The sequence below is a fragment of the Anabaena sp. TISTR 8404 genome (assembly GCF_056847745.1).
This window is the reverse complement of record NZ_CP180578.1, coordinates 6,769,873-6,885,215: the sequence shown is the minus strand read 5'-3', so window position 1 is coordinate 6,885,215 and position 115,343 is coordinate 6,769,873. Positions and strand designations below refer to the sequence as shown.

General features: G+C 39.9%; 97 protein-coding genes, 1 tRNA gene and 3 pseudogenes (1 of these 101 running past the window's edge). 59 read left to right on the top strand and 42 right to left on the bottom strand.

Annotated elements, in window-relative coordinates:
• The 5 genes from ACMX3D_RS29615 to ACMX3D_RS29595 all read right to left on the bottom strand — a co-directional run.
• A protein-coding gene (locus ACMX3D_RS29615) for a glycoside hydrolase family 15 protein (protein ID WP_482749329.1) crosses the window boundary here: on the bottom strand, positions 1 to 1,686 show its 5' portion. The gene continues 708 nt to the left of window position 1, outside the view; only the first 1,686 of its 2,394 coding nucleotides appear in the window; it begins with the start codon at positions 1,684 to 1,686; the stop codon falls past the left edge of the window.
• A 3-nt stretch (positions 1,687 to 1,689) separates the two neighbouring features.
• Positions 1,690 to 2,898, bottom strand: coding sequence for an SDR family oxidoreductase (locus ACMX3D_RS29610; protein ID WP_482749328.1), 1,209 nt, complete (start codon positions 2,896 to 2,898; stop codon positions 1,690 to 1,692).
• Between the two features lie 85 nt (positions 2,899 to 2,983).
• On the bottom strand, positions 2,984 to 3,919 hold the full coding sequence (locus tag ACMX3D_RS29605) for a cation diffusion facilitator family transporter (RefSeq protein WP_482749327.1): 936 nt from the start codon (positions 3,917 to 3,919) through the stop codon (positions 2,984 to 2,986).
• Between the two features lie 109 nt (positions 3,920 to 4,028).
• The gene (locus ACMX3D_RS29600; RefSeq protein WP_482749326.1) at positions 4,029 to 6,149 is read right to left on the bottom strand and encodes an amylo-alpha-1,6-glucosidase; all 2,121 of its coding nucleotides are present in this window, start codon (positions 6,147 to 6,149) and stop codon (positions 4,029 to 4,031) included.
• A 77-nt stretch (positions 6,150 to 6,226) separates the two neighbouring features.
• The gene (locus tag ACMX3D_RS29595) at positions 6,227 to 7,039 is read right to left on the bottom strand and encodes an SDR family oxidoreductase (protein ID WP_482749325.1); all 813 of its coding nucleotides are present in this window, start codon (positions 7,037 to 7,039) and stop codon (positions 6,227 to 6,229) included.
• Between the two features lie 618 nt (positions 7,040 to 7,657).
• On the opposite strand from ACMX3D_RS29595, the gene ACMX3D_RS29590 reads away from it, so the two are divergent.
• From ACMX3D_RS29590 to ACMX3D_RS29555, 8 genes are all read left to right on the top strand, one after another.
• Entirely contained in the window at positions 7,658 to 8,152 is a 495-nt protein-coding gene (locus tag ACMX3D_RS29590; protein ID WP_482749324.1) for a DUF2231 domain-containing protein, read from the top strand.
• On the top strand, positions 8,149 to 8,754 hold the full coding sequence (locus ACMX3D_RS29585) for a DUF2231 domain-containing protein (protein WP_482749323.1): 606 nt from the start codon (positions 8,149 to 8,151) through the stop codon (positions 8,752 to 8,754). Before ACMX3D_RS29590 ends, ACMX3D_RS29585 begins: the two co-directional genes overlap by 4 nt.
• A 20-nt stretch (positions 8,755 to 8,774) precedes the next feature.
• The gene (locus ACMX3D_RS29580) at positions 8,775 to 9,719 is read left to right on the top strand and encodes a cytochrome c oxidase subunit II (protein ID WP_482749322.1); all 945 of its coding nucleotides are present in this window, start codon (positions 8,775 to 8,777) and stop codon (positions 9,717 to 9,719) included.
• Complete coding sequence (locus ACMX3D_RS29575) at positions 9,709 to 11,370, top strand: cytochrome c oxidase subunit I (RefSeq protein ID WP_482749321.1); 1,662 nt, start codon at positions 9,709 to 9,711, stop codon at positions 11,368 to 11,370. The genes ACMX3D_RS29580 and ACMX3D_RS29575 overlap by 11 nt, the downstream gene beginning before the upstream one ends.
• Before the next feature lie 33 nt (positions 11,371 to 11,403).
• Positions 11,404 to 12,072: a cytochrome c oxidase subunit 3 gene (locus ACMX3D_RS29570; protein ID WP_482752455.1), complete on the top strand. Its 669-nt coding sequence runs from the start codon at positions 11,404 to 11,406 to the stop codon at positions 12,070 to 12,072.
• A gap of 16 nt (positions 12,073 to 12,088) precedes the next feature.
• Positions 12,089 to 13,057: a VOC family protein gene (locus tag ACMX3D_RS29565; protein ID WP_482749320.1), complete on the top strand. Its 969-nt coding sequence runs from the start codon at positions 12,089 to 12,091 to the stop codon at positions 13,055 to 13,057.
• Positions 13,058 to 13,091: 34 nt separating this feature from the next.
• Positions 13,092 to 15,575 carry a plasma-membrane proton-efflux P-type ATPase gene (locus tag ACMX3D_RS29560; protein ID WP_482749319.1) on the top strand — a complete coding sequence of 828 codons (2,484 nt, stop codon included), beginning with the start codon at positions 13,092 to 13,094 and terminating at the stop codon, positions 15,573 to 15,575.
• A 77-nt stretch (positions 15,576 to 15,652) separates the two neighbouring features.
• Entirely contained in the window at positions 15,653 to 16,702 is a 1,050-nt protein-coding gene (locus tag ACMX3D_RS29555) for an AI-2E family transporter (protein ID WP_482749318.1), read from the top strand.
• Positions 16,703 to 16,781: 79 nt separating this feature from the next.
• Here ACMX3D_RS29555 and ACMX3D_RS29550 read toward each other — a convergent pair whose 3' ends face one another.
• Genes ACMX3D_RS29550 through ACMX3D_RS29540 form a run of 3 tightly spaced genes read right to left on the bottom strand, consistent with a single transcriptional unit; the run spans position 16,782 to position 20,577 of the window.
• Positions 16,782 to 19,064 carry an FUSC family protein gene (locus tag ACMX3D_RS29550; RefSeq protein ID WP_482749317.1) on the bottom strand — a complete coding sequence of 761 codons (2,283 nt, stop codon included), beginning with the start codon at positions 19,062 to 19,064 and terminating at the stop codon, positions 16,782 to 16,784.
• Between the two features lie 41 nt (positions 19,065 to 19,105).
• Positions 19,106 to 19,675: a DoxX family protein gene (locus ACMX3D_RS29545; RefSeq protein ID WP_482749316.1), complete on the bottom strand. Its 570-nt coding sequence runs from the start codon at positions 19,673 to 19,675 to the stop codon at positions 19,106 to 19,108.
• Positions 19,672 to 20,577 carry an SMP-30/gluconolactonase/LRE family protein gene (locus tag ACMX3D_RS29540; RefSeq protein WP_482749315.1) on the bottom strand — a complete coding sequence of 302 codons (906 nt, stop codon included), beginning with the start codon at positions 20,575 to 20,577 and terminating at the stop codon, positions 19,672 to 19,674. Before ACMX3D_RS29540 ends, ACMX3D_RS29545 begins: the two co-directional genes overlap by 4 nt.
• An 805-nt stretch (positions 20,578 to 21,382) precedes the next feature.
• Here ACMX3D_RS29540 and ACMX3D_RS29535 point away from each other — a divergent pair.
• The 6 genes and pseudogenes from ACMX3D_RS29535 to ACMX3D_RS29510 all read left to right on the top strand — a co-directional run bounded on the left by ACMX3D_RS29535 (position 21,383) and on the right by ACMX3D_RS29510 (position 29,075).
• On the top strand, positions 21,383 to 22,957 hold the full coding sequence (locus tag ACMX3D_RS29535) for a GMC family oxidoreductase (protein ID WP_482749314.1): 1,575 nt from the start codon (positions 21,383 to 21,385) through the stop codon (positions 22,955 to 22,957).
• A 34-nt stretch (positions 22,958 to 22,991) separates the two neighbouring features.
• Entirely contained in the window at positions 22,992 to 23,423 is a 432-nt protein-coding gene (locus ACMX3D_RS29530) for a colicin V family bacteriocin (protein ID WP_482749313.1), read from the top strand.
• A 362-nt stretch (positions 23,424 to 23,785) separates the two neighbouring features.
• Complete coding sequence (locus ACMX3D_RS29525; RefSeq protein ID WP_482749312.1) at positions 23,786 to 24,802, top strand: DUF389 domain-containing protein; 1,017 nt, start codon at positions 23,786 to 23,788, stop codon at positions 24,800 to 24,802.
• Positions 24,803 to 25,078: 276 nt separating this feature from the next.
• Complete coding sequence (locus ACMX3D_RS29520; protein WP_482747696.1) at positions 25,079 to 26,212, top strand: ISAs1 family transposase; 1,134 nt, start codon at positions 25,079 to 25,081, stop codon at positions 26,210 to 26,212.
• Positions 26,213 to 26,768: 556 nt separating this feature from the next.
• Positions 26,769 to 27,044, top strand: a pseudogene (locus tag ACMX3D_RS29515) (SDR family oxidoreductase); the annotation flags it as partial.
• Positions 27,045 to 27,227: 183 nt separating this feature from the next.
• Complete coding sequence (locus ACMX3D_RS29510) at positions 27,228 to 29,075, top strand: vWA domain-containing protein (RefSeq protein WP_482749311.1); 1,848 nt, start codon at positions 27,228 to 27,230, stop codon at positions 29,073 to 29,075.
• Positions 29,076 to 29,158: 83 nt separating this feature from the next.
• On the opposite strand, the gene ACMX3D_RS29505 is transcribed toward ACMX3D_RS29510, so the two are convergent.
• Positions 29,159 to 29,857 carry a DUF6745 domain-containing protein gene (locus ACMX3D_RS29505; protein ID WP_482749310.1) on the bottom strand — a complete coding sequence of 233 codons (699 nt, stop codon included), beginning with the start codon at positions 29,855 to 29,857 and terminating at the stop codon, positions 29,159 to 29,161.
• Positions 29,857 to 30,198 carry a hypothetical protein gene (locus ACMX3D_RS29500; RefSeq protein ID WP_482749309.1) on the bottom strand — a complete coding sequence of 114 codons (342 nt, stop codon included), beginning with the start codon at positions 30,196 to 30,198 and terminating at the stop codon, positions 29,857 to 29,859. Before ACMX3D_RS29500 ends, ACMX3D_RS29505 begins: the two co-directional genes overlap by 1 nt.
• A 471-nt stretch (positions 30,199 to 30,669) precedes the next feature.
• On the opposite strand from ACMX3D_RS29500, the gene ACMX3D_RS29495 reads away from it, so the two are divergent.
• The 7 genes from ACMX3D_RS29495 (at position 30,670) to ACMX3D_RS29465 (ending at position 37,994) form a co-directional block, all read left to right on the top strand.
• Positions 30,670 to 31,317 carry an NADPH-dependent F420 reductase gene (locus ACMX3D_RS29495; RefSeq protein WP_482749308.1) on the top strand — a complete coding sequence of 216 codons (648 nt, stop codon included), beginning with the start codon at positions 30,670 to 30,672 and terminating at the stop codon, positions 31,315 to 31,317.
• 155 nt (positions 31,318 to 31,472) lie between these two features.
• Positions 31,473 to 31,919 (top strand): DUF6640 family protein, encoded by a 447-nt coding sequence (locus tag ACMX3D_RS29490; protein ID WP_482749307.1) that lies wholly within the window; start codon positions 31,473 to 31,475, stop codon positions 31,917 to 31,919.
• A 9-nt stretch (positions 31,920 to 31,928) separates the two neighbouring features.
• Entirely contained in the window at positions 31,929 to 32,750 is an 822-nt protein-coding gene (locus ACMX3D_RS29485) for a nickel/cobalt transporter (protein WP_482749306.1), read from the top strand.
• Positions 32,751 to 32,805: 55 nt separating this feature from the next.
• Positions 32,806 to 34,512, top strand: coding sequence for an alpha/beta hydrolase (locus ACMX3D_RS29480; RefSeq protein ID WP_482749305.1), 1,707 nt, complete (start codon positions 32,806 to 32,808; stop codon positions 34,510 to 34,512).
• Positions 34,513 to 34,704: 192 nt separating this feature from the next.
• A complete protein-coding gene (locus ACMX3D_RS29475) occupies positions 34,705 to 36,273 on the top strand; it encodes an iron uptake porin (RefSeq protein ID WP_482749304.1) in 1,569 nt (522 codons plus the stop codon).
• Between the two features lie 8 nt (positions 36,274 to 36,281).
• Entirely contained in the window at positions 36,282 to 36,860 is a 579-nt protein-coding gene (locus ACMX3D_RS29470) for an antibiotic biosynthesis monooxygenase (RefSeq protein ID WP_482749303.1), read from the top strand.
• Positions 36,861 to 36,884: 24 nt separating this feature from the next.
• Positions 36,885 to 37,994, top strand: coding sequence for an alkene reductase (locus ACMX3D_RS29465; protein ID WP_482749302.1), 1,110 nt, complete (start codon positions 36,885 to 36,887; stop codon positions 37,992 to 37,994).
• A gap of 311 nt (positions 37,995 to 38,305) precedes the next feature.
• On the opposite strand, the gene ACMX3D_RS29460 is transcribed toward ACMX3D_RS29465, so the two are convergent.
• Positions 38,306 to 38,497, bottom strand: coding sequence for an RNA-binding S4 domain-containing protein (locus ACMX3D_RS29460; RefSeq protein ID WP_482749301.1), 192 nt, complete (start codon positions 38,495 to 38,497; stop codon positions 38,306 to 38,308).
• 179 nt (positions 38,498 to 38,676) lie between these two features.
• Here ACMX3D_RS29460 and ACMX3D_RS29455 point away from each other — a divergent pair, with 179 nt between their 5' ends.
• The 10 genes from ACMX3D_RS29455 to ACMX3D_RS29410 all read left to right on the top strand — a co-directional run bounded on the left by ACMX3D_RS29455 (position 38,677) and on the right by ACMX3D_RS29410 (position 51,491).
• The gene (locus ACMX3D_RS29455) at positions 38,677 to 39,150 is read left to right on the top strand and encodes a chemotaxis protein CheW (protein ID WP_482749300.1); all 474 of its coding nucleotides are present in this window, start codon (positions 38,677 to 38,679) and stop codon (positions 39,148 to 39,150) included.
• A gap of 21 nt (positions 39,151 to 39,171) precedes the next feature.
• Positions 39,172 to 40,566: a CheR family methyltransferase gene (locus tag ACMX3D_RS29450; RefSeq protein ID WP_482749299.1), complete on the top strand. Its 1,395-nt coding sequence runs from the start codon at positions 39,172 to 39,174 to the stop codon at positions 40,564 to 40,566.
• Positions 40,567 to 40,918: 352 nt separating this feature from the next.
• Positions 40,919 to 42,571 (top strand): methyl-accepting chemotaxis protein, encoded by a 1,653-nt coding sequence (locus ACMX3D_RS29445; RefSeq protein WP_482749298.1) that lies wholly within the window; start codon positions 40,919 to 40,921, stop codon positions 42,569 to 42,571.
• A 94-nt stretch (positions 42,572 to 42,665) separates the two neighbouring features.
• Complete coding sequence (locus ACMX3D_RS29440) at positions 42,666 to 44,333, top strand: methyl-accepting chemotaxis protein (RefSeq protein WP_482749297.1); 1,668 nt, start codon at positions 42,666 to 42,668, stop codon at positions 44,331 to 44,333.
• 116 nt (positions 44,334 to 44,449) lie between these two features.
• Positions 44,450 to 45,184 carry a chemotaxis protein CheW gene (locus ACMX3D_RS29435; protein WP_482749296.1) on the top strand — a complete coding sequence of 245 codons (735 nt, stop codon included), beginning with the start codon at positions 44,450 to 44,452 and terminating at the stop codon, positions 45,182 to 45,184.
• 2 nt (positions 45,185 to 45,186) lie between these two features.
• Entirely contained in the window at positions 45,187 to 47,514 is a 2,328-nt protein-coding gene (locus tag ACMX3D_RS29430; RefSeq protein WP_482749295.1) for a response regulator, read from the top strand.
• 73 nt (positions 47,515 to 47,587) lie between these two features.
• Positions 47,588 to 48,670 (top strand): chemotaxis-specific protein-glutamate methyltransferase CheB, encoded by a 1,083-nt coding sequence (gene cheB, locus ACMX3D_RS29425; RefSeq protein WP_482749294.1) that lies wholly within the window; start codon positions 47,588 to 47,590, stop codon positions 48,668 to 48,670.
• A 218-nt stretch (positions 48,671 to 48,888) separates the two neighbouring features.
• Entirely contained in the window at positions 48,889 to 50,262 is a 1,374-nt protein-coding gene (locus ACMX3D_RS29420) for an ATP-binding protein (protein WP_482749293.1), read from the top strand.
• Positions 50,263 to 50,557: 295 nt separating this feature from the next.
• The gene (locus ACMX3D_RS29415; protein ID WP_482749292.1) at positions 50,558 to 51,280 is read left to right on the top strand and encodes a CHRD domain-containing protein; all 723 of its coding nucleotides are present in this window, start codon (positions 50,558 to 50,560) and stop codon (positions 51,278 to 51,280) included.
• A 49-nt stretch (positions 51,281 to 51,329) separates the two neighbouring features.
• Positions 51,330 to 51,491, top strand: coding sequence for a hypothetical protein (locus tag ACMX3D_RS29410; RefSeq protein WP_482749291.1), 162 nt, complete (start codon positions 51,330 to 51,332; stop codon positions 51,489 to 51,491).
• A gap of 211 nt (positions 51,492 to 51,702) precedes the next feature.
• Here the strand turns inward: ACMX3D_RS29410 and ACMX3D_RS29405 are convergent, their stop codons facing one another.
• Positions 51,703 to 53,076, bottom strand: a complete 1,374-nt coding sequence (locus ACMX3D_RS29405) for a DUF2252 domain-containing protein (protein WP_482749290.1) — start codon at positions 53,074 to 53,076, stop codon at positions 51,703 to 51,705.
• Positions 53,077 to 53,217: 141 nt separating this feature from the next.
• Here ACMX3D_RS29405 and ACMX3D_RS29400 point away from each other — a divergent pair, with 141 nt between their 5' ends.
• Together ACMX3D_RS29400 and ACMX3D_RS29395 are read left to right on the top strand one after the other, a co-directional pair.
• Positions 53,218 to 53,970, top strand: a complete 753-nt coding sequence (locus tag ACMX3D_RS29400; RefSeq protein WP_482749289.1) for a thermonuclease family protein — start codon at positions 53,218 to 53,220, stop codon at positions 53,968 to 53,970.
• Between the two features lie 274 nt (positions 53,971 to 54,244).
• Positions 54,245 to 54,946: a serine/threonine protein kinase gene (locus ACMX3D_RS29395; RefSeq protein ID WP_482749288.1), complete on the top strand. Its 702-nt coding sequence runs from the start codon at positions 54,245 to 54,247 to the stop codon at positions 54,944 to 54,946.
• 6 nt (positions 54,947 to 54,952) lie between these two features.
• Here the strand turns inward: ACMX3D_RS29395 and ACMX3D_RS29390 are convergent, their stop codons facing one another.
• On the bottom strand, positions 54,953 to 55,204 hold the full coding sequence (locus ACMX3D_RS29390; RefSeq protein WP_482749287.1) for a hypothetical protein: 252 nt from the start codon (positions 55,202 to 55,204) through the stop codon (positions 54,953 to 54,955).
• 4 nt (positions 55,205 to 55,208) lie between these two features.
• A complete protein-coding gene (locus ACMX3D_RS29385) occupies positions 55,209 to 55,433 on the bottom strand; it encodes a DNA-binding protein (RefSeq protein ID WP_482749286.1) in 225 nt (74 codons plus the stop codon).
• A gap of 337 nt (positions 55,434 to 55,770) precedes the next feature.
• Here ACMX3D_RS29385 and ACMX3D_RS29380 point away from each other — a divergent pair, with 337 nt between their 5' ends.
• A complete protein-coding gene (locus ACMX3D_RS29380) occupies positions 55,771 to 58,032 on the top strand; it encodes a DUF1796 family putative cysteine peptidase (RefSeq protein ID WP_482749285.1) in 2,262 nt (753 codons plus the stop codon).
• 299 nt (positions 58,033 to 58,331) lie between these two features.
• On the opposite strand, the gene ACMX3D_RS29375 is transcribed toward ACMX3D_RS29380, so the two are convergent.
• The 3 genes from ACMX3D_RS29375 to ACMX3D_RS29365 all read right to left on the bottom strand — a co-directional run bounded on the left by ACMX3D_RS29375 (position 58,332) and on the right by ACMX3D_RS29365 (position 60,910).
• Entirely contained in the window at positions 58,332 to 59,816 is a 1,485-nt protein-coding gene (locus tag ACMX3D_RS29375) for an acyl-CoA synthetase (protein ID WP_482749284.1), read from the bottom strand.
• 213 nt (positions 59,817 to 60,029) lie between these two features.
• Positions 60,030 to 60,152 carry a hypothetical protein gene (locus tag ACMX3D_RS29370; protein ID WP_482749283.1) on the bottom strand — a complete coding sequence of 41 codons (123 nt, stop codon included), beginning with the start codon at positions 60,150 to 60,152 and terminating at the stop codon, positions 60,030 to 60,032.
• Positions 60,153 to 60,400: 248 nt separating this feature from the next.
• Complete coding sequence (locus tag ACMX3D_RS29365; protein WP_482749282.1) at positions 60,401 to 60,910, bottom strand: GNAT family N-acetyltransferase; 510 nt, start codon at positions 60,908 to 60,910, stop codon at positions 60,401 to 60,403.
• A gap of 361 nt (positions 60,911 to 61,271) precedes the next feature.
• Here ACMX3D_RS29365 and ACMX3D_RS29360 point away from each other — a divergent pair, with 361 nt between their 5' ends.
• The 5 genes from ACMX3D_RS29360 to ACMX3D_RS29340 all read left to right on the top strand — a co-directional run bounded on the left by ACMX3D_RS29360 (position 61,272) and on the right by ACMX3D_RS29340 (position 67,442).
• Positions 61,272 to 62,150, top strand: coding sequence for a hypothetical protein (locus ACMX3D_RS29360; RefSeq protein WP_482749281.1), 879 nt, complete (start codon positions 61,272 to 61,274; stop codon positions 62,148 to 62,150).
• A 947-nt stretch (positions 62,151 to 63,097) separates the two neighbouring features.
• Entirely contained in the window at positions 63,098 to 63,916 is an 819-nt protein-coding gene (locus tag ACMX3D_RS29355; RefSeq protein WP_482749280.1) for a hypothetical protein, read from the top strand.
• Positions 63,917 to 63,977: 61 nt separating this feature from the next.
• On the top strand, positions 63,978 to 64,124 hold the full coding sequence (locus tag ACMX3D_RS29350; protein ID WP_482749279.1) for an SDR family NAD(P)-dependent oxidoreductase: 147 nt from the start codon (positions 63,978 to 63,980) through the stop codon (positions 64,122 to 64,124).
• 169 nt (positions 64,125 to 64,293) lie between these two features.
• Positions 64,294 to 65,910 (top strand): tryptophan halogenase family protein, encoded by a 1,617-nt coding sequence (locus tag ACMX3D_RS29345; protein ID WP_482749278.1) that lies wholly within the window; start codon positions 64,294 to 64,296, stop codon positions 65,908 to 65,910.
• Positions 65,911 to 66,284: 374 nt separating this feature from the next.
• On the top strand, positions 66,285 to 67,442 hold the full coding sequence (locus ACMX3D_RS29340; RefSeq protein ID WP_482749277.1) for an XdhC family protein: 1,158 nt from the start codon (positions 66,285 to 66,287) through the stop codon (positions 67,440 to 67,442).
• Between the two features lie 49 nt (positions 67,443 to 67,491).
• On the opposite strand, the gene ACMX3D_RS29335 is transcribed toward ACMX3D_RS29340, so the two are convergent.
• The 7 genes from ACMX3D_RS29335 to ACMX3D_RS29305 all read right to left on the bottom strand — a co-directional run bounded on the left by ACMX3D_RS29335 (position 67,492) and on the right by ACMX3D_RS29305 (position 74,189).
• Entirely contained in the window at positions 67,492 to 68,640 is a 1,149-nt protein-coding gene (locus ACMX3D_RS29335; protein WP_482749276.1) for a cysteine desulfurase family protein, read from the bottom strand.
• Positions 68,641 to 68,761: 121 nt separating this feature from the next.
• Positions 68,762 to 69,139, bottom strand: a complete 378-nt coding sequence (locus ACMX3D_RS29330) for a hypothetical protein (protein ID WP_482749275.1) — start codon at positions 69,137 to 69,139, stop codon at positions 68,762 to 68,764.
• Between the two features lie 22 nt (positions 69,140 to 69,161).
• Positions 69,162 to 69,608: an HNH endonuclease gene (locus ACMX3D_RS29325; protein WP_482749274.1), complete on the bottom strand. Its 447-nt coding sequence runs from the start codon at positions 69,606 to 69,608 to the stop codon at positions 69,162 to 69,164.
• On the bottom strand, positions 69,578 to 69,847 hold the full coding sequence (locus tag ACMX3D_RS29320) for a hypothetical protein (RefSeq protein WP_482749273.1): 270 nt from the start codon (positions 69,845 to 69,847) through the stop codon (positions 69,578 to 69,580). The genes ACMX3D_RS29325 and ACMX3D_RS29320 overlap by 31 nt, the downstream gene beginning before the upstream one ends.
• Positions 69,848 to 69,914: 67 nt before the next feature.
• Entirely contained in the window at positions 69,915 to 71,741 is a 1,827-nt protein-coding gene (locus ACMX3D_RS29315) for an ATP-binding protein (RefSeq protein WP_482749272.1), read from the bottom strand.
• On the bottom strand, positions 71,734 to 72,831 hold the full coding sequence (locus ACMX3D_RS29310; protein ID WP_482749271.1) for a DEAD/DEAH box helicase: 1,098 nt from the start codon (positions 72,829 to 72,831) through the stop codon (positions 71,734 to 71,736). The genes ACMX3D_RS29315 and ACMX3D_RS29310 overlap by 8 nt, the downstream gene beginning before the upstream one ends.
• Positions 72,816 to 74,189 carry an HNH endonuclease domain-containing protein gene (locus ACMX3D_RS29305; RefSeq protein WP_482749270.1) on the bottom strand — a complete coding sequence of 458 codons (1,374 nt, stop codon included), beginning with the start codon at positions 74,187 to 74,189 and terminating at the stop codon, positions 72,816 to 72,818. The genes ACMX3D_RS29310 and ACMX3D_RS29305 overlap by 16 nt, the downstream gene beginning before the upstream one ends.
• A 116-nt stretch (positions 74,190 to 74,305) precedes the next feature.
• On the opposite strand from ACMX3D_RS29305, the gene ACMX3D_RS29300 reads away from it, so the two are divergent.
• Positions 74,306 to 74,536, top strand: a complete 231-nt coding sequence (locus ACMX3D_RS29300; protein WP_482749269.1) for a hypothetical protein — start codon at positions 74,306 to 74,308, stop codon at positions 74,534 to 74,536.
• Between the two features lie 94 nt (positions 74,537 to 74,630).
• On the opposite strand, the gene ACMX3D_RS29295 is transcribed toward ACMX3D_RS29300, so the two are convergent.
• Entirely contained in the window at positions 74,631 to 75,431 is an 801-nt protein-coding gene (locus ACMX3D_RS29295; protein WP_482749268.1) for a phosphoadenosine phosphosulfate reductase family protein, read from the bottom strand.
• 216 nt (positions 75,432 to 75,647) lie between these two features.
• On the bottom strand, positions 75,648 to 75,872 hold the full coding sequence (locus ACMX3D_RS29290; protein ID WP_482749267.1) for a hypothetical protein: 225 nt from the start codon (positions 75,870 to 75,872) through the stop codon (positions 75,648 to 75,650).
• Positions 75,873 to 76,125: 253 nt separating this feature from the next.
• Here ACMX3D_RS29290 and ACMX3D_RS29285 point away from each other — a divergent pair, with 253 nt between their 5' ends.
• From ACMX3D_RS29285 to ACMX3D_RS29270, 4 genes and pseudogenes are all read left to right on the top strand, one after another.
• Entirely contained in the window at positions 76,126 to 76,326 is a 201-nt protein-coding gene (locus ACMX3D_RS29285) for a hypothetical protein (RefSeq protein ID WP_482749266.1), read from the top strand.
• A gap of 214 nt (positions 76,327 to 76,540) precedes the next feature.
• The gene (locus ACMX3D_RS29280) at positions 76,541 to 76,957 is read left to right on the top strand and encodes a XisH family protein (protein ID WP_482749265.1); all 417 of its coding nucleotides are present in this window, start codon (positions 76,541 to 76,543) and stop codon (positions 76,955 to 76,957) included.
• On the top strand, positions 76,945 to 77,280 hold the full coding sequence (locus ACMX3D_RS29275; protein WP_482749264.1) for an element excision factor XisI family protein: 336 nt from the start codon (positions 76,945 to 76,947) through the stop codon (positions 77,278 to 77,280). Before ACMX3D_RS29280 ends, ACMX3D_RS29275 begins: the two co-directional genes overlap by 13 nt.
• Before the next feature lie 20 nt (positions 77,281 to 77,300).
• A pseudogene (locus ACMX3D_RS29270) lies at positions 77,301 to 78,161 on the top strand (DUF4351 domain-containing protein).
• Positions 78,162 to 78,258: 97 nt separating this feature from the next.
• Here ACMX3D_RS29270 and ACMX3D_RS29265 read toward each other — a convergent pair.
• The 5 genes from ACMX3D_RS29265 to ACMX3D_RS29245 all read right to left on the bottom strand — a co-directional run bounded on the left by ACMX3D_RS29265 (position 78,259) and on the right by ACMX3D_RS29245 (position 88,132).
• Positions 78,259 to 81,762 (bottom strand): hypothetical protein, encoded by a 3,504-nt coding sequence (locus ACMX3D_RS29265; protein WP_482749263.1) that lies wholly within the window; start codon positions 81,760 to 81,762, stop codon positions 78,259 to 78,261.
• 239 nt (positions 81,763 to 82,001) lie between these two features.
• Complete coding sequence (locus tag ACMX3D_RS29260; protein WP_482749262.1) at positions 82,002 to 82,928, bottom strand: DUF4007 family protein; 927 nt, start codon at positions 82,926 to 82,928, stop codon at positions 82,002 to 82,004.
• Between the two features lie 378 nt (positions 82,929 to 83,306).
• A tRNA-Gly gene (locus ACMX3D_RS29255) sits at positions 83,307 to 83,378 on the bottom strand.
• 51 nt (positions 83,379 to 83,429) lie between these two features.
• Positions 83,430 to 86,606, bottom strand: a complete 3,177-nt coding sequence (locus ACMX3D_RS29250) for an efflux RND transporter permease subunit (protein WP_482749261.1) — start codon at positions 86,604 to 86,606, stop codon at positions 83,430 to 83,432.
• 71 nt (positions 86,607 to 86,677) lie between these two features.
• Positions 86,678 to 88,132: an efflux RND transporter periplasmic adaptor subunit gene (locus ACMX3D_RS29245; protein WP_482752454.1), complete on the bottom strand. Its 1,455-nt coding sequence runs from the start codon at positions 88,130 to 88,132 to the stop codon at positions 86,678 to 86,680.
• A 519-nt stretch (positions 88,133 to 88,651) separates the two neighbouring features.
• Here ACMX3D_RS29245 and ACMX3D_RS29240 point away from each other — a divergent pair.
• The 3 genes from ACMX3D_RS29240 to ACMX3D_RS29230 all read left to right on the top strand — a co-directional run bounded on the left by ACMX3D_RS29240 (position 88,652) and on the right by ACMX3D_RS29230 (position 93,096).
• On the top strand, positions 88,652 to 89,527 hold the full coding sequence (locus ACMX3D_RS29240; RefSeq protein WP_482749260.1) for an Npun_R2479 family HD domain-containing metalloprotein: 876 nt from the start codon (positions 88,652 to 88,654) through the stop codon (positions 89,525 to 89,527).
• Between the two features lie 146 nt (positions 89,528 to 89,673).
• Positions 89,674 to 90,792: an ABC transporter permease gene (locus ACMX3D_RS29235; protein ID WP_482749259.1), complete on the top strand. Its 1,119-nt coding sequence runs from the start codon at positions 89,674 to 89,676 to the stop codon at positions 90,790 to 90,792.
• 195 nt (positions 90,793 to 90,987) lie between these two features.
• The gene (locus ACMX3D_RS29230; RefSeq protein ID WP_482749258.1) at positions 90,988 to 93,096 is read left to right on the top strand and encodes a hybrid sensor histidine kinase/response regulator; all 2,109 of its coding nucleotides are present in this window, start codon (positions 90,988 to 90,990) and stop codon (positions 93,094 to 93,096) included.
• Positions 93,097 to 93,187: 91 nt separating this feature from the next.
• On the opposite strand, the gene leuD is transcribed toward ACMX3D_RS29230, so the two are convergent.
• The 4 genes from leuD to ACMX3D_RS29210 all read right to left on the bottom strand — a co-directional run bounded on the left by leuD (position 93,188) and on the right by ACMX3D_RS29210 (position 97,336).
• Positions 93,188 to 93,796, bottom strand: a complete 609-nt coding sequence (leuD, locus tag ACMX3D_RS29225; RefSeq protein ID WP_482749257.1) for a 3-isopropylmalate dehydratase small subunit — start codon at positions 93,794 to 93,796, stop codon at positions 93,188 to 93,190.
• Between the two features lie 102 nt (positions 93,797 to 93,898).
• Positions 93,899 to 95,302, bottom strand: coding sequence for a 3-isopropylmalate dehydratase large subunit (gene leuC / locus ACMX3D_RS29220; RefSeq protein WP_482749256.1), 1,404 nt, complete (start codon positions 95,300 to 95,302; stop codon positions 93,899 to 93,901).
• A gap of 202 nt (positions 95,303 to 95,504) precedes the next feature.
• A complete protein-coding gene (locus ACMX3D_RS29215) occupies positions 95,505 to 95,960 on the bottom strand; it encodes an NUDIX hydrolase (RefSeq protein WP_482749255.1) in 456 nt (151 codons plus the stop codon).
• A 158-nt stretch (positions 95,961 to 96,118) separates the two neighbouring features.
• Positions 96,119 to 97,336 (bottom strand): TetR family transcriptional regulator, encoded by a 1,218-nt coding sequence (locus tag ACMX3D_RS29210; RefSeq protein ID WP_482749254.1) that lies wholly within the window; start codon positions 97,334 to 97,336, stop codon positions 96,119 to 96,121.
• A 175-nt stretch (positions 97,337 to 97,511) separates the two neighbouring features.
• Between ACMX3D_RS29210 and ACMX3D_RS29205 the strand changes: the two genes are divergently transcribed.
• Positions 97,512 to 98,369, top strand: a complete 858-nt coding sequence (locus tag ACMX3D_RS29205) for an acyl-CoA desaturase (protein WP_482749253.1) — start codon at positions 97,512 to 97,514, stop codon at positions 98,367 to 98,369.
• Between the two features lie 126 nt (positions 98,370 to 98,495).
• Here the strand turns inward: ACMX3D_RS29205 and ACMX3D_RS29200 are convergent, their stop codons facing one another.
• Entirely contained in the window at positions 98,496 to 98,999 is a 504-nt protein-coding gene (locus ACMX3D_RS29200; RefSeq protein WP_482749252.1) for a methylated-DNA--[protein]-cysteine S-methyltransferase, read from the bottom strand.
• Between the two features lie 132 nt (positions 99,000 to 99,131).
• Here ACMX3D_RS29200 and ACMX3D_RS29195 point away from each other — a divergent pair, with 132 nt between their 5' ends.
• Both ACMX3D_RS29195 and ACMX3D_RS29190 read left to right on the top strand, forming a co-directional pair.
• On the top strand, positions 99,132 to 99,374 hold the full coding sequence (locus ACMX3D_RS29195) for a hypothetical protein (RefSeq protein ID WP_482749251.1): 243 nt from the start codon (positions 99,132 to 99,134) through the stop codon (positions 99,372 to 99,374).
• Positions 99,349 to 99,678, top strand: a complete 330-nt coding sequence (locus ACMX3D_RS29190; RefSeq protein ID WP_482749250.1) for a low molecular weight protein tyrosine phosphatase family protein — start codon at positions 99,349 to 99,351, stop codon at positions 99,676 to 99,678. Before ACMX3D_RS29195 ends, ACMX3D_RS29190 begins: the two co-directional genes overlap by 26 nt.
• Before the next feature lie 119 nt (positions 99,679 to 99,797).
• Here the strand turns inward: ACMX3D_RS29190 and ACMX3D_RS29185 are convergent, their stop codons facing one another.
• Entirely contained in the window at positions 99,798 to 100,214 is a 417-nt protein-coding gene (locus ACMX3D_RS29185; protein WP_482749249.1) for a hypothetical protein, read from the bottom strand.
• Between the two features lie 346 nt (positions 100,215 to 100,560).
• Here ACMX3D_RS29185 and ACMX3D_RS29180 point away from each other — a divergent pair, with 346 nt between their 5' ends.
• Positions 100,561 to 100,695, top strand: a complete 135-nt coding sequence (locus ACMX3D_RS29180; protein ID WP_482749248.1) for a hypothetical protein — start codon at positions 100,561 to 100,563, stop codon at positions 100,693 to 100,695.
• A 78-nt stretch (positions 100,696 to 100,773) separates the two neighbouring features.
• Entirely contained in the window at positions 100,774 to 101,502 is a 729-nt protein-coding gene (locus tag ACMX3D_RS29175) for a PEP/pyruvate-binding domain-containing protein (protein WP_482749247.1), read from the top strand.
• Here ACMX3D_RS29175 and ACMX3D_RS29170 read toward each other — a convergent pair.
• Entirely contained in the window at positions 101,473 to 102,783 is a 1,311-nt protein-coding gene (locus ACMX3D_RS29170) for an IS701 family transposase (RefSeq protein WP_482748684.1), read from the bottom strand. The two genes, ACMX3D_RS29175 and ACMX3D_RS29170, sit on opposite strands and share 30 nt — an antisense overlap.
• Between ACMX3D_RS29170 and ppsA the strand changes: the two genes are divergently transcribed.
• Positions 102,752 to 104,785, top strand: coding sequence for a phosphoenolpyruvate synthase (gene ppsA / locus ACMX3D_RS29165; protein ID WP_482749246.1), 2,034 nt, complete (start codon positions 102,752 to 102,754; stop codon positions 104,783 to 104,785). The genes ACMX3D_RS29170 and ppsA overlap by 32 nt on opposite strands.
• A 52-nt stretch (positions 104,786 to 104,837) precedes the next feature.
• Here the strand turns inward: ppsA and ACMX3D_RS29160 are convergent.
• A pseudogene (locus ACMX3D_RS29160) lies at positions 104,838 to 105,041 on the bottom strand (IS1634 family transposase); the annotation flags it as partial.
• 19 nt (positions 105,042 to 105,060) lie between these two features.
• Here ACMX3D_RS29160 and ACMX3D_RS29155 point away from each other — a divergent pair.
• From ACMX3D_RS29155 to psb28, 3 genes are all read left to right on the top strand, one after another.
• Positions 105,061 to 105,801 (top strand): RNA methyltransferase, encoded by a 741-nt coding sequence (locus ACMX3D_RS29155; RefSeq protein ID WP_482749245.1) that lies wholly within the window; start codon positions 105,061 to 105,063, stop codon positions 105,799 to 105,801.
• A gap of 165 nt (positions 105,802 to 105,966) precedes the next feature.
• A complete protein-coding gene (locus ACMX3D_RS29150) occupies positions 105,967 to 107,514 on the top strand; it encodes a serine hydrolase (RefSeq protein WP_482749244.1) in 1,548 nt (515 codons plus the stop codon).
• A 21-nt stretch (positions 107,515 to 107,535) separates the two neighbouring features.
• The gene (gene psb28 / locus ACMX3D_RS29145; protein ID WP_229543093.1) at positions 107,536 to 107,901 is read left to right on the top strand and encodes a photosystem II reaction center protein Psb28; all 366 of its coding nucleotides are present in this window, start codon (positions 107,536 to 107,538) and stop codon (positions 107,899 to 107,901) included.
• Between the two features lie 341 nt (positions 107,902 to 108,242).
• On the opposite strand, the gene ACMX3D_RS29140 is transcribed toward psb28, so the two are convergent.
• The gene (locus tag ACMX3D_RS29140; RefSeq protein WP_482749243.1) at positions 108,243 to 109,010 is read right to left on the bottom strand and encodes an alpha/beta fold hydrolase; all 768 of its coding nucleotides are present in this window, start codon (positions 109,008 to 109,010) and stop codon (positions 108,243 to 108,245) included.
• 155 nt (positions 109,011 to 109,165) lie between these two features.
• Between ACMX3D_RS29140 and ACMX3D_RS29135 the strand changes: the two genes are divergently transcribed.
• Positions 109,166 to 109,450 (top strand): Mo-dependent nitrogenase C-terminal domain-containing protein, encoded by a 285-nt coding sequence (locus tag ACMX3D_RS29135; protein ID WP_482749242.1) that lies wholly within the window; start codon positions 109,166 to 109,168, stop codon positions 109,448 to 109,450.
• 29 nt (positions 109,451 to 109,479) lie between these two features.
• Here ACMX3D_RS29135 and ACMX3D_RS29130 read toward each other — a convergent pair whose 3' ends face one another.
• Entirely contained in the window at positions 109,480 to 110,979 is a 1,500-nt protein-coding gene (locus tag ACMX3D_RS29130; RefSeq protein ID WP_482749241.1) for a phytoene desaturase family protein, read from the bottom strand.
• A gap of 412 nt (positions 110,980 to 111,391) precedes the next feature.
• Between ACMX3D_RS29130 and ACMX3D_RS29125 the strand changes: the two genes are divergently transcribed.
• Positions 111,392 to 112,246 (top strand): sulfurtransferase, encoded by an 855-nt coding sequence (locus ACMX3D_RS29125; protein ID WP_482749240.1) that lies wholly within the window; start codon positions 111,392 to 111,394, stop codon positions 112,244 to 112,246.
• A 109-nt stretch (positions 112,247 to 112,355) separates the two neighbouring features.
• On the opposite strand, the gene ACMX3D_RS29120 is transcribed toward ACMX3D_RS29125, so the two are convergent.
• Entirely contained in the window at positions 112,356 to 114,815 is a 2,460-nt protein-coding gene (locus tag ACMX3D_RS29120) for a hypothetical protein (RefSeq protein ID WP_482749239.1), read from the bottom strand.
• Positions 114,816 to 115,132: 317 nt separating this feature from the next.
• Between ACMX3D_RS29120 and ACMX3D_RS29115 the strand changes: the two genes are divergently transcribed.
• Entirely contained in the window at positions 115,133 to 115,330 is a 198-nt protein-coding gene (locus tag ACMX3D_RS29115) for a hypothetical protein (protein ID WP_482749238.1), read from the top strand.
• Positions 115,331 to 115,343: the final 13 nt, after the last annotated feature.

Here is a 115,343-nt window from a genome sequence, read left to right as displayed (position 1 = left end):
AACAATAATTGGGTCATCTGGTTTACGAATTCCATAACGTACCAGTTGCAAAAACCCGCCATCGACAATTTCTTGTGCTAGAAATTCTATAGGTTCGCCAGGTGGCTGACTACTAATGACAATAGTTCCTTGGTTGGGGTTTTCGTTGGGTTGAGGATTATTAATATCTGATGGAGTAATCCGAATATAATGCCGTTTGATGCCAGGAACTAAAGTTCCTTCGGTAGTAACTGTCCAGTCTTCAATGTGAGATTCTAAAAAATCAGCGTACTCTTCAATAAATTTTGCTGTTGCTTCATCCCCATGTTCACGGGCAAATTGGGCAGCACAAATTAAGCCAGCAATATTACAAGCGAGGGTAGAAGGTGAATAACCACTACATTCTTCCCAGCGTTCTTGTTGGGTAACAGGGCCATGACGAATTAAATAACCTGCCGCCCGCAAAATCATGGGATAAACATCAAAGTGTAGTGGTGCATGTTCTTGGTGTAAAAGCCACGCTAAAAGAATGGGAAATGCGACTTCATCTAGTTGGATACCTGTCCAGTAGGGTTCGCCATTAACCCAGAAGTTTTGAGCAAATCCTCCGTCTTCTTGTTGACTAGTAGCCAGATAAATGAGCGATCGCACGGCTGTATCTGTTTCTCCAGCTGCCACTAAACCTGCTACACTGCTCACCATGTCCCGCGTCCAGACAAGATGATATCCTCCTTGGTCTTGGTCGTCTTTGGCTTCACCCCAAGGGATAGCCATAGATGCAATTAAGGCACCGGGATAAGTTTTGTCTTCGTGTGCTAACAACAAACTAACGCTGTTGTGATACAACTTTCCATCATCACAGGAATTATTTTCCAATGGTTTGATGTCGCTGCGCGATCGCTTCCACTGTTCGTTATATTGCTGTTTCTGCTGTTCAAAAGGCAGATTCAGCGACTGAAACAATGTGGAAATTGCATTGTGCAGGCTAGTACCGAATGCCAATCCTAAAGTAAACTCTTTACTGCCATTTAAATTTAGTTTTCCAGTCAGAGCCAGGTTGCCATCGAGAGCTTTGTCAAACTCCCAATCCATCCGAAAATTATCAGCTAAATCTGTCCAACCGTCACTCTGACCAACATAGCCACAGGAAAGATGAGTAAATGGGACTGTTGCACCTAGCGCCAGCCAAGTTCCTCTTTTTTCCGCTACAAGAACCCGATGTCCAGCTACTTCTACTGTGTAGCCATTATTATCTTTACCGCTAACTTCCAAATGCGGCGCACACAAAGCGTATAACTGGAGTTGGGAAATAAACTCGCGCTCTCCTGTGATTTTTGTGTGCTGTAAAATACAGGATAAATGCGGGTCAGCAATTACTTCCTTAATTACGGCGTAACTTCCTTGTGGATCGGAATTAGTGATGCGGTAGCCTAAACCATAAGTCCACAGATGTTCTACTTTTGATTGCAGATGACGTTTTTCTTCGTGAAAAAAGCTCTTACCATCAGAAATTAGATACTGCAAATCCCGAATTTGAGGTCTGTCTACTGTTGGATGGTAAACTTCAGTTACAACACCATTCCAAACGGTAAACCAAACACGACTTGAGGTAGAGTAAGCTGTTCCTACGCCATCCTTATTAGCATGAGTCCATCGCGGCTCAATGCCTGGTGAGCCAAAAGCTTGTGTTTGACTAAGAATTTTCATGATCTAGCTTTGAGTAGCTTTTTGGTGATTTTGCGTTTCTGCTGTCAGTGCTTTCCAAGCAAATCGAGCCAATCCTGTTAACAGATTCCAGTTATCTCGTTTGTTGCTGCGACTAACATTTTGATGCAACTGTCGAGCTACTTCAGTGTAAATATCTGACTCGGTGATTTGATTATCTTTATTCTTTTGAGCCAGATTTTGCTGCGGTTGAGTTTGATGCCCCAAATAAGCCCCTAGTGCTACCAAAGCAACACCCGCACCCAATCCTAAAATCAGCAAATCTTGATTTTCGGTTGCCCACAGTTGGGCGCTGTAGTCTTGTGCTTGGTTATCAAATCTACCATGAGCGCCGCGATCGCCTGGTAGGGGTTCCCACAAGTTGCTGAGACGATTTTGATTCTCTGCTTGGTCTGTTTGCTGGCTTTGATATCCAGTTTTACCGAGGTAACGGTCTAGTAATCCGGGGGCGACTTTAGTACCCAAAATAGCCTCAACAGTGGAACTACCAACATAAAGTTCTCGCCGTTTGTGTGTCGCAGCCCAAACAATCGCTTCAGCTGCCACTTCTGGTTGGAAAATTGGCGGTACTGGCTGAGATTTATGAGGCATATTGTTCTTAATCCAGTCAAACTGCGGTGTATTGACTGCTGGCATTTGTACCATTGTGATGTAAACGTTGCTGTGATCGTGATGTAGTTCGCAACGGATAGAATCTGTAAACCCACGAATGGCTGCTTTCGCACCGCAATAAGCTGATTGTAAGGGAATTGAGCGATAAGCAAGGGCAGAACCTACTTGTACAATTGTGCCGCGATCGCGTGCCTTCATTCTTCGCAAAGCTGCCATTGTGCCATGCACATATCCTAGGTATGTCACTTCAGTTACGCGGCGAAATTCCTCTGGGGTAATCTCTAAAAATGGCGACAAAATCGAAGCCATCGCATTGTTTACCCAGATATCAATCGGGCCAAACTCCTGTTCTACCATCGCCGCTGCCATTTCTACTTGGGCAGGATCAGAAACATCTGTTGGTAGCACTAAAGCTTTACCACCAGCCGCCTCAACTTCTTGCCGCGCTCCATTTAAACCGTCATAGCTGCGGGCAATTAATCCAATGTGCGCCCCTCGCTTGGCAAATGCTCGGACGGTGGCTCGTCCTATCCCAGCGGAGGCTCCGGTAATAACTACGACTTCAGGTTTTGATGTATTCATAATCTCCTTTTTGGGGAATCACGATTTTTTCATAGGATGGTTAATAGAATCACGCAGGAGTTACAGAGATTAATCTGAGAGTTTCTTAAGCAGTTCGAGAAGATTTACGAGTCGCTGCTAAGGATTTAGCTTCGATAAATATTTGTTTAATTTCAGGATGTTTTTGGCGGATTTTAGCTTCTAAATTATCGACGGTTGATGCTATTTCTTCGCCTGTGAGTTTTTGGGAAAATTGAATTTCTAAATTGAGTAATACTTCCTGTGGAGCAAGTTGCATTGTGAGTATACGTATGACTTCTTGGACTCCTGGTTCTGTTTTAGATAAAGAACGGATATTGGCTATAGTTTGAGGATTAGCACTTTCACCAACTAATAATCCTTTACTTTCAGTAGCTAGTAACACTGCTACTATAGCTAAGATAACACCAATAATAATTGAGGCTATACCATCAAAATAAATATTGTTTAAAAAATGTCCTAAAAAAACTCCCAATAATGCTACAAGTAAACCTAAAATTGCCGCAGAATCCTCAAATAATACTGTGAATACTGTCGGGTCTTTACTGCTTTTAATTGCTTGCCAAAAAGTTTGATTGCCCTTAGTAGGAAGAAACTCTCTTAAAGCCACAGTCCAAGAAAAACCCTCAAATATGATTGCTACGCCCAGCACAATATAATTCCACATTGGGTCTTCTAATGGACTAGGGTTAATTAGATGAGTGATTCCTTCATAAATAGACATTCCTCCACCAATGGCAAAAATGAAGATAGCTACAATTAAAGTCCAAAAGTAAAGTTCTTGCCCGTAGCCAAAGGGATGACTATCATCTGCTGGCTTTTGACTCATACGGATTCCCAGCAGCAGTAATAATTGATCGGCAGTATCGACCAGTGAATGAATACCCTCAGATATCATCGCTGAACTATTGGTAATGAAAGCAGCGGTAAATTTAGTAATAGCGATCGCTAAGTTAGCACCCATCGCCGCAAAAATTGTTTTTTTAGATGAATCTGAAGCCATGAGGGTAATAAGTTAAAAGTCAAAAGTCAAAAGTCAAAAGTCAAATTTTACTGTTCCCTGTTCCCCATTCTCTGTTCTCTGTTCCCTGTTCCCTGTTTCCCGTTCCCTTTCATTGATAAACTTGCAGTTCACCATCAATATGAGTAACTTCCCATCGGGTTTGTTCTTTCTCACGCCAGAAACGCAATGACACTTTCGCGTCTCCTACATAAATATTTGTCAGTTCTAAGTCTGGCAAGCACTCTGGTAGACTGGGCTGTACTTTTAATTTGCGTTGTGGTGCATCGGCTTCGAGTCCCAATATGCTGCGAATGAGAAAGAGAATGGAACCAGCAGCCCAAGCTTGGGGTATATTCGCATCTGGATAGGGGACGGGAAAGTTATCGTCTCGGCGTTCAATTCCCGCAAATAATTCGGGCATTCGCCCAGCTTGGAAATAACTAGCAGCAGCAAAAATCCCCTCAGCAATACGGTTAGCTTCTTTGTGGTAGCCGTAGCGCTTTAATCCAGCGGCAATAATCGAGTTATCGTGCGGCCAAACACTGCCTCTTTGATAACTAATTGGGTTATACCCTTGGTTATTGGCAGAAAGAGTTCGCACACCCCAACCACACCACATATCTGGTTGAAAAAGACGCTCTGCAACTTTTTGCGCTCTTTCCTGGGGTACAATGCCAGACCATAGTAAATGACCGGGGTTTGAGGCGATAGACTTGATTTGTTGCTTGTTGTTATCTAAGCCAAGACAGTAAAAGCCTTCATCTTCCATCCAAAAGCGATCGTTAAAGCGTTGGTACAGTTCGTCTGCTTTTTGACGTAGCTTGTTCGCTTGGGCTTGTTCTCCCCATACCTCATAAATTAAAGCTGCCTTTCGCCAAGCATCGTAGACGTAACCTTGCACCTCACACAAAGCAATGGGCGGCTCAACAAGTTTGCCATTTGGATAAACTATTGAATCACCAGAATCTTTCCAGCCTTGGTTGCGTAATCCGTGACTAGAACGAGTGATATACTCGACAAACCCATCATTATCAAAATCGCCGTACTTATCAACCCATGTTAGTGCTTTTTCTAATGGCGATCGACACTCATTCAGCATACTCAGATCGGCATTCCAGTTATAAGTCTCAGCCAAGGTAACAATCCAGAGAATAGTGGTATCTACCGTTCCGTAATAGGGATTGTACGGGAGTTGATTGAGCTTAGTTAATTCGTCACGCCGCAATTCATGCAGCATTTTGCCAGGTTGAGCATCGTGCCAGTCATTTAGCTCGGTTGCTTGTAACTGAGCCAACCGAACAAGCGTACCACGGGCAAATTCGTGATAAACTGCGATCGCTTGCAAGCTAGTAATTACAGAGTCACGGCCAAAAACAGCCATGAACCAGGGAATACCAGCCGCCGGCATCCAAAAATGATGTCCATTATCTTCTACTTGAATTCGTAACGCTGCCATATCTATCAGGGCTTGCTGATAGAATCCCCTTATTTCGGCATTAGAAGAGCGCAACTTTGTCGCCCTAGCGAGAAATTCATCGCTGACTTTTCCGGCTTCTGTAGTGTGATGCACGGCGCAGGTTTGCTGAGGTTTGAAAACATCCCCATTGGCTAAAACACTAAAATTAATACAGGTGTGCCATGTTTTACCAGGATTAATCACAACATTAAACGATAAACGACCGTTGGCATACCTTGCTTCCGACATTGAACAAACTGGCTCAGTCACGATTCCTCGGACAAAAGAACTGCTACGGTACTGAGTAGTAAGTACACCATCTTGCCATACTGTTTCCGTATTACCTCGCGTCACAATGTTCTTTGCTCTCACTTCAAAGATATCTGCAAAGTCAGAACGAATCGCCAGCATCAGTTGAAACTCAACTGGTTCTGAGTGATAGTTAGTAATGTCAATGTCTTCATGCATCCCACCAACAATGTCGCGCCGGATGGTGATCAACAAACTACCAGAAGGCAAATTCCCATTAATCGTCGGAAGTTGCGAATTAGTGAATTGATAAATCGCACTATGATGATTGAGATTGCTAGAAGTTAACAGTACCAGTCGGTAACGGTTGAGAGAAATTTCGTAGTAAGAAATCAGGCGTGTGTCATGTACAAAAAAACCTTGTGCTTGATTATCGTCAATGGAACCATCACTAGCTGTTACCAGAAATGAGGAACCATCGTTAATCGTGATTAAACCAGGGTTGACAGTAACTTGTGTAGGCATAAAATTGAAAGGCAAAGGGCAGACAACAGTTCCCATGAAACAAGAGGCTAGAGATTAGGATTTTTACTCAGCACTTTCTAGCCATTCTCTGTAAAACCTGGATACAAAGTCATACCACCATCTACAAACAAAGTTGTACCGTTAACATAATCAGAGTCGTCAGAAGCTAACCAAACTGCGGCTTTGGCAATGTCTTCAACACTACCCACTCGTTTTGCCGGAATTAATTGGAGTAACTTCGCTTCGGCTTGTGGGGTATCCCAAGCTGATTTATTGATGGGAGTTTTGATTGCACCAGGGGCAATGCTATTAACACGAATTTTATGAGGTGCTAGTTCTTGGGCAATACTTTGCATCATCAGATGAATACCACCTTTACTAGCAGCATAATTAACGTGACCCGCCCAAGGAATCACCTCATGCACTGAACTAATACAAATAATCTTACCTGCGGCAGATGAAATCTGCGGTCGCACTCCTCGACGTAAAAATTCTTTGGCGGCTTCTCTAGCACATAAAAATTGCCCTGTTAAGTTTACCCCAATTACTTTATTCCAATGGTCGAGGGTCATATCTACAAAAGGTGCATCTTTTTGCAGACCTGCATTATTCACTAAGATGTCAATAGTTCCAAAGTGCTGGAGTGTCTGTTTAAACATCGCTTTTACTTGGTCTTCTTGGCTGACATCAGCTTGAATAGCAAAAGCTTCACTATTATTCGCTCTAATATCATCGACTATTTTATGGGCTTCTTCAGCCTCAGAATGATAGTTAATAGCGACAGCTGCACCTGACAAAGCCAAATAACGAGCTATAGCTTCACCAATGCCAGAACTAGCACCTGTGACAAGTGCTTTTTGACCTTTAAGCAGGTAAGGGGAATAGCTCATAATGTTTCCTTAAGTTGTTAAAATCTAGGGTTTTATTGCCTCTAATGCTCAAAAAGTCTACTTTCTACTGTTTTTTTAGAGAGATATTTATACAATTCAATAAATATTGATTGAATAATTAAGTTAACAATGTTGAGTATGCTTCTTAATTAAATTACTGCTAAACCTGTGATAAAACTCACATAGTTGTGTATTTAATTTTTGAGAACTATTACTCTAATTCTGAAATTAATTTAGAAGTTTGTAGTGGCGATCGCCTCCAGCTATTGGAGTAATCATGGATTCTTTCTAAAGAGCTAGAAAAATTTCATTTGATTTTCATAATCCTATAAAAATCTTACAATATAAAGGTAGCATCACTTATTTTTTAAGTAATAAAATAGATATGAGTAAATTTATATTTATTTGAAAATTTAAAACCGTAAGTAACAAAAATCAATAAATATCTTTTTGATAAATCACTCTTGCGATAGTATTCTTTATTCTATTTGTTAGATATGAGTTACTAAGAATACTTTTGTGGAAGGAATTTACAACTGAAAACTCCAAGATGAATTTGATTTTGCTCAAGATTAACTTATATTTATTCCAGCATCTAGCGATCGCCAGGAGAAAGCGATGTTCGCTCTGACTCTTAATAGCCAAAATCTCCCATACCCTGACCCCATCCACCCAATTGTTGTCCATTTCGTAATTGCGATGGCGATTTTCTCATTCGTTTGCGATGTAATTGGTTATTTCACCCGCAATACACGTTTGTTTGAGGTTGCTTTTTGGAATATGTTTGTTGCAGCGATCGCAATTTTTGTCGCCATAATTTTTGGACAGTTTGAAGCAGGACTGGCACAAGTTTATCCAGCAGTTCAATCAACGCTGAATTTTCACACACTCATGGGTTGGTCACTGGGGGCAATTGTGGCAGTAATTACAGCTTGGCGGTTTGTGATTCGCAATCGCAACCCCCTAAAAGTACCACCTGCTTACCTGGGTGCTGCAACGTTTCTAATTTGCCTAGTGTTCTTGCAAGTTTATTTAGGCAGCAAGTTGTTTTGGGTATACGGTTTGCACGTTGAGCCTGTGGTTGAAGCTATACAGCAAGGAGTTTCACCATGAACTTGCAATGGATTGAATCTTTAGGATTGAGGTTAGGCGCTAACGGACTACCCTACGAAATTCCCATACATCCAAACCTGGTGCATTTGACGTTAGGTTTATTCATTCTTGCCATCTTATTTGACATAGCAGGAGCTATTTTTCCCATAGAACGACCAATCTTCAAATTTTTAGGTCTGGCTGCTATTCGTTCTGGTTTCTTTGATGTTGGTTGGTACAACCTTCTAGGAGCTTCTATTGTCACTTTTTTTACTGTTGCATTTGGTTTTTTTGAGCTACTACTGGCAAATCCACCCATTAATCAAAAAAGTGATTGGGGGTTAAACGCCTCTTGGACAATGCTGTTACATGGCGTGGGTGGGGTTTTGCTGTTGGGAGTGATCGTTGCCATGACTGTCTGGAGAGGTTTACAACGCTACCATTGGCGCAAAGATGATTCCAGACAAGTGCAGTGGTTTTACTTGTTAGTAGGTATTGCCATCATGGGTATTTTATATGTCCACGGCACTTTAGGAGGACAATTAGGATCAGAATTCGGGGTTCACGTTACTGCTGCTAAGTTACTCCAAGAAGGCGCAAACCCAAACTTACTACCCAAATAAACGAGAACTATTTTGAGTGTATGTCTAGATTTTTAGAATATTTACTAATAGCTGGTTATATTGTAGTTTTGCTGGTTGTCAGTCATTGGATTGGGCAGCAAGCTTATTCTTGGATGCCACCTGAAGCTACAGCAGAAGCCCAAAAGGTAGATAGTTTATTTAGCTTCTTAACCTCTATTGGCGCTTTTATCATTCTTGGCCTTGTAGGTATGATGGTGTACTCCGTACTGTTCTTTCGCGCCCCTAAAAATGACTACAGCGAGGGACATCCATCTAGAGGAGATATAAAGCTAGAAATTTTATGGACAGCGACTCCAACCTTGCTAGTTTTGTGGCTGGCTTTCCAAGGCTTCAATATTTATCAGCAATTAAATATTTTGGGTTTGCAGCAAATCGTACATTTGCATACACCACTCGAAGAACCAGCTTATGCTGTAGCCAGTGATGATCAACCTAAACCAGCCGATGAAACGATTGATGTTTTTGTGAAGCAGTGGGATTGGTCTTTTCGCTATCCAAATAATGTTACCAGTAATGAATTACATCTGCCTGTAAATCGTCGTACTCGCCTGAATATGCAGGCTAAAGAAGTACTTCACAGTTTTTACGTCCCGGAGTTCCGTTTGCAACAGTATATTGTCCCTGGACGCAACATTGACCTTGTGGTTACACCCACTCGCACAGGCAAATACAAACTCAAAGATGCTTTATTTAGCGGGACATACTTTGCTTTGCTGGATGCCAATGTATATATTGAATCTCTTGAACAATATAACCAGTGGCTTAGTCAAGCAGAACGCGAACCAACAAACACTCAAAATCAAGCAATAGCTGAGTATAATCAACCACCAAAAACAATGTTTAAGAGTGGCTGGTACACTGTTGTACCTGAGCAACCCGCGATTGCGCGGAGCGCAACGCCAGAGACGAACGCCAACGAAAGGAAAGTAATGAATGACACATAATTCTCACGAAATTATCAATAAAGATAGAGAGGCTGAAAACTGGCGGCGATACTTCAGCTTTAGCACCGACCATAAGGTGATCGGCGTTCAGTACATGGTAATGTCTTTCATCTTCTTCTTGGTTGGCGGACTTTTAGCGATGCTCATCCGTGCTGAACTGATTACCCCACCATCAAATGTAGTTGATCGTCCCCTATACAACGGCCTATTCACCTTGCACGGGACAATCATGATTTTTTTATGGATTATCCCCTTCAATGCAGGTCTCTCTAATTACCTCGTACCGTTGATGCTAGGAGCGCGGGATATGGCATTCCCGTTACTGAATGCCATCTCTTTTTGGATGATTCCACCAGCGGGCATTTTATTACTATCTAGTTTTTTGCTACCCAATGGTACAGCGCAGTCTGGCTGGTGGTCTTATCCCCCAATTAGTCTGCAAATTCCCCCTGGTCAGCCAATTAACGGTGAATTTATTTGGATTGTCAGTTTAGTAATCATCGGCATCTCTTCAATTATGGGGGCTGTTAACTTTGTAACTACCATTTTTTGGATGCGTGCGCCAGGAATGACATTTTTCCGAATGCCTGTGTTTGTTTGGTCAGTTCTCAGCGCCCAGTTATTGCAGCTAGTTAATTTACCTTCCCTCACAGGTGCATTGATCCTACTTTTATTTGACCTCAGTTTTGGGACGCAATTCTTCAAACCCTTAGAAAATGGCGACCCTATTATCTACCAGCATCTTTTCTGGTTTTATTCTCACCCCGCAGTTTACATCATGGCGCTACCTGCCTTTGGTATTTTTGCGGAGGTTTTGCCTGCCTTTTCTCGTAACCCCTTATTTGGCTATCGCTCATTAGCTGTTGCTTCATTAGGCATCGCTGTAGTTAGCATCTTTGTATGGGTGCATCACATGTTCACCAGTGCTACCCCTGGGTGGATGCGGATGTTATTTATGGTGACATCAATGTTAGTTGCAGTGCCTACTGGTGTGAAGGCTTTTGGTTGGACTGCCACAATTTGGAAAAGTAAGCTGCATTTAGACACACCCATGCTGTTTGCGATGGGAGGTGCAGCCATGTTTCTGCTTGGTGGTGTTACTGGGGTAATGTTGGCAGCAGTACCTTTTGATATTCACGTCCACAATACCTACTTTATAGTGGGACACTTCCACTACATTGTCTTTAACACCATAACAATGGCAATTTTTGCCGCAATTTACTTTTGGTTTCCGAAGATAACTGGACGAATGTATGCCGAAGGCTGGGGTAAGGTGCATTTCTGGTTAACCTTTATTGGTGCTAACTTGACTTTCTTCCCTATGCTGCCACTAGGTTTACAAGGAATGGTACGCCGCATTTCTTCCTACGATCCACGCTATCAAGGATGGAATATTGTTGCTAGTCTAGGAGGATTTTTGTTGGGAGTGTCTATACTGCCTTTTATTGCCAATATGGTAGGTTCTTTGCTATACGGAAACAGAGCAAGTAACAATCCCTGGCTGGCTACTGGACTGGAATGGACAACGACCTCTCCACCACCACGAGATAACTTTGAAGAGATTCCGATTGTGAAAAGACCACCCTACGACTATGGCGATCCTAAATATTCAGTCATAGAACCTCCCGACTATCATCAAGTAGAAGACTAAGAACTAATGACAAATAACAAAAGTTATGAATCTATGAATCGTGGCGTAATTCATATAGATGAAAGTCCTATTCGTTTAGAACGGTGGCGGCGATACTTACCAAATTGGCTCAAGCGTTACTTGCCATTTCGTGGTGGACGTTCTGAAGATCATCATGGAAAGGGTATGTTTGGATTTACTGTATTTCTGTTGTCAGAAAGCATAGTTTTTTTGAGCTTTATCTTTACATACATTGCGCTGCGATTAACACATTTAAAAAATTGGCTACCACCTGGTGTTTCGGGGCCAGAATTATCTACTTTTGTAATTATTAACACGGTAGTATTACTTTCTAGCAGCTTTGTTATTCAACCAGCAGAAAATTCTCTGAAGCGTCATCAGCTAAATAAATTCCGTTGGCTATGGCTGATGACAATTTGTATGGGAACCTATTTTTTAATTGGTCAAGGAATTGAGTGGAAAAACCTTGATTTTGCCTTAAGTACAGGATTAGTAGGTGCAACATTTTATGTATTAACTGGTTTTCACGGTCTGCACGTTCTGACTGGTGTGATTCTCCAAATCACTATGTTTGTTCGCTCCTTCATTCCAGGGAACTACGAAAAAGGTCATTTTGGTGCAAGTGCTACAACTTTGTTTTGGCACTTTGTTGATATAGTTTGGGTTTTTTTATTCTCACTTCTCTATCTTTGGCAAGCGTAAAACGGCTATATCATTTATGAATACTTTTAGTCGCACTGATACAGTACAGGTACAAGAAATTAGAGCTATTGGCTTAACAGTGACGAATTGCGATCGCTCTTTGAATTTCTACACCCAAGCACTTCATTTTGAACTTGTTTCTGATATCACTGTTGCAGGACAAGATTACAGCGACCTGGAAGGCGTAATTGATGCGAAAATTCGCATTGTCACTTTGCGTCTAGGTGATGAACTTATTGAGTTGATGGAATATATCAATATTGACTCTCAACTTATTCCCCGCGATTCCCAAAGTAATGATTTATGGTTTCAACATTTGGCGATTGTGGTGAGTGATATGGATCGCGCTCATGCTCATTTATGTTCATTTCCTATTCAACTTATATCCCCCGCACCGCAAACCATACCATCCGATAATGAAGCGTCTGGTGGTGTGCGTGCTTTCAAATTTAAAGACCCGGATGGACACGATTTAGAGCTAATTTGGTTTCCGTCTGATAAAGGACAAGATAAATGGCATCAAAACACGAATCGCTTATTTTTGGGAATAGATCATAGTGCGATCGCAATTTCCCACACCGAACAAAGTCTACACTTTTACCGCGACCTTTTGGGAATGCAAGTTGATAGTCGCAGTTTTAACTGCGGTGCTACTCAAGCGCGGATGGATAACTTACTAAAAGCCGAAGTTCAAATTACAGCACTGCGACCAGTTCAAGGCGGTGTAGGAATTGAATTGCTAGACTATCTTGTGCCTGGAAAAGGTCGTCCTATACCAAGTGACTGGAAAAGTTGCGATGTTGGGAACGTGCAGATTCAGCTGGTTGTGAATAATCTTGAGTTGTTAATTGATAAGTTACTGCGTAATAACGTGCAATTCATATCACCAAGAATTGTACAATTTGCAGATAATTTATTCCCTTACCAGCAGGGTTGTTTAGTTAAAGATCCTGACGGACACGCAATATTATTAATTGGTGAATGAGACTGATTAATCCAAAAATGGCTGTGAGAAAATTATGAAACACAATTCTCACCCTCCAGTTCATAACAATCACAACACTCAAACCGCAGATTTAGCCAACCTGAGCCTTGAAGAATTACAAGCTCAATTAACAACCTCTTTAGAACAGGGACTCAGTGCTGAAGAAGCCCAGCGTCGTCTTTCTAGCTATGGCTACAACGAACTAATTGAGAAAAAAACCAGTGTTGTAGAGCAATTTCTCTCTCATTTTTGGGGGCCGATTCCTTGGATGATTGAAGTGGCTGTGATTTTGTCAGCCTTGGTAAGAGATTGGGTAGATTTTGCAATTATTTTAGTTCTGCTAATCGGTAATGGTGTTATTGGCTTTTGGGAAGAATTTGAGGCGGGAAATGCGATCGCGGCTCTCAAAGCTCAACTCGCTCTCAATGCGCGTGTCAAGCGAGATCATCAATGGCTGACGGTTCCAGCCCGTGAGTTAGTCCCAGGAGATATCATTCACTTGCGAATTGGCGATGTTATCCCGGCGGATGCGCGATTGCTGGCGGGTGATTCTGTGGAAGTTGATCAGGCGGCTTTAACTGGAGAGTCTTTACCAGTGACACGAGAAACAGGGGATGCTGTCTACTCTGGCTCAGTTCTGAAACGAGGGGAAATTGATGGCTTGGTTTACGCCACAGGTGCAAATACCTTTTTTGGTAAAACTGCCAGCTTAGTAGATACTGCCACGATTCACAGTCATTTTCAGCAAACCATCCTCAAGATAGGTAACTTTTTAATCGCTACTGCTTTCGTGCTGGTGGTGTTAATTGTCTTTGTGGCTCTTTATCGGCACGATCGCTTACTCCACATCTTAAAATTTGTCTTAGTTTTGACTGTGGCTTCTATTCCGGTAGCTATGCCAGCAGTATTATCCGCCACGATGGCGATCGGTGCGCGAGCCTTAGCCAAAAAACAGGCAGTGGTTAGCCGTCTGGAATCCATTGAAGAAGTTGCGGGGATGGATATTCTCTGCTCGGATAAAACTGGGACTCTCACCTTAAATCAGTTAACTTTAGGCGAACCAGTTAGTTTAGGTAATTTCACTCCTGAGCAAGTGATTTTGGCAGCAGTTCTAGCTTCCCACAATTTTGAGGAAGACCCGATTGATCGGGCAATTCTGGCAGGTTTACAAGATAAACAACAACTGAATAATTATCAAGTGACGCGTTTTTTACCTTTTGACCCAGTAATTAAACGTACACAAGCAACTATCTCTACAGGTGACGGTCAAGAATTTAAAGTCAGTAAAGGCGCACCCCAGGTAATTTTAGCCTTAGTTGCTAATCGGTCTAAGATTGAAGCCTCTGTGAATAAAACCATTGATAATTTCGCCAAACGGGGCTTTCGGGCGTTAGGTGTCGCCAGAACTAATCCTGAAGGTAATTGGCAGTTTATTGGTGTTTTACCCTTATTTGATCCCCCAAGAAGTGATTCGCAATTTGTGATTGAAGATTTAAAACGCCTGGGTGTGAAAGTCAAAATGCTTACAGGTGATCAAGTAGCGATCGCTAAAGAAACTTGTCGGCAATTAGGTTTAGGCACTAATATTTTGAATGCCAAGCTATTTAAAACCAGCGATACCCATCAAATGGGACAGTTGGCTGATGCGGTGATGCAAGCCGATGGTTTTGGTCAAGTATTTCCTGAACATAAATATTACATCGTTGAAGCACTACAACAAAAAGGTCATATTGTCGGGATGACAGGCGATGGAGTCAACGATGCACCAGCTTTGAAAAAGGCAGATGTGGGTATTGCTGTTTCTGGTGCGACTGATGCGGCGCGTGCTGCGGCTGATATCGTTTTACTTGCGCCGGGATTAACTGTCATTGCTGATGCTGTGAGAGAAAGTCGCAAAATTTTTCAACGGATGTATAGCTATGTTTTATATAGAATTGCGGAAACTATTGATATTTTGATTTTCTTAACGCTGTCAATTTTAGTTTTTAATTTTTATCCGATGACGGCGGTGATGATTGTACTGTTGGCTTTACTTAATGATGGAGCAATTTTAGCGATCGCCTACGATAGAGCGATTCCTGATCACAAACCTGCTACTTGGGATATGTTGGTTGTCTTGGGTGTTTCTACCTTAATTGGCATTGCGAGCGTCTTTGGTTCTTTTGGCATTTTTTATATAGGTAGAGAATTACTACACCTGAGTCCAGGAATGCTACAGACGTTAGTATATTTAAAACTATCAGTTGCAGGACACTTAACAATATTTGTGACTCGCACCAAAAAATCATTTTGGACAGAAAAACCAGTAAATATTTTACTCTTAGCTATTTTTGCTACACAGATTATTGCTAGTTTAGTGTCAATATTTGGTTTCGGACTAATGTCACCTATCGGCTGGGGTTTAGCTGCTATAGTTTGGGGTTATTCTTTAGGATTGCTCTTGATTCTTGACTGGGTAAAACATTTAGGATACAGATTATTTCATCATCCACCAAGAGTTAGTAGACGAGGTGATTAAATATAATTTAAGGTAAGATTTATTAAATAGCTGTAACTAAATTTATCTTCATATACGAAGATGAGTGATTATCCAAAATGGCAAATTTTAGGGATAGAGACAATGAATGCTCTCACTTCACTCGTGGCGCACCTTTGGCAGTAATTCTTGCAGCGGTACTCTACATCCTATATCAACTTTTACCAGTATTAGAACTAATAGCTATTGCAGCGTTAATTGCTTTAGTTTTACGCACCCTATTGCGCTTTTTGCAAAAGCTGGTTAAGTCACAGGATGTTGCTGTTCTGCTATTAATTGGATTGATAATTGGCTTTGGTGTATTGCTGACTACTGTAGTCATACCTAATGCTACATCTGAGGTTCAAAATCTATTAACCACACTGCCAGCTTATCTCAATAGATTGACGGGAGATGTTGAGCAACTACGCCGTAAATTCACCTTTATTCCTGATATCTCTTTATCACTAATACAATTGCGGAACTTTATCAATCAGTTACTAGGTGGAGTACCGATTTTTTTAGGACAAGCTTTCAACTTCACGCTGGAATTGGTAGCGACAGTAATCCTAGCGTTGTATATGGCTTACGACCCCAAATCTTTAGTGAATGGTATTTTACGGTTAATTCCTCGCCGACATCACCAACGGTTTACACGAGTCCTCAAGGCTTCCCAGACCAGACTACGTGGTTGGATTTTTGGTACAGGAATTGCCATGATATTTCTCGGTGCAGGCGCTGCTTTTGGACTATGGATTTTGGGGATTCCATCAGCGTTTGCCTTTGGTATTATTGCAGGCTTATTTGAGATTATTCCTTACTTTGGTTCCATTGTTGGTACTTTTTTACCAGCTTTAGTAGCACTGAGCATTTCACCAATAAAGTTAGTATTTGTTCTCATACTATTTTTAGTTCTGAATCAGATAGATGCTCATATTGTTCAACCATTGGTAATGGGGCAGCAAGTTAATATACATCCTGTTATGGTAATTGTGACGTTTCTTGTCATGGGTAAGTTATTTGGACTTATTGGTGTATTGCTTGCAGTTCCAGCTGCCGCTATCATTGTGACACTCATTGATGAATTCACGCTTAAGAATTCTGAGAAGACGGAAGTACCTTCAGGATAAATACTGTGCGTAGCTGTTTGCCCTTGGCGTGGTGTAGCCTTAGCTTGCGCTTTGCGCTTACTCAACAAGCAATCCAAAATTATTCTTGCATACGATTAATTACACAGTGAATAACTTTAATTTCATGAATAATTCGCTCTAGTTCTGTATATAGAGGAGTTTGTTCTCGAACGGCTTGTAATGTGGGAGTTAAAGTGTGGTAATTTGTAGCAATCTCTGATAAACGCGCAGTATGTAATTGTTCAGTTTGGTTGTGAATGGCTTCAAGATAACTATTCAGTGCTGGTAACGGTTGGGGTGGCTGTTTCTGTCGCAGAGAGTCTGCTAGGTTTTCCAAAACTTGAATAATGGAATCCGTTAGTCGCTGGAGTTCCGTAAATTGGTACTCACCGCTAAATTCTCGCAGATGTTCTGCTAAAGTTGTCACTGAACTGAAAAAGCCACGAATGTAGAGAATCAACGTCATTACAGGTTCGATTTCTCCTTGAACGTGACGAGGTTCGCTGAACAATCTTTGAGATGCAGCGGTAGCATTGGCGTTCTCTAGTGCGGCTTGATGGCGTAGCGTATTGATAGAAGCAAACACATTTTGTTCTGGATGGAGGTAGTTAGCGATAACCTGTTGAAAGTAGGCGAGATTGGCTCGCATTGTCTTTTCTAGTTGTGCGGGAAGTTGCTGTCGTTCCCAACTAGGGAAAAGCAAATAGCTGCCAGCTAATGCTAAAGCACCTCCAAATAAACTATCAACAATACGCAATACTCCTATTTGCCAGCCACTTGCACTAATCAGGTTGAGTAGTAAAATGATGGCGGGAGTGAGCGATATGGTAAAGATGCTATAGCTTAACGATCGCACCGACATGGCAATAAATACCAACAGCAGTAAACACAAAGCGATCGCACTTTGATTCTGAACTAGTAAAACGAGAACAATTCCAATAATTCCACCCAAAATAGTACCGATGACTCTCTGCACTGTTGTCTCGGATGTTCCACCAAAGTTAGGTTTTAGTGCAACTAAGGCTGTTAGCGTTATCCAGTAACCTCTGGGTAGTTGCAATACTGATGCCAGCAACTGTGCAAATGTTGTGATCAGTGCTAGGCGCAACGCATGACGAAAAATGACGGAATCAAAAGTGAAGTTATTTCGCAATGTATCAATAATGGCAGAAGGCTTTGACTGAGGTGGAGGGGAAATGTCTTCCTGAGTGATGCGACTTTGTTTTCCTTGTCTTAAATCTGTAACAATCTCTGCATCAGTATGAATTTGTTGTGCCAGATTGATCAAACTGGTGGTAATATTTCTCAGATGAACTAGCTCGCCATAGTCATCTGTCTGAGAGTTACTTGTTTGATTGAGGACATAAGAGCGCACAACTTCCCATTGGTGTTTTAGTGCCTCAACTGTGCGATCCAAATCTCCTAAAGAAACTGAGTTTTTTTCTTTGACGATTGCTTTTGACAACATTTGTAGAGCAATTGTCAACTGTTCTATTACTTGCTGAATTTCTTTCTGTAACTGAGAAAATAATAGATCTTCAGATGCGATCGCCACTAGTTCACTCAATGCCACAACAGAATTAACAATTTGATTGATATCCTCAATCAATATCAACAAGTTATTTCCTTTTTGGTTAGCGCCTTTCTGCACAGTCCACATTGCTGTCCAGACACTCCGAGCAGATGTCAAGTTTTGAATTACAGTATCCTGAGCTTGCAAAAATCTTTCTGTCCACTCCTGTCGCTTTTGGGGATTTAATGTTCTCTCGTTGGCTAAGTCTACAAATTTGCTCAACGAGAGATAACAGTTAGCCACTGTTTGTATTGCTGTGTCATGAGGACGTACTGCCCAAATTCCTAATGACAGTAAAATTGTCCATGTTCCCCCAGCTAAACATAGCGCACAGTGCTGAATCAGTGTAGGGAAATTGGTAAATGTCGCAAATTTAGCCAGTGCAATGACAAACATGATCGAAGTCACCAAGCTAACAGATGAGGCTACGTTGCCATACAAACCTGCTAAACCCGCGATAAACATCACAACGAAGGTTGTTGGGATAGCTAACCAGAGATGACTACTTACCAGACTGGCAATTAAAAATACTGTAGTCACGGCAATGGTAGTTGCGATCATCGCCTTCAGTTGCTGACGATAAGTGCCGTCAATATTTACCATCCCAACAAACCAAGCCGCCATAGTAGCGATCGCACTTGCAGCAGCATTACCAGTAATGATACTAATCCCAATTGGGACACCCAGGATCAAAAGGCTACGGAATCCAGAGACAATGGCAGGTTTACCTGGCTTGAGTTGAAATTGCTGCAACAACCAACTCAAAGGACGTTTATTTTTGGATGGCATTATTCTGCTGGCGACTATAGGAATTCAGTTTGATTACTGATTTATTTTCCAAAAATGAGAGCATCTATGGAATATGCCCCAGGGCCTAAAACAGCGATCGCAATCAGCATAGCGCAGTACATAAACGCTTTTTCCCAACTAGGCGGTTCTCCTTTTCCTAACGGGCCTTTATACTGGTCTTCAGGAATTAAGTAAGGATCTGTGGCGACAAAGGGTTTACCTTGTATTAAATGTAACAATATGGCAAACAACATAGAAGCCAGAATCGGCAAGGTTGCCAAAAGTGTAAGTAAGCCAATAATTAAGAACAATCCACCACCCAACATCGACCATGCAGAGATAATGCAGAGAAATACGGGTGTATTGATCGAGTCAGCCCACCGCCGAATATGCAGTACCTTGGGGTAGCCATGAATTAAAAATAATCCGCCAACACTCACTCTTAGCAGTAGCAGTGCTAATCCTGCGAGTCCACCGGGATAAGCATAAACAAGAGAACTCACCAAATGCGGGCCAAGAAATGGATAATTAACTACAGCTAATCCAAAAGTAATGAGCTTCGGTATTACCCAGACAGCGATCGCTACACCTAACAGAAATTGATAAATCATAGCTGCACACCACGGGTTTTCAGGTTGATAGCATATAAAGATTTGCCTGCGGTGATAAATAGGCGATCGCGTTCTTTCCCACCGAAAGTAAGATTAGCGCAGGTTTCCGGTACGAGAATTTTTCCTAAGCGAGTTCCGTCTGGGGTGTATACCTGCACACTATCTTCAGAACTAGTAAAAACATTGCCATTTTCATCGACCCGAAATCCATCAGGTTGTCCTGGCTCGATGACTGCAAACACACGTCCATTTTTTGCCCATCGTCCATCTACAACATCATAGACACGAATATGATGCGGCCCATCTGGAATATTAAACGCAGCTGTATCTGAAACATACAGCAAACTTTCATCTGGACTGAACGCCAGTCCGTTAGGGCGGATCATATCTGTAACTACAGGATAAATCTCATCTGTTGCTGGGTCGAACCGATATACATAACTTCCAGGTTGTTCTTGTTCCCCACCGTAACCTTGATTTGGCTCTGTAATACCATAAGGTGGATCGGTAAACCAAATTGTGCCGTCGCTTTTAACTACTAAATCATTAGGACTATTGAGGCGTTTGCCATTGTAGCGATCAACTAAAACCTTCCATTTACCATCATGTTCTTGTCGGATGATGGCACGCAGACCAGAAGAACAAGCAACTATACGATTTTCCAAGTCTCGGTAATTACCACTTTGGTAATCAGATGGGTCACGTAGGACACTTACTTTGTCAGTTGGACTCCAGCGTAGCAGACGATTGCCATGAGCATCGCTCCACACAACACTATCGTCTTCGTGGATGTAAACAGGGCCTTCGCTGTGAACTGCGTCGTTAGCCAACTTTTGCAGTGAAGCTTCTAGAGATACAATAGCACGCAGGCGATCGTCATAAATTTCAATGGTTTCTGGCATAGGAAACTCCTATTATTAACGGGGAACGGGGAACAGGAAATAGGGAACAGGGGCTGTCTATGACGGGAGATTTAAGCTCCCGCCAAGACTTACCACCATCCGAGGTGGAGTACTCAAACCCATCGGTAGGGAGAGGGAACAAACGGACTTTCCTGTTGCCTGTTGCCCGTTCCCTGTTCTCTCTCCTGAAGGAAGTTGAATTTGCTTGCTGATGATAAATAGCAGCTTCAAACTCATACAAAATTGCTATTGATTTGCACTTATTTTTTCTTTTACCAAAAACTGAGCGGATGACTTATAAATAGATATTTATGCCAATTTAAATAAAGACAAAATTTGTTTAATAATTATTTTGAAAATAATTATTGTTTAATTAAATTAAATTTCCCTCAAACCATAGATATAGATTGTGCAAGTAATTTGCTAAATATAAGTCCTGAAAATAAATTAAGTTATGTTTATTTTTTGAAATAAATCTTTCAAAGTAAAAAATATAGTTGATTCCCCCAAGAATTATTAGGCTTTTTCTCCAAATACAACACGTGTTTGATTCATACAATACATATTAAAAATGAAAGTGAAATGAAATATTGACCTCTCTTTAGGCATAAATAAATATTAAGCCGTTGGATAGAAGCAATATTTGAGATAAAGATTTAGGTTGAACTTAGAAATATACATTTAGAATTAATTAACTTATTTAGCTACTGGAAAGTAATTCCATTAGTTGCAAAATTATTTTATATTATTCATGAATTAATACTTTTTATAAATAAATTGAAAGTGAATAGTATGGTGTCAAAATATGGTGAACATCACTGAGCGCTACGACATCATTATTATCGGTTCGGGAGCAGGGGGAGGGACACTGGCTCACCGCCTTGCACCCACAGGTAAGAAGATTTTGGTTCTAGAACGAGGCGACTTTCTGCCAAGAGAGAAAGATAATTGGAATCCAAAAGAAGTTTATCAAAAACATCGCTATCATACCGATGAAGAATGGTATGACAAAGAAGGTAAAGCATTTAAACCCCAGACAGGTTACTGGGTTGGTGGCAATACTAAACTCTACGGTGCAGCCTTAGTGCGGTTGCGAGAGCGAGATTTTGAAAAAGTAATTCACAAGGGAGGAATTTCGCCGGAATGGCCTTTGAAATATCGAGACTTTGAGCCTTACTACACACAGGCAGAAAAGCTGTATGACGTGCATGGAAAAGCAGGAGAAGACCCCACTGAACCGCCTCGTAGCGAGCCATATCCTTATCCGCCTGTGAGTCATGAGCCGGATATGCAGGCTCTGGTTGATGGAATCCGCGAACTAGGATATTACCCATTTCACCTACCACTAGGATTAAAGCTGAATGAAAGCGATCGCACAAATAGTCCCTGCATTCGTTGCGATACCTTTGACGGATACCCCTGTCTTGTACACGCCAAAGCTGATGCCGATGTCAATGCTATTCGTCCGGCTCGTGAAAAGTATAGCAATTTCACCCTCAAAACCAATGCTAAAGTGTTGCGGTTGCATACTAGTGAGTCTGGGCGAGAAGTAACAAGCGTAGAAACTGAAATTGCTGGGGAAACACATTGGTTTGCAGGCGATATTGTGGTGGTTGCTTGTGGTTCTGTCAACTCGCCAGCTTTGTTGTTACGTTCTGCTAACGATAAACATCCCAATGGATTGGCAAACAGTTCTGATCAGGTAGGGCGAAATTTCATGAAACAGTTGGAAACCGCCATAGTTTCCATACACTTAGACGTAAATCACGCCAAATTTCAAAAAACCATTGCCGTCAACGACTTTTACTGGGGAGAACCTGATTTTCCTTATCCGATGGGTATGGTGCAGAATACAGGTAATGTCCTTGCTGATATGATTCCCGCCGAAGCTCCGCCACTGATGGCTCCATTTGTCAAGCTAATTCCTCATTATGAGCGACATTTGTTAGCCGAACGCTCTGTAGGCTGGTGGCTGCAAACAGAAGATTTACCAGATCCCAATAATCGGATTCGGGTAGTGGGTGAAAAGATTCACATTGACTATACATTAAATAATACCGAAGCCAGCGATCGCCTCATCCATCGTTGGACATCTGTACTCAAGTCAATTCCGCGTTCTGCTAAACACGTCTTACCATTTAGTATTTATCCCCGCACTCATCTACCAGAACAAGCAGTAGCCCATCAATGCGGTAGTTGTCGATTTGGCACAGATCCTCAAACCTCAGTCCTGGATCTCAATTGCCGTACCCATGATATCGATAATCTTTATGTTGTAGATAGTAGTTTCTTTCCGTCAAATTCGGGTGCTAACCCTACACTCACAATTATGGCCAATGCCTTACGCGTTGGCGATCATCTAGCTGAACGATTGAAATAAAAAGGTGAAGTTTAATTATTTCTAGGATAGACAGATGACACACAACAAACAGCCTGATCTGGCAATATTGCAAAACCAAACATCTCTAGAAACAGCCTCCAATGCTCATCCTACTGATTTAGAAACGCAAAACCAAACTTACCCTACAACATCTTCTAATGCTCATCCTATTGCAACGGGCTTGGGAGCCATAGGAGGCGGGATTGCTGGAGTTGCCGTAGGTCGCTCAATTGGTGGTAAGGTAGGTGCTGTGATTGGTGGTGTTGCAGGAGCAATTACTGGCGGAGTTGCAGGTAATAAGTTAGCAGAGTACACAGAAGAATTTATTGAGGAACTTCAGCCAACAGTTGGGTTGGGATTAGGAGCCAATCACAAGCCAATTGAATTACCCCGTCATTACAGTTGGGAAGAATTACAAGCACTCTCAAAATCCCAAGGTGGAGCAATTCAACTCCAGTTGAAGTAGTTTTCTGGTGAGGAGGATTTTAAAGTGAAAAAATCTGGGATTTTGATTAATTAATTTAGAACAAAGCAATTACTTAAATACGTAAGAATACAGAATCATAATTAATCAGAGTTTAATAACTAATACTGCTAGACTATTAAAATCTCTGTCTAGGCAAAGCTTGATTGATTAATCATTCTGACTTCTGATTCCTGAATTCTTACGTAATTTCTCTCATTTCTTAACTTTTATTAATAGTAAAGATAAAAAAATTACTCTTACGATAGATGATATTTTTAAAATATTGAGCAATTTTAAATACATAGATTTGCCAGGGTATACAATATCTACCCTAGGCTTAAAAAAATATTATAATGCGAGTTATGGGATTAAATATAAACGGGATTCGTAATCGTTTTAACAAACTTAAAAAAAGTAAAATTTTGCCACCCCAATTAGAAGATATTCGTAATAGTTTGCTAGAAGAATCAACAATCAACACCAATTATATTGTACTAATTATTGGCTCTTGCGTAATTGCAACATTGGGACTACTTTCTAATAGTGCTGCTGTAATTATTGGTGCAATGATTATTGCTCCTTTAATGTTACCAATTCGAGGATTGGCGTTTGGCGCTCTAGAAGGCAATGTTATTTTATTTCGGCAAGCTTTAGCTGCTATTATTAGCGGAACTATTATAGCAATTGCTTTAGCTTGTACTATTGGTTATTTTGTAGCATTGCCCCAATTTGGGAGCGAAATTATTAGTCGTTCCCGACCTACTTTATTAGACTTAGGAATTGCTGTGGCGGCTGGGGGAATTAGTGGTTTTGCTAAGGTGCAACCCAAAATTTCTGAAAGTTTAGCTGGAACTGCGATCGCAGTTGCACTCATGCCACCAATTTGTGTAATAGGTTTAGGTTTATCGCAAGTAAATTGGTCATTAAGTATCGGTGCAACTATACTTTATCTTACCAATTTATTAGGTATTACTCTTGCTTGTATGCTGACGTTTTTGCTAACGGGTTGCACTTCATTTAAACGTGCTAAAAAAGCCCTTATATGGACATTAGGATTAACATTTTTACTTTTTATTCCCTTGAGTGTTAGCTTTTTTCAGTTAATTAGACAAAGCAGACTGGAAGTAAGTTTGCGACAAGCATTATTAAATAGAACTGTGACTTTTCAAAGAATGGTATTGCTAAATAGTGATGTAAATTGGTTAACTAATCCGCCGCAAGTCCGTTTAAGCGTTCGGACTCAAGCACCAATAACACCAAAGCAAGTAGGACTTTTAGAAAAATTTTTAGAAAAAGAAATGGGTCAAACTTTTAACTTAATTTTTGAAGTTGGTGAAATTGAGGAAGTTAGAAGTTACAGATCAAAAAATGTTAAGTAAGTGCTAATCGTGGCCATTGAAAATTACGTAGGTTTGATATAAAACTCATATTTGATTAGTGAAAAAATTTCCTCTTATCTGTTCGAGAGAGCAGGGCAAACGCATCTAAATATTGATGCACAGAACGAAAGAAGAGGCTTGGAAGTACAACCGTAAGCCATCAGTAACAATAAGAACTGATCGGTTGAGAAGAGAGTAGGGATACAGAACATAAACTCGGTATGGTATTGTCAAAAAGTATCCTCAAGAAAAAAAGCACGCTACACTGACGTTTGGATGAAGCTCAAGCCCAAAATCACAATAGCTGACCATTTTGCACAGATGTCAGATCCAAGAGTAGACCGCACAAGATTACATAAGCTAATTGATATTTTGACAATTGCGATTTGTGCAGTAATCTGTGGAGCAGATAGTTGGGTGGCAATAGAATTGTATGGCTGCACAAAGTATGAGTGGTTAAAAACATTTTTGGAGTTACCAAACGGAATACCATCACACGATACATTTGCAAGAGTGTTTGCACAATTGAATCCACAGCAATTTCAGTCATGTTTCTTAAACTGGATAAAATCAACTCAGAAGATAACAAATGGTGAAGTTGTAGCAATTGACGGTAAAACTTTATGTGGTTCTTATGATAAAAGTAGTGGTCAGAGTGCGATTCAAATGGTAAGTGCATGGGCAACTACGAATAAATTAGTGTTGGGACAGGTAAAAGTAAACGAAGCATCTAATGAAATTACAGCTATCCCAGAACTACTGAATGTTTTAGAGTTGAATGGTTGTATCGTGACAATTGATGCAATCGGTTGCCAAAAAGAAATTGTGAAGTTAATTACGCAACAAAACGCAGATTATGTAATCACCTTAAAAAAGAATCAGGGTAATCTATATGAGTTAGTAGAAGAACTATTAAGAACAGGAATAAGCACAGGGTTTGAAGGGCTTCACCATAGCACATATAAAACAGAAGAAACGGGGCATGGTCGTGATGAAATCCGCAATTATGTGATGTTATCTGGAATTGAATCTCAGCTTGACCCAGATTCAGTTTGGTCAAACTTAAAAAGTGTTGGGATGGTAGAGTCTGTTCGACAAATAGATGGTAAAACAACAGTGGAGACTCGTTATTATATTAGCAGTCTTGAGAATGATGCGAAAAAATTTGCTAATTGTGTTCGCAGTCATTGGGGCATAGAAAATTCGTTACATTGGGTATTAGATGTAGCTTTAAAAGAAGATGACTGCCGGATTAGGAAAGATAATGCTCCACAAAATTTTGCAGTGATGCGGCAGATAGCAGTAAATCTTTTAGGTAAAGAGAAACGTGTGAAGCGGGGAATCAAAAATAAACAGTTTTTGGCAGCAATGGATAATAACTATTTAGAAAGAGTTTTAGCTTTAGCGTAAACTAGCTTGTCAATAATTTGGTTAAGATTGTTGCTTATTTTTAAGGGTAAGCTTACTTATTTATAGCTGAATAGTTAGCTAATTTATCTTTAAACAAGAGTTATTTCATTAGCGATAAGCTAATTTACTTGTTAGCAAAAAAATCGATTTGTTCTATTTATATTTTGGTCAAGTTTTGCACTTATGAAAATGATTTTGAAATCCTTATTAGTTTTTGTTAGGAAATAAGGTGCGTTTTCCCTGTTCGAGAGAGGCAACAGGGAAGAGGCAACGGGCAACAGTCAGATGTCATCAGGAGGAAAGCTTAACAGGCAACAGGTTGTTTAGTTCTATTCCCTGTTCCCTATTCCCTGTTAAGAGTTACCTAATAACACAAGGATTTTCAGAAATCAAATCGGATTCCTATATTCTCTCCCTTTCTTGATAAAAGATTTATAAAAATTAGTTGATTACTTATAGAGGAAAAATGCCATGAAAGGATTAACAGGGAAAAATGCCTTAATGACAGGTGCAAGTTCAGGAATTGGACAAGCGATCGCAATTCGCCTAGCTCAAGTTGGCGTTAGAGTATGCAAACCGGGGTATTCGAGTCAATGCGATCGCACCAGGCGCAACTATCACCGCTATCAACAAAGATTGGATAGACGACCCAGAAAAGAAGGCAGTTGTAGAAAGTCATATCCCAATGGGTCGCGCTGGAACTTCAGAAGAAATGGCAGCAGCAGTAGCTTTTTTAGCATCTGATGAAGCCACATACATCACTGGACAAACACTATTTATTGATGGTGGACTAACACTCTACGCTGACTTTCGAGAAGCTTGGTCTGCTTGAAACTTAATATCTTACGCCATTTTCATAGAGTGGCTCTCATCAGATTACATATCTTTTTTATCAAAATAACAAAGCTTTTCAGTAAAGAACACTTTTACTCTTGGGTACACTAAAAGCGACATTGATTGTGTCTCTATATATTAAAGCTCATCACGGATTAAAAAAATTCCGAGGATTGACACCATGATAAAAACAAGTTACGCATTTGACCAAACTATATTAGCTGCTGGCTCTTCATTAAAGACTAATGTATTGCTGCGTTTTCGTGCTGATATACCTGAGTCTAGACGACGTGATTTGAACCTCTCGGTGGTCATTGACCGTTCCGGCTCTATGGCAGGCGCTCCCTTGTTTCATGCGCTCAAAGCGGCTGAATCTGTAGTCGATCAACTAGAGGCTAATGATATTCTTTCAGTGGTTGTTTACGATGATGCCGTAGATACCGTTGTACCACCCCAGCCTGTAGCCAATAAATCTGCATTGAAAAATGCTATCCGTAAAGTGAGAGCAGGCGGTATTACTAATTTATCTGGAGGATGGCTGAAAGGTTGCGAATATGTAAAACAGCAACTTAACGCCCAAAAAATCAATCGTGTGCTGCTGCTGACTGATGGTCATGCCAATATGGGTATTCAAGATCCAAAAGTACTGACAGCAACAGCAGCACAAAAAGCTGAGGAAGGCGTGATCACAACTACATTAGGTTTTGCTCAGGGTTTCAATGAAGATTTGCTGATTGCAATAGCAAGAGCTGCGAGTGGCAATTTCTACTTTATTCAAAGCATTGATGAAGCAGCCGAAGTGTTCAGTATTGAACTAGATAGTCTCAGAGCCGTGGTAGGTCAAAATCTCCAAGTAACTCTTGAGTTGGCTGATGGTGTCAAACTTGTAGATATCTTAAGCCTAGCCAAAGTTAGCCAAAATAATGCGGGTCAACCAGTAATTACCTTAGGAGAACTTTACGAAGGTGAAGACAAACTTTTAGGGTTAAGTCTAGAGATACCTGCTGCTCAAGTAGGTCAATTACCTGTGATGAAGTTGCATTACAGTGCAGATGTAGTGCAGAATAACATCATTCAAAGCGTGTTAGGTACAACAGATGTCATCGCTCAAGTAGGCACGGTTGAAGAATCTGCGTTTGCAGCTTCTAGCCAGATCATCCTTGACTTAAGCCGTCTAACTATTGCTAAAGCCAAAGAAACTGCTCTTGATTTAGCCGAGCATGGTAAACATCAAGAAGCTGAACAAATTTTGCGATCGCTAGTACAAGATTTGCGCAATAAAGGCTTGAACGAGAATTTTGAAATTGCTGAGGAAATAGATCAGCTGGAATATTTTGCAGGTCGAATTGCACAAAAAGCTTTGGGTAATGCCGGACGGAAAGAACTGCGCGATCAAACTTATCAAGCAATGACACGCACTCGCAGTGATTTAGTGGGTCGTGGTGTCACAGCAGGCGATGAAATATACGCGATGCCAACAGTCAATGAAGTTGGTTCCGGTGTGGAATTATATTGTGTTCGAGAAGGGGGTAAGCTGCGGGTGAAAGTTTTGTCTGATGGTTACGATGCAACTAAAAACGTTCAGTTTCCCCGCGCCATTCGTGCTGAGGGCGCGTATTATGTGGCTGAAGCCGTCGAACTTTCCTCTGATGGCTCGTTCTATCGTGTACGCGGCAAAATTAATCGTTTTGCGAAACCCGGCCAAGCAGATATCTTCGCTGTTACCAGACAATCAAAGCCTGCTAGTAGTGGAAAAGCTGCTAAAGGCCCTGCCAGCGCTGCCGACTTAGTTACTACCGACACGGTAAATAATGGCGTTTTAGTTCAATGTGTGAAAGATGGTAGTAAACTACGCGCTAGAGTAGTGTCTGACGGGTATGAACCCGATTGGAATATGCGTTTTCCTCGCTCAATTCGTGAGGAAGGAATGCTTTACGTTGTTGATGAAATCAAAACCGGCCCTGATGGCAAGTCTTATATTGCCTGTGGTGATATTAAGCGTTTTGTACAACCCAACACTAGCAATTAAGTTGAGTGCTGAGTAAGATATTCTTCCCTTACACCCCTGCCCCCCTGCGGTCTAAATGTGCAAATTAAATGCTTAACAGCTTATTAGGCTTCAATCAGGGGGTGATAGTCATCTGGGTTGTTAAACCCAGCAATCCAAGCTGCTGCTTGATGGCAAGTCTGCATATAAGGAGGAACACGTAGTATATGAGTATGCTGTGTGGATGGACACATTACTTTCAAAACCATCAAAGCTTCATCATCCTCAAAAGGAATGTAGATTAGTTGACGTTCCCCTCCTGCATCGTAATCGCGATCGCGGATTAAGCCTCCCACTTGCTGGATAAATTTTTCGTATCCCAGACGTTCAATCAGGATGCGGCGTAACTCCACATTGTCTGTATTGAGGATATCTTGTCCTGTTATTGACTGCGACTCAAAGACAATGCGGTCACTAACTTGTACACCCCGCCAACGTAAAATAAAACCATGTCCCGCGGCTAAACTGGTGATTCCACTTCCGGCTAACTCAATCCAATGGGTAACATGAAGACCTTTAGGAAGATGAGTTAAGTTTACACAGTCGCTAATATCTAAACTTTCACAAGTCAGATTTTCTGGTAAATGGTAAAGTTGTGATGCTCCACTCAAGTCTAGATGGCCTAAAACACGAATTCCATCCCATGCGCGATGCTCAAGTATGAGTTTGCGTCCCAGTTGGGCTGATACAGGCTCATAATTTTCGTTTGGGCGTTGCTGAACTGATTTCTTCGGTAAACGCCCCTTCGACATCAAACTCAGCATTAATCTTCTACCTCTACGTAAGCATCAGGACGGTATTCACGCTGTCTCCAAACACGGTAAGAACCTTGGGGTATTTCAATGGCCCGATGCTCTTCATGAACTAAAGTCGCACCTGTTTGTTTTACTTCCAGAAAAAGCTCACTACCATGCACCCATAACTGAACAGCATGAGATGGCTGGATGCGATGGCTGTGTCCTGTAACTTCACCATGCGCCAGAACAGAACCTACACGCTTTTGGGCAAAATTAGGTATATTGGCAATACTTCTCAGCAAAACGTCGCCATGTCTGTAGAGAACATTAGCTGAATTAACTGGAGAGTTGTTACTGTTACTCAGCATATTTTTACTAGGATTGCATACTTAAAATTTCAACTTGGAAAAACTGATCTCAGATTATAGTACAAATATACTAAATAGTCAAATTGCTGTTGACGGTTAACCGTTAACAAACCTCATAATCGCATTGCTTGAGAGATATACAGCACTTTTACCAGCAGACAATCATTCTCAATCTAAAATCCAAAATCCAAAATGGGTATTACCTAGCCATAAGTTAAGGCCATGTCCTGATCTCCTGGTTAAGCAAACACTGACCTTTGTATATGCTCAAAACTTGGACTCTGGGATAGGGACAAAGTTTGGCTGATTTTATAAAGTAAACCCATATCTTGTAAATGCAAGATAACAGCTTTAGCAATGCGATTTCGAGAGCCTGTTAGAAGCACCTCTTAAAGCGGGAAATCCTGCGATCGCCAACAGTAATCTATTAATTCCTCAATATTGGTTCAATAGAAAAAGGTGAAAACACCAATGAAAATTGGCATTGTTGGCTCAGGAAATATGGGTAGAGGCTTAGGTAAGATTTGGGCGAAAGCCGGAAACCAAGTTATTTTTTCCTACTCCAGAGATGAGAATAAGCTACGTCAACTAGCTGCATCGGCAGGTGAAAATGCAAAAGTAGGAACTCCTGAAGAAGCAGTGTACCAAAGTGATGTAGTGATGCTGGCTGTCTGGGTACCTTCTTTAGAAGAAGTTATTCGTGCCACAGGTTCTCTTGATGACAAGATTATTATTACTTGCGTGAGCGGTTTGCAACCTGACTTCACCGGACAAACGATTGGTATAGCAACTGACTTAAAAATATCTGTCGCTGAGACAATTCAGCAGTTTGCACCAAAGGCAAAAGTTGTGGAGGCATTTAATATTACCTTTGCAGAAGTGATTGGTTCCGAGTCTCGACAGTTTGGTAGCGATCGCCCCAGTATTTTTTATTGTGGTGATGACGCAGAGTCCAAAAAGGTCGTTGCTGGGTTAATTGAGGAATGCGGGTATGAACCGGTAGACGCTGGAGAATTGGTAGTAGCCCGTTCTTTGGAGACTTTAGCAACGGCTTGGGTACAGTTTGCAGTAACAAGTAAATTGTTTCCGAATCTGGGACTTAAAGCATTGCGACGGTAAGTAGTCCCCCAAAAGACCAGAAGTAACTAATCAAGAACTAAAGTGTTGTTTCAATTTGAAATCAGAGGCTCAAAATGACTGAAGCCGAACAAAATATGGCGATCGCTTGCTTTACCCAACGTTAAGTCTGTTATCTCTTCATAATGGTGAATACTATGTCAAAAATAAAACTCAGTCGGATTTTACTCTCTGTAGTAATAGTCAATACAGCAGTAGTTTCTGTAGCTGTAGATTGGAACACCAGTCATATTTTTAACCCAACTTGGGTTCCTCATGCTCGGTTTCATGATGTGGTGATGTTGTGGCTACTTAGTAGTTTATCAGTGGTTGCCTTGTGGTTGCTTTGGCGGCGATCAGCAGAGCCACAAATCAGCACGACTGTGGCAACTTTAGTTCCGATGCTTTTCTGGTTACCATTTTTCTTTACAACTGTATTAGTTCCTGGTACTAGTTTAAATGCTTTACCTAATGAACCTCTACCCGTGATTGCTGGGATCACAATATATCCCAATGTTGTAATTGCTACTATCAACGAAGTCTTAGCGGCAATTGGTTATTGGCTTTACCACAGTCATCAACAGACTTATACAAAAGTTATATAGCTGGTTTATATGCTTCTATTGCGTCGCCAATGGATGTTTTACCTTTGGGCAATACTCTCAGGAACTTTTGTGCTGATAGCCAAACCTGCGATCGCTCATATTGGACATGGTGAGTTTTTTACCAAAACGCTGATTCATCAACAGTTAACTCCAAGTTTGGTGATTACCGGATTTGGCATTGCTTTTCTCTTTGGGGCTGGACACGCCCTTTCACCCGGACACGGCAAAACAATGGTGGCTGCTTATCTTGTAGGTTCCAAAGGAACGCCACAACAAGCAGTGTTATTAGGGCTAGTGACAACTATCACTCATACGCTGGGAGTTTTTATTCTAGGAATTGTGGCATTGGTGGCTTCAAAATACATTGTCCCCGCAACCCTGTATCCGATTCTCAGTTTAATTAGTGGTCTAACTGTATGTGGAGTTGGCTTTTGGTTGCTCGATCAACGTCTTTCCGCTCATGAACATACTCATAATCATGACCACGATCACAGTCATCATCATCACCATCACCCACCAAGTAAATCTGTTACGACCGAATCGCTCATTGCTTTGGGTATTGCAGGCGGGATTGTCCCTTGTCCATCGGCGTTAGTTTTGTTGTTAAGTGCGATCGCTTTGCATCAAGTTGCTTATGGTGTGGCGTTGATTAGTGCGTTTAGCTTGGGTTTAGCATCAGTGTTAGTTGCGATCGGGTTGGTTGTTGTGTATGCCCATAAATGGATAGACCGCTTGCCCAACAGTGCTAGATTTTTGCAGAATTTATCGATGGTTGGGGCTGTTGTTGTGATTGTCACAGGTGCAGCATTGGCAGCGATCGCGGTAATTTAAAGCATTAATTTACAGAATATTTCCAGCTATTTATCTACAACCTCATCAATCTCTCATGTGGATCAAAACTCTCGCCTACTTTGTTGGCACGATTTCTAGTCTTGCCATGACTATCCCTGCATTAGGAGCAGACCGGATTGAATTTAATTATCCGCCTTTTGGTGATTTTGATATTGCCACACAAGATTTAGAAGTGTTTATCAAAGAAGGCAAAATTACCAAAGACTTTGCATTTTATACCAATCGTGCCAAACCAGAACAATTAGCTCAAATGCGAGAGTTACTCAACACAAAATTCCAAATTTCTCCGACTGTTATCTCACAATTCACCTATTCTCCTATCGGCGAAAAAATGCTGCAACGTATGGGTGAATTATTGCAAACACAAAGTAGAATCAATGGTTTTTATGCACTGCGTTCTGCGTTAATATTATCTGCTGCCAGTCCAGAAGGCTTGAGTTTAATTAATATCCTCAAAAAATATTCTAGTCCCAGTATTCGCCTGAATTTATCAGAAACTATCCAGTTAATGGGACAGCTATCAGAACTACTACAAAAAAGAGATATAGTAGTTTCTCAAATTCAAAAACTAGCTAATCAAGAAACTGCTAATTTGCCGCCAATAGATTTTGCGCAAAAATTAGATATTCGGAAATCTGGTGAATTTAATTCGACAAAAATTACCTTAACCTTACACGATCGCTCTCGTGATGGACAGTCAAAAACTTTTATAGAACGGAAATATGCAGTTGATGTTTACTTACCCCAACCAAAATCAGCAACAACCTCAGAAGCTTACCCGGTAATTGTCATTTCTCATGGTTTAGCAGAAGACCGCCAGAGTTTTGTTTATATTGCTGAACATTTAGCATCATACGGCTTTGCTGTCGCTGCTCTTGACCATCCTGTAACTAACTCTAAACAATATCAACAATTTTTATCAGGAGTTGCTAGTCCTCCTCAACCCACAGAATTAATTGACCGTCCTTTAGATGTCAAATATCTTTTAGATGAACTCCAACGACTTTCCGAAACTGATTTGAGATTTAAAAATAAATTAAATTTGCAACAAGTCGGATTAATCGGACATTCACTTGGCGGTTATACAGCTTTAGCATTAGCAGGAGGAACTTTTGATTTTGCTAAAATTCGCCAAGAATGTAATCCCAACCGTTCTTTAAATATTTCTACATTTTTACAATGTCGTGCTAACGACCTCAAAGCTGACAACTATTCCATAAAAGACGATCGCATCAAAGCGATTATGGTCATGAATCCTTTAACCAGCGTTTTATTTGGAGAAAAAGGTGTCAGTACAATACCAATTCCTGTAATGATGGTGGCTGCAAGTCAGGACATATTTACTCCCGCAGTTCCCGAACAAATTCGACCTTTTTCTGGGCTACCCAGCAAAGATAAATACTTGGCACTTATTGAAAATGCTACTCATTTCTCTGTAGAATCAGACTTACCAAACAACGAAAGCGTCATTCCTGTACCACAAGGTCTGCTAGGGCCAGATAGAAAAAATGTCCATGCTTATATGAATAGTTTAGGAGTGGCTTTCTTCCAAACTTATCTACGCAATCAACAAGAATATAGACCTTATCTAACTGCTTCTTATGCTCAATCGATCAGTCAAGCGCCCTTAAATTTGAGTTTAGTCAGTTCTGGTAGTGGAGAAGCAATATCTCAACTATTAAATCAGGTTTATCAAAATACTATATACCTGAGCAATCAAAAACTAACAAGGAATAAATGATGAAGTTTGGCATTTTTGGCAGTGGTAACATGGGTCGCTTTAGTGAAAGTTTTCTGAAGATCATTGATTATTTTATGGCAAAATTCTGAGTGCTAAGTATGAAATCTGTATTGACAAAGCCTTGAGCAATCAATACTTTTTTCACGTATCTACTACAGCTATAATTATCGCTTCATTTTTTTGAATTCTGTAATGCTCAAACTTGTGTGGCTGCTAATTTTCAGCAGTATGTCGGTTATTGCTAGTCCAATGATTTCAACCGCCTTACCTTCAAAAGAAACCTCAGAAATTGATATTAATTTTGTCGAGCAAGTCCCTGCTGTCAGCCAATTCTCGGACGTGCAACCAACTGATTGGGCATTTCAAGCATTGCGATCGCTCATAGAAAAATACGGGATTATTCCGGGTTATTCTGATGGAACATATCGAGGCACTCAACCAATCAGCCGATATGAATTTGCCGCTGGGTTAAATGCAGTTTTAGAGCAAATTAATAGACTTGTGGTTGAGGGAAAAGTTAATACAATTTCTTCAGATGACTTAGCAGTATTACAACGACTGCAAGCCGAATTTGCCGCAGAGTTAACTACGTTACGAGAACAAGTTAATCAGTTAGAAACTCGCTATAGTTCACTAGAAGCAAATCAATTCTCGACAACGACGAAACTAGCAGGTCAAGTCATCTTTGCAGTGAATGCAGGTGGATTTGATCGCGATCGCATCATTGCTCCTAGAGGTGCAGAGATTAGCAAAAATGACCCAAGTGCAACTTTGATCTACAGAGTTACCTTCAACCTCAACACTAGTTTCACAGGCAAAGACTTACTGCAAGTGCGATTAGTTACAGGTAGCGACGGTGCAAATGATAATGCTGCTGGTTTTTTAGAACCTAATTTAGGCAGTACTCTAGAATTCTCCATTCCCGGTCGAGATAATCAATTGAGTGTTGCTCGTCTTTATTACACCTTTCCTGTGTTTGAGGATGTGAGTCTCACCCTCGGCCCATCAATTACAGCCGCCGATTTTGTAGACAAAAATCGTTATGCTAATGTCAGTTTTCTCGATTTTTCTACTCAAGCTTTAGTTAATAACTTTATCCTGTTTCCTAGAGGTAGAGGTGCTGGTGCGGCCATTGCTTGGAATCCTGGTAGAGGCACTTTTCATTTCCGAGGAGTATACATTGCTGGAGATGCCGAAAATGCTCTCCCAGAAAATGCCCAAGTGTTTGGAGGTGGTCAGCCTCAAGACATTCGACTATTTCCTGTGGGTGGTGGAGGCGCTGATGGCGGTTTATTTGGCGATCCTTACCAAGGAGTGATCGAATTAGAATATGCGCCGAGTAAAGCCTTTGCCCTACGTCTGCAATATGGCGGTGGTAGGGTTTTTGGTAGCGATTTTGATGTTTTGGGAGTCAATTTTGAACTAGCATTGAGCGATCGCTTGGGTGTATTTGGACGATATGGCTATGGTTCCTACCCCAACACGACGGTAGGAGATATCAACCCTAACTACTGGATGGCAGGATTGGCATTTCCCAATTTATTTGTTGAACGGGCGATCGCTGGAATTGCCATTGGTCAGCCATTCATTGAAAATGCAGTCGGAAATGCCACTCAGACTAATTTTGAAGCTTTTTATAATTTTCCTCTCAATGACCAAATCCGCATCACGCCGTTAATCCAAGTGATTCACAACCCTGGTAATCAAGATGCCAACGGCACAATCATCACTGGCACAGTGCGAACTGTTTTTTCCTTTTAAAAATACCTATGGAAGAGTTAATGCATCAAACTCAACGACCGATTAATTTAGCGCCTGGAGTTATTGCGATCGCGCGTCGAGTCAAACCAGGATTTGAAGCTGCATTTGAAGAAGCTACACGCGGAGTAACTCTGGCAGCTAGTACCTTCCCCGGTTACTTGGGGAGTGATGTACTATATCCCGCTACTAAACAAGGTGAGTGGCAGCTGATTCTGCGGTTTGACACCCCTGAACACTTACGAAACTGGGAAGAATCTCCTATATGTCAAGGTTGGATTGCGCGAGCAGATGCCCTAACAATAGATAAACCCAGAGTTATACGTGTTAACTGTCTGGAAGCATGGTTTGCCTTACCAGAAATACCTCATGCAGCACCGCCACCCAAATGGAAAACTGCAATTGTCAGTGCATTCGGTCTTTATCCAATGATTTCTTTGATGCCCAACCTGCTCAGACCGATTACCAGTGGGCTACCTGTTTGGTTAGCTAACTTGGTGAGTATTAGCATTATGATGCCGTTAATGACTTGGGTGATCATGCCCCAAGTAACACGCCTGTTTAAAGGATGGCTTTATCCATCCAAGTAAGATTCACTCTCACTAATAATTACTATGAGTCAACTAATCACTACAGATTTATTTTCTCCCGTCCAACTTGGCCCTTACACACTACCAAACCGAATTGTCATGGCACCGATGACACGTAATCGAGCTGGTGAGAGAAATGTCCCCACGCCGCTGAATGCTACTTATTACGCTCAACGGGCTACGGCTGGATTGATTGTCACTGAAGGGTCGCAAATATCACCGCAAGGTTTCGGCTATCCAGCAACACCAGGAATTCATTCATTAGAGCAGATTGCAGGCTGGCAAAAAGTGACAGAAGCAGTGCATAGTGCAGGTGGACGCATCTTTTTGCAACTATGGCATTGTGGGCGCATTTCTCACCCATCTTTGCAAAGAGGTGGAGTATTACCTGTGGCTCCTTCAGCGATCACACCTGCTGGTAATGCGATGACTTACACAGGTGATCAACCATTTGTTACACCTCGCGCTTTAGAACTAGACGAAATTCCTGGTGTAATTGACCAGTTTCGTCAAGGCTCTAAAAATGCAATGGCGGCTGGATTTGATGGTGTGGAAATTCACGGCGCATTCGGATATCTCTTGGATCAGTTTCTCCAAGATGGTACTAATCAACGTAGCGATCGCTATGGTGGTTCCATTGAAAATCGGGCGCGATTTTTGTTGGAAGTTACAGAAGCTGTCTGTGAAGTTTGGGGGGCAAATCGTGTCGGTATTAAGCTGTCCCCCAGCAACACATTTAACGATATTCATGACTCTGATCCTAAAGCAACCTTTAGCTATGCGATCGCTGCACTCAACTCTTTTGGTTTGGGGTATCTTCACTTAATGGAACCAACACCAGCAGATATTCGACATGGTGGTAAGCCAATTCCTGTATCTGAGTTCCGTCCTCTGTATTCGGGAACATTAATTGCTAATGGCGGTTACGACAAAGAAAAGGGCAATGCTGCGATCGCTAATAATATTGCTGACTTAATTTCTTTTGGCACACCATTTCTTGCCAATCCTGATTTACCAGAACGTCTGCGGTTAAATGCAGCACTAAATCAAGCTGATCGCAACACCTTCTATGGTGGTGATGAGAAAGGTTATATAGACTATCCATTTCTGCATTCAACAACCGTGATTCAGTAATTTTATTCCTAGAAAGCTTGAGTGAGTCAACTTTCTTCGTGAGAGGGAACAAGGAATCCCCAAAATTGGTTGCTTTGCCTTCGACTCACTCGCTTTCATCCCCATAAAATTGCCCACATGACTAACTATGCGGGATGATTTTAATAGAGTTATGGAATGAACAATGAATAACGACGTTGTGATTTTTCTCATCAGTGCTGGTTTGCTCGTTATTTATCTCGTGTTCTCGGCATTGACTGAGATGGGAACAAAGCTACCTTGGAAAAAGTAGAAAATGGCAGAGTGCGATCGCTTGATTTTCTGGAATACTTCTAGGAAATTACGTCCTCAACCTTGAAAGTTTGTCCGGCTACCGTTACTTGATCATTTGATTCTAATTTCCGACCTCGCCGGGTTTCAACTGTGCCATTGACTTTAACATCACCATTAATAATCATTAGTTTGGCTTGTCCTCCAGTTGCAGCTATACCTAGCAACTTTAAAAACTGGTCGAGTTTAATCATGTAGTCACTTGTCGAATGTAATTCACACTGCACATCATATCGTGTCAGATCAAAGACTTGTCATGAAGACCAAAGGGGAGAGGATTTTGCAGTTTCTCCACAAATATTGCTTGATTACAAAACTGAGGTTTATTTAATGAAGTGGGTAAACTGAGCAAATAGCAAACGGAGATAAATCCATGCTCATGTTACTCTTTAACGTTGGTAATGAGCGGTATGCGATCGCCTCTCATGAGGTTGTCGAAGTTATACCGCTTGTCTTGCTGAAAACTTTGCCACACAAACCAGAACACATCGCTGGTGTATTTAACTATCGTGGACGCATTGTACCAGTTATCGATTTATGCCAATTGATGCGAGGTAAACCTTGTGCCGATAACTTGAGTACTCGGATTGTACTAGTTAATTATTGTGGTCATCATCATACCAAGCATATTTTAGGCTTGATGGCAGAACAGGTTGTTGAAACATTGCACAAGTCTGAAAACGAGTTTGTTGATTCTAATATTCAGATAGATGCAGCGCCATATTTGGGCAAAATGATTTTAGATGACCAGGGTATGATTCAGTGCATCCGTATTGAATACTTGTTATCTGAGGCAGAGCAAGTTAACCTCTTGCCAAGAAATCTTTTAAACACAACAGTAGTTTAGATTGGTCTGAAGACCACACAAATGGCACAATCTGTCATCGAAGCTTTACTGAGAAGCAAAATTGGTTTAGATGCTAATTCTATTGGTTCTGGTGCGATCGCTAGTGCTATTTATCAACGAATGGCCGATTGTGGAATAACTCAGATGTCCAGCTATTTAGGACATTTGCAGGATTCTCCCCAAGAATGGGAAGCACTAATTGATAGCGTGATTGTTCCAGAAACTTGGTTTTTTCGTGAACCGGAATCCTTTGCATTTCTTCAACGTTATGTATTATCGGAATGGTTGCCCAAAAAACCGCAACGCGTACTGCGGGTGTTGAGTGTACCATGCGCCACAGGTGAAGAACCATATTCAATTGCGATCGCCCTTTTAGAAGCAGGATTAACATCTGCTCAATTTCACATTGATGCTGTTGATATTAGCAAACAATGCTTGTTGAAAGCCCGACGAGCAACCTACGATAATTACTCATTTCGCGGTAATGATCTTTCCTTTCAAAAACGCTATTTTCAATTAACAAAGTCAGGATATCGCCTGCACGAAAACGTCAGCGGCATAGTGAATTTTATCAACGCTAATTTAGCTGCTTCTGACTTTTTAATTAATACACAGACTTATAATATAGTTTTTTGTCGCAACTTATTAATTTACTTTGATAGTGTTACTAAAACACAAACTATTTGTATCCTCAAAAGGTTGCTTGCCGAAGAAGGTTTATTATTTGTCGCCCATGCTGAAGCTGCCTTACTCATGAAAACTCAGTTTGTTTCTGTAGGTAAATCTTCAGCAGTTTTTTATCAAAAATTGAGTACACATCAAAAGTTTGTTAAGAAAACTCCGATTATTTCTAATAACCATAAGCCAACAATAGATTCTCCATTACTAATACAAAACCACAACAAATTTCCTTCCTCTACTCAGCACTCAGCACTCAGCACTCAGCACTCAACCCTCAGCACTCAGCACTCAGCACTCAACCCTCAGCACTCAGCACTCAGCACTCAGCACTCAGCACTCAACCCTCAGCACTCAGCACTCAGCACTCAGCACTCAGCACTCAACCCTCAGCACTCAGCACTCAGCACTCAGCACTTCTTAGAGTTAGCTAAAACTGCTGCCGATCAAGGTCGCTTGGATGAAGCAGCACAACTATGCAACAACTACCTCAACCATAATCAGATGAATGCTGAGGCTTATGTTCTCCTTGGTGAAGTGCAGCAAGCAATGTCACAAAATGAGCAGGCGGCACAATCGTTTCGTAAAGCAATTTATCTACAACCTAATCATGAAGAAGCATTGACCCATCTAGCATTACTCAAAGAACAGCAGGGAGATAAGGTTAGCGCTAGTCTGCTTTGGCAACGTATCTACAGATTACAATGCCAGAAACATGATGGTATGGATTTGGATTGAAGATGATTAAAACTAATTATATTTGCATATTCTATTTATATTTTTGCTAGGATTTAATAATTTTTTACTTTTTTTTGATTAGCTTCATAAACCTTTTTAAAATTTAAATCTACTAATTGTTAATTTGGTTTCTGATTTGGGAATTTTAGGGACTGAAGGCTTTTTCGCTTTCAATAGTAGTCCAATACATTATATCTAATACCAATTTTGAATTTTTGATTTTAAATTCAAAGTTTTTTGTCATTGGCTATTTCTAGACTAATTTAATATTAAATTAAAGAATTTGCTATCGTGACAATTATTTATAGAGTATGTTAGGCTTATTTATTTCAAAATATTAGATAGGATATCTATGCTTACTAATTGGAAACTTAAAGATAGAACTTTACTAGGATTTTCTATTCCTACAATTTTAATTTTTGTTTTTAGTGTCATAGTTTATGCCACGACAAATCAGATAGCAAGAACCTATAGACAAGTAGAAATTTCACACGAAGCAATCGTTGGAACTGATGATATGGCTTTGGGTATAGCCAATATGGATCGGACAATTCGCCGATACTTATTTGATACAAAAAGGCATCAGGATGCTCTAGCAAGATACACAAATTATAAAAAAAATTTTCAGGATGGTTTAAATCGTGTATCCAATGTTGTAGAAGATTCATCACAGAAACAAAAATTACAACAAATGCAGAATATGTTTGAAGATTTTGATGCTTTTGTTAAAGATGTTATTACAACATCAAATATCGATAAAAATCAAGTTTTTATTGATAAATACATGGGGCGTTCTAGAGAAATAAATGATAATTTTAATCAACTAAATGAGGAATATAATAATCGAGAACAAGAAATCATGCGACAAAGTATTGAAGGTACAAAAGCGATGCTCAACTTTATGAGCATATTAGCGGTGGTGGTGACACTTTCAACTGTGGCGATCGCAGCTTTTGTCACTTCTTTAATTTCTAAATCTTTAGGTAGCAGAGTTTCTACTGTTGTAACGGTAGCAGATAAGATTTCTGCTGGTGATTTAACTTCATATTTGGTTGAGAGTGAATTAAATAGTAAAGATGAAATTGGGCAACTTTTGGAATCTTTTAAAACTATGACCCAAAAGCTGAGTACCTTGATTCGTCAAGTCCAAGGATCAGGTATTCAAGTTACAACCTCAGCTACTCAAGTAGGCGCTTCCGGTAAACAATTGGAAGCAACACTCGCAGAACAAGTGGCTTCGACCAACGAAGTAACAGCAACAGCCAAAGAAATAGCAGCCACTTCCAGAGAACTAGTCAATACAATGGAACAAGTGGTCACAATGTCGCAAGCCACAACCACCGCAGCCAATATCAGCCAAAAAGATTTGCTGCGGATGGAAACAAGTATGCGACAGTTAGCAGAAGCTACCAATAGCATCTCTGCCAGATTGGGAATTATCAGCGAAAAAGCCAACAATATCAATAATATTGTCCTAACAATTACCAAAGTAGCCGACCAAACTAATTTGCTGTCGTTAAATGCAGCCATCGAAGCCGAGAAAGCCGGGGAATATGGCTTAGGTTTTGCCGTAGTCGCCAGAGAAATTCGCAGATTAGCAGACCAAACCGCAGTCGCCACCCTGGATATTGAACAGATGGTCAAACAAATGCAATCTTCGGTATCTACAGGCGTGATGGAGATGGACAAATTTGCAGCCGAAGTTGGGCGGAGTGTGGCAGATGTCAGCAATATCAGTAACCAAATTGGGCAGATTATTCAACAAGTGCAGGATTTAAACCCACGTTTTGAATCGGTGAATAAGGGAATGGAAATTCAGTCAATGGGAGCGCAACAAATTAGTGATGCGATGACCCAGTTGAGTAGTACTTCAGTACAAACTGCTGATTCACTGCGGGAAATCAATAATGCCATTTCCCAACTTAATCATGTCGCCCGTTCCTTGCGTCAGGAAGTTTCTGTCTTCAAAGTTAACAACACTATTGTTGAACCTACCCCATCGTAATTGGCAAATAATCATCCTTAACTACGGATGCCAATTTTCTTCTGTAGATGTTATTAGTTATTTTTCTACCAGCAAATTTTAACACTAAAATCATATGCGAAAAGGTATCAAGATTAATCAATTTGTTATCTGTGGATGTGCAATTATCATTGTATTGACAGGTATTACCAGCTATATTTCTAACTCAACTAATAATTCTCTTATAGAGTCTAACATCTGGGTTAATCATGCTTATGCAGTCAAAGCAGATTTAAAAGAAATTGAAAAAAATCTAGTTGATGCTGAAAATAGCCAACGTGGATTCATCCTGACAAAGGAAGAAAGATATTTAGAACCATTTAATTCAGCTAAAACAGGAATAAAAAACATATTTTCAGAGACAAGAAATAACATGATTAATGCAGAACAAATTAAAAGACTTGGTGTAATTGAACAATTAAGCCAAGCCAAAATGGAAGAATTAGAAGCAACTATCAACATGAAGAGAGTTGGTAAAGACAAAGAATTATTAGCTTTGATTCTTTCAGACAAAGGTAAAAAAGTTATGGATGAAATTAGGGCAAAAATGAATGAAATTTTGGAGGTGGAAGACAAAATTTTAGAAGAACGACAAAAGCAAGCTGATCAAATTCAAAACTTTGCTGTCATTGTGAGTTGGGGAAATTTCTTTTGTATTGTGATTGTGACAATTGCCGTTGCTTTAGGAATAATTCTGATTCCTAGTCGGGCGTTAGCTCGTGCTTTGCAGACTGCATTTAATTTAGCCGACAAAGTTTCTGCGGGGGATTTGACAAATGATGTGGAAATCACGGCTAATGACGAGATTGGTAAATTAATGGCTGCACTCAAAACGATGACGCAGAAATTGAGTACCTTGATTCGTCAAGTCCAAGGATCAGGTATTCAAGTCACAACTTCAGCCACACAGATAGCAGCTTCCGGTAAACAATTAGAAGCAACACTCGCAGAACAAGTGGCTTCGACCAACGAAGTAACAGCAACAGCCAAAGAAATAGCAGCCACTTCCAGAGAACTAGTCAATACAATGGAACAAGTGGTCACAATGTCGCAAGCCACAACCACCGCAGCCAATATCAGCCAAAAAGATTTGCGGCGGATGGAAACAAGTATGCGGCAGTTAGCAGAAGCCACAAATAGTATTGCAACCAGATTGGGAATTATCAGCGAAAAAGCCAACAATATCAATAATATTGTTCTAACAATTACCAAAGTAGCCGACCAAACTAATTTGCTGTCGTTAAATGCAGCCATCGAAGCCGAGAAAGCCGGGGAATATGGCTTAGGTTTTGCCGTAGTCGCCAGAGAAATTCGCAGATTAGCAGACCAAACCGCAGTCGCCACCCTGGATATTGAACAGATGGTCAAACAAATGCAATCTTCGGTATCTACAGGCGTGATGGAGATGGACAAATTTGCAGCCGAAGTTGGGCGGAGTGTGGCAGATGTCAGCAATATCAGTAACCAAATTGGGCAGATTATTCAACAAGTGCAGGATTTAAATCCTCATTTTGAATCGGTGAATAAGGGGATGGAAATTCAGTCAATGGGAGCGCAACAAATTAGTGATGCGATGACCCAGTTGAGTAGTACTTCAGTACAAACTGCTGATTCACTGCGGGAAATCAATAATGCCATTTCCCAACTTAATCATGTCTCTCGTGGTTTACGTCAAGAAGTTTCGATTTTCAAAGTCAAGAACGATGATATTTCATCCTTAACCCCAGTAGATGTAGCTACTTAGTGAAGAGCCAGAGGGGCAGGGAGAAGAGAGTAGGGGGAGAAAATATTCCTTAATACCCGCTACCCTATTGACTCTTGACTAATGACTATGGACTATGGACTATTGATTCTTGACTAATGACTAAATCTCAAGTTGAACGTTGTTGGAATGAAATTGGTACAGAAGGCGATCGCTCTTGTGGGCAATTATCTAAGTATGCTCACTGTCGCAATTGCCCAGTTTATTCGGCGGCTGGTCGCTACTTACTAGAACGCACCACACCAGAACAATATCGCTATGAGTGGACGCAATTACTCGCTCAATCTCAAGGCGAGAAAAATCCACAAATGCCTACCTACGCTGTACGTACAACGGACACTCTGACAGTGGTGATTTTTCGTTTACAACGGGAATGGCTGGCGCTACCGGCGCAAGTCTTCAAAGAAACGACTTCTAAGAGCGTAATTCATACCTTACCCCACCGTAATAACCAAGTCTTACGGGGATTAATCAATATTCGCGGTGAATTGCTGTTGTGTGTTTCTCTTAGTCACTTGTTGAATATTGAATCTAGTGATCACCCTTTACAAGTGGTGAGTCCAGTGGTGCATTCGCGTATGGTGGTAATTGAAAAAACTGGTAACGCTTGGGTGTTTCCTGTAGATGAACTTTACGGTTTATACAGATTTCATCGTCGGGAATTGCGCGATACTTCTAGGAACATGACTCAAGCAATCCAAACTTATACTAAAGGTTTATTTTCCTGGCAACCTGCGAATTTGCAGACATCGCAACAGGAAGTGCGATCGCAGACTGTTAGCTATTTAGATGATGAACTATTATTTACCACTTTGGCGAGGAAGGCACAGTAATCATGGAAAACTCCGATCTTAGCCAGTTTTCTTTGTTGGATTTATTCAACATGGAAGTTAAAACTCAGGTTGTAGTGCTGAACAACTGTTTGTTAGCGCTGGAAACAAATCCTGATCCCAAATCAGAATTAGCAGCTTTAATGCGGGCTGCCCATTGTATTAAAGGTGCAGCGAGAATTGTCCACATTGAGCCAGCTGTCACCTTAGCCCATGTAATGGAAGATTGTTTTAGTGCGGCGCAAGCGGGAATCGTCAATTTAACTGCTGATTGCGTTGATGTGTTGTTGCAAGCAGTAGATATGCTGCAATACATAGCCGACAACCCGAATTTAGAACAAGAAAACCTTCAATCGCTAGTGAATGCGATCGCAAGTATTTCCACTTCTGTAACTACCTCAACAATTGTTCCAGAATTAAAGGCAACCAGGAACGAGCCACAGGGAACAGTAACTAAATTGAAAGGGGATTTAGACTTTTCCCAATCCAATTTTCCTGTAAATATCTTGCCGCCAACACCGCAGATAGAATCTCCGCCACCGGAAATCACCATAGTCTCGCCATCCCCAGTGGAAGAATTAGTAACTACCCAAAACCGGACAGTGCGAGTGAGTACAGATAATCTCAATCGCCTGATGAGTTTAGCAGGAGAAACGATAGTTGCAACCAAATGGTTAGAACCATTTACGGACTCTTTTTTAAAAATCAGAGCGAATCAAGTAGAGTTATCTAATTTAGTGGCTAAGTTACAAGAATTATTGAGCGATCGCCCACTTGATAAACATATTAAAGAACATTTAACTGCCGTACATCAAAAAACTAGTGAATGTAGTCAATTAATTAGCGATCGCCAAAACGAATTAGAATCATTTTCCCAGCGTTCGGGAAATCTTGCCCATCGCCTCTACCGGGAAGTCATCGCCACCCGTATGTGTTCCTTTGCCGAGGGCGGACAAGGATTTCCTCGCATGGTACGCGACCTCGCCCGACATTTAGGTAAGCGCGTGAAGTTGGAAATTAAAGGCAGATATACTCTCGTAGACCGGGATATTCTTGACCGCTTAGAAGCACCCTTAACGCAAATTCTGCGAAATGCCATTGATCATGGTATAGAATCTCCCCAAGAACGACTCGCCGCAGGTAAACCAGAAGAAGGAATTATTGAAATTGAAGTTGTTCATCGCGCTGGGATGTTATTTATCACCATCTCTGATGATGGGCGGGGAATTGATATCGAGTTTTTGCGTCAAGAAGTCGTCAGAAAACAAATGACGAACGCAGAAATGGCAGCCCAGTTGACCGAGGCTGAGTTAATGGAGTTTTTATTATTACCAGGATTCTCCACTACCCAGACGGTGACGGAAATTTCTGGTCGGGGTGTGGGGCTAGATATTGTCCATAGCACAGTGCGGGAAGTTGGCGGCACACTGCGGGCAGTTTCTCACCCAGGTAAAGGTATGAGTTTTTACTTACAGTTACCCCTGACCTTATCGGTAGTTCGCACCTTATTAGTTGAGATTGCAGATGAACCTTACGCCTTTGGGTTGACAAGAATTGATCAAGTGCTGATTTTATGCAAATCAGAGATTGCTGTTTCTGAAAATCGCCCGTTTTTCTTGCTGGAAAATCAACCTGTGGAGTTAATATCGGCGCGTCAAGTTTTAGAGTTACCTTCACCGACGGTAAATCCAGACTTATTACCTGTGGTTGTGATTAGCGATCGCCTCAATCATTATGGATTAGTTGTTGACCGATTTATCGGCGAACACAGTTTAGTTATCCGTCCTTTAGATTCCCGTCTTGGTAAAGTCCCCAACATTAGCGCCGCCGCCTTGATGGATGATGGTTCCCCTGTGTTAATTGTCGATGTCGAAGATTTAGTACGTTCTATTGCCAAAGTTTTTTCCAGTGGACAACTTAGCCAAGTGAATCAGTCAACGCGTCAGGTACTCACCAAAACTTACAAACGTGTGTTAGTTGTTGATGATTCCATTACAGTCCGCGAAATGGAACGCAAACTTTTAGAAAATAACAGTTACAAAGTTGATGTCGCAGTCAATGGAATTGATGGTTGGAATGCAGTCCGCAGCAGTGATTATGACTTGGTAATTACAGATATTGATATGCCAAGAATGAATGGTTTTGAACTCACCAGCCAAATCAAAGGTCATGCCAAGTTGAAGCAAATACCTGTAATTATCGTTTCTTACAAAGACCGGGAAGAAGACCGAATTCAAGGGTTAGAAGCAGGCGCAGATTACTATCTCACCAAAAGCAGCTTTCATGATGATACTTTGTTAAAGGCAGTAATTGACTTAATTGGCGAAGGGTAATAGAACTTTTTTGCCTCACACATTCGCCGCTAGGCGTTCCGCTTGCGGTAGAGGCTAAGACGCAAAGAAAACGATGTTAGGACAAATATTCTATGAAAAAGTCTTTCCTCTCCACCCTACTCCCCACTTCCTACTCCCTACTCCCCACTTTATGAGAATTGCCATTGTCAACGATATGCGGATAGCGGTCGAGGCACTGCGACGAATTTTAGCCACAATCCCAGAGTATGATTTGGCTTGGGTTGCCTACGATGGTGAAGAAGCTGTTAGCAAATGTGCAGTGGATACCCCTGACTTAATATTGATGGATGTCTTGATGCCGTGCATGGATGGAGTAGAAGCCACACGACAAATTATGAATCAATCGCCTTGTGCAATTATGATGGTAACTGCTAGTGTTAATCGGTACGCTGGCAATGTTTTAGAAGCCATGACTTATGGTGCTTTAGATGCTATCAATACACCTGCTGAGGGTAGTGCAGGTTTATTAAAGAAAATCGGTACGATCGCTAAATTAATTGGTAAATCTTCTCAGGGCAGAACAAACAAAAAATCCCGAATTTTCCCAAAATCATTACCACCACTAATTGCCATTGGCGCTTCCACTGGTGGCCCCCAAGCCTTGGTCAAAATTCTCTCTCAATTTCCCCAAGATTTTTATGGGGCTATAGTGATTGTGCAACATTTAGATGCTCAATTTGCTCCCGGTTTTGCGGCTTGGTTGAATGAACAAATTCCTTTATCTGTGGAAATAGCAACTAAAGGTTCGACACCGCAACCAAGAAAAATTCTTTTAGCTGGTACAAATCATCATCTTGTCATGAATTCTGACCTGAGTTTTGACTATGATGAACAACCATCAACTTGTGCTTATCGTCCATCGATTGATGTGTTATTCAGGAGTTTGGCAAATCATTGGACTGGAGAAGGAATTGGGGTTTTACTGACAGGGATGGGAAGAGATGGCGCTCAAGGTTTAAAACTCTTACGAGAAGCAGGTTGGCACACCATTGCCCAAAACCATGAAACTTGCGCTGTGTATGGTATGCCAAAAGCTGCGATCGAATTGAAAGCCGCCGTAGAAGTTTTAGGAGTTGATGCGATCGCTTCTGTTTGTACCAAGATATTACGGATATCAGCAAATCGGCCTATATAAAATAATTTTCAATGCCGTAAAATTACTGGTTTTTTTATTATTAATCAAATAGATATAGCTTAGGTCTTTATTTAAAAATATTCCGTTTCATCGAAGTGCTTAATCTTATTTAATTACGATATGTAAAAATATTTATTTTTCTAGGTGTTAGGTTATAATCGACCTAATAAACTGACTTATATATAAATATTATAGTTTAAAAAATTAGTATTAACTACATGAATAAACCAGTCACACCTATTTCTCAAACCCAAGCAACAAATATGTTATTACCTAATTTGAGTATGCCATTAGCATCATCAAACTCTATAAAAGCAGTAAAAATACACACAGGGACTGTCAAGGTTTTGCTAATTGATGATCAAATAATAATTGGTGAAGCAATTAGTAGAATCATTGCTAATGAACCAGATATTACCTTTAATTATACAAGCAATTCAACCGAGGCAATTCAACAAGCGATCGCCATTGAGCCAACAGTGATTTTGTTAGATTTAATCATGCCAGATATGGACGGCTTAATGCTGCTGCGTTGGTTTCGTTCTCATCCCTCAACTCGTGAAATTCCCATCGTCATGTTATCGAGTAAAGAAGAACCAAAACTAAAAGCAGAAGCTTTTGCTGAGGGAGCAAACGACTACTTAATTAAATTACCAGATGCTGTTGAGTTAATCGCCCGTATTCGTTATCATTCCAAGGCTTACAATAATCTCAAGGCACTTTCTACTGCAACTGCAACTGCTAAACTACAAGCACAGGAACTAGAACATACTGTACGCAAATTGCAAACAACTCAAGTGCAATTAATTCAAACCGAAAAAATGTCTAGTTTGGGTAGAATGGTTGCAGGATTAGCCCATGAAATCAATAATCCCATTAATTTTATTCATGGTAATTTTATTCCTCTCCATGAACACATTCACACTCTTTTAAGTTTGATAGAATTCTACCAAAAACAGTATCCTGAAGCTCAAAAACTGATTCAAGATGAAATTGGTGATGTTGACCTGAATTTTATTATCGATGATTTTCAAAAAATTCTGCTATCTATGAGATTAGGTACTGACAGAATTAAGGAAATTGTCCATTCTTTAAAAAGCTTTTCTCGCCTTGACCAATCTGATAAAAAATCTGTAGATATTCATGAGGGAATTGAAAGTACGCTATTCCTACTCAATCATCGCTTGAAGCAAAAAATAGAAGTAATTAAAGAATATGCTAGTCTCCCACTAGTAGAATGTTATCCAGCACAATTAAACCAAGTATTTATCAATATTATTAATAATGCAATAGACAGTTTATTAGATAACTCAAATTTTCAAAATCAAAAACAAATTATTATTAAAACTGAACTAACTGATGTAGAAACTATCAAAATTAAAATTATAGATAATGGTGCGGGAATTGACCCAGCAATTCAAAATAAAATATTCGACCCTTTTTTTACCACTAAACCTGTTAATAAAGGTACAGGTTTAGGTTTAGCAACTAGCTATCAAATTATTGAAAAACATCATGGTAGTCTTTGCATAAATTCTGAACCTGGTAATGGTGCAGAATTTATCATCGAAATTCCAGTCAGATTTTGTTGAAGGTTGTTTGTTGACGTTAAACAGTCAACAAATTTTGGATGTTCGATTTTAGTTTGACCCCTCAGATTTATCTGTAGGTTTTTCTCATTAAAGTACTAGTCAATAAACAACAATCACCAATCAAACAAATTTAAGTAATTGCACTGAAGCTGTCTGTATAATGCAATGTTCAAATAAGAAGATTAGATAGAATAATTCCGGATAAATATCCTAAATCAAGCAATTATGCGGAAATTTTCGCCTAATTGCAGATTTGGCGTGCCATGAATACTGAGATATCTATAAGGAGGATGTTATGCGTATTAAATATATATTCACAACCTTGATTTTGCTGGTGGGTTTTACATTGCTAAGTGTATTCGCTCAAGTAGGAATCAATGTTGTTTTCCAAGATAAAAACCAAGCGATCGCGATCGCCTTAAGCCAGTCAAGCAAAGTTGACCTTGACTTAAGTAAGAGTAAAGAAATCGGTTTCGTTTACGAAGCTTTTTTGAGTCCTCATCAAGAACCAGGAGAAGAGGAGAATACGCCAAAACTCGTCCCGCCATCTTTGCGATCTACAGCACCTTCTGTACCCAGAAATCAGCGTAAATCACGCGGACATGGAGTGGTGCGATTCACAAAAGACCTGAGTAAAGCATTTGTTGATGTTCAGGTGGAAGGCGTAAATCCTCAAGATATAGTCATGTTTCATATCCATTGCGGTAAACCAGATGTGCTTGGCCCTATCCAAGTTGACTTTGCCCTTGCTGGCGACATTCAAAAAAACTTTGCTGACGGTATTTTTTCCGCAGAAATCACAGATGAAAATATCGAAAAGACTGCTGATTCAGCCAATGACCTTTTAGGGGCTTACACCTTGGGATGTCCAATTGAGTCAGGGAAACCAGGAAAAGTCAGAACAATTGCCGGAATGCAGCATTATGCCGGACGTAGTGAACTTTATTTTAATTTGCATACAAAAGGCCAGACCTTTTACGGAGATATTCGGGGTCAATTACATCCGGTAGAAAATTAAGTTCCTTACGAGACAAAATTGGGCATCTCAGCCACAGGTGAAATCAGCCTTGTTAACTTTCCAAAATGAACTCAAAGGTATTGAGGAAGAAATTAATCAACGAAATCGTCTGAATACTTCCAGAATCATCCCTGACAAATTCTTACTACCTGCTCAAATTCCACAAAGTATCAATATCTACAGCAGGGAACAGGGAACAGGGAACGCTTAACAGCTTTGAAAGCCTCGTAGTATATAGCTTTATTCTTCAAATTTGTACCTCATTCACTTGCAATCTGCTGTAATTTGTCTGTGTTGTAATTGTTTAAAACAAAATGGGTATGGACTAAATACATACCCATTTTGCTATTTTGACGCAAATTCAGAATTCATAATTTATTTGTCAAAATAAATTATGAGAAAATATTGCTTTCAAGCAATATTTAGTAGAGAGTTACTCCTCGATTTAAAGCATCTATAAAACTTGCATAGTCATACTCTACTTGAGTTGCATAGTCTAAAGCAAAGTTAACAATTTCGTTTTTAAATGCAGCCTTGTTACCGCTTACAATATCTGTTACTTCTTTATCTACGCTATAGGAAACGATCGCATCATTGTAATCCTTGTCAGAAATAGCATGGTTTTTAGCTACAACTTTGCCTGCATATCCCATCGCATCCATGAATTTTGTTTTGGTTGTTAGCAATGTATAGTCAAAGTCTTCTTGGTAAGGCGATTTTTCATGCAACATAAAGAAGATATTATTTACTGTAGTGTAGCCAACTAAAGGATCAGTATTGGCAAGCATGGCCTTCGTGGCGATTGTGACTCTTGCGCCTTCATTGTTCCCATATACAGAACTTGGTAACAAACCGGGAACAGCAATTGCTACAGTGCTGCTAGTTTCTTGCTTCATTTCTAAAATGCGATCGTCGTCGGTTGCAGAACTGGGGCCTTCTATGAGCAAGTAATATCGATATCTGCCGAGACTACCAGTTCCTGAACCTAATTTCAAACGAATATCTTTGAGATTGTAATAACTATTGCTGTAGCGCTTACTGCTAGGAATTGAAGCTATATAACTACTCATTGCAGTACTAATACTCGAATAGGTACTGCTAGATAAGGGTTGAAGTTCAGCGGTTGTTTGAAAAATGCGATCGCCATTGCTATTGAGTTGCGTATACTTGCTCAATAAGCTGGAACGACTTTTACTAGCAGCTTGTTGAATTAAATCATTAACAACACCGTTTGTATTACTGGATTCTAAACGATAAGATAATTCATCATTAGTTCCCTTAAAGTCGCTCATTTTGTTGAGGTAAGTATCCAGAAAATTCCGCACCACATCTTGAGCATCATTAGAGCTAAGGCCATTTTCTTTAGCTGCTAAAAAAATTGAAACCGCCATCCGTCGTAAGTCCCAAACATAGGGGCCAAGATAGCCTTCATCAAAATCAGTGGTATCAAACACGTTGTTACCATTGCTATCCCGCATTCCCCCAAGATTCTGCATGTGCATATCACCTTCTAACCAAATAGCTGAGGTTGCAGAATTAACAAATGCTGAACTTGGTAATGTCTGCATATCACGATAAAAGATGTGAGCAGTCCCTCGATAAAAGGCGAAAGGACTAGCCGCCATCTTTTGCATTTTTGTTGCTAGTTCTTGAGGTAATTGAGAAGCAAATTGATGATTGTATTGGTAGATTTCATTTTCTACCCAACTTTGACGAGGAGTTGCAGCTTGAGCGGTAGATGCAACCCCGAAAGTTACAATTGCCAAGCTGAAAATTACACTTATTAGTTTTAACATAAAATCGGACTAAGCCTGTCAATTGATTTACATTTGTTAGATTACCCCAGAGTTAAAAAAATATCCAATAACCAGTTCTTAACCTATTTTCTTAATTGCGTGTATTTTGTGTTATTTTTAATTTTTACTTTTCCAAAATATATGGATTTACTGGAGCTAATTTTAGTGCTAGGTACAGTAATTGGAATTGTGGACGGACAGACGATTCAAGTGAAAGATAATGCAGGGCAAACAATTACAGTCAAGTTAGCGTGTATTAATGTACCAAAGGCAAATACCCAGGTAGATCTACCAGCAATACAAAAGCTAAAACAGCTACTTCCACCTCGAAATCCTGTCGTTATTAGAATTACAGAACAACTTGATCGCGATCGCGCAGTTGGGGAAGTGTATGTAGATAATCACTCAGTAAATCTGCTATTGGTAGAGTCAGGTAATGCTGTTGTCAACAGAGAAACTATACAAGATTGTTCTGAGAACAAAACGCAATATTTAATTGCAGAAGCGAATGCTAAAAATCAAAATTTAGGATTGTGGCAGCAATTAAATAGAAGTGTCAATCAATCAAAAACATCTACTTGGCGTGGAAAATTAATTTATGAACCAATCCCTTCGGTAATGTCAGTTAGAGCTTATCGGGGAGAAGAATTTTTTCTGGTGACTAACACTCCCAATAACAGTCGATTAGTGTTGCGTCCATCTGTTCAAGTTTCTCGAACTAAATTGCAATCTTTTCAGAATCAACAAGTTGAGATTACAGCAGAGTATATTGAAGGAACTCGCCTAACACTTGCCCAAACTCCTTGTCCTTTAGATGCTGATGGCCAATGTATGCGTCAAGGTGAAGGTTATCAAGTTTTATCTGTAATGCTATTGAAGCCTCATATCAAATAAGCACTTACATTACCGTTTCACAAGGACAAACAATTACACATCTTTCAATATAAAAATATTTTAGACAAAACCTTAGTGAAGTCATACACTCGCACCGCAATGGGGAGATGTTTGGTGAGAATATGAGGATTGCAGCGATCGCACCATGATTTTTGCAAAAATCTTCACAAAAGCAATTAGCATGAAAAAATCTAGCTCAATGGCAACTCTTACCGTAATATTTGAGATAAATCAAGTAGTTTAACTTGTTGTTTGGTGTCAGATAGTTAACCGAATGAACAAATCTCATCTATCGCATCTGCTCAAAAGAATTTATCAGGAACTACTGCCTAGCTTACAAATTGCAAGTGTTCATCCTCATAATCCCATCAAAGTCAACTATCTTCCACAACCTTGGCGACTACTCGGCAAAGGAAATTATGCTGTAGTAGTTTTTCACCCTGACTACCCTGAATGTGTAGTTAAGATTTATGCTCCAGGAAGGCCAGGCTATGAAGAGGAAGTAGAAGTCTACCGTCGTTTAGGTTCTCATCCTGCATTTTCTGAATGTTTCTATGCCGCTGATGGCTTTTTAGTATTGAAACGACTCTATGGAACGACTCTCTACGATTGTATGCACTTGGGTTTACCTATTCCTAGGCAGGTAATAAAGGACATTGATCAAGCTTTAGATTATGCCAGAAGTCGCGGACTGTACCCTCATGATGTTCACGGGCGTAATGTCATGATGCATGAAGGCAGAGGATTAGTTGTCGATATTTCAGATTTTTTGCATCAAGAAGCCTGCTCAAAGTGGAATGACCTCAAAAAGGCTTATTACTGGTTATATCGCCCCGTGTTGCGTCCACTTCGATTGCGTGTGCCATACTCTGCCTTAGATGTAGTCCGCAAATCTTATCGTCTGGTAAAATCTGTGAAAAATTACTGTTGTCAATTATTCCGAAAATTAATACATTTCAAATATTTAAAACGTTAATCTAATTTATCTATAGATATGCATAAATAAAGAATAACCACTAACAGCAAAAATAAACAACATGATCACCGAATAAATTACTACATCTTTAACTATAAATAATATCCAATTTTTTCTAAGTTCTTGTTTAAATTGGAGTTCTCGCAACTTTCGCTCAAGTGCTGCATCTTCTTGGGGCTGTTTGTTTACTGCTGAAATAATTAGTGGATTTTCACCTTTAGTAGCAATTATTTGTGATATATCTTTTACATTTATCATACTTTTAGATGCCTACAATTTCAGTTTCTAGGTTATGCTGATTGTCTACAATCCAGAGATGTTTGTCTTTTTTCTTGGCTTCTAATGCTACCTCTAATAGTGCGATCGCTTTTAGTAAAACCTCAGCATTATCTCCATTTATTTGTTTTGCCAGATTGTTTATCGTTGCATATAATTCTGCTGATAAATCTAAATTTATTTGAACTCGTTCGTTTTTTTGTATAGTCATTATTTATTACTCGTTATTATTGGCTTGTCTTGGCTGTGTTGAGTTAAATATGTCTGATAAATATTAAATATTTTTTCTTGATTAAGTATAATTTAAGCTTTGGTAATCCTTATTAAGGAATTATTAAAAACATGATACTGACTACTTTAAAAACATTTAAGGATAAGATAAAGTAGCAAGCCATATAAATAACTTATGAAGCAAAAACCAATAATTTTTTTAAAGTAAATTATTGAATACAACACTAAAAAGTTTTCAAACATCCTCTTAAATGTATTATGTAATACTAGCCGTCATACTGGCATTTTATTCTTAATAAATAATCAACAAAAAATCTATGTATCGATTCCAGGTTAGTGCATATACACAAACTGGTGAATCCATTGGTCTGGTCGGTTCTACTCCCCAATTGGGATCGTGGGATATTACTAGATGTGTTCACCTCCGCACCAGTGCCGATCGCTATCCTTTATGGTGGACAGACACAGAAATTGATATTCAGCCATCTTTGGAATCAGGCGATTTTCAGAAAGTGGAATATAAATATGTACGTTTCGATGCCAAAGGTCGTGTTCAATGGGAAGCTTTAGGTTTTAATCGTTGGATACCAATTGATAATCAAGTGTATTCCAGTACTATTGTGGTGGATGATGGCGCATTCGGTTATTTACAGCCTTATCCGTTTGGATACCTTGAACAATCGACAACTACTGTTAAAAAGTCTTTGACAGAAGAATCTGAAAGTTTAAAAATCGTGGTTATTGGTAGTTCTGTTGCCTTAGGGCATAAAGCTTGGTTTTTGCAAGGTTGGGTCTGGTTACTAGAACAGGCTTTGCAACAAAACTATGGACACACAGTAGTAAATTTATCAGAGGTGGGAGCCAACGTTAGCCGAACGATCGCCCGCTTTGGTTCTGTAGTTACACCAGAACAAACAAATGTAGTAATTATTGCTTTGTCTCTCGGTAACGAAGGGTTAGCTTACTGTCTCCCTCACGAACGGCGAGCAGTACAAAGACGGTTTGAAAGTGGTTTGCAGCAACTGGTGAAAATGACAAAGACACTGGGAGCGCTGCCGATTTTAGGGGGAGTTTATCCGCATAATGACTACTCTCCGGAGCATCAGTGGCTACTCAAAGATACACACAATCGGATGTTAGATTGGGGTGTTCCGGTTTTGGATTGGTTGGCAGTCTTAGATAATGGCCAGGGACGCTGGCGCGAGGGCATATCCTTCGACCCAGCCCACCCTAACACCATCGGTCATCGCCTGATGTATGAAGCCATCAACTTGCAACTGTTTGACATTGACAAAGCTAAATTAGCAAAAGCACAGCAACACTTTTGGCAACCGAACGAAATTCCCATTTATCTTGACAATGCAGGCTTTTATGTTTGTGCTTGTATCGAAGAGAAGCGTTTGCGAATTAAAAATCCATCAAAATACAGCTACACCATCGCTCCCTATTGGCAAGAACTGCAAACTGTCCTGCAAAGCAAAGCCAAATTACTCCCAGGTATTTACGTTGCCAAAAATCCCCAGCCTGGAACACTGCCCTTCTTCGCCGTACAAGCAGATGGTGCGATCGCCACAACCGTAGAAATACCACCTGGGGCTGATGTAGAATACACTGCGTCCTTCAATTTGTTTGCGCCGAATAACTCAGAAGTTTTGTTTTATGACGGACATCTGGGGATTTTACAAAAAGACGAACGCCATCTCTGGGTAATCAACGAATCAGACCACGAATACAATATTCATCCCATGTGGAAAGAGGTACGGCAAGCCCTAAAAGCAATGCCAGCAGGTGTTTATGAAGACCCACTGCATCCTGATATTCCTTTCCGCACAATGATGATTGGCAATCAAGGCCTAGAAAGCCGGGTGAAAGTGCCATCACAATCTGCTGTGCTGTTTCAATATCAGTGTAAATTATCAGATATCAGTCGGGTGGCAATTGTACCATTGGGCGATCGCTGTGCTGTGCGGATGATGCTGTATAAAATGGAGTATGACGGCCCCGCCTTTCCCTTTGATTTAACTCGCACTACCAATATTGCAGACATTGCAGATATCATCGAAAACCGTTTTGATGATATGTGGAATCCTCATTTCCTGCATTACAATCCAGAAGCAGGCAGAATTTATCACAGCAAATGGACAAGTTTATCCTTTGCCCATGAAGTTGAAGACACAGACGACCCTGTTAACGATATGTCTCCCGTTTATGAACGGATGCGCGTTCGTTATACAGCACGTTCCCAACGGTTTTGGTACACAATCGAGAACTGCGACCAAGCACTTTTTGTCCGCACAGGGATTGCAAACCGCGGTGGCGTGATTGATTTGGTCAACAAACTGGAAAAACACTGCCAAGGCAAACTATTTCAACTTTTGCTGCTTTCTCCCCAAGCTTCTGATGAGTTTTTAGATATACCTAATGTGCTGCATTATAATGTCGAGTTTAATCCCGATCGCATGTATGATGACTTAGAGCATTGGATGTACTGCACAGAAATCATGCGCGAAATTTTGGAATCTCTTGGTGTGTCTAGTAAAAATCTGTTTTGGTGTCCACCAAATCCACCGAAGGGATGAGTCCCACCTCGGAATGATATCATGTCCGCTTGATTACTTACTAAAACCGAAGAACCCCACCTGCCCACTTACGTGGGTGGGTTTCCCGACTTGAGCAAATTGGTATTACATAGAACGTGGAAGTTGCTACAAGCAAGGCAAAACAAAGGAAGTGCGATCGCATCAGTTGTGGTTCAGCTAGATTTTTAGCTTGATATAAAAACTAGAAACTCAACATCCAAACAGCATAGTATTGTTGGGTTTCACCTTCACCCAACCTACTAGCTAACTTTGCGCCTTTGCGTGAAACAAAAAAATATTTAGCGAAATAACTCAATTACTGCTGGCTTAGTCACTTTCCCCATCGCATTGCGCGGTAATTCTGCAACTGTCAAAATTCTAGTTGGTACTTTATAAACAGCCAATTGCTCTTTTGCCCAACTTCTAAAAGCTTCTAATGTCAACTGGCGTTTTGGTTGCAATACTAACGCCGCACAAACTCGTTCACCCCACTCAGGATCAGCAACTCCCACTACTGCACATTCCTGAATATCTGGATGGGTTCTTAGTACTTCTTCAATTTCTAAAGCTGAAACTTTATAGCCGCCAGTTTTGATGATATCTACGCTCATCCGTCCGAGAATGCGGTAGTTACCGTTTTCAACCACAGCCAAATCTCCAGTACAAAACCAGCCATTACGGAAAGCTTTAGCGGTGGCTTCGGGGTTTTGCCAATATTCTAAAAATACGCCTGGGCTTTTAACTTGAATTTCTCCTGGTGTCCCTGGTGGAACTAACTCTCCGCTTTCATCCACTAATCTAACTTCCACTTGCGGTAAAGGTTGACCAACATAGCCTGCGTAACGTTGATCATGTAAAGGGTTGGATAGTGCCATACCAATTTCCGTCATCCCATAGCGTTCTAGCAGGAAATGACCGCTAATTTTCTGCCACTTTTCTAAAACTTGTACTGGTAAAGCGGCTGAACCTGAAACCATCAGGCGCATTTTGGCACAGCCTGCTGACATGATTTTTTGGCGTTCAGCAGAAGCCGTTTCCCAAGCAGCGATTAACTTTACATAAATTGTCGGTACTGCCATAAATAAAGTTAAGTCACCATCACAAATGCGATTCCAAACAACTTCCGCATCAAACTTGCTCAACATATGGCATTCTGCGCCAGCCCATAAAGCACAAGTCAGTACATTAATAATTCCATGAATATGATGTAATGGGAGTACGTGGAGAATGCGATCGCTTGATTTCCATTCCCAAGCAGTAATTAAACTAGTCACTTGCGCTTGGATATTTTGGTGAGTTGTTACCACACCCTTTGGTTTACCTGTTGTGCCACTTGTGTAGAGAATCAATGCACGTCTAGTAATATCTATTTCTGGCAGATGAGTAACATGATCTGGAAGTGCTTCGGAAGTCAGGATAAATCGTAAATTGTGTGCAGAAGCGATCGCTCTCAGTATATCCTCATACTTTGGATGGGCAATAATAATCGATGCGTCTGAATTTGTAATCACATACTCCAATTCTGGTCGTGGATGGGAAATACAAAGAGGTACAGCTATTCCACCAGCACGCCAAATCCCCCACTGAGTAGCTACATACTCAAACCCAGGCGGAATCAGAAAAGCTACTCGTTGCTCTTGTAAATCTTCTACATTCTTCAAAAGATTTGTAGCAATTTGACTGGAAATATGCAGCAAATCCTGATATGTAAATGCTCCTGCATCTGAAAAAATCGCTATTTTTTCGTTATATTTTTCAGCACGAGTAATTAAAGAGAGATTCACTTTTCTTTACCGATTTATGCTTGATTCAGTCTAATTACTGACAGCATATAGCAATCTCAAATGTTTTTTGAACTTTTTTTACTTTTTCTGGTGCTGAATCTCAGATGATGTCTAAAAATCTAAAATAGGTTGACCGTTAACAGTTAACGGTCAACTTTCAAAAATCAACAGCTTTAAACAACAAGATGTGCAACTTATATGCACGGTAGCTGATCAATTACCAAATAACAAAGTAATATCATCCAAATATTTGAGTATTAAGGTGAAAAGCACGTAATTTGCCACCATCAGAATGCCGATGACTACATAGGGTGTCTTAATCAATGTAACTTTCATAAGCTAAGTAACCTGAGGATAAAAAAGTGGGTATTTTTTCCCACTGATGACACTTGAACACCCTACAATTTCTACCTTTGGGATCAACTTATGAAATCAGTTGAAATACTGAAAAATCATCTCACGCTTATTACTTAATTCAGGCAATATACTGCTCATTAAGGTATGGAGCCTTTAAATTATACAATTACTCATAAGGTATGTTGACGGCGGGCTGTTAACCGTTATAAGTCAGCACCAAACAAGTATTACACCTCATCAAAAGCAGGTGGATAAACAACCTTACCCGTATACTTTGGCTGATAGTTTTGTAGTGGTTTAGCCATGAAAACATCTTCTGGTACTGGCAAGGGAGATTTGATGCCATATACAATAGAAGGCTGAAAGCCAAAGCGAGTATAAAAGTGGGGATGACCTAATACAATTACTAAGGCTTCTTTTTTGACATTGGCTATTTTTAATCCTGTTTCTACTAGTGCGCTGCCAATACCTTGTCTTTGAAACTGTGGATGAACTGCTAAAGGTGCTAAACCAATTACCTGTAGTTTTTTTTCATTTACTAGGTCAATATAGCTAAATAAAATGTGACCAACTACAACATCTCCAATCTCTGCAACTAGCGAAAGTTCTGGAATATAGCGGTCTGAACAGCGAATTTTCTCCACAATTTTAGCCTCGTTTTCTTGCCCAAAGGCTAATATATTTACTTCAGCTATTGCTGGATAATCTGGCAAGGTTTCACAACGAATGTTGAGCATTTTAAAATGAATTATAGAAAAATTATTTACTGTCAATTACCAATTCGCGAAAGTTATCCGTTAAGGAATATAGTGATTTTTGTCAAAATTTGAGGGGAAGGTTAATTTGAAAAGTTGAGCCTTGGCCTAGTGTACTATTTACATTGATTTGCCCTCCGTATCGTTAGACTATGAGTGACTACCTGAAACATCAGAAACTTTTATTTATCTTGCCATGATTAGCATTATGGTTAGGCGATTAGCATAATTTGTGACTACTCAAAACTTTTCAAACATCCTCTTAGGATATCAAAACAAATGTACTATCTTAAATAAGATTACACAAGTCTAAAAAAGGCGAGTTGAGTAGAAAACATCTTATTTGCTACTATTTGCCCAAAGAGGCGATCGCAGCACTCAAAATAAAAATAACAGAACTATTTATAGCTTTTTTGAGAGAATGATGTTCAACGAATTAAAACAATTTATTATCAGGTCTTCTAACTTTAGCAAAAATGATATATCAGTAAGGTTATCTAGAATATTTATATGGAGTGTATGGTTAATTTACGTTGGTTATTTATTATTAAGTGATTTCCCTCCAGGATTATCACTGTTGCACACCACATCCCAAACACTACAAGAAATAGTAAATTTAAGCTTGAACTTTTGGTTAGTACTACCAATTATATTTCCAAGTGCAGCACCAGTTAACAATCCAGCACTAGAGGGATTATTCAACATTGTGGTGACTTGGGGAATATTATTTTGGGGCTTTGTGATTGATGGTCGCAATCAGCGATTTTCGATAATTACATTTTTAATTGGTACAGCATTTCTCACAAATTTATTTTTTCTACCTTGGTTGGGATTGCGTCAACCGAATCCGCAAGTACCCACAAATTCTTTGACATTTCTAGAAAAAATCGGAGAAAGCCGAATTCTACCTTCAGTTTTAGCGGTGGTTTTTGTCGTTTCCTTGGGTTGGGCAGCATTTGCACGTCCTGAGTATGGTGATATTACAACACGCTGGGAAGCTCTATTAAAATTATTGTTCAGTGACCGACTAGCATATTCGTTTTTGACAGATCTATTTGTATTTTGGTTTTTTCAGTCATGGCTAGTTAAAGATGATATGGCACGTCGCCAATGGCATAACGAAAAAGTACTATGCTTAGTACGCTTTGTACCATTTTGGGGACTAATTATTTATTTGTGGCAACGCCCTTCACTAGCTATTGCTCAGACAAAAGCTGATTGAATTATCAGAACAGAACACATACGCTACTTCATCAGAACAGGACTTACCCACAAAAATTGTCTGTTGAGACTGGGTGTAAGGCTTTTCAATACCTACACTCCAACACCCATAGATAAGTAGGTCGGCATAAATAATTATTATTGGAATTAGGCAAGGGGGCAGGGGGAGAAAGACTTTGAGCCTGATTTACTTTTTTTCACATAGTTCGGTTTTATTGCACCGACTTACTTAGATCCTTAACCGCCCAAACCCTGAATTTTTTGTTTTCATGCTAATTTCCCATAGCTGATGATGCTATGCAACCGTTAAATCAAAAATATCTATCTTGAGATAGATATTTTTATTTAGAACTATTAAAATATTATAAAAAAGTTGAGGTACTAAGAAGCAACTAGCTGAATGGCTGACAAGCTGTTGCACTTTCTAAGTCTGAATTAATACATTTTCCTACTAAAGTTGTGTCACTATGTATCCTTTTCGAGGAATTGCGACAGTATTTCGAGAACCATGACTTTGGTCTAAATGTATTTCTGAAGAGTTTGATATTTTTCTACAACTCTGATGTCTTTTGTCTGCGCTGGTGATTGCAAAGATGTTTAGCATCCCACTATTTCACGCATATTGCAGACTAAAAGATGGCAGTAGGTAGCAGAATGCTTGAACTAAATAGGTTTCAGCAACAGGTAGAGAGAGTAGATTACTTGCAAATGAAACATGCCCTAAAAGCTCATTAATGGGCATGACAGCTTGGTTTTAGTGTGCAAAATTTTGAGTCGTTCAATATTATTTTTAGGGGAGTAAGTAAGTCAATAATACTTACTCTGCAATAGTGATTGATAATGCTACTTTTTTTGCACATATCTCGGTCGATTCCCTATGGGTGGCAATTGAATTCAATCATAGGCGCTTAAATTGAGCTATTAACACCAATCAAAAAGGAGAAAATAATGCCAGCACCAAACTTAAAATTAATTTCTAATCCTGAGATAATTTGTGATATAAATACTAGTAATAAGCCGACCAATGACCAAACTATAAGTTTAAATCAAATATTTGAATTGATTGATATCAAAAAGCAAGAATTTGCTGCTTTGCCATTGTTTAAATTCATGCAAGATAGCAGTGTAGAACCTCAGTTAAAACTAATTTGGACACCCTTGGCGGCTCCTTTTATTATGGGTTTTTATGAATTAAATAAATATGTATTTCGAGTAGAGCCAACAAGCGACCCAATTCAATTATTAATTAATGAACATACGGAAGAAGATGATCATCATTGGGTATGGTTTATCTCTGATTTGAAAAAACTAGGTTTTGATCACTCCTTACAATTTACTGATGCAATTAAATTTTTATGGGGTGAAGAAACTAGGATATCACGTTGGGTAATTGAGCAGCTTTTAAAATATTCTTCAGGAGCAACCCCACTTCTGAAGTTGGTGATTATCGAAGTGTTAGAAGCTACGGGAAATATCATGTTTTCTAACAGTATAAAAGTCACCCAACAACTAGAAGCAACTACTGGCGATAAATATGTATATTTTGGAGATTTTCATTTGAATGTAGAAACAGGGCATACTATGAGCATAAAGGAAGTAGAGCTATTTTCCAAAAACCTATATTTAACAGAAGAACAGTATCAAGAAGCTTTTGCAATGGTAGAGCAAGTATTTAATGTAATGACAAGTTTGATTCAAATGTTCTTTGCTCATGTAAAAATACAATGTAGTCAACACAGTTTTTTTCAAGTAAATGAAGACCTGTGAATACAAATTGAGTCTCTAAGAGTTAGTAATTGTTGAAGCAAAATTTTGAGTAAGTTGAATCATGTGGTTAGCTAACAAAATAGCTCTAATTACGGGAGCTAGTTCTGGGATTAGTCAAGAAACTGGAAAGCACTTTGCACAAGAAGGAGCCAAAGTAGCGATCGCTGATATCGATACTGTCGGTGGACAAACACTAATTATCGATTAGAAGAGCTTGAAATTAATTTCTTTCTCTGTATGAAGCTGAACATTCTTTTTTTCAAATATGCGTGCAAGATGTTTATTTGAAAACTAACCTTCATACCAATTCGTAATTAAGACAGTCAGATATGGTCTGATTGTCAGATTTAACTCAACAATCAAAAAGGATTTTCTCTATGTCACAGTCTATACAAAATGTGGTAATTGTTGGTGGTGGTTCAGCCGGGTGGATGACAGCAGCTTATTTAAGCAAAGCTTTCGATAAAAATATTCATATTACCCTGATTGAGTCCTCTAACATTACAACGGTTGGGGTTGGTGAAGCGACTTTTAGTACAATCAAAGTATTTTTTGAATTTCTTGGTCTCCAAGAACACGAATGGATGCCAAAATGTAATGCCACCTATAAAATGGCAATTAAATTTGTCAACTGGAACAGTAAAGGACAACACTTTTACCACCCATTTCAAAGATATGAAGTTATCGATGGCTTTGATATCTGTGAATGGTGGTTAAAAATGCACAAAAATCAGGAAGCATTTGATTATGCCTGCTTTTTAACTCCTTGGTTATGCGACAATCAAAGGTCTCCTAGATATCTTGATGGAAAAGTCTTTGATGATAAAGTTCAAAACATATTTTCCCGTGAGCATGTCGGCAACAAAAGTGTACTGGATCATTTGAAAGTTCAGTACCCCTATGCTTATCATTTTGATGCCAACCTTATGGCTAGGTTTCTGAAAGATTATGCTATGCAACGAGGTGTAAAGCAAATTGTTGATGATGTAGTTAATGTTAATTTGGCTGAAAATGGAAGTATAGATAGCCTCAACACTAGAGTAAATAACATTGTTTCTGGAGACTTATTCATTGACTGTACCGGATTTCGTGGTCTTCTAATTAACCAAGCGCTTGGTGAACCGTTCATTTCTTATTCAGAATCACTGCTATGCGATCGCGCGATTGCAATGCAGATATCTACCGACATGAAGAAAAATGGTATCAACCCTTACACAACAGCAACTGCACTTTCTTCTGGTTGGGTTTGGGACATACCATTGTATGGTAGGAACGGTACAGGCTATGTTTACTCCAGTGCTTTTATCTCTCCTGAAGAAGCAGAACAAGAATTTCGCCAGCATCTAGGTCGTGAGGCTGATAACTGCAAAGCTTCTCATATTAAAATGAGAGTTGGACGCAACCGCAACTCATGGGTAAAAAATTGTGTAGCCATAGGTCTTTCTAGTGGATTTGTCGAGCCACTAGAGTCTACTGGTATCTTCTTTATTCAACATGGAATTGAAGAGTTAGTTAACCACTTTTCTCCTAAAATCTTGAATGAAGAGATGATTTGTAGTTACAATAATGCTATTGCTAACTGCATAGATGGTGTACGAGACTTCTTGATACTGCATTACCATGCAAGCGATCGCGCAGACACAAAGTTTTGGCAGGCAACTAAAAACGATATCAAAGTACCGGAAGAAGTGCGTGAAAAATTAAGATTATGGAAAACTAAGCTGCCAACTAACAAAAGTATCAACCAAAAATATCATGGCTTCGAGTCTTACTCTTACTCGGTAATGTTGCTTGGGCTAAATTATTTCCCTGAACAAAGCTTGCCTGTTTTAGAATATATCAACAATCACAATGCCCAGAATGCATTTCTGAAAATTCAACAAAAAGCTAATTACTTGAGTTCAACTTTGCCTTCTCAATATGAATACTTGACTTATGTGGTTAAGTCACAAGAAAAATCTGAATATCTCTTACCGCAACTTTCCTATCAATAAATCACAATTCTTGCAGGAAAGTACAAGTAATATCATGTCCGCTTGATTACTTACTAATACCTAAAAACATTGATTTGGGGTGCAGCGGTATAGAAGTGTCAGGGTGTAGGAATGGAATAATAATTCTCTCGTGGTTTTTAGATTACTGACTTATTGCTGGGTTAAAAACCTACCCTTGTGAGGGTGCGCAGTGTGGGTGAAATTGGTATCTAATTCAGTAATACTGGAAGAACCTCTCCCCCATCCCCTCTCCGCCTCGGAGAGGGGAGTTGAGCTACCCCTTCCCTAGTAGGGAACTCTGCTGGGGGGTTAGGTTTGTGATTACTGAATCGATGCTCTAGATAAATCGATTACTCAGTAGTGGGTAAGAACTAATGAACGAGTTACAGCATATCCTACAAGCATTTACACACAGCCAACAGTCCCGACAGCGCACTGCTTTAGCAACAGTAGTACAAACCAGTGGTTCAGTTTATCGCCGACCAGGGGCGCGAATGTTACTGGTTGAAGATGGACAGATGATTAGTGCAATTAGCGGTGGCTGTTTGGAAGGCGATGTTTTTGAAAAAGCACAATCACTCATGTTTGAGGGTGGTGAGCCAATGCTGGTGAGATATGACACTACATCGAGTGAAGATATTGTGTTTGGCTTTGGTTTGGGGTGTAATGGCGTTGTGGATGTTTTAATCGAATCTTTGGGCGATGAAACTGCTATTACTCAGATGTCTTTCATTCAGGATTGTTTGCAGTCTCAGCAAGCGGGGGCGATCGCTACTGTATTTAAGGTAGAAGGAGTTTCAGATATTACAGTTGGTTCTCGACTGATGCTGAAATCTGATGGCACGATCATCAATGGGATGATTAGCGATGTCATCGTTCAAAGAGTTGAAACAGACACTCACCATGCACTGAGAGAAAAACAAACTCGCGTACAATCTTATACCCTACCGCAAGGACGAGTGGATGTGTTGATCGAGGTAATTCAGCCAATAGTACCACTGGTGGTATTTGGTTCTGGATATGATGCGGTTCCCGTAGTACAGTTGGCGAAATATCTGGGTTGGTATGTGACTGTAATTGATGATCGGCCAGGATATCTGAGAGGCGATCGCTTTCCCCAAGCTGACCAAATTCTTTTGTGTGAACCCGATGATCCCGACTCATATCAACATTTGCTGACACAGCAAACAGTAGCAGTTGTCATGACACACCGCTATCTGAGCGACTTAAAATTTCTCAAGACCCTGATTTTGTCTCCAGTGCGTTACCTGGGTGTGTTAGGCCCAAAGCACCGGATGCAAAAATTGTGGGATGACCTGGCCCAAGACAACATCTTTCCCACAACTGCACAAAAACAACGAATCTATAACCCTGTAGGATTAGATATTGCTGCTGAAACACCCCAAGAAATTGCGCTCGCCATCGTGGCAGAAATTCAAGCTGTGATTGGTGGACGTTCTGCTAGTTTCTTGCGCGATCGCCTTGGTTCAATCCATTGCTTTCTAGAGCCAAGAATACTCACAATGTGCTGATTTATTGCAGATTTCAGCTTATACCTTATGAGTTTTCTGACAACATCCTCTAAAAAAGTTGACGAACTTTATTTATTGTATTGATTAATAGAAAAGATGCCTTTTCTACTTCTTCCTGAGTTGTAAATTTACCAATACCAATTCTTAACGCGCCCTCAACTATATTTTCTGCCAAATTCATAGCTTGTAAAACGTGAGATGACGCAACAACACCTGATGAACAAGCTGCGCCTGTGGAAATCGCTAATTGATGACGAACTCTAGCAATCATAGCAGTATTGGGAATATCAGGGATAGAAATATGTAAGTTACCTGATAAACGGTTGTTTAAATCTCCATTCACCACTAATTCAGGAATTACAGCTTGGAGTAGGTTTTGTAGGTGATTTCGTAAATTTGCGATCGCAGTTTCATCTTTTTCCATTTCCAATTGTCTCAATCTGCAAGCTTCCCCCAAACCAACTATTTCATGTACATTGAGCGTACCCGATCGCATTCCCTGTTGATGTCCACCACCGTAAATAAGTGGTTGAAGATGATTACCTTTTTTCACTACTAACGCACCAACGCCTTTGGGTGCATAAAGTTTATGTCCAGAAATAGCGAGATAGGTAATACCCCAGTCTTGAAAGTTGAGGGGAATTTTACCGACGGCTTGGGAAGCATCGCATAAAAAAGGGATATTGTAGGAGGAGGCGATCGCGCCAATTTTTTGAATAGGATAAATTGTCCCTACTTCGTTGTTAGCCGCCATCACACAGAGTAAGGAAGCACCATCAGCACAGACTTTTTCGAGATGTTCTAAATCAATCTGCGCCTGTTGATTGACTTTTAACCAAATAATTTCTGCTAGTCCTTTTTTAGCTAATGCTTTACAGGTATCTAAAACGGCTTTATGTTCAACAGGAGAAACAATTATTTTTGCCGGATGATTCTGTTGATAAATATATCCTTGAATTGCTAAGTTAATACTTTCTGTTGCACCAGAGGTAAAGATAATTTCTTTGGGCGAAGCATTGATTAATTGGGCTATTTGTTGACGTGCTTGTTTAACTGCTTGCGCTGCTTCGTCTCCATAACCATGATCTACACTATTAGCATTACCAAAAGCAGTAGTCATATAGTACATGACTTTCTCTGCTACTCGCTGGTCAACGGGAGTGGTTGAGTGGTAATCGAGGTAGATTATGTTAGTCATTTTTTAACGCAGAGTCACGCTAAGTAAACGCGGAGGAACGCAGAGAATTATGATAGCAACTCTCTGCGTCTTTGCGCCTCTGCGTGAAACTTAATCACTTTTACTGAAAGTTTAAATATTCTCAAATTAATAGTCTTAAGTAGTCTAACATTCTTAAATAAGATTTAATCTTCTCGTATTGATGGGAATTATTAAAATACAATTGAGCAATTTTAGGAATATCAAACACTCGTTTATGTTGTAGATTTTCAATTTCTTGTTGTGGATTTTCTATATAACCTCTAGCTTTAATTTGACTAGCATACCCTCGAATATCTGTAGTTAGTAGTTCAATTTCTTCTAATACTGTAAATTCTGCTTCAGATGTATGTAATTGATGTGCGATCGCTTGTCTTTCTGATTTACTATTTTGATATTCAATTGTTAATTGTTCTAATAGTTGAATGATATAATTTTTAATTATTTCAGGATTTTGGTTAGTTAGGGTAGTAGTAGCCATTGTTCACTCCATAAGCTTTATCTTATCCTTGACGTGGATCTGATTGCGGGGGGTGCCAACCCGCTTCTACCCAAAAACCACGAGCCACTTGAATCGAAGGCTCATCTCTACGCTCATCATTGAAATCAAATCTTTCGCTAGTAGCTCTTCCTGTAGAAGTTGTACCTAAAATCTTGATCCCGTCTTTTGTCCAGATAAAATGGTCAGACCATTGTTGCTGACGAGGATGAAATAGAGGGACTTGTTCTTGGGTTTTAGGATCAGTCGCCGTTGTAAAATTATAGTGACGCTCATTACAGCGATGACAAGCTAATGCTAAATTATCCAATTCATCTGAGCCACCCAAAGACTGCGGCATAATATGGTCAATGGTAAAACGGTCTGGACTTAAGTATTCTGGAGAGTGGCAGTATTCACAAAGATATTTAGCTCGTTGTCTTACAAGTTTTCGAGTTTGTTCGGACACCATTTACTTTTCGCTGCTAGTTGAGCGTTAATCAAGGTAAAGATTCGCTCTAATTCAGAGATACCTATATATTCGGCTTCTTCTTCAGGAGTGAGCGCCGAAGCTTTTTTCTTCTCTAATAGTTCTTCAAAGCGAGACTGTAGCTCATCGGTAAATTTAAACAGATAAATGTCACCAAATTCACTCATCTTAATACCAGAAGATATTAGGGATGAGGGTTGAACCATCAATTGAGTAGTCATTGTGTGTTGATAACTTCTTTGATTCTATTGTGCCTCAATTCATAGGCGATCGCAGTTTATCACTTCGCTACTCATTCTCTAAAAATCTTCTGGCGACTCGACCCCAATCAATGCGGGTATCTTGAGCATTATTTTTGAGTTGACCATCTGGCTGTTCATCCTCATATCTTGCCCATGCCATTAATAATAATTTTAAGCCATCTAAAGAGTTAACTAACCGAGAACGTAAGGTATTTATATCGGCTTTATCTACATCTTCTTCTAAAATTTCTACTAAGTTTTGATAAGCAGGATGATTAGTATTTAATGTAACAATAATTGCTCCTCCTCTGGGTTTAACTGAGAAGAAAGCAGGAGTATCAAGAGGTGATTCGATAAAGGTATATTTCAAACCATCATCTACTGTAGTTGCGGCTAACAATTCGGCTTTTGTTTCAGTTACACCTTCTTCTTTGAGAGTTTCTTTAATAACTTGTTTGCGTTCTTCTTTGGGTAATGCTTCATCGGCATCACTTTTACCTTTGTAACCTTGAGATTTACGCTCTTGCGTTACGGTAGTTGCTATTTTTTCCGGTTTATAAATGTCTTGTCCGTGGCGTTTTTCTGTGGTACGAGTACCTTTTGTTTGAGCTTTGATTAAGCGGCGAATTAAACTTAATTGACTGCTGATTTTATGAGCTAATTCCAACAGAGGCAGTTTTGGGTCTTCGTCTTGGAGTAATTCTTCTTTTAATTGAGTGACGGTTTTACCTTCTTCTAATAAAGATTCAATATCTAGTTGGAGAATTTCACCAAAATTACGGGCTGATTGTTTATTATTTGTCACGCCGAAAATATCATCGAGTAATGGCGGAAATTCAACTTCGATACCCCACCATCTTTCTGTAGGGTCGTAATTATTAACTAAATTTTGGTCTAATTCTAATTCTCTTCCTGCACGGACAACAGAAACCCCCACATTTTTAGCGGCGTGTTGTCCGTGGGGTAAACTACCAGGGTTTTTTCCGGGTTCGGCTTGACGCGCTTCTTCTTTGGCGTAGGAAAAACGCACTTTTACATCATGTTCTTGGTCTTTAAAATTAATTTTATAAGTTGCTTCATAAGATGTATCTCCTTCCCAAGGTCGGAACATTGGCTGATTATCAAATGGTGCAGGACAGGAAGTTTTTTCAATTAGATAACCAGGGTCATTGGGGAGGGCATATTTTTGGATAAAAATGTCATATAAAGCATCTAAATCAAATGCTACCATGCGAATTTTGACTTTATCTTTGTTCAGAAATTTGCGATACATTCTCCCAATCACAAATTCTGAGTTATTAATAATGGCTTTGCCAGTTTGCCACATACAACGGTCGATTTTTGACCACACTACTAATGTGCCACTGTCACCAAAATTTTGACCGATGTTTCTCCAAGTCATGGGGATGGGTTTAGCAGTTGGTTCTGGTACTTCGGTCATCCGCCGATTTTTGATTTCATCTAAATCCAGGTAACTATGCAGTGCATTTTCTATGCCATTTTGCCATGACCACACATCAACCCTCTGACATTGGGAAATGGAAGACGAGGGTAAACCCATGCCAAAACGACCGATTCCGGTGTGTTTGTTTTCATCTAAATATGTACCATTGCCAAATTGCAGGGCGAGACGTAAAACATCAGCATCCATCCCAGAACCATTATCTAACACGGCGATTTCGTCAATGCGCGATCGCCTCCTCCCTTCCACTTGTTGTTTACGTTCTCCACACAGCAGTTCTACTTGCGATGCACCAGCTTGAATGGCATTATCCATTAATTCGGCTAAAGCGTATGCAGCGTTTTTATAACCGTTATCTCGCATGGCTTGGACTGCGAGGTGAGTCGGAACAATATCATGGGCGTTATTCATGGGTTTTCCTCCAAACGTCTTCCCAATTGTGGAAGGCTGATGCTACTGAACCAAAACCGGGGAGTTGGCTATCGACAACGGTGACTATTTCGGCGATCGCATTACCCCCAGCTTTGAGTCCGCGAATGGCGCGTCCTACCATTTGGCTGTAGAGAACAAGGGATTTGGTGGGACGGGCGATAACGGCGGCGCTGGTTTTGGGTGCATCGAAGCCAGTGGTTAATACGCCGTAGTTACATAAAATCTTGGTTTGCGGCTGTTCGTCTTTAAAGCTTTGAATCAGCTTTTCTCGTTCCCATTTGGGAGTTTCACCTGTCACCGCATCAGCATTCAACCCCCGCAAACGCAAGATGGAAGCGATGAGTCGGGCGTGTTCGACGGAGGTATTAAAGACGATGATGCGTTGATGATGTTGGGCGAGTGCTTCTAGTTCTAGGATGATGCGGAGGTTGCGTTGTTCGTCTGCTGCTAACCGATTGAGGATATATTGGGGGATATCTAATTCTGTATTAATCCGCTTCAGGTCTTGGGGAGTTAGTTCAATCCCGGTTTCATAAAATAAGGAACGATAGTTAACTTTAGCTAGGTATTGTTGATCGACGAGATAATCAATCGGGTTGTCATAACCTGGAATTTCTAAAGTAACTTTCTGTTGGGCGAAGAACTTTGCTAGTTGTGCATCGGTGTTAATATCAGCCCAAGTTCTTCCGGGTGTGGCGGTTAAACCTAATAAGGCGGTTTTTTCGTAGGGGACGACGAGGGAATCTAAAACGAGTTTATAAGTTTCGGCTACTGCTTGATGGGCTTCATCGATAATTACCAATGAACAACGCACACCCAGTTGATTAATAAAGCGAATACTCTTTTTGGCGGCGTGATAGACTTTGGCTAATCCTGCTACTACTAAGCCATCTTGCGCTTGTGCTAAGTCTAACTCATGGTTGCCCCAGAAGCGGTAGGTGAAGATGGGGCGATCGCCTAAACTGTCCCAGGCTTTTTGAAATTCTGTAACTGCTTGTTCGCAAAGTTCTTCACTATAGGCTAACCAGATAACTAAAGTGGGTTCATTGTTTCTTAGTTGTGAACCCAATTAGGGCTAAAACCTTGCAGAGTTGCTAAAGAGATTAGAGGCAAAGTTGTTTTTTCATAAGCATTTCTCAAAAGATTTAAATTTAATAAATCCTCAGCTTGACTAACTTTTAAGTCAACTAAAAATGACTCAGTATATTTTAACCATTCATTTCTAGAAATATTTGCATATCCAAGAGTTAAGCCGCTATGTTGCAATTCTACAAAAGCAGGAAAATATTCTTCAGATGGTAAATTATTAGATTTAGCAGAATTAACAGATTTTGTAGTCGGAATTATATTCCATAATTGGTCATGAGCAACAAAAGACCAGGGCAAATAATGATCTAAGGAAATTTCATCCTTGTTTAATTTAACCTTAGAATAAATACATTCAATATCTTTATTTTTTAAAATAGTTATCCAATATTTCTTCTGCTCTTTTAAAGAATCCCTCTCTTGTGGCATAAATAATTTATTTACAATATTAGGGGTACTGGGGTTTTTTTGCTGCATATAGTTTAACCATTCCCAAGATGCCCAACCTCTAACTATTGTGTAATTTTCTTCTAAATACTCAATCCAATCTGGATGTAAAATAATAGCGTTACAACTTTTCTTTTCTTCAGCGTTAAAACAATATAAAGGCTTTTTACTATCAAATTGATTATTGGCTAAATTTACAATATTTGCATCTACCAAATAATCTTTTAATTTTGTAGTTTCAGGTTTAAAAAAAGGACGAATTAAACGATAAGATACATAACGATTAATATCAATAATAATATCATCAATATTTTGATTATTAATAGTATTACGTAAAAGCTTTTTTTCTGGATCTCTAAACTTTAAAATTGGTTCTGTAATTTCTAGTTCAAGAGCATCTAGTTTATTGGCAATTTGGTCTTGTTTTCCAAAAGACAGCTTAAAATAATTGTGAGGATACCAAGCATTAGCTAACATCTCAATGATGATTTCTCGAAAGCTAATAGGTGATAAAGTATCAAAGTTTCTTCTTTTGAGAATATCTAATATTGATAAGAAGTAAAGATATTTATAAGAGTTAGTGATGTTGTTAAATATTTGAGATAAGACAGTAACATTAACTTTATCTGACAGTGGTAAGTCCTGATTCATGCTTGGATTTTTAAATAAGATTAAATCTCCTAAATATACTTGAATAAAATCATTAGCGGCTGATTGATTAATCTTATTTAACGCCTTGACAATTTCTGCAACAGTTTCAGCAGTAGGATCAATTTTTTCATGATACCAACGGAAGACAATCGGACGTTCAACACCTAAACCTGTCGCCAGTTGGCTTTGGCTGATGTTGTAAGACTCTAAAATCTGTTTGAGTGCTTGTCCTGCTTTTCCCATGATTTCCATTATCACAGGATAGCGAGCGCAATTTTGTTAACTTTTATGATAACTTTTTTAGAAAATTAGTTATCATTTATGATAACAAAACAGAGATAATTTTAAACAGGTGCGTTATGGCAGAAGAATTTGTGAGGTTAGAAGATAGCAGTAGCAATCAAGTCCAGGTAAGGCGAGAAAAGATAAAGCACATATTAGTCGGTAGTCCTGAACTAGTCAGGAGAACAATCTATCAGTTGCATACTACAGGTTATGCAGAAGTGGGTTCTTGGTCAAAACCAGTCATAGCAGGAAGTTTAGGCGAATTAGGCGATGTAGTGAGTGTATTAATTAGACAGCAAGGTTAGGAAATAAACGATACAGGAGTTAGGGCGATAACTTCGTTAAGCTTCGCTAACGCACTAGCTCTTGTCAAAATAAAATATTTAATATTGGTGAAAATTACAAATGACAAACTAAACAAGGTAAATCATCTTTTTCTTGATTTAAACTTTCTTCTAATGCTTCAACCAAATGAGGATTAAAAGCCGTATTTTTTTCTTTAGCCATCAACTTCTCATGTTGAGCAATAATTTCATCCTTGCGTGCTATAAGCTGCAATAAACTTTCCCCATCTGTCCAAGTATAGGTACGACCATCAGCATGATTAGATTCATACTCAACAGCCTTTTGAAATAAATCAGGATGTTCCTGCGCTAGCATTACCCATTCATACTTGCGTTGAAAGAAACAGAAAAAACACCCAGAACGACTGCGCCAGCGATAATAGTCAGGTAGTCCAATTCCACTTTCTTCTAATAACCGGATAATATCAGCCTTAACTAAACCCCTTTCCCTAAACGGAAACACAGGTTTAATATTAGGTTTAGTGGAGATATAACCATCACGGTTTTCATCAGCACGAATGCCAACGTAACTAACAGCCTCATCATCCCCCACAAATTCCTCTAAAGGCTTAATTTTCATCTTCACCGTACACCAACGCATTTGGGGAGAAGGTAATAAACCATCATGAATTGCTAACCAATGGTCAAAGCCGCGTTTGTCACTGAGGTAATGAATTTTAATCCCCAAACGTGCTTTGATGCGGTCAAGATATTCGTAAGTTTCTGGTAACTCTTTATGGGTATCGCAAAAAAAATACTCCATCTCTGGAATTTCTTTATGCAGTAATACTGCTAAAGCTGTACTATCCTTTCCCCCTGAAAGTCCCAAAATGTGCCTAACTTTTTTCTCTGCCATGCTGACTTTTTAATGCTGTTTGACCAGTATATTAGTATTACTAATATCTTAGCAATTATGCAAATATAGTCTGTAGCATTTTGCAGCTAATATTAACAAAACATAGTATATTTACTGCTTTAATTACGTTCTTATAACCCAACCAGTTGCGCTTTTATACATCAACCCGATTCAGTCTAAGCTAAAAATCTGAAATTGGCTAGAACGAAACATTATTTAATCTTTTAACTTACGCTTCATTTCTAAATATTGCTGGAACTTAGGATCAGATATGCACTGATCAATAAACTTCTCCAGTTCATCCTTCATTGTACTGTCAATAAATTGACAGTATTCCTTAAACACATCCTTCTTCCCCTGTGGGAGATAGAAACCAAGATACTCTTGTCCTTGACGCTTCTCTGTCACAAACAACTCTTGCATATCATCAAGATTCATCATAAATCGTTAAGTTTCAACATCTCCTTTGTACGGTACGCATATACGTACCGTACAATAAACCATGAAACAGATTAACGTGAGTTCGACGGCTTGAAAAACCCCTCTCCAAACCTCTCCCCTGCAAGGAGAGAGGCTTTAAAAGCTAATTTTTCGTTTATATTTAAGCCCCTCTCCGCGTCGGAGAGGGGTTGGGGAGAGGTTCATCGAACTGACATCAGATTAATCCCACTTTGCAACATTAAACAGGTGCGTTATGGCAGAAGAATTTGTGACTTTAGAAGATAACAGCAGCAATCAAGTCCAGGTGAGGCGAGAAAAGATAAAACATATATTAGTCGGTAGTCCTGAACTAGTGAGGAAGACAATCTATCAGCTGCATACTACAGGTTATGCAGAGGTTGGTTCTTGGTCTAAACCTGTAATAGCAGGGAGTTTAGTGAATCAGGCGATGTAGTAAGTGTATTAATTAGACAGCCAATCTAGGAACTAGAAGCTATAGAGAGTTGAGGCGATCAGCTATGCTGGGCGGTTAGGCGATAACTTCGTTAAGCTGAGTCGCAAATCGACACGCTGCGTGAACGCTAACGCACCAACTCTTACACTTAAAAATATTCAAGACTGCATTTGATAGAATATACGAGTCTTCATAGCAACAAAATTATGCGCTGATGTCAGCAAGAGATTTATTTCATGAAGCGGTCAAAAAAGCACTTCAAAAAGAAAATTGGATAGTGACCGATGATCCATTAGAAATAGAATTTGAAGAAGTAACGCTTAAAATAGATTTAGGTGCAGAAAGGCTAATAGCAGCAGAAAGAGAAGGAGAAAAAATAGCCGTAGAAATCAAAAGTTTTGCCAGTAACTCTGCGGTTAGTGACTTTCATACAGCTTTAGGGCAATTCCTGAACTATCAAATTGCACTCGAAGAAAATGAGCCAGAACGTAGGTTATATTTAGCAATTCCAGTTGATGCTTATGCAACATTTTTCCAAACAAAACTTGCTCAAATTGCAGTAAAAAGACATCAATTAAAATTAATAATATACGAGCCAATAATGGAGGTAATTTTGGAATGGACAAACTAGAGCAGTATCGTCAATACATCCAAAATATTCTAATTAAAAATAGCAAGTATAAACCTAACCATGAAGAAATCGAAAATCAATTAATCTTTGATACAGTAAACCATCATTATCAGTTGATGCGTATAGGTTGGAAGGGTTTAAGTCGTGTGTATCACAGTGTCATTCATTTTGATATTAAAAATGGCAAAATCTGGATTCAGCAGAATATGACAGATGTAGATTTAGCACAAGAACTTTTGGAGATGGGAGTACCAAAAGAAGATATTGTGTTCGGTTTACAACCACCATATAAACGTCCGTATACAGGCTATGGAGTAGCTTAACAAAAACTTGGAATAATTAAATGACGCGCTTTATACATGACAAATTCGCCAAAGACTATCTCGAAGAGTTATTAAAAAATTACGGAGAAGTTAAAGCATCAGAAAAAGTCTCAGGAGAGATTAAAGAAATAGATGTTTTATTCACGCCTTTTAAACAGCAAAACTCTAACTTACAAATACTGGGTTTACTAGGAAGATTTGCTGAACACCCTGCAATCATAGAACCATTTCGCAATCCAGCTTCTACCGATTAAATCTGCGATTGTATTCTAAAGTTATTAGAAGTAAAAGCGTCACAGCGACGCGAAGCCAAAGCCAATAAAACGAAACTGCAAGACTCAGAAATTCCCAAATTGTGGATTCTGACTCCAACGGTATCTGAAACTAGATTATCTAGCTTTGGAACTGTACAAAAAGAAAATTGGTTATCAGGAGTACATTTTCTTCCAGATGCTTTGCGAACAGCAATTGTAGCGATACACCAACTACCACAGATACCGGAAACTTTATGGTTGAGGCTTTTGGGTAGAGGAAATGTGCAGTTGCAAGCGTTACCATTAAATCATCCATACCAACAAGCAACCCTCGAATTAGTTTACAACTTACGCGAAAACTTAAGAGTCAATCAAGAATTAGAAACAGATGATCGGGAGTTAATTATGCGTTTAGAACCACTTTATCAGCGAGATAGAGAACAAGCCAAGCAAGAGGGAAGACAAGACGTAATACTGCGTCAACTCAATCGCCGTATTGGTGTAATTAATGAATCATTAATCGAGCGAATTAAAGGATTATCAATTGTACAATTAGAAAATCTAGGAGAAGCGTTGCTAGATTTTTCTAATATTTCTGATTTAGAAACTTGGTTAAATCAACAATAAAAATAAATCATTAGTAGACTTGAAAGACTCATATCCCCGACTTCTTAAAGAAGCCAGGGATCTTGTTTGGTTATTTTTACCCATCAAAATGCTTTTTTCAACCAGCATTTTTCCCTGCTATTTCATCATTTCCCTTGTCGCCAATCTTAGTAACTGTCTCTGGCAAATCAGAATTTAAAATCCGTTCACTCAACTTTGTCAAAATTGCTTGTCTTAACTGCGGATCATCGGGTAATTCAGCCAGAATTTTGTCAACAAACTTTTCAACCTGCGATTCTCTACCATGATCTACCCATACCACTCGATTGAATTCTTCACCATCGGGACGAGTTATAGTAATCCGTCTGGCTTCAAAACCTTCCCCTTTGACAGCTACTTCTTTTTGCAAAATTTCCAGATTTATAAACCGTCGCACTAAATCTGCTAACTTCATTTCAAAGGCGATCGCATCATCATCAGTCCAGGATTCCGCAGGTTTATCCGCCACAATCATTACCAAAGCTTCCAACCACTGAGAATCAGTTTTAGTTTCATCTGATGCTGCACGAATAAAGCGTTTTAGTAAAGGTTCAATACATTTTCCCGCTAAATAATTCGCCCGTACCCGCAAATCTTCTCTAAGTTTTGTTTCCTGACTTCTCACACCAAAGGCTTCATATATCAGTTTTTGACAATCACTTAATAAATGATCATACGCTGTATGAATTTCTCTGAGGGCATGAACTAACTTAGTCCGTAAAGTTTTCGCCGTGACACCATCATCTCCGCTTTCAGCCCCAATTGGGGGTAAATTACAAGCTGCTGGTAAAGCCTTGAATAACAATTCATCGGGTTCAACAGTAGTTTGTAATGCTTTTAAAATCGCTCTCGGTTCTTCTGCAAGCTGTTTGGTTTGTTGAGTATATTTAGGGAGTTTCTTAACAAATTGATAAAGCGGAGTAACCACCGTTAATAAAGTGGCGTTACGCACTTTACTCAATTTTTTTAACTGCGGATTGCGTAAAATAGCTTCTAATTCTTTAAATACTTCTGCCCTTAATCCGACTACTGCAAAATATTTAACTGCAAACCGTTCAGGATATTTTACTAATAATTCAAAATGTTCTGTTCCCAATACAGGAATAAATGTCCCATCTTGATATAGTCCCAAATCATCAGCATGATATAACAGTACCGCCGCTAAAATGACGGGAATTGCACCCTGTTTTATACCGAATGGCGGTAGGGCTAAATTTTGATAGAGTAAATCAAAAGTTTGGCTTTTTTCTGTGGCTGCTAAACAAAAATTTTCAACCGCTTCCCACAGAGAATTTAAACCCGAATTTTCAGATGGTGAATAAAAATCCCAAACGCCTTCTTCCTGACGATGAATCCCTGTTTCTTCTAACAGAGAATAATACATACTAACTTCAGGTCCATAACCTTCTAAGCCTAATCTCTCTTCATATTGATGTTCTAACATTGCCTGAATCAATTCGCGTCTAGCTTTTGCACCTTGAGAGGTTAAATCTCGACGGTTAATTAATTCATTCCACAAAATTGGAGTGCGATGATAAACGCGATCGCAAATCTCAGACAGCTTACTATTAAAGTCAGTAATGTTATTGAGTGTTTCGACTTGTCCCTGAATCCAACATTGCCGCGCTACCCCAATACTAAAGGATTGATTAAGGGTTTCGTTTAAAAATTCTTCAGCTTCTTGTAAGCGATAATTTACTTCTTTTCTTGCTACCCCATCAGTTTGCAACTCTTTGGCGGTTTTTTTGATATTACTTAACGCTACAAACTCCAGAGTCCGAATTCGTAGTATATCCAAATTAGCTGCACTCAAAATAACTAATGGTTTTCCATCGCTAGTTGTTTCAGGAATAGCACTCGGAACTTCATCATCTACCCAATACCCAACAAAACCATCTGCATCGACACTACTGCAACGTAATTGACTCAAATCTTGTGAATTATCTAAATAATGGCGTTCAAAATAACGCAAAGTCCCCGTTTTATAACTGTGACGTTGAGCGACTAAAGGCTTGAGAGGACAATGTATAGATAATAGTTTAACTAAAGGCGATCGCTCTTGTTCTATATATAGACTTAACTCACTGTCAACATTAAAATCAGAACCTTGCCAAATCCGCAATTCATCTAGTTGACGACGATGAGTAATCAGGTTTTGTTTTAACAGTTTATCAATAATTTCTTGCCAATAATTAATTTCTTCAGGTGACGGGCGATCGCACATTGCCAAAGATACTAAAATTCTAGTCGCCCGCATCGAACTTGTTACCGTAATCAAGTTCAAAATTCCGATAGTTTTGAGTACTCTGAGGCTATCTTCTTCTAATCGTTTCGCATCATTAATTAAATCTTGAACTTCCACCCATCTTTGCAAATTAGGACGCGAAGCATAACCCATCCCCGCAGATTCAATAAAATAGTCGTAAACTTGGTATAGTTTCAGACAAGGTAATTTATGGTTTTTAACCGTTGCCTCTTCTAAAAAATTACGAAATGATAAAGGTTCATTACTGGTTAAAAATGTAAATAAAGAACGGTCATTTTGAGCATATTTTTGGCAGAGGTTGGGTAATACCAAAGCCGATAAAGGATGTAGCGGATAAACTTTTGTGATAACTTCCTGAGTGACTTCTTCATCTACAATTATAGGAGCTAAATACTTACTCCACTCCTCAGAGTAAACATTAGTAGCACTCTTGATATTATCTGCTGCTGATGAGTCAATTGCTTCACCAATCAAACTCATCATTTGTCCAGCCGACTCAGTAAAAGCAATATCTTCAAATCGCCCTTGAATCTTCGCCCATTCGTTGCGTTGAACTGTGGCTAATCGTTGACTATATTCTGCAAAAGCTTGATGTAAAATCCCTAAAATATAAATAGGATGTTTACTATCTTTGGGTAATTCAGCTAATTGTTGTAAGAGATATAAATCTTCATTTCCTTGAGCATGACTAGCATACTCTAAATTTTTTCCTAGTTCATCAATCACAAGGAAAATTCCCGTTTGAGATTCCTTGGCTAATTCCAATACTAAATTAGGAATTTCTGTACTATCAACTTTTCCCCCATCATTAATTTCTGCATCTAAATCTACTAACTGACGCACAACATTAATTTTGTTCCTTTGGCTTGCAGTCCAAAAATTCTCAACGCCTGTTAACAAGCCCCTAATAATAGTATGGCTAATTGCCTCTCTTTGTCCTGTAGCCACAGCCCTAATTAACCCTTTCTGGTTAATTTTGTCTTGAATTAATTGATATATATCACTATCTCTACCTAATTTTTCTTCAGCTATTGATAAAGCCTTCATGTGCATTTTATTTTGAGAATTAGCACATAAAGAAATTAAGTAATGAGCAAAAGCCGATTTCCCAGTACCATAAACACTAGTTAATGTCCAAGCTCTTTCTCCTTCATCAGAATTAAAATTATTAAGAATGCGTTTTAAAGAATCAATTGCTCTTTTCGTCAGAACATAACCCTCTAAAGCTTCCACACTATCCAACTCTCTTTCTAAGTTAATAGAACGAGAATAGCGACGCTGAAGACTGAAATAATGTGATAGCTTCTTGTTAGTCATAATCTCACTCATCTTTAATAATAATTAAATAGTAGTTATCAGCTATATCAGGAGATAGAGTAATCATAAATCCATAGATAAAAATTGCTTTTAATATTAATACTGTTCCCTATTCCCTGTTCCCTGTTCCCTACTATAGGAATCCGATTTGATTACTGAAAATCCTTGTATAGGGAAGGAATAGGAAACGGGGAACAGGGAACGGATAAGAGGGAAGCTAGATGTGTACTGAATTTTTTTCAATAATCAAATATGAGTCCTATATAATATTTATTTAAAATTTCTTCAGCTAATATTTCTGGATTCTCAGGCAAAGATAACTGAATTAATCCGGCAGTGTCAGAAAGAACTATCGTATCAAATTCTTTAGCAACCGTCTCAATAGCCGCACATAAAATATTCTCTGTCAGTTTAAATACCGTCCCTGGACTACCTTCATCATAAAGTAACCGACGAATAGTAATTGTATTGCTATCTGTGTTTGCCCAACTAGCATATTCTAAACAAGTCGCAACTATAACTGATGCAGGTAAATTCGCTTTTGTACCAATTTTAAACTGATAATTTTTACCAAAATGCCGGATTAAACCAAGTTCAGTGAAAGGACAATCAATAGAATCTTCAATTGGCGCATTATCTCTGATAAAGTCCTGTACTGCATACATTCTTAAAATACAATTTACATCTTTAAGAAAAGAAGATTCAGCAATTTTTTTATCAAAACTTATTATATAACCCTGTAACCCTGCTAAAACATCTTCTTTGGTAAAATCTAACTCTCGAAAAACATTAAAGATATAATACCAAGCAGCCGCTTCACACGTAGGTTTTAACAAATTCCAATGTAATAACCATAACGATGCAGGATCTTCTAAATAAGAGTCCCATCCATTCTCGCTTAAAAGTTTTTCTCCAAATATTGTAGGTGAACTATTTTTATCAATAAGTTTGAAAGCAGTACACCAATAACGAATAGCACGTACCATATTTTTACCAACACCCAAGCGTACAGGTGCATCATCCTGTAAGAAAACACCTGGATTTTTCTTAGCTGCATCAAACCCTTTTTTCAACCAGCCAAAACGAGGATGAAAAGTTTCGTGGTTAGCAAATATTGGATTTACAGGAGTTTCTATAAATTTTAAGTTTAGATTAGTTTGTATCATAATATAATATTTATTTTGTTGAGTATAACTTAAAGTATATTAATTATATTAATGCAATCAAAAGTATTAATTTAATATTAATAAAATTTTTTCTATATATAAAAATATATTTATTGCAAGTAAATACAAGAAAGGAAAGATAATTATAATATTTTTTAGGCTTTAAAACTTATGTTATTAGTACATTAATAGCATTTCATTAATATAAACGTACAGATTGAATAAGAATTGCATAAAAAGGTGATTATCCGTTATAAAATCATACATACTCACTTAATAGTCAGCCTACTGTGCAATATAAGAAAGCGAGATGAGTTATTGACAAGAACATCCAATTTGTCAACACAGACAAACTATTGGGTAATATACAACAATAGAAGCGGGCGATGGGACTCGAACCCACGACGTTCACCTTGGGAAGGTGACATTCTACCACTGAATTACACCCGCAAATAGTTACTGTTAGCTAATTTAAAGCTAACAAATATTATACCACATAGATTAGTTTTGGATTTCAGACACAGATGTGCCGTTTTGCGATCGCACACCCCTAACTTCTCTATCATCAGCAGACGGCTGTGGTTTTTTCCCAAAACCGTAACGCAGTGTGTTCAAAATCCAGTTCTGGAAGTTGTCAATGTAGCTAAATATGACTGGGACTACTACCAAAGTCAGCAATGTAGAAGTTGTAAAGCCTCCCATAATCGCAATGCCCATTGGTTGGCGAACTTCAGAACCTGCGCCAATACCCAATGCAAGGGGAAGAGTACCAGCAATTGTCGCTAAGGAAGTCATCATAATTGGACGCAAGCGCGACACACCAGCTTCTATTAATGCTTGGCGTTGATTTTTACCTTCCTGCATATTAATGATTGTGTAGTCCACCAAGAGAATCGAATTTTTGGTGACAATTCCCAATAGCAAGACGATGCCAATCAAGGCGTAAATTCCCAAGGGTTTTTGGGCAACCATTAATGCTACTAATGCACCGCCTAAACAAAAAGGCAAGGCTGCCATAATCGACAAAGGTTGGAAAAAGTTGTTATATAGCAACACTAGAATTGCATAGATGCACATAACGGCGAGGGCTAACGCACCACCGAAACGCCCAAAAATTTCTTGCATAATTTTGGCACTACCGGAAGGTTGCTGGGCAACTCCTGGTGGTAGGTTTTGCATTGCTGGTAGTTGATTGACTGCTTTGACTGCTTCTCCTAAGGATATTCCTTGCAAATTGGCTTCTACTGCAACTTGACGGGCGCGGTCGTAGCGGTTAATGGTGGCGGGGCCACTGCCAAAACGGATATCTGCCACAGCCACAAGTGGAATTAAACTACCGTTTTGGCTGGGAACTTGCAGATTTTTGATATTGTTGATGTCTGCACGGGCTGTGGGGTCAATTTGCACGCGAATCGGAATTTGCCGATCGCTTAAGTTAAACTTAGCCAAGTTGGCATCATTATCACCAATCGTAGCTAAGGATGCTGTACGAGCGATCGCTTGCACAGTTACACCCAAATCTGCGGCGCGTTGCGGATTTGGAAATACCAAAATCTCTGGTTTGACTAAACTAGCAGTAGAAGAAACTTCTACTAATCCAGGCAAGTTACGCATTTGTTGTTCTAAATCAGTAGCAGCTTGGGTTAAAGCTTCGGGATTTTCACTCCGCAACACAATAGACAATCCTTTACGGCTATCTCCTGGCCCTTGGCTTTGAAAGCTAATTCTCGCCCCTGGGATTTCTTGAAACAATGGGCGGATTTGTTCTTCAAATTGTTTTTGAGAAATATTGCGTTCTTCCTTGGGCTTTAGCTGAATTGATAAGGTAGCTGAATTGATTTCTTCTGTGGCTAACACCTTTTCTACAACTGGGTTTTGCCGAATGATGTCAGTTGCTTGGGTAACTACTTTGTTGACATCTGCCAAAGTCGAACCAGGCGGGACTTCAATGGAAACGTTGGAGATACCAAAGTCACCATCATCCACAAAACCTTTGGGAATTAAAGGAACCAGCATCAAACTGGCCATAAAAAAAGCAATTGCGATCGCAATTGTAGTCAATCTATGGCGTAATGCTGCTTGTAATAAAGATTTATAAGGTTGAAAGTGGCGTTTTGATTGCTGATTTTGAGATTGGCGATAGAAAAGGCGACTTAATCTTTTCTTGGCATGGGTAGCACTAGGTTGGGTAGGAATTTTCTCCTTCAGCAGATACGCCCCCATCATTGGCGTAATCATCCGCGCTACCATCGTGGAAAAAATTGTAGAAACGGCAACGGTCACACCAAAGGGTTGGAAAAACTGCCCCGGAACACCCCCCATAAACGCCACAGGGAGAAATACAGCAATAATCGTTGCCGAACTTGCCATCACAGCTAATCCCACTTCGTCGGAAGAGTCAAAAGCTGCTTGCCAAGATGTTTTCCCCATTGCCATGTGTCGTTCCATATTTTCAATTTCGACCACAGCATCATCTACTAAGTTGCCTACCGCCAAAGCTAATGCCAACAAAGTCATGTTGTTGAGGGTATATCCCAAAGCTTGCTGCACCGCAAAGGTAGGAATCATGGATAAAGGTAAGGCAACAGCAGTAATTAAAGTCGCTCGCCAGTTTCTTAAAAACAGTAAAATTACGATGACTGCCAGTACCGAAGCTTGAATCAACTCATCAATGGTGCTTTGATAAGATTGGCGGATAATATCGGCTCTGGTAAAAATTAACTCTACCTTGACATCTGGGGGCAAAGTTTTTTGCAGTTCGGCTACAGCTGCTTTTACTCCTTCTTCCACGCTGACAACCACACTACCAGTACTACGCAATACCTGAAACGCTACCACAGGTTGATTATCCAAGCGGGCAGTTTGACGCACATCAGCATATTTATCTTCCACAGTACCCAAACTGGATAAAGGTACAGAACCACCACTAGGCAGCAGAATTTCATAAGTTTGCAGCACATTCACGCTGGCTGCACTACCAAGGGTACGAATCGTTTGTTCGCTACCACCAACTTCGGCACGTCCACCAGGTAAATTGATGTTGAAAGCGCGAATTTGGTCGTTCACTTGGGTGGCGGTGATGCCTAAAGATTGTAAGCGGTCAGGGTCGAGGTTAATGCGGATTTCGCGGTCAACGCCACCGATGCGTTTTACTTGTGCCACACCTTTGACTGCTAACAAAGCACGGCTAATGGTTTGGTCTACAAGGTTGCTTAATTCTTCTACAGAACGTTGATCTGATTTGACTGCATAAAAGATGATTGGGCCACCGGCAAATTCTAAACGTTGCACCACCGGGTCATTGATATCTTGGGGCAGACTTTGGCGAATTTGCGCGATCGCATTTCGCACATCATTAGTAGCGCGATCGCTATTTGTCCCTAAAACAAAGTTAATCGTGGTAGTAGATTTGCCATCACTAACGGTGGAAATCATATTATCGATATTGCCCAAGCCAGCGACAGCATCTTCGATTTTTTTTGTCACCTGAGATTCCAGTTCTGCTGGCCCTGCACCCGGTTGAGTGACAGTAATAGAAACTGCCGGCACATCAATATTGGGGTTGGTGTCAATTCCTAGGGAAATGAACGAAAACCAACCAACAATTGTCAAAATTAAAAATAAAACGATTGTGGGAACAGGTTTTTTTATTGACCAAGCCGAGATATTAAAAGACATTTGAAGTGTGAAGTATGAAGTGTAAAGTCTAAAATTTTTTTGACCAATGACAAATGACTATTGACCATTGACTATTGACTCTTGACTCTGACCCGATCGCCATCTTTGAGATAGCCTGCACCATCAACGATGACGCGATCGCCTAATTGCAAGTTATTGTTAATTTCTACTAGTTCATTGTTAATCAATTCTCCAACCTCAACTTTCTGACTATGGACTATATCATCTGGGGATAGAGTGAATAAAATTACACTGCCATCTGCTTGGGGTTGCACTGCTTTTTGTGGTACTACCATTGCGATCGCTGTATTAGTAGTAATGGCAGCGCGGGCAAACATCCCTGGTCTGAGTAAGTTGGTGAACGGTAAATCAATTTTGACAGTTGCTTCCCGACGTTTATCGTTAATTAAAGGCTGGATTTCTCTGACTCTTCCTTGCAACTGCACGCGGCTATCGATATCTGAAGAAATTTCCACAGCAGCGCCAATTTCTACTTTTGGTAATTCGATTTCTGGAACCTGTGCTTGAAGTTCTAATCTGCCATCACGAATAATTGAAAACAATTTTTGCGTTCCTCCAATCACAGTGCCAACTTGGGTTTGCGGTGGTATACCTGTGACATCGCCAACTCTGGCTAGTTTCTCGGCAACAATTCCCGAAATCGGGGCGCGGACTACTGTTTGCCTTAACTGTGTTTGTAGTTGGATAGTCTTGGCAACGCTGGTACGTACATCTGCTTTGGCTTTGTAAATATTAGCTTCAGCACTGCCAGTGTTAGCTTGGGCGCTGACAACATTGGCTTGGGCGCTACGAATATTTTCTTCGGCAAGCCGTACAGCTTCTGTAGCAGTTTTGACTGTATAGGCACGAGTATCAAGTTCTTGGAGACTAATTGCACCAGCAACCGCCAATTGCCGATAACGCAGAAAATTCTTTTGGGCTTCTTCTAACTTAGCCTTGGCCTGTGCTAAATCAGCTTTTTTTTGCCGCACTATTGCCTGATAAGATGCCACAGTCGCTTGCTGTGAGACCATACTTGCTTGTCTCGAACCCACATCAGCTTGTTTGGATTCTACCTCGGCTCTGGCTCCACTCATTTGGGCTTGCAACATAGAATCATCTAAGATGGCAAGAACTTGGCCTTTTCTAACATAAGTACCTTCCTTGATATCTTCGGGAATCATTTTGATTTGCAAACCATTGGCTTGCGGCAACACCGGAATTAAATCACGGGCGGTGATCGTGCCTGTAGTATTGAAGGTGCGGGAAACACGGGTAGCTTCTACTGTCGCGACGGTAACTGTCATGACTGGGTTAGTTTTAGCCTGGACTTTATTCGCTACAGCTTTTTGTTGACGTGCTGGCAGTTGGCTTAACACACCCATACCACCTAAAGCGATCGCTATTCCCAAGCCAGTACCAACAAACAAAGGCTTTAGCCAAGGTTGGGTTTTCTGCCAGGCTAATTCGTGCGATGAAACTTTCTCTTCATCGGTAACAATTTCCTCTAGCTTTCCTTTTGGCATAATTTCGTCACTCACAGACGCACCTCCACTGCGGAAACACACACAACTGTTGGTTCTTTTTAAGAAAGTTTGAGACTAATTACCATATATTAAATCTGACTTCCATCTCAAATTTTGACTGTAATAATCCCCAATATGATAACCATGACATAAGTCATGTTTTTTATGATTAATAAAAATAAAAAACGGTAATTATACGGAACTTTTTAGTCGAGATGACTCTGTATGCTTATCACCCTATAGGCCTTATTAGGGTCACATATCCTTTGTATGCAGATCACCGCCATTACATACATAAATGTGGAACACTAATGAGCATAGGATACGCCAATTGCATATATTGACAGCTAAATAAGAAAGCATAGCCTATGATGTGAGCAAGATTTCAAGGCAACTAGCACTCACACCTTTATCTGAGCTAAAAAGGAGAAATCTGCATTCAAATGCCAACCAAAGCCTTGATTTCACAACTCTTGAGAACAAACCAGAGATATTTTGATCTGAACTGAGCAACCAAATATGTTCAACGCCACTGAAATTTTAATTGATGCTTTTGTCAAACAAATTCGAGAAGGCTACAGTCGCACATACGGCTGCCTCAAAAATGATTATCAAGATATCATTGCCTGGGCTGGGAGCATGGCGTTGGAAAATATTGCCAATAGCGATGCCCTATATCACAATGTCGAACACTCTATTTTAGTGACCTTAGTAGGGCAAGAAATTTTACGTGGCAAACACATTCGCGAAGGTGGTGTTTCTAGTGAAGATTGGTTGCACTTTATCATCTCCTTGGTCTGTCACGATATCGGTTATGTCAAAGGAGTTTGTCGCCAAGACCAAGAAGCAGCAGGCTTATACGCTACAGGTAAAAACGGCAGAATGATTTCGCTGCATCCTGGCGCTTCTGATGCCAGTCTTACACCTTATCATGTCGATAGAGCCAAGCTGTTTATTGATGAGCGCTTTGGTGGTCATAAGTTAATCGATGCTGAAGTCATTAAAAGTAATATTGAATGGACTCGCTTTCCCGTCCCCACAGCGGAGGATCATCAAGATACCGTTAACTTTGCTGGTTTAGTACGTGCTGCTGATTTAATTGGACAATTGAGTGACCCCCGTTACCTGAAAAAAATTACCTCGTTGTTCTATGAATTTGAAGAAACCGGGATGACTAAAGTTTTAGGCTATGAAACACCAGCCGATTTACGTAAAAATTACGCCAAGTTTTACTGGAATGGTGTTCATCCTTATATTAAAGATGGTCTGCGCTACTTATCGCTGACACAACAAGGCAAACAAATTGTGGCAAACCTCTACTCGAATGTGTTTGTCGTTGAACATGAAAAAAACCAAGAGGAACATCTATATATAGTTGAGCAATTACATGCTTAGTCAACAGTCAAGAGTCCAAAGTCAAGAGTCAAAATAAATAAACATAGTCGAAAGTCAAAAGAGATAAACTTTCACGTTTAGCTATTGACTATTAACCATTGACCATCGACTATTGACTATTGACCAATGACTATTGACTAAAAACTATGAATTGGTGGCAAAGACTCAAGAAAAATCCTTTGGCGCGGTTTGGGGCAATTTTGCTGTTAATTTTCTATGTAGCGGTGATTGCAGCTGATTTTGTTGCTCCTTATGACCCCTATGCTTCGCAACCAAATGGTTCACTGCTACCACCAACTCAAATTTATTGGGTTTCAAAAACTTCGGGGAAATTTATTGGCCCCCATATTTATCCAACAACTCAAGGTCAAACTGATATCAAAACAGGCGATCGCCAGTTAATTGTAGACTTTACAAAGCCATCTCCTCTACGTTTGTTTGTTGCTGGCCCAGAATACCGTCTGTTGCAGTTAAGTTTGCCACTACCACCCAAATGGGATGAAGTCACCATTTTTCCGGGAATTCCTTTAAATTGGCATTTATTTGGCGCAGATAATAATGCAAAATTCAACATTTTTGGTACTGACGATCAAGGGCGCGACCAATTTAGTCGGCTGTTGCATGGTGGTCGCATTAGTTTGTTTATCGGCATTATCGGCGTAATATTTACTTTTCCGCTTGGTCTATTGTTGGGCGGAATTTCTGGCTATTTTGGTGGTTGGTTAGATAGTGTCATCATGCGCTTGGCAGAAGTACTGATGACTTTCCCCAGTATTTATCTGTTGGTGACATTAGGAGCAGTTTTACCACCTGGTTTAAGTAGTACCCAGCGCTTTTCATTAATTGTAGTGATTACTTCTGTAATTAGTTGGGCGGGTTTAGCTAGGGTAATTCGAGGACAGGTACTTTCTATTAAAGAACGCGAATTTGTCCAAGCTGCACGCGCAATGGGCGGAAATCCACTTTACATCATCATCCGCCATGTTTTGCCTCAAACTGCTACTTATGTAATTATCTCTGCGACCTTAGCAGTTCCTAGTTTTATTGGTGCGGAAGCTGTATTAAGTCTGATTGGTTTAGGCATTCAACAGCCAGATCCTTCTTGGGGTAATATGCTTTCTCTAGCCAGCAATGCTTCAATTTTGGTACTACAACCTTGGTTAATTTGGCCGCCAGCAGTGCTAATTATTTTGACAGTACTTGCATTTAACTTACTTGGTGATGGCTTAAGAGATGCTCTCGACCCCCGCAGTTTGCAAAGATAAGGGGAAGTGTGAAGTATGAAGTATGAAGTATAAGATTTTGTCCTTCTGCCTTTTAATCATTGACCATTGACCATTGACTATTGACCATTGACTATTGACAAGTTGCGAAAACTTTGACGTGTCATAATAATTCAAGCAATCCCCTTTGAAGAGATTGAAACCTAGACCTGACCTGAACTACAGTGCGATAAACTCATGCAGCCTGAACCCAAAGTCAACATCCTTTTGGTGGATGACAAAGTAGAAAATTTGTTGGCACTAGAAGCAATTTTAGAAAGACTGGGAGAAAATTTAGTTAAAGCAACTTCTGGAGCCGAAGCTTTGCGGTGTCTGCTGCATCAAGATTTTGCGGTAATTTTGCTGGATGTGCAAATGCCGGGAATGGATGGCTTTGAAACTGCCAGCCTGATTCGTAGTCGAGAAAGGTCGCGTCAAACTCCGATTATCTTTCTTACAGCCTTTAGTACCAGTGACCAAATGTTATTTAAAGGCTATGCTATGGGCGCAGTTGATTATTTGCTTAAGCCCATAGATACGAACATATTAATATCTAAAGTCACGGTATTTGTTGAGCTATTTAAAAAAACCCAAGCAATTAAAGAACAAGCAACCCAACTGGCAGCTGTAAATGCAGAACTAAGGCAAAGTGAAGAGCGTTTTCGTTCCCTTAGCACTTGTTCTCCGGTGGGGATTTTTGAAATGGATACGGCAGGAAAATGTAAGTATACTAATCCTCACTATCAGGCAATTTGTGGTTTAAATGCCGCAGAAAGTTTAGAAAAAAAATGGCTGGAATTTGTGCATCCAGATGAGCAAGAACGCGCGATCGCAAGTTGGAATAAATACTTGGATATCGGTGGCCAAAACTACTCGGAAGATTTTCAATTCCAAACAGCTAATGGTGAAATTCTTTGGGTACAGGTGCGCTCATCACGTATGGTTTCGGCTCAAGGGAAATTACTGGGATATGTCGGTACGCTAGAAGACATCACTGAACGCAAGCAAGCCGAAGAAGTCCGCGCTCAAATTATTCGAGAACAAACAGCCAGACAAGAAGCCGAAGCCGCAAATCGGATGAAGGATGAGTTTCTCGCTGTGCTTTCTCACGAACTCCGCACACCTTTGACTTCAATGTTGGGCTGGTCAAAAATTCTGCGTTCTAAGAAATTGGATGAAAAATCTACTGCTAAAGCTTTAGAAGCAATTGAACGCAATGCTACATCTCAAGTGCAATTAATTGAAGATATTTTAGATGTATCGCGGATTATTCGCGGTCAACTAAAACTGAATTTATGTGCGGTGAATTTGATTTCTGTGATGGAAGCAGCCCTAGAAGCAGTGCGTCCTTTAGCAGAGGCTAAAAATATTCAAATTCATACAATTCTCGATTCTTCTATTGGCTCAGTTTGCGGTGATCCAGTGCGTTTACAGCAAGTAGTCTGGAATCTCTTAACCAATGCAATTAAGTTTACACCTAAAGATGGTAATGTTTCTGTTCATTTAGAACTGATGCAATACACAGGTGAAGAGTCTAGTGAATTAGTTCCATCTGGAGAAATTGTACTTTCCGCTGGTTTATCACCTATTCGCTTCTTTAGCACTGCTTATGCGCAAATTCAAGTGATTGATACAGGTATTGGCATCGAACCAGACTTTCTTCCCAAAGTATTTGAACGGTTCCGCCAAGCAGACAGTACCACCACGCGATCGCACAATGGATTAGGATTAGGACTGGCGATCGTCCGGCACTTGGTAGAATTACACGGTGGCAAAATTTTAGCCGACAGTCCAGGTAAAGGTCAAGGCGCAACTTTTACCGTGAGGTTACCGTTGATGCCCAATAACAGTCTTGACGGTAAATCCGAAAATTCTGTTTCCTGTGCGGTAGGATCTACACCCCTATCTGGATTAAAGGTATTGGTTGTAGATGATGAAACAGATAGCCGAAATTTTTTGGCCTTTATGTTTGAAGAGTACGGGGCAACCACTACAGCTGTGGCATCAGTGGATACAGCACTACTAATACTTGAACAAACAAAACCAGATATCTTGATTAGCGATATCAGTATGTCTGAGCAAGATGGTTACAATTTAATCCAAGCAATCCGAGCTTTAGACCCAGAAAATGGTGGTAATATTCCAGCGATCGCCCTAACTGCATTTTCCCGTGAAGAAGACCGATTAAAAATTCTCGCCGCTGGTTTTCAACATTACTTAACTAAACCTGTTGACCCTGAGAATTTAATTAATGTAGTGACCAGTGTTTTTCAGAAAAATTCAGAAGTCAGAATTCAGTCAACATAGGTGTAGGTTTGGTGAAGGAACTCAACCCAGCATCATCAAGACTTTGTTGGGTTTTGCGATCGCTACACCAAACCTACTATTCTTCAGTTAATTAACTCACCGCTAACTTACCCCAACCAACATAAGGCAGTTTCGCCGCTGTAGCTTGAATTTTTTCAGCGTTAGCGACTAACTGACCACAAGCATCCCAGCTACCAGAAACGAACATATTTCTCGAACCTTCACCAATGAATACTGGGGCTGTAAAGTCACCAATTTGCACTTGTAAAGTTTCCAAATTTACTGTTAGTGTTGCTTGCGGATTAGCTGTTACTAGTTCTTGCAATTGTTTGACTGTTGCTACATCAGCCGTCACACAAGGCACACCAATAGCCACACAATTACCGAAAAAGATTTCCGCAAAGCTTTCACCAATTAAAGCTTTAATACCCCATTTGGCGATCGCTTGCGGTGCGTGTTCCCGTGATGAACCGCAGCCAAAGTTACGGTTAACAATTAACACGTTTGCGCCTTGATATTGGGCTTGGTCAAAAGGATGTTCACCTTTTAAAGCTGTGCGGTCATCGATAAAAGCATTTTCTCCCAAACCGTCGAAGGTAATAGCTTTTAAAAAACGTGCAGGAATAATCCTGTCTGTATCAATGTCATCGCCAACTAAAGGTACAGCCCGCCCGGATACTTGTTTAATTTCACTTCCCATAATTTTCTTTGCGCCTTTGCGGCTTTGCGTGAGATAAAAAGATGTGGTTTGTAAACGCAGAGTATCGCTGAGGTAAACGCGGAGGTACGCTGAGTTTGATATCTAAAGTAAGTCCCGCACGTCAGCAACTTCGCCTTTAATTGCCGCAGTCGCCACCATCGCCGGACTCATGAGTAATGTGCGACCGGAGGCTGAACCTTGTCTTCCTTTAAAGTTGCGGTTAGAGGAGGAAGCGCTGATTTGTCTACCTTGAAGTTTGTCGGGGTTCATGGCTAAACACATGGAACATCCTGGTTCGCGCCATTCAAAGCCTGCTGCTTCAAAGATTTTGTCTAATCCTTCGGCTTCGGCGGCTTGCTTTACTCTTTCGGAACCAGGGACAACAAAGGCTTTGACTCCTTCAGCTACACGGCGACCTTGGGCAATTTTCGCAGCTTCTCGGAGGTCGCTGAGTCTCCCGTTAGTGCAGCTACCAATAAAACAGACATCGATTTTTGTGCCTTTGATGGGTTGACCAGGCAACAAATCCATGTAGCGATAAGCTTCTTCGGCTACAAAGCGGTCTTCTTCTGCGAGTTCTTCGGGTTTGGGGATGAATTGATTAATGCCAATACCTTGACCTGGTGTAATTCCCCAGGTAACTGTTGGCGGAATTTCGGCTGCGTCGAAGACAACTACATCATCGTATTCGGCATTGGGATCACTCTTGATTGATTCCCACCAAGTTACTGCTTGATCCCAATCTGCGCCTTTGGGGGCAAAGTCTCTATCTTTGAGATAATCATAGGTGACTTGATCAGGATTAACGTAACCGCATCTTGCGCCACCCTCGATCGCCATATTACAGACTGTCATGCGTTCTTCCATGTTCATCTGCTCAAAGGTAGTACCAGCAAATTCATAGGCGTAACCGACCCCACCTTTTACGCCAAGGGTGCGGATAATGTGCAAAATCACATCTTTGGCGTAAACACCAGGGTTGAGATTGCCGTTAACTTCAATTCGGCGGACTTTGAGTTTAGCTAGGGCGAGGGTTTGCGATGCGAGAACGTCGCGGACTTGGCTTGTCCCAATCCCAAATGCGATCGCACCAAATGCGCCATGACTCGATGTGTGACTATCACCACAAGCGATCGTCATTCCTGGCTGGGTTAATCCTAATTCCGGGGCGATGACGTGGACTATACCTTGACTGCCGGAACCAATATTATAAAAAGTTAAGTTATTTTCTTGACAGTTCTGTTCCAGGGCTTGAATCATTGCTTCTGCCACACTGTCGGCAAAAGGACGCGCCTGATTATCTGTGGGTACGATGTGATCTACTGTAGCCACAGTCCGTTGGGGAAACAGTACCTTAAGACCTCGTTCGCGCAACATCGCAAAGGCTTGGGGACTAGTGACTTCATGAATAAGATGCAGGCCGATAAATAGCTGTGTCAGCCCTGAAGGAAGTGTACCAACGGTGTGTAAGTCCCAAACTTTATCAAACAGGGTGCCTTTGCTCATAGGTCAATCGTTATGTAACGAGTCAGGATTTTTATCGTATCAAAAAAGCGTCGGACAATTTTAGATTTTGGATTGTGGATTTTGGATTTATCCATAGATCAATTGCCGATTTTCGCTGGATTTCACAACTAAATCTGGTAATTTTACCATCAAGGAATAAAATCTAGACTTTGGCGATTTCTCTTGCCTTTATTTCTTGTCTTTAGGCTGAAGTTTGTGTGCTTACAAATGGCAGGCAAGAGTTTGATTTAATCTGGAGAAATTGATGCAAAATCTTTTTGAGGGAATTTTGCTTTACCATTTGAATGGCGATGTTAACATCTAACCATTCTCGCTGTCTTTGCCCAGCTTCGGGATAATCTTCACTCAGCATTTCAACTAACAATAAATACATTTGAACTCGGTAGATTTTGCCGCGTTTGCGATATCTGTAACTACCTACTGCATTGATATCTACTTGCCCAATGATACCAGCTTCTTCCCAGGCTTCTTTGGCGGCGGAAGCAGGCGGACTCATACCTTTGGCAATTCCGCCTTTGGGAATTACCCAGTTGTTGCGATCGCGGGTTGTAATCAGTAAGATTTCGATATTGCCGTTCTGCACTCTATAAGGAATGACCCCCGACTGCTTGAAGATTTTGCTGATTTTCTGATTCATGAACTTTCTGGATAAGCGTCATCATAAAACAATGCAAGAGGTGATTTTAGCTAAGTCTCAATTTTATACAGCTATTAGGCATCTACTATAAGATAGACTTAATAAATTGCGAACAGGGGCTAGTCCTTTTACTCAGTACTCAGCACTCAGCACTTAGATTATGCTGGCTTATGATCTAAACGAATTGCTGCTTCTAAAGCTGCTTTTTCTTTGGCGCGGCGGGCATAAGGCTGCAACTGAGAGCGATCGCCACCTGTCAAAATACTCAATTCTTCTAAACTAATGCCTCGCATTAACATTTCTACACACCAAGTTTGTTGTGCTTGGGCAATTTCTGGTGGTTTACCTTGGGGTGTTAGCAGTCCTTGAGTCCAAACTTCCCAAAGTTGTAGCAGTTCTGACTCAGAAATAAAGTTACCTACATTGTCAATAAACATAGCAGGATGATTATCTTTACGAGTTTTGAGCCATTTAACTAAAGGATTGTTCGTATAAGAACCGTAGTGTTTACCCAAAATCCATTGATTTACAGGAACTTGGCGGGGTAATCCTGGGGTAGTAATTTGCAGAATTAGTCCTTGGGGATCGGATATTTGGTGCGATCGCTCCAAGCTAACTATCTCGAAAACAGATAAACCAGCACCAAATAACAGGTATGCTAAAGCATAGTCTTGTATTCCCGCTTTTCTGGAGTTTTGCAGAATTTTATGAACTAAAATCGCAGGTAAATCAGCTACTTCTTTCGTAATAACATTTTCTTTTGCTAATTGGGGAGCATAAGACATGGCTCCATGTAAAAACAACTCCACTAAATTCTCTAAAAAGTCATCTCGATCTTCCCATAGTTCATGAAATTCGCTTGTGAATTCAATCACTGCATATCCCAAAATCATGCCATTGAGTAAACTGGCTAATTTTTCTGCTGGAAGATAGGTATTGATGTCTCCTTGCTTAATCACAGTGGCTAAATACTGCGCTACGTAGCGGTTTGCTTCTGTTAATCCTCTGCCCAAAGCTCGGCGGTTTTCCGCTGGAAATTGGTCTGCTTCACCCACCACAGACCGGACAAACTCTGGGACTCGTTCTAATGTATGTAAGCTCTCACTTGCATAATCTTTCAGGGCTTGATAGACGTTGCCAGGAGGAGTAGCCCGCCTGACTAAGGATTCTCCCAAATCCTTAAAAGCGGCTGATTCTTCTAATACAGCTAAAAGTAACCCATGTTTATTCCCAAAATGACGAAACAATGTCACTTCATTGACTTCAGCTTTCTCTGAAATTTGCCGAGTGGTAGTACTACTAACTCCCTGAGTAGTAAATAATTCTAGTGCCGCTTGAATAAGACGTTGACGGGCTGAATTTGATTGAGATGCCATAAGAAATAATGCAAGTGCCACTTGCATAAAAAACCAATAGTTGTTACGATGCCTAATGTAAGTGATACTTGCTTAAGTTCACTGTAACGAACTAGTTTACAGAATGGGCAAATTTCTTGGGAAAGTTTACCCAAATGAAAGCAGATCACTTCATGATCCATCAACGGAAATGTTTATGACTGCAAAATATCTGGCGGTTGCTCCTGAGACAGGAAATTCACCTCGCCTCAGATGGGTGAATGTGGCTTTTTTTGCGACTATTCACGCCTTGGCTCTGTTGGCTCCTTGGTTTTTTTCTTGGTCAGCGCTAGGATTGCTGGTGTTTCTCCATTGGTTGTTCGGGAGTATTGGCATCTGCCTAGGATATCATCGGCTGTTAAGCCATCGGAGTTTCCAAGTACCCAAGTGGTTAGAATATGCGATCGCCATTATTGGAGCCTTAGCTATGCAAGGTGGGCCGATTTTCTGGATTGGTGGACACCGCCAGCATCACGCCCATACAGAAGACATCAACTTAGACCCCTACTCTGCCCAGCGTGGATTTTGGTGGAGTCATATGCTGTGGATTATGTATCCTCGTCCTGAATTCTTTGATTATGAAACCTATAAAAAATACGCCCCAGATTTAGAAAGACAACCTTTTTATCGTTGGTTAGATCGCTACTTTTTATTGTTGCAAATTCCCTTGGGGTTATTGCTGTATGCTTTGGGCGGCTGGTCTTTTGTAGTATACGGAATGTTTGTCCGAGCAGTCTTATTGTGGCACTCCACTTGGTTTGTCAATTCTGCGTCCCATCTGTGGGGTTATCGTACCTTTGATGCTAATGATGGCGCACGTAACTTATGGTGGGTATCACTCCTGACTCATGGCGAAGGCTGGCACAACAACCATCATACTTTTCCCCACGTAGCCAAAGCGGGATTTCAGTGGTGGGAGATTGATATAACTTGGTGGAGTATTCAAGCTTTAAGAAGTTTGGGTTTAGCGAAGAAAGTCATCTTACCGCCACCACAAATTGTACTTAAAAAGTAAAAAGTAAAAAGTAAAAGGTAAAAAGATAATCTCCATAAATAAATTTAAGAGCTTGTGACGATTTCGCTTCTTTATTTTGCCTTTTAACTTTTTACTTTTACCTTGTTTTGATATACGTCATGATAGCTAAATTAGTTTAACTCCTTCATGATTTAGCAACCAGCGCTTGCGCTCTAACCCCCCCGCATAACCTGTGAGTGCAGCGTTCGCACCAATGACTCGATGACAAGGAAGCACAAGTGCAACTGGATTAAGTGAGTTTGCCATGCCGACAGCGCGATAGGCAGTCGGCTTACCAATTTTTCTTGCTAAATCAGCATAGGAAATAGTTTTTCCCCAAGGAATAGTTCGCAGTGCAAGCCACACTTGCTGCTGAAATACAGTCCCACCAAGACTAATCGGAATGTTGTTTAAACTAGTGCGATCGCCATCAAAATAAGCTTGAATTTTACTACTAAAACCTTGGGGATTTTTTACATATTCAAAATCAAAACTACCATACCGCTTTTGGAGCAGTTTCATCATTCTTGGCTCGTAATCAGCAAAATCCAGAGCGCAAAGTTTTTCACAATCACTGACAATTAAGATTTGCCCGATTGCTGAATTGATGTAGTCAACTAGTAATTTCATATTGTGGGTACAATTAGATTTGAATCTTCAAAAATTTAAGACAATCCATAATTATAAGTTTAAAAATCTACTTAATCACTATGTTAAGTTGTATTTGCTCTACCTTGAACAAGCTGAATTTATATGAAGATTATGCAAGCTAGTGCTTGGAAAAACTGTAAAAGCCAAGAAATTGGAAGTACCTACGGTATTCGTGTTGGCATAAGAAACCGAGAGCAGTATTTTGATAAAAGCTGGCAAGAGATTGAAGTAGAAATTGATGGAAAAACCTATAAATTCTCTCTTACAAATGGCTTTTGGCGAAAATGCCCAGAATTTCGTGATAGTAAAAACTCTGCGATTATTGTTAATGAAAAAGCTGTTATTTATCTGTAGCCAAAATAGATTGCGGAGTCCTACTGCTGAAGTGGTGTTTGCTGAATATGAAGGGCTAGAGACTGACTCAGCAGGGTTAGACCATTACGCTGAAGTACCAGTTTCCACAGAAGCTATTGAGTGGGCTGATATTATTTTTGTGATGGAGCAGTCCCATAAACGAAAGTTGACAAAAAATTTTCAGCCTTTTCTCAAAGGTAAGAAAATTATTTGTCTAGATATTCCAGATGAATTTGAATATATGGAACCAGCTTTAATTGCAATACTAAAAAAGAAAGTAATTCCTTTATTAGGAACTTATTGAATTAAATAAAATTAATATAGCGGTTGAAAGTCAAGTGCAATATATACAGGGTAATCAATTATTTTCCTGAACACTTTACAATCACCGCTATATTCAGCACATATTACCTAGACAAAATATTATTTACCAGAGCAATAGCTATTAATTTCACTCACTATTGCACCTTCATCAGTACCACTCTTTTTCAAAGTTGCTAAAGAAGCATTTGCAGCTTTGAGATTTTTTTTATCAACAGCAGCAGCAGTATCACGTAAACCCTTACTTGTATCCTGATATAACTTGACAAAGCGCCCCTGAAAGCCTTGCAATTTTTCATCTTTAATTTCTAACGCTTTCATCTCATTCGCAAAAGTGTCTATTTTACCCGCCACGTCTGTTAATGCTTTAGAACCTTGTTGTGGTTTTGGATTTTTGCTGAATTCTTGACTCAATGTGACTGCCTGATTCGCAACTTTGATAATTTTATTGCATTGAGCTACTTTGCTTTCGCCACAACCTGTAAATATAACTGCGATCGCCGCTGTTGCTGAAAGCATAACACTTCTTTTAAAAATACTTTGCATTTTTTTTGGTGTCTCCTACATCTATCTCAGGCAATAGGCGGGTAAAGTAAGTTCGCGTCAGCAAAAATACTCGTTAAAGTCACAACTTATTAATTATTTAATTTTTGCTTCTAACTTGCTTTTAGCCCTGCTAAGTTATACTGCAAGATTCTGGCAATGCGTATTAAAGGTTACTAATTTAATAAAAATTAAAATTCTATCTGTGTGGTGAGCAAAATCACAGGCGATCGCTTCACCGTAACCATTCACCAAACTTAACGCAAATCTTAGTAAAGTGTGACTGTGTGTTGCGATCGTTACTCGACAAGTTCGTGTAATTATGACATGGAACTGTGTCGTTGTGATATTAACTTTTGTGGTTGAAAAGTATAAACTCACAGTTCGCGTAATCGATGATGAATTTGATGAAATAAGGGAGAGAATGCAAGCAGGCGATCATGTCCAGCAGTCCTAGTACTTCACCCAATTGATTCTGACAGGTTGTGATGCAGTCAAAATTACCAAAGTCTGAATTGCCAAAGGAGGAAAACTGATGAGTTCATTTGTCCTTTCTTTTCAAGATATTGACAAAACAAAACTCACCTTTGTTGGGGGTAAAGGCGCGAACCTGGGGGAACTTACCAAGATTGAAGGAATACTCGTACCAGATGGCTTTTGTATTTCTAGTGAAGCTTTTAAAAGAATAATTGGGGAAGCGTCGTCGATTAACGAATTACTCGATCAGTTATCGCTTCTGAAGGTGGAAGACCGGCATAAAATCAGTGAACTTAGCGGTGAGATTCGCTCTTTCATCGAAGGGATAACCATTCCTCAAGACATTAATGAAGAGATCACCCGCCTCCTGTCCAGGCTTGGAGAAAAAAATGCCTATGCAGTACGATCTAGCGCAACTGCTGAGGATTTACCGACAGCCTCTTTTGCAGGTCAGCAGGATACGTATTTGAACATTATCGGAAAGGAGGCAATCTATCAGCATATCAGCAAGTGCTGGGCATCGCTATTTACTGAGAGAGCAGTAATTTACCGCCTCCAAAACGGCTTCGACCACCGTAAAGTCTACCTGTCTGTGGTTGTTCAGAAAATGGTCTTTCCGCAGGTGGCAGGAATTTTATTTACTGCCGATCCCGTCACTTCTAATAGGAAGGTGTTATCCATTGATGCGGGCTTCGGACTTGGTGAAGCCTTGGTCAGAGGTCTGGTGAATGCTGATATCTATCTTTCTTTTGTCACTCTAGGCAGAGGAAAAAGAGAAAAACTCTGACCAAAGGGATAAAAATAGATGATTATGCAAGGTATTCATGATGCTAATCAAGTAAGAAAATCCTGTAGAAAGTTGAGGAATAGGAAATACCTTGAGCCAAGGTTTAATCAAATTGAAAAGGATGAAAGGTTGAACAATCAGACGTAAATTATTTAAAATATTCTTCCAACCATAATTTTCATCCCACAAGGGATGCTCCGCAAATATTTTGAGGATATAGCTATGAGATTCATGGAAGACACTTGAATGAAGGCTGACCATGAGATAGGTACTACAAACTATTTCCCACCACTTTTGAATGTCAGAATAATGGGTCAGCCGAAAATCTGCCCATCCGAGTTCATTTTTACTTTGTTTAAGTCCATATTCTACCCATGTTCGTAAACCGTAAAGATTACCAACTTCTGAATACTTAATATCTGGAACATGGGTCATTAAAAACCACGTTGAATTTTCAGGTAGCTTCTCCGTGTCCGTCGTGACTTGCCAATAACGAATATCGCGCCGCTTGCCGAAGATAATCTCTCTAATATATCGAACTTCTTGTTTACCATTCGAGAAAACACGGTTAAACTTTCGCCATCTGTTATACCTAATTCTTTGCCCTTTTGGCAGCCAAACTCCGTGATTACTACGTATAGCTACAACAAAATTGAGTTGTAATTGATTCAAAACACTAATAAAATTTCCATCACTTTCTCCATACAGGCTATCTGCCAAAACTAATTCAAATTTAAACCCCATTCCTTGCAGTTCTCTGATTAATTCTGCTGCGATTTCTGGCTTGGTTTTATATTTATCTCCTGGCTGCAATCTCTCTCTTGGTTTATAGATTTGAAATGTTAAAGGAAAGGTCATATCCTCAATTATGCCATAGGCTGTTACTACAACTATGCCATTTTCTATTTTGCCTAAGTTCCCAATATACTGCCTTTTCACATAGTCTGTAGTATGACCTTGTTTTTTGTCTCCAGTTTCATCAATTATTAGAATTAATGATCGCCCATTTAATACTCGTAGTATTAGTTCTAATCTTTGCTTCTTTAATGATTCTACTGACCACGGTGATTCTGTTAAAAAATGATGTAATGATTGCTGATTTTCTAATCCCACCACAAGAGCTATTTCTGGTAAAGATTTTCTTTTTATCTCCGATATCATTCCTAAATGTAGGTTTCGGAAATTTTCAAAACTTCTCACTTCTGGAAATAGGTTTTGGTAGATTGCACAATATTCGTCCACAAATTTTATGCTTGGTTTGGGGCTTCTTGGCTGTGTCATAGTCCCCTCCTGCCTTTCAGACCTCTTTTCTGATTTTACTCTTCCCGGAGTGACAAAAGAAAGCTATAAAGTTTGCAACGGCAAGGTGATAGATAAGAAGATATCTACTAAGAAACTGGCTATTTACGCCTTAAAAGATGGCGGGACGACAGAACAGGAGATTGAGACTGAACGGCAGAATAGGCAAGCACTGACAGATGAGCAGATTTTGCAGCTTGAGCGCATCGGTAGAAAGATTGAAGAACATTTCGGCTGCCCCCAGGACATCGAATGGTGTTTGGTTGATGAGACATTTTATCTTGTCCAGAGTCGCCCCATCACGACTTTATATCCCATTCCTGAAGCAAATGATCAGGAAAATCATGTTTATGTATCTGTTAGTCATCAACAAATGATGACCGACCCCATCAAACCATTGGGATTGTCTTTATTTCAGTTAACAGCTGCTCGATCCATGTATAAAGCGGGTGGAAGGTTGTTTGTTGATATCACACCTGATCTGGCTTCACCTGTTAGAAGAGAAATTGTAGTAGATGTGTTGGGAAAATCCGATCCGCTGATAAAAGACGCACTTATGACCATCATAGAGCGAGGAGATTTTATAAAATCGTTACCAAATGATCAAAAAGAACAGAGTTCCAGTAAGAGCAATAAATCGCCATTGCCTGCGGAATTTCAAACACTAAACGAATACGATCCGGCGATCGTTGCTGATTTAATCAAGAGTAATCAAGCATCGATAGAAGAGTTAAAACATAACATCCAAACGAAGTCAGGAGCGAATTTATTTGATTTTACTCAAGAAGATATCCAGAAATTAAAGAAGAGTTTATTTGATCCACAAAGTTTGGGTGTAATTATAACTGCTATGAATGCTTCATCATGGCTCAATGAAAAAATGCAGGAGTGGCTAGGTGAACAAAAAGTAGCAGACACGCTTTCTCAATCTGTACCAAACAATATTACTTCGGAAATGGGTCTGGCACTATTGGATGTCGCAGATGTGATTCGCCCTTATCCAGAAGTAATTGAGTATTTACAACAGGTAAAAGATGATAGCTTTTTGGATGAACTGGTTAAGTTTAATGGTGGAAAGGAAATCCAAGACGCTATTTATGCTTATTTCAACAAATACGGAATGCGATGTGTCGGAGAAATCGATATTACTAAAACTCGTTGGAGCGAAAAACCAACTATACTTGTCACCATGATTCTCAGTCACATCAAAAACTTTGAGCCTAATGCCAGCGATCGCAAATTTGAGCAAGGGCGACAGTCAGCTTTGAATAAAGAACAAGAGTTATTAGAGCGCTTGAAGCAATTACCAGATGGTGAACAAAAAGCTAAAGAAACACAACGAATGATCGGCCATTACCGGAATTTCATCGGTTATCGTGAATATCCAAAATACGGCATGATTAATCGCTACTTCGTTTATAAGAAAGCTTTATTGAAAGAAGCCGAACAACTCGTACAAGCCAATGTTATTCATGAAAAAGAAGATATATACTATCTCACTTTTGAAGAATTTCGCGAAGTTGTACGCAAAAATAAACTTGATTACCAGATTATCAGCAAACGAAAAGACGAGTACAAACACTATGAAAAATTAACTCCCCCACGTGTTATCACGTCTGATGGTGAAATCATTGCAGGTGAGTACAAACGAGAAAATCTCCCAGCCGACGCTATTATAGGTCTACCTGTTTCCTCCGGAGTTATAGAGGGACGAGCAAGTGTCATCTTAAACATGGAAGATGCTGATCTAGAAGATGGAGATATATTAGTCACCTCCTTTACTGACCCTAGCTGGACACCATTGTTTGTATCCATAAAAGGTCTAGTCACCGAAGTTGGTGGACTGATGACACATGGAGCAGTTATCGCACGTGAATATGGCATAAGTGCAGTTGTCGGAGTAGAAAGTGCTACCAAACTGATCAATGACGGACAGAGAATTCGGGTTAATGGAACGGAAGGCTATGTAGAAATCCTATACTAAAGCGAAAATTCCAAAATTGGATCTCACCGTTCGCGTAATAGAATTTGACTGACGAGGAATTATCCACAAAATTGCTATAAATATCAGGTGAAAGCCCAAGTAAACTAATAATTTCCTGCTGTAGAGGATTTAAAGGAGGAACATAGCCAAAACGCTGACCACGGACTTCAATAATCGTCAAAGTGAGATTAGAAAAAGCACGTAATAATCGTTCAGCAGTAGGTTTATCATTCCTCTTGTTTGGATGTACAAAGTAAAACATAGGAGAGGCAAAAATGGCATTAACTGGGGTCAGAATCGTCTTGGTAGAACCAGCTGGCCCAATTAATGTGGGTGCGATCGCTCGCGTGATGAAAAATTTCGGGCTGTATAACCTGATATTAGTTAACCCTCAATGTGACCCACGATCACCAGAAGCAATGAAAATGGCAGTCCATGCCAAAGATATTTTAGAATCTGCGGTAGTAGTGGCTACTTTACCAGAAGCTTTACACGGATGCTTCAGAGCGATCGCTACAACTGCACGTGTCCGCGATTGGGGAACACCTTTAGAAACACCCCGCAGCGCTTTACCTTGGTTATTAGAAGAACCAGACAAACCCTCTGCTCTGATTTTTGGCAGAGAAGACCGAGGATTAAGTAATGAAGAATTAAATTATGCCCAGCGATTTATTCGTATTCCTACTAGCGAAATTTATCCATCTTTAAATTTGGCAACTGCTGTCGGGATTTGTTGTTATGAATTAGCGCAACAAGCCGAAATAGCTCAACCTCAAATCACCCAAGAGACAGAATTAGCGCCTTTAGAGCTTGTGGAAGCATACTATCAACAATTAGAATCACTATTGTTAGATATTGGTTATATATATCCCCATACAGCAGCTAGTCGTATGGAAAAATTTCGTCAGTTATATAATCGCGCTCGTCTGACAACTAATGAAGTGGCTATGTTGCGAGGAATTTTTCGGCAAGTCGAGTGGGCGCTGAATAATCGTAATCATGATGAAAACTTATGATACATCGATTAAGATATACGGCATCTCCCTCAAAATAGATAATATGGCTTAAACTAAACACACTACTGAGTAGTAAAAGTAGATTTCAGCATCAAGCTGCATGAACAGTCAGTTTTAGGCCGGGAGTCTGCAAGAAAAAATTCGAGTGAGTCACAAGGAGTAGCAGTGACAGAATCAAGTGACAAACTAAGAGCTTTCTCGCGGCGACAACCCGTAAACGGCCGCCAGCGATCGCGCAAAGCTCAAAAAGTGGAACCAAAAAAAGCGAAAGTTCCGCAGCCACAGCAACGTCCTGTGGTGAGAGAACAGATGGTTGCACCAGGTGCGGTCGTGGTGGGTGGAGTTCCCAGGCCAAGACAAGGACTAGTTATGCCAACGGCTGTTAAACCTATCCCCAGGAAACCAGTTAATGCTCCCCCCTACCAACCTAGTACTGTCAAAGTAAAAACAGTGCGGGTACAAAAGCCGCCAAAGCCCAAAGTAACCAGAAAAGTGTCGAAAAAGACGCGATTAAAGCCCATGGCCAGAACGATGTTGTATATTCTGCGGTTGTTGATCGTGGGAGTTGGCATGGGTGCGATCGTTGGTACAGTATTATCAGTCCTAGACCCGGCTACTCGCATCAATTCACCTTCTGCCGTGTCATCTAACACAAATAATTCTGGCCAAGTTCAGCCACAAACTACCCCTAATCCCGCAGTTGCAACTTCAGGTTTATACCTATCTCAAGAAATTACTTCATTGAAAAATGCTGTCCAAAATTTAGCAGCAACTACTCCAGACATCACTCCTGGGGTTTTCTTAGTAGATTTAGATAATGGTGGTTATGTAGATATTAATGCCTCCACTAGTTTTCCCGCAGCTAGTACCATTAAAATACCGATTTTGGTTGCCTTTTTCCAAGATGTTGACGCAGGCAAAATCCGCTTGGATGAAATGCTGACAATGGAACAAGATATGGTAGCTGGCGGTTCCGGGAATTTCCAATTCAAACCTGTCGGCACACAGTACAGTGCATTGGAAGTTGCCACCAAAATGATTACCATCAGCGACAATACAGCCACAAATATGCTGATTGCGCGTATGGGAGGCAAAGAAGCATTAAATCAGCGTTTTCGCAGTTGGGGATTAACCACAACAGTCATCAATAATAAACTTCCAGATTTACAAGGGACAAACCTCACCAGTCCTAAAGAACTGGGAAATTTGATGGCAATGTTGAATCAAGGCAACTTTGTCAGCCTGCGATCGCGTGATATTATGCTTGATATTATGCGTCGCACCGAAAGAGATAATCTCTTGCCATCTGGGTTAGGCGCAGGCGCAAGAATCTACCACAAAACAGGTGATATTGGCACCATGCTGGCAGATACAGGTTTAGTAGATATTCCCAACGGCAAACGCTACATCATTTCTGTGATGGTAAAACGTCCGAATAATGACCCCCGCGCCGAAAAACTGATCAGTTCCATTTCTCGTACTACTTACGAAAACCTGAGCCAAAGTACAGCACCTAGAATCATCAACAATAATATTCCTACAACTAATTATCCGTCCCCGGCTATTAGTTCCCCCATACCTAATCCTAATACTGGTATGATGCCTATGAGTGGTTATCCATCACCCATAAATAATCCTTCTATAAATAACAACATCCCTATGAGTGGTTATCCATCACCCATTATTAACCCACAATATTATCCGCCAAGATAAATTATCAATTTTGCATTGCTCATGACATCTACCACACCATCAATACAGTTTTTTGCAGGCATTTTTGAAGAACTCAGTAATGTCAGTTTGCGACGCGGCAAAGTTTCAGGAAAACGCATCGTCGCCATGACTTTTAATAAATTACAAGCCTTGGAAGGATTTAATAGTTTTACAAAACCCTCTTTAAATTCCATGCTGTTAACTGATGAAGAAGGTGAAATTAATGTCACTCCTTCTTCAACGCGATTTATTTTTGGTGGTGATGAAGGCGACGAATTACAACGCGTAGAATGCCAATTTGAAATCGAACAAGATGATCATTGGGAACGCTTCATGCGTTTTATGCAGCGTTACGCCGAAGCAAACGGTATGGAATATCAAGGTTAATCTTCCACTAATTTATGAGAGGCGAAATAAACTCCTGATGATTTTGGCAATTTGGCAACCAATGTCTTCCGGTTGCAGTTTTAATAAATAACAACACGTCAGGACAGTCAGAAGATTGTGTGTCAAACACAGCCAAAATCCCTACTTCTACTGTCTTGGTGTGGGCCAGTTGTGGAGTGCTGTCTCGTCATAGAGACGCTACATAATTGATGCAGCACTTGGTCAGGCGATGGCAACTGGCTAGAATTCCAACCAGGACGCATAATCTGGTAGAAGATCAGAGATGGAAACGTAGGTAAATCTGCGTTTTTACCTCACATCAGCAATCGTTGCGGCTATTGCTATTGACTATAGCGAGGCGGATGTGACTCAATAAAATTAACAATAGCAGCGTTAAACGCCTCTGGTTGTTCAATGTTCAAGTAATGACCAGTTTCAGGAAACTCCAGGTATGTAGCATTCGGTATATTCTGAGCAAGTTGCTTGAGAGTCGCAGGAGGAGCAGTAGTATCAAGCTCACCTGCTATCACTTGAACTGGGGCGCGAATCCCCGATACATCCATTTGCGGAAAATCATGAGTTGAGAAATTTTGTAATGTCTCAATGCGCGTCTCCAGATGCTCTTTGAGCAAGCGGTCAAACAGTTCAGGCTGCTGTTTAATTTTGGGGCCAAAGTTAGCAATAACGTTGCTGCGGATATACTCAGCAGTGATTTGAGGAACTTGTACTGGCTTGAGCGGAATTAAAGGTGCGCAAGCCAGCACTAGACCATCAACTAAATTGGGATGGCGTAACGCTATGGCTTGAGCAACTGCACCACCCATCGACAAACCAACGAAGTAAGTATGATCAATTCCTAGCACCTGACAAACCTGAGCAGCATCATCTGCCATTCGTGAAAGTGAATTGGGGCTGGTAAGTGAACTGGATGCTCCATACCCGCGCTGGTCAAAGGCAATGCAGCGGAAGCGATGAGCAAATGCCCGCAGTTGTGGCTCCCAGTGTTGCCAACGACCACCATTTCCATGTAGAAAAACAATTGGTAGGCCGCTGCCAGCATCATATACGCTCAGTTGTGCATCACCAATGTCAACGATTTTGGCTTCCATTTGATTTCTCCTAACTCAGACTCCTCAGCAGTTTTACTAGGTTGAAAATTGATTTTAAAAAAATAAAAAAATAATTACGAAATTATACGATGTTTTTCTCTATAGATAATTGGCATTTTATAGGGGCAAAAGATTGGTAGTAGGAAATTTCATTTATGCACTCATTAAATAAAGCTCAATGGAATAACGGCTTATTAAAGCAGCTACGATATCAGCTTGAAGCCGTAGAAATACATGATGAAAAAATTGCCAGATTCTTGTGTAGAATCATTCCTTCTCATTGTCCATTTGAAAGAACTGTGTCAATTTTAGGACGGAAACTTTTTCAAATTCCACCTTTATGCAAGTTAAACCCCTTTTATGAACAAGTAGTTGGTCTTCGTTTTAAGTGTTTGATCTATTTAGTCGATCAATGTGGTGCAGATGTGACTAACATCTAAAACAAACTCGGTTTGCTGTGCCAATGCAATTAAGACTTCGTGAACACCAAATCCTGACTAATAAATCCAGCAGCACTGCGAGATGCTTCCAAAATTGTGAGTAATCCACTTCCTGGATGAACTGCACCACCAATCCAGTACAACCCGGCAATATTTTCAGAACGAATTGGCGGGCGAAATGGGCCAAGCTGGCTCCAATTGTGACTGAGATTGAACACAGCACCTAAATGAACTCGATAATCATCCTGCCAAGTTTGGGCAGTGTAACATCTCTGGGTAACAATATGTTTTTCAATATTGTCATAACCCAACAAATGTAGGCGTTTAATCACAAAGTCTTGATAACTTTTTTGTTGATTATCCCAGTCAACAGCATAAGAAGTGTTTGGAATTGGTACTAATACAAACAATGTGCTGTGTCCGACTGGTGCATTACTGGGGTCGATAATGGTCGGATTGCAGACATAGAAAGGCGGATCAGTTTCATCTAATGCAGAATCATCTATCCAAGGGCGCTCAAGTTGACGAATATTTTCTGATAAATAAATTTGATGATGTGGTAACCCTTCGTAGCGGCGATTGATCCCCAAATAAAGCATGAAGGTAGAGCATGAAAATTGCATTTGTTGAAGCTTGCGTTCAGTGTAACGACCGCGTGCTGAAGTTGGTAGCAAGTGGCGTATAGCGTAGCCAAAGTCAGCATTGATCACAACTGCATCAAAATTTAGGCACTTTCCACCAGCTAATTCCAAACCACGAACTTTTCCTTGCTCAATCCAAACTTGATGCACTGGGGAATTGAGGTGAATTTGTACGCCTAAGTCTTGAGCCGCCTTAGCCAAACCCTGCGCCAATGCCCGGAAACCTCCCACTGGATGCCATACTCCTTGAGCAAATTCCAAAAATGGAATCAGACTGAATACACTCGCTGCCACAGTCGGATGCATTCCCAAATATTTTGAGGGATAGCTCAACGCATACACTAATCGCTCATCCTGAAAAAATCGCCAAAAGTGTTGATATAAAGTCTCCCAAGGACGGAATGAAAGTAGAGCAAAAATTTCATCCCAACGCAAGTAACCTAATAAACTCCGCACAGGGCTACCTAGATAAGGCTTGTAGCCTAATTCATATTTACGAATATGTTCTGTGTACCAACGATCAAATGCTAATGGTAAATCTGGGCGCAAGTTTGCCAGTTGTGTTTTTAAGGCTGCCAAATCGGTAGTTAAATCGAGTTGTGTGCCATCCCAAAATTTTAGGCGAGTGTAGGGTTCTAATCTTTTGAGTTGAACATAGTCAGCAAAATTTAAGCCTGCTTCCTGAAAAAGCTCTTCATATAAGTGTGGTAGTTGGAGAATAGTCGGCCCTGTATCAAAAGCGTAGGCATCAACTTCTAAGCCACGCATCCGTCCACCTACGCGTTCAGCCGCCTCAAAGATTTGCACTTGATACCCTAGCCCAGCCAGGCGGATGGCTGTGGCTAAACCACCAGGGCCGGCTCCGACGATCGCAATTTGTTTAGACATAGATAACGACACACACTTCCACACTGATAATATCGGTACTTGTCCAAATGTGATAGTCAGAAATGCGATCGCTCAAAGGCTGTTTGTCAATGATTATGAAGTAATCAAATAAGACTTTGCCAGTTGTTTCAACATTCAGACCACAGGGATAGCCAGCATTTTGAGGAGACAGTGCGTTGTTTAGATTAGAACAAAAAATAACTTGATTAATATTAAATGAAAGTTTATGGCATTGATATTTAAACTTTGCTTATGGTGTTTGTTTCTAGACTGAAAGTGACTTCTGTAAAACGATATAACCACAAAGTTTTTCTGTAACATTCAATATTCATGCTGTTGTAATTTGCATTTCAAAACCTAAATTTACTGGGTGCAATAATTCGTATTACCCAGAAAATATAAGCATGAAAGCGTGAATAGACCAATTCTCATTTCCCCTCAAGAACTCACGTCTGTATTAGCAGAAAAATCATTAAATCATGTAATTATTGATACGCGAAGTCCAGAAGATTATACTATTTCTCATATTCCTCAATCTGTCAATATTAGAGATTTTTTTACCTATCTTTTAGATAAATCCTCACCAGCAGGATTAAAAAAAATGCAAGAGCATTTTGCAGAAATTATGAGCCAGTTAGGAATATCTGGTGCTGAATGGATAATTGTGTATGAAGATAGTTTAAATCAAGGTTATGGTCAATCTTGCCGAGCAGCTTTTTTACTGAAGTATTTGGGTTGCACTCAAGTGTCTATCTTACATGGAGGATATAAAGCATGGCTGAAGGCAGGATTACCTGTAACTGATGAATTACCATTACGTGAAAGCAGTATATTTAGATTGCATCCCAACGCTGACATACTTGTGACGACTGAAGATATGTTGCAAGCAATTGACAATCCAGCAATTATCAAATTAGATGTGCGCGATCGCTTAGAATGGCAGGGATTGAGTTCTTCTCCTTACTCTGTTGATTTTTGTCCTCGTAAGGGTAGAATCCCTAACGCTGTATGGCTAGAATGGCATCGTCTGATGACCTCTGTTTCGGAAATACCTATGTTTCGCTCAAAAGCTGAAATTCTAGAAATTTGTGAATCTTTAGGTATTACTTCTGACTCTTCTGTCTATATTTACTGCTTTAAAGGTTCAAGGGCGGCGAATACTCTGATTGCTCTGCAAACAGCAGGAATTTATGCGAGGAATTATTTCGGGTCTTGGAATGAATGGTCTAGTGACTTATCACTACCAATCGATAGCACAGTACTTTGAAGACAATGGGTTACAGGTATTAGTAGGATAGATTCTAGTAACCTGTTGAAAACAAGCGATCGTGTAATATTAACTAAAAAAATCTACAGTTTTTACATTACCAATGTATTTATTTTGTATGATTAGGGTTGCTAATAATTTTTATCCCTAAAATTTTTAGAGTTCCATGATTATGGTGAATATTAAGTGAGGTCAACTCTTGACTTAATACATAAAAGCTACCCCTAATACTGACACAATTGTAAATTCCATTCTTGGCTTTGTTAAGCGTTATTGTCGCATTTCTTTGATTATTTATACCTTTAAGTATTAAAATGCCAGCAAAATTGAAGCTACCAGATGTAGTTAATTTATCGCTATTAAAACTAGCAGTGATATTGGCAAAATTATAGCCTAAAAACTTCATGTTTCCTGCAATGCAGGCAGAATTATTGATATTACCATTAGTTCCTTTATTCAGAGTGACTGTCGCGCTGTTAAAAGCTAAAATACCAAAATTGAAATTACTCGCTGCTTGAACCCCGTTTTCATTAATGCTGATACCTAACGCAGTGAATTGTTTGTTTAGAAGAATAATATCACCTAAACCAAAAAGCTTTCTATTTGTTGCATCAAATTTGAAATTAGGGACATTCAGTTTCATAATATTGCCGAAATTAAGCAATACATTATTAATTGAAATGTTCTGAGTATTAAATGATAATGTGCCGCTACCCAAAGTTTGATTAAAAGCAATAATATTGGCTGTTCCTGTGGCGCTTTTGTTTGTTAAATTGACAGAAAGGTTCGGAATAGCAAAATTTAAGAAGCCTGCTAAACTTAACTGAACATTCTTCAGGTTAACACTATTTTTGCTAACATCAAACGTAATACCTGCTAGGGTATTGCCTAAAACTGAAATTGTTCCTGAACCACTACCAATACCAGATTTTATATCAATACTTAGGGCATCAACATCAATATCCAATAGATTTACTAAAGTGAGGTCAAAATTTTTAAATGTAGCCTTAGTAGGGGTAATGTTAAATTCAATATTGGCAATTTCATTGTCAAAAATCTCTAAATAACCATCTCCTTGAAGATACTGCTCACTAGGCGTTACTTTTAAAGATAAATCTAAACTCTCATCATCTGTTCCTTTAATTTTCAGAAATCCTAAATCGATTTCTAGAACTTTTAACACCCCACTGATATTCTTAAAAGTTTTATCGCTATGAAGAATTAATATTGCTTCATGATCCCAAGCATTAACTTTGCCATTAATTTCTAACCCTTCTGATATCGGTTGACCTGCAATTGTTGTCGGAAAAGGAACATACTTAATTAAAGGATTAAATTTTCCATCTCCATCTCCATCAATTGGTTCAATGTTTAAGTTCACAAAGTTTTCTAAAAACCCTAATGCTTGGTTAACGGCATCAATTGAATAACCTACTTGTTTAGTAATAAAAGAGCTAACTGGCCCTCGCCACAAATCTATTAAGCAAATTGCTTGCCTGGGATTTAAAATTAAAGCTAATCTTTCAGGATCATTAGTATCCATTAGGAATGCTACCTCAAGGTCTGCTTTTTCCCATTTCAAATCACCAATGAAGCCAAAGTTATCAAAATAAGGTGGTAAATATGTTCCGCCTCCTTGAAACCTAACATTGCGCAGTTCAGTACCTACCAAACCGTAGGGATTACACCAAGGTTTGTCACTTTGTTGGCTGAAAAATGCTGTTAAAGATTCGGGTTCGAGAGAGAGATTTCCACAGAGTAATAATTTAGGTTCGTTTTCTTGGGTGGGATCATATCCTTGAAGAATTAAGTTTCCGGTTAATCCAAAGTTTGGTTCTAAATCAGCACCAATGTTTAACCCTATAAGTAAATTATTAAAAGTAGCCTGAAATTGTTTCTGGGAAAATAGCTGAATATCGCCTGCAATGTTACCTGTTAAGCTAACTTGTCCAGTGGGATTAAAGTTAATTATGGCTTCAAAGCCAGCCATTCCTAAGTTTTCATAAATAAATCTACTAAAATTTGTATTCCAGTTCTTAAAATCAATATTTCCGATAAAATTCAATCCTTCGCTTAAGTTAATACTACCAAATTTTGAATGTGTAAAAGAATAGCCGAGGTTAGTGATAATTAACTCTGGGCTGCTTAATTTTAAATCATTAATAATAGGTAATGTATTGGATAAAAAGCTAAAATTAAAATTTTTAGGTAATCTATATTGCAGTATAGGTTGTTTACCGAAAATTATTTCAATGCTTTGGTTATTGAGTAAACCTTTAAAATTGAGTTCAATTCCTTGAGAAGTATGATAAATTCTGTATTTTGGTGCTGATATTCTGATTTCGTAGTTGCCAAATATTGCAAGAATCAGTCTATTAAGGGCTACATCCATATAAGGAACTGTACTATGGATGTTAAAAATTTTTTCTAAATTTAACTGCAACTCATGGTCAAAATCTAAATAAATACTTGAACTCGAATTGCCTAGATTTATATAATCTAAAGATTCAAGTTTTAATTTGATATCATCAGGTAAAGTAATTTTAGCTAAATTTAAGATATTAGTCATAAGTAAATTTATATGCATTTATAGTGTGTCATTAACGTTGCCAAAAGCATCCCTTGCCTGTTGAGTCCAGATTTTGAAGGGTTGAGGCATTGAAATTATAGCCGCCAACTGCATTTCTATGAGCATCAAAAACTACGGCAAGCACTGAAAAACATCTGTTGGGGGGGATATTAGTAAGTATTTCAGGAGTTTTGGGCAGTGCTAGGTTGAATACCTGTTTTAATTATGATGAATAATAGGAGACAACAAGACTCTGAGTAGTTTTAAAATACAGACAACAGTAACAATTCTTCACAATTGAAAGGTCAAAAAAATTCATGCGACGAAATCAAATCATTATTGCAAGCACCATAGGCACATTAGCAGCCATATCCATAGGGTATATCGGAGTTCAAATATTTGGACGAGATACAATGTACGGGGTGAGTGCTGGTATGTTTGGAGTGGGTGCTGGAGACTATCTTGGTCAGGTTGTTGCTAAGAAAAAGCAGCGACGAAGATTAGTAATGATATAAGTCAATAAGCTGA

Bases quoted from the DNA above. Each gene is read 5' to 3' on its own strand.
- ACMX3D_RS29320 (WP_482749273.1), bottom strand. From the start codon at position 69,847: ATGACTACTCAATTGATGGTTCAACCCTCATCCCTAATATCTTCTGGT.
- ACMX3D_RS29275 (WP_482749264.1), top strand. From the start codon at position 76,945: ATGGACAAACTAGAGCAGTATCGTCAATACATCCAAAATATTCTAATT.
- cheB (WP_482749294.1), top strand. From the start codon at position 47,588: ATGTTAGGACAAATATTCTATGAAAAAGTCTTTCCTCTCCACCCTACT.
- ACMX3D_RS29350 (WP_482749279.1), top strand. From the start codon at position 63,978: ATGTGGTTAGCTAACAAAATAGCTCTAATTACGGGAGCTAGTTCTGGG.
- ACMX3D_RS29595 (WP_482749325.1), bottom strand. From the start codon at position 7,039: ATGAGCTATTCCCCTTACCTGCTTAAAGGTCAAAAAGCACTTGTCACA.
- ACMX3D_RS29435 (WP_482749296.1), top strand. From the start codon at position 44,450: ATGACTAAATCTCAAGTTGAACGTTGTTGGAATGAAATTGGTACAGAA.
- ACMX3D_RS29295 (WP_482749268.1), bottom strand. From the start codon at position 75,431: ATGGCAGAGAAAAAAGTTAGGCACATTTTGGGACTTTCAGGGGGAAAG.
- ACMX3D_RS29215 (WP_482749255.1), bottom strand. From the start codon at position 95,960: ATGAATCAGAAAATCAGCAAAATCTTCAAGCAGTCGGGGGTCATTCCT.
- ACMX3D_RS29235 (WP_482749259.1), top strand. From the start codon at position 89,674: ATGAATTGGTGGCAAAGACTCAAGAAAAATCCTTTGGCGCGGTTTGGG.
- ACMX3D_RS29450 (WP_482749299.1), top strand. From the start codon at position 39,172: ATGGCACAATCTGTCATCGAAGCTTTACTGAGAAGCAAAATTGGTTTA.
- ACMX3D_RS29545 (WP_482749316.1), bottom strand. From the start codon at position 19,675: ATGATTTATCAATTTCTGTTAGGTGTAGCGATCGCTGTCTGGGTAATA.
- ACMX3D_RS29475 (WP_482749304.1), top strand. From the start codon at position 34,705: ATGCTCAAACTTGTGTGGCTGCTAATTTTCAGCAGTATGTCGGTTATT.
- ACMX3D_RS29480 (WP_482749305.1), top strand. From the start codon at position 32,806: ATGTGGATCAAAACTCTCGCCTACTTTGTTGGCACGATTTCTAGTCTT.
- ACMX3D_RS29355 (WP_482749280.1), top strand. From the start codon at position 63,098: ATGCCAGCACCAAACTTAAAATTAATTTCTAATCCTGAGATAATTTGT.
- ACMX3D_RS29380 (WP_482749285.1), top strand. From the start codon at position 55,771: ATGTATCGATTCCAGGTTAGTGCATATACACAAACTGGTGAATCCATT.
- ACMX3D_RS29420 (WP_482749293.1), top strand. From the start codon at position 48,889: ATGAATAAACCAGTCACACCTATTTCTCAAACCCAAGCAACAAATATG.
- ACMX3D_RS29405 (WP_482749290.1), bottom strand. From the start codon at position 53,076: ATGTTAAAACTAATAAGTGTAATTTTCAGCTTGGCAATTGTAACTTTC.
- ACMX3D_RS29365 (WP_482749282.1), bottom strand. From the start codon at position 60,910: ATGCTCAACATTCGTTGTGAAACCTTGCCAGATTATCCAGCAATAGCT.
- ACMX3D_RS29260 (WP_482749262.1), bottom strand. From the start codon at position 82,928: ATGATACAAACTAATCTAAACTTAAAATTTATAGAAACTCCTGTAAAT.
- ACMX3D_RS29385 (WP_482749286.1), bottom strand. From the start codon at position 55,433: ATGACTATACAAAAAAACGAACGAGTTCAAATAAATTTAGATTTATCA.
- ACMX3D_RS29325 (WP_482749274.1), bottom strand. From the start codon at position 69,608: ATGGTGTCCGAACAAACTCGAAAACTTGTAAGACAACGAGCTAAATAT.
- ACMX3D_RS29265 (WP_482749263.1), bottom strand. From the start codon at position 81,762: ATGACTAACAAGAAGCTATCACATTATTTCAGTCTTCAGCGTCGCTAT.
- ACMX3D_RS29280 (WP_482749265.1), top strand. From the start codon at position 76,541: ATGTCAGCAAGAGATTTATTTCATGAAGCGGTCAAAAAAGCACTTCAA.
- ACMX3D_RS29370 (WP_482749283.1), bottom strand. From the start codon at position 60,152: ATGAAAGTTACATTGATTAAGACACCCTATGTAGTCATCGGCATTCTG.
- ACMX3D_RS29315 (WP_482749272.1), bottom strand. From the start codon at position 71,741: ATGAATAACGCCCATGATATTGTTCCGACTCACCTCGCAGTCCAAGCC.
- ACMX3D_RS29290 (WP_482749267.1), bottom strand. From the start codon at position 75,872: ATGATGAATCTTGATGATATGCAAGAGTTGTTTGTGACAGAGAAGCGT.
- ACMX3D_RS29460 (WP_482749301.1), bottom strand. From the start codon at position 38,497: ATGATTAAACTCGACCAGTTTTTAAAGTTGCTAGGTATAGCTGCAACT.
- ACMX3D_RS29430 (WP_482749295.1), top strand. From the start codon at position 45,187: ATGGAAAACTCCGATCTTAGCCAGTTTTCTTTGTTGGATTTATTCAAC.
- ACMX3D_RS29345 (WP_482749278.1), top strand. From the start codon at position 64,294: ATGTCACAGTCTATACAAAATGTGGTAATTGTTGGTGGTGGTTCAGCC.
- ppsA (WP_482749246.1), top strand. From the start codon at position 102,752: ATGCTTGGTTTGGGGCTTCTTGGCTGTGTCATAGTCCCCTCCTGCCTT.
- ACMX3D_RS29510 (WP_482749311.1), top strand. From the start codon at position 27,228: ATGATAAAAACAAGTTACGCATTTGACCAAACTATATTAGCTGCTGGC.
- ACMX3D_RS29415 (WP_482749292.1), top strand. From the start codon at position 50,558: ATGCGTATTAAATATATATTCACAACCTTGATTTTGCTGGTGGGTTTT.
- ACMX3D_RS29185 (WP_482749249.1), bottom strand. From the start codon at position 100,214: ATGCTTTCAGCAACAGCGGCGATCGCAGTTATATTTACAGGTTGTGGC.
- ACMX3D_RS29600 (WP_482749326.1), bottom strand. From the start codon at position 6,149: ATGCCTACACAAGTTACTGTCAACCCTGGTTTAATCACGATTAACGAT.
- ACMX3D_RS29485 (WP_482749306.1), top strand. From the start codon at position 31,929: ATGCTTCTATTGCGTCGCCAATGGATGTTTTACCTTTGGGCAATACTC.
- ACMX3D_RS29505 (WP_482749310.1), bottom strand. From the start codon at position 29,857: ATGCTGAGTTTGATGTCGAAGGGGCGTTTACCGAAGAAATCAGTTCAG.
- leuD (WP_482749257.1), bottom strand. From the start codon at position 93,796: ATGGGAAGTGAAATTAAACAAGTATCCGGGCGGGCTGTACCTTTAGTT.
- ACMX3D_RS29440 (WP_482749297.1), top strand. From the start codon at position 42,666: ATGCGAAAAGGTATCAAGATTAATCAATTTGTTATCTGTGGATGTGCA.
- ACMX3D_RS29190 (WP_482749250.1), top strand. From the start codon at position 99,349: ATGAAAAAGCTGTTATTTATCTGTAGCCAAAATAGATTGCGGAGTCCT.
- ACMX3D_RS29540 (WP_482749315.1), bottom strand. From the start codon at position 20,577: ATGCCAGAAACCATTGAAATTTATGACGATCGCCTGCGTGCTATTGTA.
- ACMX3D_RS29555 (WP_482749318.1), top strand. From the start codon at position 15,653: ATGGCAAATTTTAGGGATAGAGACAATGAATGCTCTCACTTCACTCGT.
- ACMX3D_RS29530 (WP_482749313.1), top strand. From the start codon at position 22,992: ATGACACACAACAAACAGCCTGATCTGGCAATATTGCAAAACCAAACA.
- ACMX3D_RS29570 (WP_482752455.1), top strand. From the start codon at position 11,404: ATGAATCGTGGCGTAATTCATATAGATGAAAGTCCTATTCGTTTAGAA.
- ACMX3D_RS29195 (WP_482749251.1), top strand. From the start codon at position 99,132: ATGCAAGCTAGTGCTTGGAAAAACTGTAAAAGCCAAGAAATTGGAAGT.
- ACMX3D_RS29230 (WP_482749258.1), top strand. From the start codon at position 90,988: ATGCAGCCTGAACCCAAAGTCAACATCCTTTTGGTGGATGACAAAGTA.
- ACMX3D_RS29535 (WP_482749314.1), top strand. From the start codon at position 21,383: ATGGTGAACATCACTGAGCGCTACGACATCATTATTATCGGTTCGGGA.
- ACMX3D_RS29610 (WP_482749328.1), bottom strand. From the start codon at position 2,898: ATGAATACATCAAAACCTGAAGTCGTAGTTATTACCGGAGCCTCCGCT.
- ACMX3D_RS29330 (WP_482749275.1), bottom strand. From the start codon at position 69,139: ATGGCTACTACTACCCTAACTAACCAAAATCCTGAAATAATTAAAAAT.
- ACMX3D_RS29580 (WP_482749322.1), top strand. From the start codon at position 8,775: ATGTCTAGATTTTTAGAATATTTACTAATAGCTGGTTATATTGTAGTT.
- ACMX3D_RS29445 (WP_482749298.1), top strand. From the start codon at position 40,919: ATGCTTACTAATTGGAAACTTAAAGATAGAACTTTACTAGGATTTTCT.
- ACMX3D_RS29560 (WP_482749319.1), top strand. From the start codon at position 13,092: ATGAAACACAATTCTCACCCTCCAGTTCATAACAATCACAACACTCAA.
- psb28 (WP_229543093.1), top strand. From the start codon at position 107,536: ATGACATCTACCACACCATCAATACAGTTTTTTGCAGGCATTTTTGAA.
- ACMX3D_RS29500 (WP_482749309.1), bottom strand. From the start codon at position 30,198: ATGCTGAGTAACAGTAACAACTCTCCAGTTAATTCAGCTAATGTTCTC.
- ACMX3D_RS29395 (WP_482749288.1), top strand. From the start codon at position 54,245: ATGAACAAATCTCATCTATCGCATCTGCTCAAAAGAATTTATCAGGAA.
- ACMX3D_RS29335 (WP_482749276.1), bottom strand. From the start codon at position 68,640: ATGACTAACATAATCTACCTCGATTACCACTCAACCACTCCCGTTGAC.
- ACMX3D_RS29525 (WP_482749312.1), top strand. From the start codon at position 23,786: ATGGGATTAAATATAAACGGGATTCGTAATCGTTTTAACAAACTTAAA.
- ACMX3D_RS29465 (WP_482749302.1), top strand. From the start codon at position 36,885: ATGAGTCAACTAATCACTACAGATTTATTTTCTCCCGTCCAACTTGGC.
- leuC (WP_482749256.1), bottom strand. From the start codon at position 95,302: ATGAGCAAAGGCACCCTGTTTGATAAAGTTTGGGACTTACACACCGTT.
- ACMX3D_RS29340 (WP_482749277.1), top strand. From the start codon at position 66,285: ATGAACGAGTTACAGCATATCCTACAAGCATTTACACACAGCCAACAG.
- ACMX3D_RS29245 (WP_482752454.1), bottom strand. From the start codon at position 88,132: ATGCCAAAAGGAAAGCTAGAGGAAATTGTTACCGATGAAGAGAAAGTT.
- ACMX3D_RS29175 (WP_482749247.1), top strand. From the start codon at position 100,774: ATGAGTTCATTTGTCCTTTCTTTTCAAGATATTGACAAAACAAAACTC.
- ACMX3D_RS29400 (WP_482749289.1), top strand. From the start codon at position 53,218: ATGGATTTACTGGAGCTAATTTTAGTGCTAGGTACAGTAATTGGAATT.
- ACMX3D_RS29250 (WP_482749261.1), bottom strand. From the start codon at position 86,606: ATGTCTTTTAATATCTCGGCTTGGTCAATAAAAAAACCTGTTCCCACA.
- ACMX3D_RS29605 (WP_482749327.1), bottom strand. From the start codon at position 3,919: ATGGCTTCAGATTCATCTAAAAAAACAATTTTTGCGGCGATGGGTGCT.
- ACMX3D_RS29240 (WP_482749260.1), top strand. From the start codon at position 88,652: ATGTTCAACGCCACTGAAATTTTAATTGATGCTTTTGTCAAACAAATT.
- ACMX3D_RS29455 (WP_482749300.1), top strand. From the start codon at position 38,677: ATGCTCATGTTACTCTTTAACGTTGGTAATGAGCGGTATGCGATCGCC.
- ACMX3D_RS29565 (WP_482749320.1), top strand. From the start codon at position 12,089: ATGAATACTTTTAGTCGCACTGATACAGTACAGGTACAAGAAATTAGA.
- ACMX3D_RS29205 (WP_482749253.1), top strand. From the start codon at position 97,512: ATGACTGCAAAATATCTGGCGGTTGCTCCTGAGACAGGAAATTCACCT.
- ACMX3D_RS29135 (WP_482749242.1), top strand. From the start codon at position 109,166: ATGCACTCATTAAATAAAGCTCAATGGAATAACGGCTTATTAAAGCAG.
- ACMX3D_RS29390 (WP_482749287.1), bottom strand. From the start codon at position 55,204: ATGATAAATGTAAAAGATATATCACAAATAATTGCTACTAAAGGTGAA.
- ACMX3D_RS29575 (WP_482749321.1), top strand. From the start codon at position 9,709: ATGACACATAATTCTCACGAAATTATCAATAAAGATAGAGAGGCTGAA.
- ACMX3D_RS29115 (WP_482749238.1), top strand. From the start codon at position 115,133: ATGCGACGAAATCAAATCATTATTGCAAGCACCATAGGCACATTAGCA.
- ACMX3D_RS29590 (WP_482749324.1), top strand. From the start codon at position 7,658: ATGTTCGCTCTGACTCTTAATAGCCAAAATCTCCCATACCCTGACCCC.
- ACMX3D_RS29120 (WP_482749239.1), bottom strand. From the start codon at position 114,815: ATGACTAATATCTTAAATTTAGCTAAAATTACTTTACCTGATGATATC.
- ACMX3D_RS29495 (WP_482749308.1), top strand. From the start codon at position 30,670: ATGAAAATTGGCATTGTTGGCTCAGGAAATATGGGTAGAGGCTTAGGT.
- ACMX3D_RS29550 (WP_482749317.1), bottom strand. From the start codon at position 19,064: ATGCCATCCAAAAATAAACGTCCTTTGAGTTGGTTGTTGCAGCAATTT.
- ACMX3D_RS29130 (WP_482749241.1), bottom strand. From the start codon at position 110,979: ATGTCTAAACAAATTGCGATCGTCGGAGCCGGCCCTGGTGGTTTAGCC.
- ACMX3D_RS29305 (WP_482749270.1), bottom strand. From the start codon at position 74,189: ATGGGAAAAGCAGGACAAGCACTCAAACAGATTTTAGAGTCTTACAAC.
- ACMX3D_RS29520 (WP_482747696.1), top strand. From the start codon at position 25,079: ATGAAGCTCAAGCCCAAAATCACAATAGCTGACCATTTTGCACAGATG.
- ACMX3D_RS29180 (WP_482749248.1), top strand. From the start codon at position 100,561: ATGACATGGAACTGTGTCGTTGTGATATTAACTTTTGTGGTTGAAAAG.
- ACMX3D_RS29490 (WP_482749307.1), top strand. From the start codon at position 31,473: ATGTCAAAAATAAAACTCAGTCGGATTTTACTCTCTGTAGTAATAGTC.
- ACMX3D_RS29470 (WP_482749303.1), top strand. From the start codon at position 36,282: ATGGAAGAGTTAATGCATCAAACTCAACGACCGATTAATTTAGCGCCT.
- ACMX3D_RS29300 (WP_482749269.1), top strand. From the start codon at position 74,306: ATGGCAGAAGAATTTGTGAGGTTAGAAGATAGCAGTAGCAATCAAGTC.
- ACMX3D_RS29200 (WP_482749252.1), bottom strand. From the start codon at position 98,999: ATGAAATTACTAGTTGACTACATCAATTCAGCAATCGGGCAAATCTTA.
- ACMX3D_RS29140 (WP_482749243.1), bottom strand. From the start codon at position 109,010: ATGGAAGCCAAAATCGTTGACATTGGTGATGCACAACTGAGCGTATAT.
- ACMX3D_RS29210 (WP_482749254.1), bottom strand. From the start codon at position 97,336: ATGGCATCTCAATCAAATTCAGCCCGTCAACGTCTTATTCAAGCGGCA.
- ACMX3D_RS29170 (WP_482748684.1), bottom strand. From the start codon at position 102,783: ATGACACAGCCAAGAAGCCCCAAACCAAGCATAAAATTTGTGGACGAA.
- ACMX3D_RS29585 (WP_482749323.1), top strand. From the start codon at position 8,149: ATGAACTTGCAATGGATTGAATCTTTAGGATTGAGGTTAGGCGCTAAC.
- ACMX3D_RS29155 (WP_482749245.1), top strand. From the start codon at position 105,061: ATGGCATTAACTGGGGTCAGAATCGTCTTGGTAGAACCAGCTGGCCCA.
- ACMX3D_RS29285 (WP_482749266.1), top strand. From the start codon at position 76,126: ATGGCAGAAGAATTTGTGACTTTAGAAGATAACAGCAGCAATCAAGTC.